The organism is Marinobacter sp. V032 (genome assembly GCF_052645435.1).
This window is the reverse complement of sequence record NZ_JBQXYE010000001.1, coordinates 1,607,186-1,721,490: the sequence shown is the minus strand read 5'-3', so window position 1 is coordinate 1,721,490 and position 114,305 is coordinate 1,607,186. Positions and strand designations below refer to the sequence as shown.

Sequence of the window (114,305 nt, the reverse complement as noted above, 5' to 3'; positions counted from 1 at the left end):
GCTTCAGTTTCTCGGCATCCTGGGCCGGGCTATCCTCCAGCCAAGTGCTCTGGCGAATACGGGTGACGAAAGCCTTGATCCCATCGGCCAGGGTGCGTTGCACAGAAGACACAGGAATCGACCATTGATCACGCGCAACCAGTATCGGTGGTTGCTCTTTTTTCTGATCGTCCGTCATCCGCTAAGAGCTCCGGCACGTTTGGCAATCTGGCCACATATATATGTACCAGCCAGCACCTTGCCATCTGCAGTTGAGAGAAAAATAGAGGGCACCTCGCTGTTCTCCGTTTCGCGCATCGGGTCGCCTATTCGGGCACGACCCATTCCAGCTTGTGTTTCGCCGCGATAGCGCCGCTATTGATTACCTCGTTCAATAGCGCATCCAGGGTCTCGGCCCATTCCCAGGGCGGGTTGACCAGCAACAGACCTGATCCACGCATTCCCCGTGGCGGGTGGGTATCGAGCACAAACTGACTATGCAGTATTTTGCGCACCGGCCCTGCCTGCAGCCGCGAAATCATCTGCTGGTACTGGGCTTCCGGTAATACCGGATACCAGACAAGGTAGACCCCGTGACGGCAACGTTGCCACGCCTTCTGGATGGTTTCGGCAGTGCGGGGGTAGTCTTCCTTGATTTCGTACGGAGGATCAATGAGGGTAAACAGTCGCGGCTCACGTGGCGGCAACCCTGCCAGCAGACCTTTAAAACCGTCACCCACGACCACCTTCACTTTGTGAGTGCGAGCCCAGTCCTGCAGGCGACTGCTCTCGGAGCTGTGCAGCTCAAACGCGGTAACGCGATCCTGCGAGCGGGCAAGACTGCTGAGCCAGGCGGGCGAGCCCGGGTAGTGGCGAATGCGGACATCGGTTCTCTTGACGCCGATCACCGACCAGATGTCTCGCCAAAGCGGATTCCGCAGGCCATTCCGGCATTGCCAGAGCTGCTGGAAACCGGCATCCGCCTCTTTGGTTTTGCGCGCGTAGTCGCCCTCAAGATCGTAGCGCGCACTGCCCGCATGTGTATCAAAGCAGGCGATCGCGGTGGGCTTGCGCTGCAGCAACTGAAGCGCAACCAATAACCCAATATGTTTGTGAACGTCCGCGAAATTACCCGCGTGAAAAGCATGTAGATAACTCAGCATTCAGAGACCTGGATTCAGTGATAATACAAGGGCTTCATTAAGCACGAAGACACGCGGAGCAGCAACTGCCCTGGTGCACGGGGATCCCGGATATCAGATGAGCATCAGAACATTGTCGATTGCAAATGATGAGTGCAGAGATATAATCGCAATGCAAATGACTATTATTTATCTTATTCACTCGAGTTTTACAGGGAGAAAACCATGGTGGCGCGCCATCCGCTCAAGTCATTGACCGTTGCTATCGCAGTGACGTCGCTTACCGCATGCAGCTCAGGAGGAGACTCTGCGCAAGCAAACGCTGAAAGAGCGACCGGCACGGTCACTGAAAACGCTGTTATCAAAAACTACGCGGATATCGCTTACGCCAACTATCAGGATGCGCTGACAACCGCCAAGGCACTGAATGACGCAACCGATGCCCTGATCGAAAATCCCGACAGCGAGACTCTCAAGGCTGCAAAAGAGGCCTGGCTGGCTTCTCGTGTCCCCTACCAGCAAAGCGAAGTTTTCCGCTTCGGTAACGCAGTCGTGGATGACTGGGAAGGTCAGCTCAACGCCTGGCCGCTGGATGAAGGACTTATTGATTACGTCGAAGCCGACGACTATCAACATGAACTGGGCAACGGCGGCGCAACCGTCAATATTATCGCCAGCACCGAAATTAACGTCGGCGGCGAAGCCCTGGATGTCAGCACCCTTACTCCAGAACTGCTGGCAAACCTGAACGAAGTCGGCGGTTCCGAAGCAAACGTTGCCACCGGCTACCACGCCATTGAGTTTCTGCTGTGGGGTCAGGATCTTAACGGATTCAAGGCTGGTAACGGCGAGCGTCCGGTAACCGACTATGCCCAGGGTGAAGCCTGTACTCACGGCAATTGTGACCGTCGTGCAGCCTACCTGGATGCCGTCACCGACCTGCTGGTAAGCGATCTGGAATGGATGGTAGCCCAGTGGGCACCGGATCAGGACGGAAACTACCGCAGCGAACTGCTGGCGATGGAGTCCGGCGAAGTTATCCAGAAAATGCTGTTTGGCATGGGTTCGCTTTCATTGGGCGAACTGGCAGGCGAGCGCATGAAGGTTGCACTGGAAGCCAACTCGTTTGAAGACGAGCATGACTGCTTCAGTGACAACACACACAACTCTCACCTGTACGACGCGGTCGGTGTCCGCAACATCTACAACGGTCAGTACAGTCGTGTAGATGGCAGCACCGTCAGCGGCCCGTCTCTGTCAGATCTGGTGGCTAAAACACAACCAGAGCTGGACAAGTCCCTCAAGTCCGAGCTTGACGCGTCGGTCAACGCGCTTGAAGACATGAAAAAATCCGCAGAGGCGGCTGACGGCATGACCTTCGATATGATGATCGCTCCTGGCAACGATAAGGGCGCCGAGCTGATCAACACCGCCATCGCGGCACTGGTTAAACAGACCGGTTCTATCGAAAAAGCCTCTGCTGAACTGGGTGTCGAATCGTTGGCTCCGGATGATGCCGGCCACACGTTCTGAAGCACCACCAGGCGACAACCTGCGCAAGCTCCGTTATCCTTGCGCAGGCGTTTTTGCAAGAACGACTAGCAAACAACAAAGGTCCGGCTTAAACCCCGGACTTTTGTCGTTTGCAGACACTACATTTAAACCCGTGCCTCGATTCCCGGGCCTGCAGTTGGTCAAACCATGAGATTCAGATTTCCGATCACCGCCACATTCTCCCTTGGCATCCTGACGCTGCTGGCCAATATGGCACCGGCTACCGCAGCCCCCGAGTATCCGGTTCAGGACACACCGCAGACCGGTGGTCAGGGCAGCGTATCCCAGAAGGACCACAATGCGTTTTCGTTGCCTCAAAGCAACCTGCCAATGACCAAACGGCTGGACTTCAGCGTGGGCAACAGTTTCTTTCGCAACCCCTGGGTAGAAGCGCCATCCAGCACTGAAGCGCGGGACGGACTTGGCCCCCTGTTCAACACCAATACCTGCCAAGGCTGCCATATCAAGGATGGCCGCGGCCACCCGCCAGCGGGTGATGCCCCCTCCGTCTCCCTGTTTTTACGGCTGTCAGTACCGGCCGATCCTGAAAAGGACGCCGACACCCTGCGCTTGAACGGCGTCGTGCCGGCCCCGGTTTATGGTGGTCAATTACAGACCTCAGCCATCTCCGGAATGAAGCCCGAGGCCGACATGATCGTGAGCTGGGAGCCGCTGGAGAAAAGCTTCGCAGACGGCACCACCGTGACCTTGCGCCGCCCGGTTTACACTATCGAGAACCCTAACTATGGCCCCATTCCCGAGAACCTGCTGACCTCCCCAAGAGTTGCGCCCCCGATGATCGGGATGGGGTTGATCGCTGCCATACCGGAAGCCGATCTACTGGCCAATGCTGACCCGGATGACAGTGACGGGGATGGGCTTTCCGGACGCCCCAATCAGGTGTGGGACAAAGCTGCCAATAAAACGACGATCGGCCGATTCGGCTGGAAGGCAGGCGAACCTACCGTGATGCAACAGAGCATGGGCGCCTTTGCCGGCGATATGGGGCTGACATCTGCCCTGTCTCCTACCACCGACTGCACCGAAAGCCAGGACTGCGGACGCCTGCCTGATGGCGGGGCACCGGAAGTCAGCGACAAGATTGCCAACTTTGTTGCGTTCTACGCCAGCAGTCTGGCAGTTCCGGAGCGTCGCGACCTGAATGCCCCGGCGGTTCAGAAGGGAGCTGCGCTATTCAACGCCACCGGTTGCGCGGGATGCCACACGCCACGACATAAAACAGGCGCAGTGGAAGACCGGCCTGACCTGAGTCAACAGGTTATCTGGCCATACACCGACCTGCTGTTGCACGATATGGGCCCTGAACTGGCCGACAACCGCCCGGAATTTGAGGCGACTGGGCAGGAATGGCGCACACCGCCCCTGTGGGGGCTGGGTCTGGCACTGGATGTCAATCCACAGGCGGGTTTCCTGCATGACGGTCGGGCACGCAACCCGGAAGAAGCCATACTCTGGCACGGCGGCGAAGCCAAGCCCGCGGCTGACCGCTATCGCAAGCTCGACAAAACACAACGCGACGCGCTGATAGAGTTCCTTAATTCGCTGTGACAGGAGAATTCCAAATGACAGGCTTGAAACAGGCCGCCATTCGAGGGCTGGCATGTGCAATACTAATCCTGCCTGGCATCGTCTCGGCGCAAGACGAATCCCCTCGTCAGCAATGGCAGAAAGGCATTACTGCTGCCTATAGTGATCTGGCGTCGACATCCCAATCACTGGCAAATACCACCCGACGCTATTGTCAGGCGCCCAGCGATGCCGGCCGAACAACATTAGTTGATAGCTGGCGCAAGGCTTACACCGCCTGGCAGGCCGTCCGGTACGTGGATTTCGGCCCTATCGAACAGAATAGTCGCGCGTGGCAACTGCAGTTCTGGCCCGATTCAAAAAACCTGATCGCCCGTAAAGCCAATTACTGGCTAGGCCAGGACGCCCCGGTCACGGCTGAACAGGTCAATAGCGACAGCGTCGCACTGCAAGGCTTTCCGGCAATGGAATACCTGCTATTCGATCAGCAGCCAGCGAAACGCGGCCACGCCCTGCCAGAAGCGCAAGCCTGCTCGCTGGCCGTAGCCATTGCAGAGCACATCCAGACCACCTCCCAGTCCCTGAGCGACGATTGGGCAGCATTTGCACCGCACTACGTTGAAGGCGAGCAATATACCGCTACCACCGTGAAAGCCGCATTGAACGGCGTCGAGATCATTCAGGACAAACGTCTCGCCGCCCCCATGGGACTGCGTGGCAATGGTTCTCGCAACGGCTACCTGGCGGACGCCTGGCGCAGCGGCGAATCACTGACCACCATCAAGGCCAGTATCAAGGGGCTGCAAACATCGTTTTTGCCGGGCGCGGTGACACTGCTCAAGCAAAACGATCAGGCCAAGCTGGCGACCAAGCTCAGCCGTCAGTTTGAACGCACGCTAAAAGAGTTCGATGCGCTGCCCCACGCCCTGGCACCCTTGCTCGAAACTGATGACGGCTATCGCCAGTTGCAAGGGCTTTTCATCGAAGTCAGCCAGCTGGATCAGATCATCAATAACAATGTGGCGCCAGCGCTGGGTATTACCCGAGGCTTCAACTCCAGCGATGGGGACTGACCCATGCTCAACCGGCGGCTATTTCTTCAGGGCAGTCTTGCCACAGCGGCACTCGGCGCGTTCGGTGGTCTGACCGGCTGTGCCGCATCGCTTCAGAAGCAAACAGCCCCGGCATCCAGGTTGTATCTCAGCGCTGTGGATAATGAGGACGGTGCCCACCTTATCGCGGGTATCGACAGCGCCGGCAAGACCCGCTTTCAACTGCCGGTAAGCGATCGCTGTCATGGCGGCTGTGCCCACCCGGGCCAGCAGCAGGCTGTGGTGTTTGCCCGCCGCCCCGGTCGTCATTTCTATGTTATTGATACCGCCAGCGGCAAGATTCACAAGACGGTGGAAGCCGGCCCTGAATATCACTTCTATGGCCACGGCGTGTTCAGTACTGACGGTCGTTATCTTTATGTCACCGTGAACCACTTCATCAGCGGCGACGGATTTATTCGAGTGTACGATGCCGGTAACGACTATCAGGTGGTCGACAACTTTGCGGTCGATGGCATCGGCCCCCACGAACTCCGGCTTCACCCCGATGGTGAAACCCTGATCATTGCGCTCGGCGGTATCAAGACCCACCCAGACTATGACCGGATAAAGCTTAATCTGGACACCATGAAGCCGGCGTTGCTGCTGATGGACCGCCATAGCGGCCGCATTAACCAGCGATATACGCCCTCGCACCATCAGCTCAGCTGTCGTCATCTTGATGTGAGCCCGGAAGGCGTGGTGATCGCCGGCTACCAGTATCAGGGCCCGGAGTGGGAAACACCCCCACTGATCGCCCGACTGGACACCCGCAACGGCGAATTCAGTGAAATCGCGCTGCCCTCCGACCTGCAAGCTAGTCTGAACAATTACACGGCCAGCATTGCCATCAGCCCCAATGCCCCTCACGCGGCGATAACCGCGCCCCGCGGCCATAGGGTAGTGTTGATAAATTACATGACCGGCGCGTTAATCCGCACGGCTGAAGTACATGATGTCGCCGGCGCTCTGCCGGATGATCAAGACGGATTTATAGTGTCCTCCGGCCAGGGCGGTGTGTTTCATGTCACGCCTCAATCAGATGCTATTTCAGCACTCGGTCACTACCGCTTTCACTGGGACAACCACCTGACGCTGGCAAGTTAAGATCCCCTGAAAGACCTCTGATTGCGCCTGTTGGCAACTCCGCAACGCTTGATCAGAGGTTCGCTGGCTGTGTCGCTTTTGAAGGGCCACCAGGGCTGATATCCTTGCTCTACTTTTGATTCTCACCCGGAGCCCGCTCTTGTCCGACAAGCATCCCGATGCTGCAAGCCAGTTATACTCGCTGATCGCCAATGAAGAAGACGCCCGTGTCTGCACCGACATTTCCGATGGCGCCTGCCATGACGTACCACGTAATTTCTTCCTGATACTCGGCAGTCTGGTGCTGACCAAACTCGGTGATCTGCTGATCAGTCCCAAAACCGTTCTCGCCTGGCTCCTCGGTGCCATCGGCGCTCCTGGGCTTGTGGCCTGGCTGGTGCCAATTCGCGAATCAGGCTCGCTGATTCCGCAAATGGTAATTGGCGCCTGGGTGCGGCAAAAGCCGGTGCGCAAATGGTTCTGGGTGGGTGGCAGTTTCGGGCAGGCGCTTAGCGTGGCGGGCATGGCAGCAAGCGTTTGGTTCATGACAGGCACAGCAGCGGGTGCCGGTGTCATTGGCTGCCTGATTCTGTTCTCCCTGGGCCGCGGGTTCTGCTCGGTAGCGATGAAAGATGTGCAGGGCAAATGCGTGCCCAAAACCCGCCGGGGTCGACTGTCTGGCCTTGCAACGACGATCGGCGGCTCTGCGACGGTTGCCCTGACTATGCTGCTATTTTGGAATCAGGGCGATCCCTCCACCGGATTCTATGTGATGCTGCTTTTGCTGGCGGCCTCTCTGTGGGTGATCGCCGGGATACTGTTTGCCGGTATCGACGAGGAACCCGGCGCCACCAGCGGCGGGGGCAGCGCACTGACGGAAGCGATCAAAAGCCTGTCGTTACTGAGGGATGACGCGCCGTTCCGGCATTTCGTGATCACGCGTGCTCTGCTGCTGTGCTCCGCACTCGCCTCACCTTATTTTGTGTTGTTGGCGCAGCAGCAAGGCAACAGCAGCTGGTTGCTGGGCGGCTTCCTGCTCGCCAGCAGCCTGGCCAGTTCAGTCAGCGCGACAATCTGGGGTTGGATGGCCGACCGATCCAGCCGACAGGTGATCATTCGTGGTGCCGCAATCGCCAGCGCTGTGTGCGTGGTCGTCGGCGGCCTCAACCTGCTCGCAAGCGATGCGATTGTCTCGCCCTGGTTTTATCCCGGTGCGTTCTTTGTGCTGAGCATCGCCCATGCCGGCGTTCGGCTGGGCCGAAAAACCTACCTGGTTGATATGGCCGGGGGAAACAAGCGGACGGATTATACCGCCGTCAGCAATACCGTGATCGGCGTGCTGTTACTCGTTACAGGAGGGCTTAGCGCATTGGCTTCACTGATCTCGCCCGGAGCCGTGATCATCATGCTCGGCGCTATGGGTGTGGCGGGCACCATAAGCGGTATTCGATTGAAGGAAGTGGAGTGAACCGCCGCTCTGGTGATCCACGGCGATCCTGTTCTGTCTACCAGGCGCTGGATCAGGGGGTCTTGCCGTCATTCAGTGCCAGCGCGCCTTTCACGATCCGGTAAATCACCCAAATCGAAATCCCCAGCAGAATAAACCAGCCGATGATAAAGGGAGCGGTGATAATACCGATCACGCTCCACAGCAATCCGATCCAGAATGTTTTGATCTGCCAGCGAAAATGCGGCTCAACCCAGGTACCGGTCACTTCATCCAGTTTCACGTAATTGATGATCACGCCAACCAGCCCTGTTATTCCACCGACGAAAAAAGAGACCGCCTGCAGAATGTAGACGGCCACGGCGATATTTCGGTTCGGCTCCTTGCGCAGGTCATGAGCGGCAGGTTCAACGGTTTGAATGTCTGGTTCAGTCAAAATGAGGCCCTTTGATTCATCTTCATGTCTCTGAATTATAGAAGATGATAGCGGTCCCATCGTCAGGAATTATGCTGATCGCGCACCTGCTGAACGTTAGAGCCCATTGATCACCAGATGCAGCGCGATCATCAGCATCATCAATGAAATAATGCCATCGATAATGCGCCAGGCCAGCGGCTTGGTCAGTACCGGTGCCAGCATTGCCCCGCCCCATGCAAGCATCGCGAACCACATCACTGATGCACTGGTCGCGCCGGCAACAAACACCATCGGATCCGATTGCTGGGCGCCGATTGAAGGTATCAACAACAGGGTATCGAGGTAGACCTGCGGATTCAGTAGCGTTACTGCGAGCGTCGTCGCAATCACAGCCCCCAGACTCCGACGATCGTCACCCCCGACAGAAAGCGCTCCCCGCCCCTTCGCAGCGCGCAAAAATGCGGTAAATGACAGCCAGAAGAGAAACGCCACACCTGCCCAGCGCAGAATTTCCAACGCCGAAGGAGCCGCCACCAAAGCCGCACTCACACCCAGCATGCCGGCCGTAAACAACAGGGCATCAGTGCTCATGCACAGGACGGCGGACCACCAGTGATGCTCACGTCGAAAGGCCTGTCCGAGCACATAGGCATTCTGGGCACCGATCGCAATGATGATGCCGCCGCAGACCACCAACCCTGTCAGATAACTTTGTAGCATTTCCGCCTCCGTTTGATTCAGAAGGCAAGCTTAGGTCATTCCAGCTATACTAAAAAATCATCCTACTAATACTGCATTAATTTTTCTTATGCTGGACTACAAACTACTTGAAGCACTGACCACCGTCATCGAAGCCGGTGGTTTTGAACGGGCAGGCTTGGTGCTCGGCCTCTCACAATCAGCTGTCTCACAGCGTATCAAGCTGCTTGAATCACGCCTTGGCCAGCCCGTGCTGACCCGTCACCCTTCATTGCAGGCCACAGTTGCGGGGCAGCGCCTGTTAAACCATATGCAACAGGTGCAACTGCTGGAACGGGATCTTCGGCGCCAGATTCCGGCGCTCTCCGCTGACCGGACACGCCTGAGAATCGCGCTCAATGCCGATTCACTGGCGACCTGGTGGGCAGATGCGATCGGTGATTTTTGCCAGGCAGAAGGCCTGTTACTTGATATGGTCATTGAGGATCAGGATATCGGCCTGCGCAGGATGCGTGACGGGGATGTCGCCGCCTGCCTGTGCAGCAGTGATCAACCGGTAGCAGGCGCACGCTGCGTGGCGCTGGGCCAGATGCCCTACCGCGCACTCGCGCGTCCTGACTATATCGACCGCTACTTCCCCGAGGGTCCGACACCCGCCGCTTTCCAGGAAGCGCCGGCCATCGTGTTTGGCCCCCATGACCAGTTGCAACATCGGTTTCTGGCGCAGTGCGGCTATCACGGGCGCTTTCCCTACCATCTGTGCCCGTCGTCGGAGGGATTTATCAGACTGGCAACGGCAGGCATGGGCTACGGCATGATTCCGGATATTCAAGCCAGACTCGCTGACCCTGATGGCACTCTGGCCAACCTTTCAGCCAACCATACCGTCACCGTAAAGCTCTATTGGCACTACTGGCGCCACAGCGGTGAGTTTATGGAAAGCCTTACCCTGACGCTGATTCAGGATGCCCGCCAGCGTCTACAACCACTGACCTGAAGCATGAAATCAATGCTCGGCATTGGGTTTGTAGCCCAACCTGAATCCGCCCCAGTGACGACCATTCACGTAAATCGGGACTGAAAGGTCATGCATGATTTCACCGGTATCCCGGCGATAGGTCTGCAGCAACATATCCTGAGTATGGCTGCCACAACGAATACCAGTGCGGTCGTTGAAGAGCCGTTTGCTGCGGCTCTTGATCAGATCCACCTTCGGGTCCCCCGTCTGCTCGTCTGCAAAGGCCCGGTTATGGGTTGGCACATAGCCGTCCGGGGCAGCCGCTATTGCAAACACCAGCGCCTGATGAGATTTCACCACCGGTTCCTGGATGTCGTGGAGATGGGTGTCAGTGAAACGATCAAAGCCACTGTGGTATTTTTGAGGCTGGGTGCCCGGCACCGGTACGCGATCCCGATCAAATAGCTGGGCCTCGCTCAACGTCCCGTTGGCCAGAGCCTGCTCAAAGATTCGCCCAATCTGATCCGCACCATCCCGCGCCTTGGCATAGAAAAACCGGTGGTAACTGGTCTCGCTGTTCAGTGCGAAGGCTGCATTGGATTGTTCTGCCACATCCATTAATTTGGCAGCTTGTTTCGCGAGTGTCGATACCCCGGCATCACTCTCCGTTATATCGTCACGCAGGCTTTCAATCGCCTCAAACATCTGTTGCAGACTGGCCTCGTTGTTCTGATCGCCTTTGGCGATGCTGGCAATCTGTTGTTGCACGTCGTCGGTTTGGCGGCGGATATCGTCAAGCCGCTCCCCCACTTTTTCCACTGAACCCAGGCCGCTATCAATGCTGGATGCCAGCGTCTCGATCTGAGACACAATCACGGCGGTATCCGCCCTGAGCGCCTGCAGAGTATCGCCGACTTCCCGAGTCGCCTCTGACGTCCGGCCCGCCAGCTGCCTGACCTCATCCGCGACAACAGCAAAACCCCGGCCCTGCTCACCGGCTCTTGCAGCCTCGATCGCGGCATTCAGCGCCAGCAGATTGGTTTGTTCGGCAATGGACTCGATAACGCTGGTGACACCCTGGATTTTCTCGGTTTTGTCATTCAGATCCTTGATATGACCCAGTGTTTCAGAGGATTGCTGGTGCACCCGACGCACGTCGTCGATCGCGCTTCCCAGCGCATCCCGGCCGCCAACACTGAGCAGACTGGCGTGACTTGCCATCCTCGCGCCTTCCGTTGCCTGGCCTGCCGAGTGGCGCACCGTCTCTGTAATCTGGCCAGCGTACTCCGCCATCTGCGCGGTGCTGGCAACCTGAGCATCCAGCCGCGCTTTTAGCGCGTCTGCTGCAAACGACACCTCTGCCGCAGAGATCGCATTGGCATCCGCACCTGATGCCAATGCGTCCACCAACAGTCGCCCCGTTCTGGCTTCGCTCACCAGCCCGGGGCAGAAGCCGGTAACGGGGTTGGGGGACTCCCAGTCACCCTCTTCCAGGCTGCGGAAACCTCTATCCAGGGGATCGAGCACGCGCAGGATCAACAACAATGTTGCCAACCCCATACCTATAATGATGCCCACCACCAGCGATGCGTAATCAAGGCCCATTACTGGCGCAATAAAATAACCGCCAACTGCCAGAACCAACACTCCGATAGCGGCCGAGTTGATAGCGGGACGTGTAATAAATCTCATCGACACTGCCTTTCCCTCTGAATAACACCCGAAACGACATGGATACGGATGCGCGTAAAACGCTACATGACATACAGGATAGGCAAATTTTGGAATAACGGGGAAAGTCTTGTGGCGAGATGGCAGAAATTAACCGGCGGGGAAGTCTATCGGCCTAGTGTGCCAGATCGGGAATACCCTGCAGGAAGCCACCCACACGCTCGGCCATGGCGTCCCGATTCATAAAGTCGAGGTCGTTGGTATTGAGATGCAGGGAACGGCCACGACGCAAAAGGTTGCCGCTGCTATCCTGCATTTCGAAAACCAGATGACCCGATTCTACAATGCCGCTCTGGGGCCTGATATTGCCCGTGGTCTGCAGCTGGATACTGATTGTCAGCGCCTTGCTATCAGCTTCCTGACGATACCCCTTAGCCGTCATTTGAGAGACCACTTCCTTTTCAATCTCGCGCAGCAAAGACGTGCGACCGGCAACCGGTGTGACCTGTGTAGAGAAAGTGCTGATGCCTTCAGGCAAGGGTTTGATAGGTGATTCCAGATTCATGGACGGGGTAGGGTTCAGCCCGCAGGCAGCCAAACTGAAAATCATCAAAATGATAAAGGCTAGTCGGCAGACAGCGCCTGATGGTGACTTTTTGGGGCTTTGATATGAAAGGTGGGGAGAGAAAGCACCAGAGAAGCGCCTGGCGGCGCTCCCCCGGAAAATAGCGATCAACTTACTGGTTGGTCGCGTCATCGTAGCCTTCTTCGATGGCATCGCCAGTTTCTTCAGCTGCATCTTCAACAGCTTCGCCGGCTTCTTCAGCGCCTTCTTTGGTGTTTTCCCAAGCGCTATCTTCCTGGCCAGTCATCTTCTCAGCGCCTTCCTCCATGGAATCGCCTGCATCTTCGGCCATTTCACCGGTATTTTCGGCAGCCTGGTCAATAGACTCGCCCATATCTTCTGCGGGTGAATCATCCTGGCTACAACCGACCAGTGCCAGACCCATCATAACTGCAAACATACCCGCGATTAACTTCTTCATGTGATGTCCCTCTGCTAAATAAAAATTCCAAAGTGATTTATCGTCACTGCGCCAATAGTGTAGGGGTAGGCTGCATAGCAAAACAATAAACACGCGATTACGTTTTTTTTAATAATCACAGAATCTTAGCGATTTTCGACTGCGGCTATCACTCATTGAACTGAACCAGAGGCGGGCGTGACAGGCTTTCCCTCCACCAGAATCAAATGATCCAGGCGAATCAACTGCCCCCTTCCCAGTAACAAAAACTCATCACCGGCCCGGGTAAACACGTCTTTAATTCGATCATGATAGGTCTGAATCTGGCCGGATTCGTCCCTGAAGACGATTTCTACGAGACGTTGGAAGGTCGCAACTTCAAGCAGCGCGTCGTGAGCCGCACAGTCAATGGGCTGGTAGTGTTGGTTCATGGACATCCTTATCACTGAGTATCATCCGATGGAAACCGGCCCGGGTATCGCGCTGCTGCGCTTTTCCGGGCCGGCATCAGTCTCTCAGTCTGGTTCAGGAGTCCAGCATTTGCCACCAGGATTAAGTGACGCACTACCGAATGAGATCAAAACCACTCGGGTTTCATTTCGAGGCAGGTATTGTCACGATTCTCCAGCAGCACAATATCCTGCGCTACAGTGGGCAACTCCCAGTGGAAGAAATACTGGGCCGCCTGCATCTTGCCTTCATAGAAGGCCCGCTCGGCCTCGGTCAGGCTGGCCTGCAGATACTGCTCGGCCACATTGGCCTGTCGCAACCACATCCACGCCACGGTGATGTGACCAAACAGGTGCAGGTAGCAACCGGCATTCGCCAGCACACCATCTGGCCCCTCTTTCATCAGCGCCGCGCCCAGATCCTGGGTGACCTTGACCGCACGCTGAAGGGTTTCGCTCAGTGATAGCGCCCACTGCTGACAACGGGGACTGGTCGCCCCTTCCAGATCCACCTGCATGGCCTGCATCATCAGTTGCAACCCGAGGCTCTTGTCCTGCCATACCTTGCGCCCCAGCAGATCCAGCGCCTGTATCCCGTTCGTGCCCTCGTGAATCGGGTTCAGGCGGTTGTCGCGCCAGCACTGCTCAACCGGGTATTCACGGGTATAGCCTGCTCCGCCGTATACCTGTATCGCCAGATCATTGGCTTTGGGGCCGTACTCTGAGGGCCAGGCTTTCATGATCGGCGTCAGCAGATCCAGCAGTTTACCCGCGTGCATCCGCTTTTCAGGGTCGGGGTGGGTGTTCTGATCATCCACCAGTCTCGCGCCGTAAAGGCATAATGCCAGACCGCCCTCGCTGTAGGCCTTCTGGGCCAGCAACATGCGGCGCACATCGGCATGCTCGATCAACGCGACCGGCGGACTGGTCGGGTCCGATTCGGACGGCTTACGCCCCTGCAGGCGCTCGCGGGCATACTCAAGGCTGTGCAGATACCCTCGATATCCGATTACCGCGGCCCCATAGCCGACACCCAGACGTGCTTCATTCATCATCTGGAACATGTACTTGAGGCCCTGGTGTGCCTCGCCAACCAGATAGCCATGACAAGGCGCATCATCACCAAAGCTCAGTGCGGTTGAGGTGGTGCCGCGATAACCCAGCTTGTGGATCAGGCCCGCCAGCGCGACGCCGTTGCGTCCGAGCACGTTGCCCTCGTCGTCGGTAAGAAACTTCGGCACGATAAACAGCGAAATACCTTTCACACCCGGAGGTGCCCCCTTGATCTTGGCCAGCACCAGATGAACGATATTGTCTGTTATGGACTGCTCACCACCGGAGATATAGATCTTGGCGCCCTTGATCAGATAGTGGCCTTCATCCGTGGGCGTCGCAGAGGTGCGAATATCACTCAGGGAAGAGCCTGCGTGAGGTTCAGTCAACGCCATGGTGCCGCTATAACGGCCATCCAGCATGGGCGGTAGATACTTCAGGCGCTGGGATTCGGAACCAAAGATACGAATCAGGTTCGCCGCAGCCGTGGTCAGAAAAGCATAGCCCGCGGTGCCTGGATTGGCAGCCGTAAAAAAGCCGTTGCAAGCTGCCATAACCGTTTCAGGCAACTGCATGCCACCCAGATCATAGTCATACCGGCCCGTCAGAAAACCCGCCTCGGCATAGGCATCAAAGGCCTCTTTCACCTGGGGAATCATTTCGACCTGACCGTTCACAAACTGGGGTTCGTTCTTGTCCGCTTCACTGTTATGGGGCGCAAACTTGTCCCGTGCGATCTTGTCTGCTGTCTCGATCACGGCATCAAAGGTTTCACGGCTGTGCTCGTTATAGCGCTCGCGGTCGCATAGCGAGCCAGTATCCAGCACGTCGTAAAGCAGAAATTCGAGGTCGCGGCGATCAATCAGGGTATCGGTCATCGGGAGTTGGCCTTATACGGAATCTTGAGAGTAATGTGGTCGTCACTTGAGCGTAATACGCCATCGGTCTGGCACTCGGACAGACACAGCATCGGCGCTGGCGTTGCAATTGGGGCAGTTTCGCTTCACCAGGAAGCCGTTTATCTCCCAAGAATCGCACAACAGGGGTTTGGTGAAAACCGTCACATCTGACACAATATTGGTTAAATTCGCCAATCTGCCCGATATCGATGCCATGCAACGCGTCACCATTGTAGGTTTTCCCGGCGCGCTTGCCAGCACCATTACCGGCATGATGGATCTTTTCCAGTTGGCCGGTGTGACCTGGGCGCGGATTCAGGGCTCCGAACCCCACCAACGTTTCAGTGTGGAGCTGCTAACACTGGACGGTGCGCCCTGCCGCTGCCTGAACGGTATATCGCTGATTGCCCACGGCAGCCTTGCGGACCATCCGCCGGGCGACCTTGTGCTCGTCCCAACCATTGGCGGCCCGATAGAGAAAACCCTGGCCGAGGCCGGCCCGATTCTCGGCTGGCTGAATCAGCAAGCCATCGCCGGCTCGACAATCGCCAGCAACTGCACCGGTGCCTTTCTGCTAGGCGAAGCCGGGCTGCTCGACGGTAAAAAGGCAACCACCCACTGGGGTTTCAGTGACCTGTTCCGACAACGTTTTCCGGCTGTTGACTGCCACCCCGAGCAACTGGTCACCGTAGACGGCTCAATTGCATGCGCCGGAGGCGGCACCGCCTGGTGGGATCTGGGGATTTTGTTGATCGAACGATTCGCAGGCGCTCAGGTCGCAAGAGAACTGGCCAAAGCGTTTGTCGTCGATGCCGGTCGTCGTAGCCAGGCCCCCTACTCCGCCATGCAGACCAAACGCTATCATCAGGATGATACGATCCTGGCACTGCAGGACTGGCTGGATACCCACTACGCCTATCCTGTGACGACGGATGATCTGGTGCAGCAAAGCGGCCTCAGTAGCCGGTCTCTCCTAAGGCGATTCAAAGCCGCCACCGGCGATACTCCGCACCGCTATCTGCAACTACTGCGCATAGAGGCTGCGCGTCACTTGTTGGAGACCACGCCCTGCCCGGTCGAGCAGGTCACCCATAAGGTGGGTTATGACGATGTCAGCTCGTTTACCCGTCTGTTCAAACGCGTCACCGGACTGCCACCCAACGTCTACCGCTCACGCTTTGGTCGCTGATTCCCTGAGCAGTGAAGTGAACGCCTGAGCCGCAGGCGACAAGGGTCGGCTGGTGTATTCCAGCTCATACAGCGGCCGGCTGATCTTCGACGTCCCTGGCAGACGCACTTCAACGACCCGTTCCAGCGTAATCAGATCACTCACAACCGCGCGGGGGAGCATCGCGAGTCCCAAGCCACTGGCCACTGCCCGGGCGATCGCTTCGTTGCTACCGATCTCGATTCGGCGATCCGGCACCACACCGCAATCGCTCAGCAAACCCCGCACAACGTCCCGGGTGCCTGAACCCGGTTCCCGCTCTATCCAGCACTGACTTGTCAGCGTTTCGATACTGATATCTTCGAGCCCCAAAGACGGGGGCGCTATTACAGTCAGGGGATCATCAAGCCAGGGCCGACAGCGCATGCGTGAATCACTCACTTCCCCTTCGACCAGTGCCACATCAACCTGACAGTCAATCAGCGCCTGGCGAACGGATTCGGTATTGCCCACTTTCACCTGCAAATCGATATCGGGATTTGATTCAGCGAAGCGGCCCAGCACCGGCGCCAGCCAGTAGCCGGCAATCGTACTGCTTGCTCCCACGACCAACGCGCCACGCTTGAGCCCCAGCCGCGCATGGAGATCATCAACAGCGGCCTTTTCCAGCGCAAACAGCCCTCTGGCGTGTTCAAAAAGAACCGCACCATTGGTGGTCAACTGCACCCCCTGTTGACGTCGACCGGCTCCCTGGGCCCGTTCTATGAGGCCGATGTCCAACTGATGTTCGAGCTCCCGCACCCCTTTTGACACAGCAGGCTGGCTGATACACAGCACGTCAGCCGCCCGCGAAAAACTCCGTTCCACCGCGACCGTGTAGAAAATCCTGAGCAGGTGCAGGTTCATAGCTATAACCCTGAGTTATTCCAAAATGATAAAAGGATATTCGATTAGCGAATAACAGAATCTTAAAATGATGACTCAACGCTGATCAACCCGATCCTGGCTTTACAGCGTGTATAAGAGGACTTCTATCATGTTTGCGAAAATTGCAGCCTCAGCCCACAACCCTGTTCCGCTGCTACGACACGCCGATTACTGGGGCGGCATTGGCCTGGTGACGGTCATCGCCCTTTGCAGCCTGGCATTCGCAGACTCACACTGGGCGTCACAGCTTGGCCTGAGCGCACTGACGATCGCGGTTGTGATTGGCATGATTGCCGGCAATACCTTTTTCCCCAGAATAGCGGACAAGGCGGCAGCCGGCGTCGATTTTTCCAAAAACAGCCTGCTTCGCCTCGGCGTGGTGCTTTACGGCTTTCGCATCACCTTCCAGCAAATCGCCGGCGTCGGCATGACCGGCTTTATAACTGACATGGCCACACTGAGCCTTACCTTTGGTCTGGCTCTGCTTGTCGGCCTGAAGCTTCTGAAGATGGACCGTGAAACTGCGCTGCTGATCGGCACCGGCAGCTCAATCTGCGGCGCCGCCGCTATCATGGCGGCCGAACCGGTGGTCCGGGCACAGGCTCATAAAGTCTCTGTTGCGGTCGCAACTGTCGTTGTATTTGGCACGCTGAGCATGTTTCTTTACCCGCTGCTCTATCCCCTGCTGGGCCTGTCTGATCACGCCTACGGCATTTTTGTCGGCTCAACGGTGCACGAAGTGGCACAGGTGGTGGCAGCAGGCAGCGCGGTGAGCGATACCGCAGCCAATACTGCCATTATCGAGAAGATGCTGAGAGTCATGATGCTCGCTCCCTTCCTGGTCGGCCTCAGCCTGTTCCTTGCAAAAGGCAAGAAAACCGATGGAAACGGCAGAAAAACCAATACCGCAGCGCGAATCACAATCCCCTGGTTTGCTGTTCTGTTTGTGGTCGCCAGCGGCATTCATTCTCTCAACATTGTGCCCGAGGCGACCGTGGCCATGCTGAACACCTTCGACACTCTGCTGTTGACCATGGCAATGGCGGCACTGGGACTGAGAACTCACATCGGGGCGATCAGACAGGCGGGTATCCGCCCGCTACTACTCGGCGCGATCCTGTTTGTTTTTCTGGTGGTGGGCGGTTATGGCATCAACCTCGCCGTGGCGGCTATAGGCTGAACAACACCGTTAACGGAGGGGCTGGCGTGCATCTGAATTCAGATGCACGCCAGCATGGTATTGAAAGCGGCGATCAAAGAGCCGCCGCGACTTCCGTGCCCTGACGAATGGCGCGTTTGGCGTCAAGCTCTTCAGCCAGATCGGCACCACCAATCAAGTGGGATTGAATGCCGGCCTGCGCCAATTGGTCATGCAATTCACGGAACGACTCCTGCCCTGCGCACAACACCACATGATCGACAGCCAAGACCCGTTTCTCCTTTGATTCGCCATCTTTGCTGGTGACCGTGATGTGCAATCCTTCGTCATCAATCCGGTCGTAACTGCAGCCACCGAACATTTCGACATCCCGGTGTTTCAGGCTGTTGCGATGCACCCAGCCGGAGGTTTTACCCAGCCCGCCACCGACCTTGCTGGTTTTGCGCTGCATCAGATAAATCTTGCGCGGCGATGACATGGGCAGACGCTCTGCCAGACCACCCGGGCCTTCAAATTCAGAGTTCACACCCCATTCCTGCTGCCAATGCTCGACACTGATCTGCTCACCTTCCGGGTGACGACCTGCATCATGAGTAAGAAACTCACTGACGTCGAAGCCAATACCGCCAGCACCGATCACAGCAACCGATTGGCCGACTTCCACGTTATTGCGCAGCACGTCCAGGTAGCCCAACACCTTCGGATGGTCGATTCCGTCAATTTGTGGCGTGCGCGGCTTAACACCCGTCGCGATCACCACCTCATCGAAACCTTCAATGCTCAGTGTGTCGATATCTACACGGGTATTCAGGCGCAAATCGATGTCCAGTATCTCGATCTGGCGACGGTAATAGCGCAGGGTTTCGTAAAACTCTTCTTTTCCCGGTATCCGCTTGGCATAGTTGAACTGCCCGCCAATATCGCCATCAGCCTCAAACAAACTGACGTGGTGGCCACGCTTCGCTGCTGTAGTGGCTGCCGCCAGGCCCGCAGGACCGGCGCCCACCACCGCCACACGCTTCTGTACCGGAGCAACTGTCAGCAACAGCTCCGTTTCGTGGCAGGCACGTGGATTGACCAGACAGGATGCCCGCTTCGCCTTGAACACGTGATCAAGACAGGCCTGATTGCAGGCGATACAGGTGTTGATTTCGTCGGAGCGGTTCTGTTCCGCCTTGCGGACGAACTCGGAGTCCGCCAGCAACGGTCGCGCCATCGACACCATATCCGCCTTGCCGGCGGCCAGAATGTCTTCGCCCTTCTCCGGAGTATTGATGCGGTTGGTCGTGCAGACCGGAATATCCACTTCACCGTAAAACTTGGCAGTGACATCCGCAAAACCACCGCGCGGAACCGATGTCACAATCGTCGGGACCCGTGCCTCATGCCAGCCAATACCGGTATTGATGATCGTGGCGCCGGCTTTTTCGATTGCCTTGCCCAGCATCACCACCTGATCCCAGGTCTGGCCCCCTTCGACCAGATCCAGCATCGACAGGCGGTAGATAATGATGAACTCCGGCCCGACCGCTTCGCGCATGCGGCTGACAATCTCAATGGGCAGCTGCATCCGGTTTTCAAACGGACCGCCCCACTTGTCGGTTCGCTTGTTGGTTCGCTCACACAGGAACTGGTTAATAAAATAACCTTCCGACCCCATCACCTCGACACCGTCATAACCGGCAAATTTCGCCAATTTCGCTGCGCTGACGAAGTCGTCAATCTGCTTGTCGACACCTTTAGTCGATAGCGCACGTGCTTTGAACGGGCTGATCGGCGCCTTGGTAGCAGACGCCGAAACAATGAAAGGCTGATAGCCATAGCGCCCGGCATGGAGCAGCTGCATGCAGATCTTGCCACCTGCCTCATGCACCGCACCCGTTACCTGTCTGTGCAGAAACGCCGTCGCCCGGTTGTTCATGGTCGACGCCAGCGGCGATAGCTGACCGACAAAGTTCGGTGAAAAGCCGCCGGTCACCATCAGCCCGACACCGCCTTCGGCGCGTTCAGCAAAATAACGAGACAGCTTGTGGATATTCCAGAACCTGTCTTCAAGACCTGTGTGCATAGAGCCCATCAGCACGCGGTTTTTAAGTTCGGTGAAACCTAGATCCAGCGGTTTGAGCAGATTGGGATAGGGTGTCGTCATATTTATTCTCTGTGCGATTCTCATCAGTTGGGTGACGTCTGAAAAAGGCGCCTGAATCCATATGAGACTGTATTGGGAAATCTTCAGAAGCGCCTTGGGGGCATGTTAGCATAGCCAACCTACGACTATTGGCTAAGGATCAGGACATGAGCAAGCAAGATTCAGATCGGGTAATACTGGATATCGACAACGGCATTGCAACGGTCACCCTGAACCGCCCCGACAAGTACAACGGGCTGGATATGCCCATGTTCGAAGCCATTACCGCAACCGCTCGTAAACTGAAGAAGGAGCGCCAGGTAAGAGCGATCGTACTGAAAGGCAACGGCGATGCATTCTGCTCAGGCCTGGATGTTAAAACCGTCAGCAAGAACCCGTTGAACTTTCTCAAACTACTGGCCAAGCCTGGCCGCCGGATCAGCAACCTGGCTCAGGACGTTGGCTATCTGTGGCGCGACGTGCCGGCGCCGGTGATTGTCGCCACCCACGGCTATTGCTTTGGTGGTGGTTTCCAGATTGCACTGGGCGCAGATTTCCGGTTCACCACGGCGAATTGTGAGTTTTCGATCATGGAGGCCAAGTGGGGACTTATTCCGGATATGAGCCTGACGGTGACATTGCCTGAGCTGATCAGTATTGATCTGGCAAAAGAGCTGACCATGACAGCTCGCCGGTTTACAGGCACCGAAGCAAAAGAGATGGGGCTGGTAAGCCGGGTCTGTGATGATCCTGTTGCCGAAGCTTACGCATTTGCAGAGACGCTGGCTCAGCAATCGCCGGACGCTGTAGCCGCCGCCAAATTGCTGTTTAACCGTGCCTGGACTGCTGATGACAAAACCGCGCTGAACTGGGAAACACGCCTGCAGAAAAAGATCATCGCCCGCACAAACCAGCGTACGGCTATTGCCCGAAATTCCGGTCAGCCGGAAAAGGCCTATGATGACAGACGATCATTCTGATGTGCCTTGTTTCAAGCACCGAAAAATAAACTCGACAGGCTAGATAGAGGGTTTCCGGAAGGAACTACGCCCTCGGCAAGATGCCGAAGGCGTAGGTATTGTCGGCATTAAAATGCCGAACGTCTCGAATGCAAGACTACTGCATTTTGCCTTTTTCAAACTCTTCCCGGCTGATGGCGCCGTCACCGTCAGTATCTCTGTCCATCATCATCCGGTTCCGCTCAGCTTCGGATTCAGCATTGCCTGCAGCGGTGTCACCGTAGATACCAAGCTCGTCTTCGCTGATCTGCCCGTCTTTGTTGGTGTCGAGCTTCTCGAACGTCACGCCATGCATGTTTTTGTGCTCTGTACCCATCGCAGATTCCTTGGGCGTAGCACGATCTGCTTTACTTTCACCACTTGCACTCATGTTGTCAGCTGCAAATGCTGCAGGTGCCAAAAGAGTTGCTGAAAGAATTGATGTCAGGGCCATGTTTCTGATCTTCATAAGGTATCTCCTTTAAGCCTTTTTTCGATCCGATATTGACCAATGCGGCGCCGTAAGTGTTTAACTGGTCGCCGGTCGGTGACAGCGCGAAAAATGCCAGACTCGCAAAATGCAGTGCGAAGCCTGAAATGCTTTTCGCGCCTTCCCGGATGCCACGAGAGTCTACGATCCTTTTTCCCTGGTGGATCTTTCGCGGCCTCCGATAACTTTCATTTAAGGCGCTACAGCCGGATTTGGCTAGTGAAACTTGCTTAACACGGTATTAATAAACTCTCGAAGCTCAATTGGACACACCAGCTCGAACCGCCGCTTTGTGAGTTGAATCGCTTGACCTGAGTAGTCCGCCAAGTATCATCTTCTTTTCTTTCCATTTAACGGAGCAATCATGATCGCCAGGCCCTGTGCTTTTGCCAGCCCCGATCGCGATCCCGGTGCCTTTTTTCCAGTGCAACCGGGCCGTCTTCCCTACTTTCAGGATCCTCCCGGAATCCGTTGATTCTGATGCTGTGCCAAACCTGTGCACGGTCGACGCCTGGAAGCTAAACTCAGGCTGCCCCATTGTGTTCAATGCTGAACACCCGAAAAATCTAAAATAACGAGGTTGAAATGACCCTTGCGCTGGTCGTTCTATTGCCTTTTTTAGGCGCAATTGTAGCTCCGTTGTTTGCCCAGGCGGGCAGGACAGCAATCGCGATAGCATCGTCGCTTCCGCCAATCGTGGCACTTGCCGCGCTCTATCCTCACTGGTCGACGCTTGCTGCGGGCGGCGTACTGGTCCAGACACATGAGTGGCTGCCAGCAATCGGGTTATCGCTGAGCTTCCGCCTGGACGGCCTGTCGCTGCTGTTCGCGTTGTTGATCCTGGTTATTGGCGTGCTGATAATCCTCTACGCCCGCTACTACCTGAAAAAACACGAAAATGTCGGCAAGTTTTACTCCCTGCTGCTGCTCTTTATGGGATCCATGCTGGGGATTGTGCTATCAAGCAACCTGTTGCTGATGCTGATTTTCTGGGAGCTGACCAGCGTGGTGTCATTCCTGCTGATCAGCTTCTGGAACTACAAACAGGATGCCCGTCGCGGTGCCCGTATGGCGCTCGCCGTGACCGGTGGCGGGGGACTCGCGCTGCTGGCCGGTGTATTGCTGCTGGGTCAGATCGTGGGCAGCTACGAGCTGGATGATGTGCTGGCAGCAGCCGATACCATCAAGGCCAGCTCGCTCTACCCCGTGGCCCTGACGCTGGTGTTGCTGGGGGCCTTCACAAAATCTGCCCAGTTCCCGTTCCATTTCTGGCTACCTCACGCCATGCAGGCACCAACGCCGGTTTCCGCCTATCTACATTCGGCAACCATGGTAAAGGCCGGCATCTTCCTGATGGCGCGGCTCTACCCGGCTTTGGCGGGCACGGAACTGTGGTTCTACATGGTCAGCTTTACCGGCATGGCAACGCTGCTGATCGGCGCATACACCGCCCTTTTCAAGCACGACCTCAAGGGGTTGCTGGCCCATTCGACGGTCAGTCATCTGGGCCTGATCACCTTGCTGTTCGGTATGGGCACCAAACTGGCAGCCATTGCAGCGGTTTTCCATGTTATTAACCACGCCACCTTCAAGGCGTCATTGTTCATGGCCGCAGGGATCATCGATCATGAAACCGGCACCCGTGATATGCGGCGGATTAATGGCCTCTGGCAGTTCATGCCCCATACCGCAACGCTGGCCATGGTGGCCGCAGCCTCAATGGCCGGCGTGCCCTTGCTGAACGGGTTCCTGAGCAAGGAAATGTTTTTTGCCGAATCGCTGAATCTCAACCTGCCGGGCATATGGGCCTATCTGCCACCGGTCGTTGCAACACTCGCCGGGGTCTTCGCGGTCGCGTATTCCGCGCGCTTTATTCACGACGTCTTTTTCAATGGCAAACCGGTAGATCTGCCGATTTACCCCCCCCATGAACCACCCCGTTACATGAAAATTCCGGTCGAGATACTGGTATTTGCCTGCGTAATGGTGGGGGTTTTCCCAACCTTTGCGATTGGTCCACTGCTCTATGCTGCGGCGGAGGCAACTCTGGCGGGTCCGGTACCCGAGTACCATCTGACAATCGTGCACGGCTTTAACCTGCCGCTGCTCATGAGTTTTCTTGCGTTCTTCCTTGGCTTGCTGATGTACACCCAGCGCCAGCGGTTCTTCGACTTCCACGCCCGCTTCCGCGAAATCGACGAGAAAGCAGTGTTCGAGGCGGCAGTGTCACGGGTGGTTGAGTGGGCCCGCCGGTTTATCGAAGTGCTCGAGAATGGCTCATTGCAGCGCTACGTATTGTTGCTGTTGCTGGCCACGCTTGCTGTGACGATCGTTCCCATCACGTCGCTGGGGTTCAATGTTGGCAGTTTGGGCATCAGCCCGATTGACCTGCCCACAACTGTCGGCTCACTGATCCTGACCGGCTGCGCACTCGGCGCTGCTGCCATGCACCGGGAACGTTTGTACGCGCTGATTCTGCTCAGTGTTGTGGGGCTGATGGTGGCACTGACCTTCGCCCGTTTCTCTGCACCGGATCTGGCGATGACGCAACTGTCCGTTGAAGTCGTGACTATCGTGCTGTTGATGCTGGCGTTGTATTACCTGCCATCCTGGACACCGCGCGAGGCAAGCCTGTTCCGCCGCTGGCGCGATGCCATTATTGCGCTGGTTGCCGGCAGCGGCATGTTCCTGATCACGTTGGCGATGCTCACCCGACCATTGGATTCCATCTCACGGTACTTCCTCGAGAACAGTGTTGAAGGCGGCGGTGGCAGCAATGTCGTGAACGTGATTCTGGTGGACTTCCGGGGCTTCGATACCCTGGGTGAAATTACGGTGCTGGCCATTGCGGCACTCGGCATCTACGCGATGCTGCGGGAAACCAAGCTCACTGCACCACCGACAGATGGTCAGGGACATCCCTGGTCGACGGATGCCCACCCGACCATATTGAAGCAGATTTCACGCCCGCTATTACCGCTGGCGCTGATGGTCTCAGCCTTTATATTCCTGCGCGGTCACAATATGCCGGGCGGTGGTTTTATAGCCGGACTGATCACAGCGGTTGCCATCATTCTCCAGTACATTGCCAGCGGCATGACCTGGAGCCATCAGCGGATGCCGTTCAATCTACAGACGCCGGTGGCGCTTGGCCTGTTTATCGCTACGGCAACTGGCCTGGCGAGCTTCGCTTTCGGCTATCCATTCCTGACATCAACCTTCAGTCACATCCACTGGCCGGTGGTGGGCGATTTTGAGCTGGCCTCCGCCATGGCGTTTGATATCGGGGTTTATCTCACCGTCGTCGGCGCCACTTTGATGATTCTGGCCAGCCTTGGCCGACTGACCAATCAGTCCGAAGTCAAACCGGGAGCCTATTGATATGGAGATTCTTTTCGCCCTGATCATCGGCTCGCTCACGGCCTCCGGTGTCTTTCTCGTCCTGCGGGCACGTACCTTTCCGGTCGTCGTTGGACTCACTTTGCTGTCATACGGGGTCAACCTGTTCCTGTTTGCCTCCGGGCGTCTGGCAACGGGTGCCCAACCCATTATTGGCAGCACTGAAACCTACACCGATCCGCTGCCACAGGCGCTGGTACTGACCGCGATCGTGATCGGCTTCGCCATGACGGCCTTTGTCGTGGTGCTGGCACTTCGCAGTCAAGCCGACACGGAGGATGACCACGTCAACGGCAAGATCGAAGCGACGCCGCCTGTGGATACTGAAGAACACGCGGAGGATGCCCGATGAATCACTGGTTGACCGCACCCATTGTTCTACCGCTGTTGGGTGGCCTTCTCCAGATCTTTATGGGCTACGCACCTCTGGGCTTGCGCCGCACGCTTGGCCTGGCAACAACCACCCTGTTGCTCGTGGTTTCGATCGCTTTGCTCATGCTGGCAGACGACGGCGCTTACCGTGCATACGCTTTCGGCAACTGGGCGCCCCCTTTTGGCATTGTGCTGGTGCTTGACCGACTTGCGGCGCTGATGCTGGTTGTGACCTCGGTGCTGGCACTGTTCTGCCACATCTACTCCACTCGTGGAACAGATGCAGTGGGGCGCCATTTCCACGCCCTTTTCCTGTTCCAGCTGATGGGGCTGAACATTGCCTTCCTGACCGGTGACCTGTTCAATCTGTTTGTCGCCTTTGAAGTGCTGCTGATCGCCTCATACGGCCTGTTGATGCATGGTGGTGGCACTATTCGCACCATACCGGGACTGCACTATGTCGTGCTCAACCTGATCGGTTCGTCACTGTTCCTGATCAGCGCAGGCATGCTCTACAGCGTGCTGGGCACCCTCAATCTGGCGGACCTGGCGGTCAAGGTGCCACAGGTCAGTGGTTCCGATCAGGTCGTGGTTCAGGCCGCGGGAATGCTGCTGCTGATTGTGTTCGCGCTTAAAGCCGCCGTTCTCCCACTTTGCTTCTGGCTGCCACAAGCCTATTCCACGGCAACCGCACCAGTCGCGGCACTGTTTTCGGTAATGACCAAAGTGGGCATCTACGCCATTCTCAGGGTATATAGCCTGGTATTCGGCGATGATGCCGGGGCGCTTGCACACCTGGGAATGGACTGGCTGTTCCCCTTGTCACTGCTAACCCTGGCGTTTGGTGTAATCGGTGCGCTCAGCGCCCAAAGCCTTCGCCGCCTGACCGCCTGGCAAGTCATTATTTCGGTCGGCACGCTGTTGGCAGCGCTCAGTCTGACATCTGTTGCCGGCACCTCGGCGGCACTGTTTTATCTGATTAACACCACCTGGGTGGTCGGCGGCATGTTCCTGGTCGCAGATCTGGTGGCACGCCAGCGCGGTTCTGTGGAGGACCGAATTGTCACCGCGCCCCGCATGCGTAGCCGAACCCTGCTGAGTGTGTTCTTTCTGTTCGGTGCTATCGCTTGCGCCGGGCTACCGCCGCTAAGCGGTTTCTTTGCCAAGGTACTGATCCTGCAGGCGGTCACACCCGGCTGGACCATGGCATGGTTGTGGGGCGTCATTATGGTAGGCAGCTTCCTGACGCTGATCGCCTACAGCCGTGCGGGCAGTATTGTTTTCTGGCGCAATGTCGAAGGTCACGTCAAGGATCCGGGCAGACTGACATTGCCCGTGACGGTATCCGCTGGTGCCTTGATCGCCACCAGTATTGTGATTGTCGCCATGGCTGGCCCCATCAGCCGCTATACGGATGCGACAGCACAACAGCTGCACACACCGTCAGCGTATATTGAGATTCTGGATACGCCGCAGGTCAATGGGGGGAGCGAGCAATGATAAAAGGACGCTTCGGTTTGCCGATGCCCATTCTGAGCCTGGCACTTTTTCTGGTCTGGCAGGCACTGAATGACGGCGTAACGGGTGGCAGCGTGGTGATGGGGTTATTGCTGGCCTGGCTGCTGCCGCTCGCCACACGTAATTTCTGGCCAGACCGGCCAGGCATCAAACATCCCTTGCGCTTCAGTTTTTATGTGGTGCGGGTTGTGTTCGACATTATTGTTGCCAGCGCTGAAGTGGCGCTGATCGTCATGATTCCCGGCCGCCAGCCCAAAACGGCGTTCGTCTCGTTCCCGCTGGAGCTTGAGCATCCGTTGGCGATCTCCACCCTGGCGAGCACGATTTCACTGACGCCGGGCACCGTCAGCGCGGACATCAGTGACGACAACACCCTGCTGCTGATTCATGTGCTGGATCTGGACGACGAAGCCAAGCTGATTGAAACCATCAAGCGCCGGTACGAACGGCCACTGAGGGAGATTTTCTCATGATCGCCATAGCCCTGAAGATCACAATTGTCATGGTGTCGCTGGCCGTGGCCCTGAATGTCTACCGGCTGGTCAAGGGGCCGGATGCGCCGGATAGAATCCTGGCACTGGACAGTCTGTCTATCAACGCCATCGCCCTCATTCTGTTGCTGGGGATATCCATCAATTCGCGGCTGTATATCGAATCCGCACTGTTGATCGCCGTCATGGGATTTATTGGCACCGTGGCGCTGGCGAAATACCTCAAGCGCGGCAGTGTTATTGAATAGCCCGGCCACACCGGAACTTAAATGGAGAACAGCAAATGAATCCAATACTGGAAACCGTAATTGCGGTATTGATGGTATCCGGCGGCGCGTTTACACTCGCCGGCGCTATCGGGCTGGCGCGACTGCAGGACTTTTACTCCCGGCTGCACGCACCAACCAAAGCCACCACGGTGGGGGTAGGCAGCATCACCCTGAGTTCCATGATCTACTTCATGGCAACAACAGGCGCGCTGGCTCTCAATGAAGGGCTGATCATGGTGTTCCTGTTCCTGACAGCGCCGATCAGTGCCAACATGCTCGCCAAGGCCGCCATGCATCTGCGGGTGCAACAGGCCGAGAACACCAAAGGGCAAGCCTGGGATCAGTAGCTCAAACGGCTGAGCCACTGAAAAAAAGCGCCCGCCAGATCATGACGAGCAATGTCAGCAAAAGCGCACCGAACACCCCGATCAGCGAATAGAGTAACCAGGGGCGACGCTGTTTCTGCGGGTTCAGCTTTCTCTCGATGTGCTCATGCAACATCGCAGCGTTGCGGTTGTTCGCTTTCCACATTACGTCGAAAGCGTCGCCCACCAGCGGAATCAGTCCCACTACAAATTCAATCAGCACATTGCCAGCCATTCGTATGACCTGGCGTGGCCCGGCACCCACTTTTACAGCTTCAACCATCAGGTAAAGCGACAACAACAAGCCTGCCGCATCGCCAATACCCGGCAGCAGGCCGATCAGTGGATCAATGCCAAAGCGAATCTTGGTAAAGGGTATCCGGAACTGGCTATCCAGCAATCGGGCAGTGCCGTCGATTCGGGCCAGTGCCCTTTCATAACGCGCTTTATCAGCAGGATCGGGGGTGCTGTTTACAGGCATAAATTTCATCCGGATTTGATCATTTTCACGTATAGTAGGCCATCCAAAATTCAGGAGACATGACTATGTTGAAAGTAAACGAGTATTTCGAAGGTAATGCCAAGTCCATCTCCTTCCAGACAGCGACTCTGCCGGCCACCGTTGGCGTCATCAGCCCGGGCGAATACGAGTTCGGCACTACCAAGAAAGAAACAATGACCGTCGTCAGTGGCGCATTGACTGTACTGCTTCCGGGCATGGACACCTGGATGACTTACGCTGCAGGTGAGAGCTTTGAGATCGCCGGTCAGGCCAGTTTCAAGGCGAAGTCTGATATCGACACCGCATACCTGTGCACCTACGAATAACCTGATTGCGACAACGTTAAAACATAACGACTTTCGCCGTGCTCCCTCCCCGGGGCACGGCGACTTTGCTAAACCGATCACCTGCAGAACACCCTCTGCACCTTACCCCCGCCAAAACACTCCGCCCTCTGCCTTTCTGCCGCAAACCGAGACGCTCCGCATTGAATTTCAATGCAAAATACACCCTTTGCCTTTTCAGAAAACTGTGTCAGATTACGCATTCAAGCCAAAATAAAACTCACGTTCGCAATAACAGAGGGTTGTTTCAAAATGGCCAATACAAAAATAATTCCACCGGCGAAAGGGGCTTACAATTACCCTCTTCTGATCAAGCAGATCCTGCTTTCCGGTCCACGTTACGCGCCCAATGAAAAAATCGTCTATGCCGATCGCAGCGAGTACAGCTACAGCGATCTGGTTGACCGCATTCACCGCCTGGCCAACGTCCTGACCGACGCCGGTGTAAAGCCGGGTGACACAGTCGCGGTACTGGATTGGGATACGCCACGCTATCTTGAATGCTTTTTCGCGATTCCGATGATCGGTGCTGTGCTGCACACGGTGAACGTGCGCCTGTCGCCTGAGCAGGTGGTTTACACCATGAACCACGCCGAGGACGACCTGGTGCTGGTGCATGATGACTTCGTACCGCTGCTTGAGCAGGTCAGCAACGACCTGCAAACCGTCAAAGGGTATATACAGCTCACCGACAACGACAAGGCGGCCGACACCAGCCTGAAGTCCAAAGGCGAATATGAAGCACTGATCAGCAAGGCCGGCGATCACTTCGACTTTCCGGACTTTGACGAGAACAGCATCGCCACAACCTTCTACACCACCGGCACCACCGGCAACCCGAAAGGGGTTTTCTTCAGCCACCGGCAGTTGGTGCTCCATACGATGGCACAAGCAGGCACGCTCGGATTCAGCGACCAGATGCCAATGCTGCGTTCATCCAGCGTTTATATGCCGATCACGCCGATGTTCCACGTGCATGCCTGGGGTGTGCCATACGCCGCCACCATGCTGGGCATCAAGCAGATCTACCCGGGCCGTTACGAGCCTGAGCTGCTGGTCAAGTTGCTGAAGGAGCACAACGTCACCTTCTCGCACTGTGTCCCCACCATCATGCAGATGATGCTTGCCACAGATGCAATCAAGACTGCGGATCTCAGCAACTGGCATGTGCTCATCGGTGGCAGCGCGCTCACCGAAGGTCTGTGCCGCGCCGGCGCGAAGCTGGGCATTCGCATGTATACCGGTTATGGCATGTCCGAAACAGCGCCACTGCTGTGTTCAACTTTCCTCACCGAAGAAGACGGCAAGCTGCCTCTGGAAGACCAGATCAGCAAACGCATCAAAACCGGTATCGCCGGTCCAATGGTGGAGTTGCAGATTATCGATCCTGAGGGCAAGCCCCTTCCCCATGATGGAGAAACAAAGGGTGAAGTGGTTACCCGGGCTCCCTGGCTGACCCAGGGCTACCTCAAAGAGCCGGAAAAAGGTGAAGAACTCTGGAAAGGCGGTTGGTTGCATACCGGCGACGTGGCCACCATTGATCCTGATGGCACGCTGATTATTCGCGATCGCATAAAAGACGTGATCAAGACCGGTGGCGAGTGGCTGTCGTCTCTCGATCTCGAGAACCTGATCAGCCAGCACCCGTCAGTTGCCGGTACAGCCGTGGTCGGCGTCCCCGATGAAAAGTGGGGTGAACGCCCACACGCATTGGTGATGCTGAATCAGGGTGAAACCGCGACTGTTGAGGATATCCAGGCGCACTTGCAACAGTTTGTCGATAGCGGTGACATTAACAAATGGGCCATTCCGCAGCAGATCGACTTTGTTGATGACATTCCCAAAACCAGTGTGGGCAAGATCAACAAGAAACTGATCCGCGATCAACTCCACTGACCGTCATGCCCCGGCCAATCTGGCCGGGGCTCACGCCCCTCACTGATCCCTTTCAAAACTTTAACCGCACAAGTACTTTAAATTTGCTCTCCTTAACCGCATATTGAGTATATAAATTTATCAAGACGTACCCGCCCATCTCAGATCAAACGTCGGAGTTTTCATGAGTACCATCCTCAAACGTTTTCTTATCGTCTCCAGCCTTTACCTGCTCGCACCGACAGCCAACGCTCTGGATCTAGGCACCAAACTGAACACAGGTGCACTGGACCTGCCGCAACAGTCTGTCAAAGTCTCTGGCGAGGCCCAGCAATTGGTCGGCACGCTGCAGGAACAGCTGGGCGTCACTAAAACCCAGGCTGCAGGCGGCACTGGAGCCCTGTTGCAACTTGCACAAAACCAGCTCGACGGGAACTCGTTCAGCCAGGTGACTGACAGCGTTTCCGGACTGAGCGGTCTTCTCGGCGGAGGATCCGGAGGCAGCGGCAGCCTGCTGAGTTCAGCGCTGTCCAATATTTCATCAATGGATGGAGTAGAAAAGGCTTTCAGCGCCCTGGGTCTGCAAAGCGGCGCCATTGAGCAGTTTGCCCCGATTGTACTCGGCTTCCTGAAAGAACAGGGGCTGGGAGCCGACATCATTGGCAACCTGTCATCGCTGTGGGGCGTAGGCAGCTAACATTGTAAATAAGAAGGGGCGACATAGTCGCCCCTTCTTATTTGATCAACTGCGCTGATCCAAAACCCGTCTTATGATCTGTCGCCGTGTTTGCTGGCCCGCATCCTCAGCGTGCTGCATGCCACGACTTCGAGCTTCGTCGCGGGCAGACCCCGACACCACACCCGTAAAGTAATCAACCACTGCCCCCTGATACGCCTTGAATGGACCGTCACAGCTTGCCTGTGCGGCTTCGGCTATATCTGATGGCGGCGCAGACTCGATATGAACATAGGGATCTGCTGCTGCAACCATACAATTCTGGTAGGTACCAAACCGCCCCTGCAGTTCATTCTTCAGTGCCTGCTTTTGCTCATCATTGACGCTGGGAGACAAAGCGGCACAAGCACCCAACATGGCAGCCATCGCGGTAATACCAGCACCACGGGCGCACCGTTTTGGCCACCGACCAGGGGTTCGAGTCTCAGGCGAATGCATATTCCCCTCCTTTTTCCAGCCCGCGCTGGTAAGCCGGCAGCGCCTGGAAACGTTTAACATAGTTGCGGATCGCCGGCCGGTTGCGACCTACAATGCCACGGGCCAGTGATGCCTCCAGCGGAAAACTCATCTGAATATCCGCCGCGCTCATTTTATCGCCCAGAAACCACTCGTTTTTGGCAAGGTGGGCTTCAACGAAATCCATGTGGGTCTTGATTCGGGGACTGATAAACGAGCTCATCGTTTTGTCTGCAATACCCTTGGCGACGGGTTTAATAAGAAACGGCATCGGATTCGTTTTGATTTTCTCGAACACCAACTTCAGCAACAGCGGCGGCATCAGCGATCCTTCAGCGTAATGCAGCCAGTACGCATGATCGATCCACTGTTGAGTACCGGGAGCCGGCAACCACTCGCCTTTGCCATAAGTATGGGCCAGGTAATCCACAATTGCTCCGGACTCCGCAATCGTCAGGTCGCCATCGGTAATAACCGGAGATTTACCCAATGGATGGACCTCCCGAAGGCTGTCCGGCGCCTGCATCGTCTTGGGATCACGCTCATAACGTTTAATCTCATAGGGCACTTCGAGCTCCTCCAGCATCCACAAAATCCGTTGTGAGCGGGAGTTATTCAGGTGATGAACCGTGATCATGATTGTCTCCATTTGAATTTCAATACGAATTCGGCTGGTGGGTTCTTTCGAACCGCGACCGCTTTCAGATCACCGCATCCAGAAAATAGTCCCCTTACCCGCGACCCGATGCCACCTGCTCACGCGCCACGCCGGGCAGCAATCACCAGGCCAATGCCACCCAGAATCGTGAAAGACGACACGACCAGCCGCATTGTCACTGGCTCTGATACCAGCAACACACCGAGCACCGAAGCAATAACCGGCACTGACAACTGGACGGTCGCGGCGGTCGTGGCAGTGATAGCGGGCAGAATACGGTACCAAAGCACATAGCCCAACCCCGAAGCCAGCGCGCCTGACCCCACCGCAAGCAAAACACCGTTCAAACTGGCGTGCCAACCGGACATCGTAAGCAACCAGACCAGTACAGCAAGAGGCAATGCCCAAAGGAAGTTTTCGGCGGACGCCTGTATCGGGCTGGAAACACCTTTGCCCCGAAGCGAATAAACACCCCAGGCGACCCCTGACAGGGCCATCAGCACCGCGCCCTTTAGTGGTGGCGCCGTTACTCCGGGGGAAACCAGATAACACAGCCCGGCGATTGCCAGCGCTGACCCGACCCACTGTACCGGAGAAGGCCGTTCACCTTTAGCGACGCCCCACCCCACCATCGTCAACTGCACCATGCCAAACAGGATCAAGGCCCCGGTTCCGGTATGCAACGACACATAAGCAAAGGAGAAACACAGTGCATACACCACCAGCATGACACCGGACAACCACTGTCGCGGGCGAGACTCAGCAGCACCTGATGAAGAGCGGCGATTAAACCGGACAATCATCCAGAGCATAAGCGCCCCGGATGCCAGCCGGATCAGTGTATAGCTTCCCGGATCAATTGCCTCCGAGCCCAGTGCGAGTCGGCCCAGCACTGAGTTGGAGGCGAACGCCAGCATTGCCAGGGTGATCAATAGCAACAGGCGGGCATCAAACCTTTCCGTCACTTGATCTCCTTGGAACGTCCGAAAAAGCGGATGAACAATGGGAAGGCAGACCGCCGACAATACAACGGATTCGCCGAAGGTTTGCTCATTGATTAAAGTCCGGTGAAAGCAAAATCAACTTCCGGCTTGCGCCCGGAAATGATATCGGTGAGGCCGGCAGCCGAGCCACAGGAGTGCGTCCAGCCCAAGGTACCGTGACCGGTATTGAGGAAGAGATTGCGATAGCGGGTCCGCCCCACGTAGGGCACGTTGGAAGGCGTTGTCGGTCGCAACCCCGTCCAGAATGATGCCTGATCCCAGTGGCCACCTTCCGGCATCAGCTCGGCGCTGCGACGCACAATCGCCTGACAACGCTTGATGTTCAGGTCACGACTGTACCCCGTCAGCTCCGCGGTGCCCGCAACCCGCAAGCGGTCTCCCAGACGCGAATACACCAGCTTGTACTGGTCATCAGTAAGACTGACTTTGAATGCGGCCGCCTCATCTTTAACGGGCACCGTAATGGAATACCCTTTGGCCGGGTAAATGCGCAAGCCAATGCCCAACGGCTTTGCCACGATCGGGCTATAGCTTCCCAGGCTGAGCACATAGCTATCAGCTCTCAACGTGGTATGGGCACCGTTATTGACAGTATGCACGCCGGTAATTTCACTGGCATTCCTCTCAATGCCGACCACCTCGGTGTTATAGAGGAAAGTGACACCTGCCGCTTCCGCTTTGGCAGCGAGTTCCTGGGTGAACTTGCAGGCGTCGCCAGATTCGTCTTCAGCGGTATAGGTCGCTCCGACAATACGGTGTCGGGCGGGAGCCAGAGCAGGCTCAAGTTCGATTGCCTTCTCAGTGCTGATAACTTCCCGCTGGCATCCCAGCTCACACATGATACGAGTGGGTTCAAGCGCGCCGTCAAACTCTTTTTGATCGGTATAGAAGTGCAGGATGCCCTTCTCAAGCTGGTCATAGTGCAGGCCGGTTTCCTTTCGCAGCGCCTGCAGTTTTGCCCGACTGTAAGTGCCAATATTCACCATCTGGCGAATGTTGTAGCGGGTACGCTCAGGCGTACACTCACGCAGGAAACTCAGGCCCCAGAGCCATTGCGCCGGATCCATACGCAAGTGAAACAGAAGCGGCGCTTCTGGCTGGTTCAGCCATTTCAAAACTTTCAGCGGAGCGGACGGATTGGCCCAGGGTTCCGCGTGGGATACCGAGACCTGCCCACCGTTGGCATAACTGGTTTCCAGTGCCGCACGGGACTGCCGCTCTATGACCGTCACGTCATGCCCGGCCTGCTTCAGGAACCATGCGGTTGTTGTGCCCACAACACCGGCCCCCAGAACCAGAATATGCATCAGACCACTCCTTTAACGAAAAGATTGTTTGATTCGCCGGCTAATCCTAACGGCTAACCCGCATCAACACTCAACTCCGAGCACAGCAAAAACTATTCCACTGATTTTTGCTGTGCCGGCTTGCGATGCTTCCGGTAGATTGTCCGAACCCAATCCATGACAGGGCGATCTTCAAAAGCGGCACAAAATTCAGTGAATGCCTCAGGCATTTCAACGGGGGGTTGAAACGGCGCTTCCGGCGGCTGTGCCAGCGGCGCCAAAAGTGCAGCAGCCGTCAGATCCGCAACCGTGAACCGGTCACCCACCAGATACGCGGCGTCTTTGAGCCTGGCATCGAGCCGATCCAGAGCCTCGTTCAAACGCACCAGGCTGCTGTCGTAGCCCCGCTGGTTGATCCTCATGCCTTCCTTCATCGCCCGAATAACCATGGGCTGACTGGTGCGGAATGCCATTCGGCCGACGGCCCCCTGACCTCGTGTCAGTATTTCAAACATCAGCCGGGTGTTGTCAATCAGATGAAAGTAGGCTGTGCGCCTCAGGTGCGGGCCAATCTCCCGATCAGCAAACGCGGCCCATTCCAGTGCATCTTCAAATTCGCTGTCGTCCACCGGATACAAAGCGGGCGCTGACGGCAGTCGTTCTTCCAGCGTTTGAATAATGACATCTGATCCCGCGATATACCGATTGTCCATTTTCAGAACCGGCACCTTGTTCTGGCGGGTACGGCGAAAGATGACGGGCAAATGAAAGAGCGGAAGCAGATCGCGCGTCGTGTAATCAATGTGTTTGAAATCGAGCGCCCAGCGCACTTTTTCACAGTAAGGTGAAACGGGAAACTGATAGAGCGTGGGGTGCGGCATAAATGGCAATCCTGTTGATGTTCTCTTTACGGCGCACGCGTCTGCTGCGTTATGAGGCGAACTTCAGCCTCCTGCCTTTTTTACAGTCCAGCCTTTCTGTTGAAGCAAGGGGAGCAGGAGGTCCCGGTGATCGCCCTGAATCTCCACCACACCGTCCTTGACGGTACCGCCAGTGCCGCATTTTGCCTTCAGGGTTTTAGCGTATGCCTTGAGTTCTTTCTCGGCTAACGGAATTCCGGTTATCAGGGTTACACCCTTGCCTTTTCGGCCCTTGGTTTCCCTGCTGAGCCGCACTACACCGTCACCCGTTGCAGGCGCACTGTTTTTGCATTCACATGCGGTGACAGGCTGACGACAGCCCGGGCACATTCGCCCTTGCTCGGTCGAAAATACCAGCCCGCCTTCGTGTTTGTTCTTCACTGCCAAACTCCCGATATGTCAGTCATTTCCAGGCTGATGTCAGGATCCGATAAACCAGAACAGGAACGCCATGAAAAATCCGCGGCGATAACGTTGATCCGCAAGCTCTGTCAGGTGCGCCGGACCGCTGGTATCGCGGGATGCCAGTCCCGGCGCGATGGAGTCATCCACCAGGTCAGAACGGTCTTCATTCAGAATCGATTCTGCCCGCTGACAGTAGGCTTCGTCGACCTGAAGGCGAACCCCGCCCATGGCATCGCTGTACAGCCATTGCATATTGATAGTGTGCTCATCCATGACAAGGGCATCAATACCTTCGGATTCCAGCCGTGCCCGAGCCACATGAGCTTCGAAAGGTAAGCTATAGCGTGCGATTGTCACCCAACTCATATCGCCACCTGCCTGTCCGTTGTGAGAAAGACTCCCAAGGCTTGCAGAACCGCCAACCAACTTATTGAGCGCCGCTTTACAACGGCGGGTACTTCTCAAACATAGCCGCAACGACTTCATCAATTAATTCGCTACGCGCTTCCGGAGACTGTCTCTCGTTGAGGTAACGGCGACTGATACCACTCCAGATCACGCGTTCAGTCTGGCGATCGACAAGATCAACGACCAGCTTGCCTTCCTTGACCTGCCGAACTTCAGGCGCGGTGGATACACCAAAGCCAAAGTTCCCCCGGCCCAGGCCTAGCCCGTAGGTGAAACCGCTGGATTCCAATTTTTCGGCATCTTCAACCCGGTAACTCACCAGCAGGTCCGCACTGTCTTGCGGTGCTTCCTGCATCGATTCCTGCTCCAGTTCGCGCTTGACAGCCGCCTCTACCCGGCCGCTATCAAGACTCATAAAATCGTTGCTGGCATCCTTCTCGGCGAAGGCCCAGGTCTTGTAACTGGCGAACGACGCAGATGAATCGTAATCGGTTGTCACTGAGCTGGCGCAACCTGTGAGCGCAACCACTCCCAGCAAAACAATCAACTGAAATGCGTGCTTTTGATACGCCATTGCTGCCCGAAACATAAACTCTCCCCGAAAACTGAATTGGATCTCTTTAATCTTACACCAGAGCTGCGCTTACCGACTGCTTACAAACCTGAAATACACGCCCGCTGGTCTAATGACAGATACGAACGCTAGTGGGTTTCGGAGGCATCAATACCTTCAGCGTTACAGAATTCAAAGAAAGTGCCATGAACTTCTTCCGGTATCGCGACCGCCATCGTGACCTCTTCACCATAGTTCACGGTGACAACCTCCGCCTCATGCACTGAGCACCAGTGGCGCACCGGCTGTTCGCTGGCAAAGCCAAGGCGAAGCCGAACGCTGCGGGTCTGTCGAAAGGTCTGACGGGGCACCTCTGACAAGACCGCCTCGGTAGCACCGGCGTAGGCACGAACCAGGCCACCGGCACCCAGTTTCACTCCGCCAAAGTAGCGAATAACCACCACCATGACGTCCCCCATGTCCTTGTGTTGAATGACATTCAGAATGGGCTTTCCGGCGGTACCTGACGGCTCACCGTCATCATTCATCGCGGCTTGGGTAGCTGCCCCCGGACGACCAATCTGATAGGCCCAGCAATGGTGTCTTGCGTCTGGATAATCCAGCCTGGCCTGCGCCAGAAATGCCATCGCGTCCTCGCGACTGGAAACGGCCGTGACACGGGCAATGAAGCGACTCTTCTTGATTTCGATTTCGCGCTCAAGCGATGATGCGGGAATGGGATAGTCTTTCTGCATAGCATCCTTGAAGTGATGGCTGCCAGTACGGCAATGACAGATTTCAGCTTAACAGCCCGAAGGAAAAACTGACATGCGCGGCACCGATGACAACAACGATTCCGAAACTGAATACGACGAGGATTCAGGCCCTCAAGCCCCCGGTACCGCAGGTGAGGCTCGAATCGTCAAAGCCGGCTGCGGTATCCGGTTTGAAGAAGATCAGCTCAGTGACGGTATTGCTTTCGACGGTGTTGAAGCGCTCAAGCCGACTGTTCCCGAAGACGATGCCTAGACAAACAGAGGCCAGGACAGGCGTACTTCCAATCCGCCCATGTCGCTGTTAACCGCATCAATCTGACCATCGTGGGCCTGCATGATATCGCGGGAAATCGCCAGCCCCAGCCCCCAGCCCTGTCCGCCACGCGCCTGATCGGAACGGAAGAACGGCTCAAACAGGTTAACCAGATCCTCACTGGCCACTCCCGGCCCCTCATCCCGAATGGTGCAGACCAGCGAGTGTGCTTCAACCGTCAGGTTCAGGTGGACCTTGTGCTCGGGTAGCGTGTGGTCCAGCGCGTTCTGCAGGACATTGTCCAGGGCCCGATAAATCAACCCGCTATCCCCCAGAACGGTTGCCTTGCGCGCGTCTTCATCCATCGTCAGCTGACAATCCACGCTGCGCTGCTCGGCGTAGTCAGCCGCGCCCTGCAGCACATCATTCAACACGCGGACAAAGCGTACCGGCTCGCGGGCAATTGCCTGGCCTTTTTCGCTCAGCCGATAAAGCGTCAGAATCTGCGACGTCATGGCTTCAATGCGTTCATTTTGGCGCAGGATAGTGGCCATCAAATCGGCATCATGCCCGGCATCGCCAGCCAATTCTATTGCCACCCGCTGGCGTGCCAGGGGCGTTCGAAGATCATGGGAAATGTCCCGCAGTAATTGCTGTTGCCGGGAAAGCAACGTGCAAAGCCGGTCTGTCATGGCATTGAACGCGCTGGCCAGTGCTCCGATCTCATCACGGCGATTGGCCACAGCATCATCTACCCGCAACGACATGTCACCCACTGCTATTGCCTGAGCCGTCGCCTCGACTTTACGCAGCGGCCGGCTGATGTGGCGCGCTATCCACCAGCACGCCAATGTAATCATCAGGAAGGTCATCGCCATCTCAAACGACCGAAGCATACGCGGGCCCAGCCATCCGCTGCTGTCTCCACGCTGCCAGATCATCATTCGATAGCCTGCCGGGGCATCAATTACTGCCGGACGCTGCGGCGGAAAACCATGACGCAGATGCTTGCCGAATCGTCCGGGTTTGGTGTTCTCCTGTTCATCGCTATCGACCAGTATCAGGTAAAGCGATTCACGCTCTCCGATCCGGTGCAGTATGTCACGGGCACCGCGCCTGTCGCCGGATGCTTTCAGCTCAGCCGCCTGCCGGGCAACCTGTGCCAGATCATCCCGCTGTTCAAGCTGGACCCGTTCCCGGCGTGACAGCTCATGAAGCGCCATGTTGCTGGCCACTACAGCAACCGCCATGGCAATCCATATAAGCAAAAAAATGCGCCAGAACAACGGCAATGTCAGCCTACGCTTCATACCGGGCTCCGGTAGCTGTAACCGAGCCCGCGAACGGTCTCGATACGTGAGTTATCGCCAGCATCCAGCTTACGTCGCAAATTACTGACGTGCATATCCAGCGTTCGGTCATGGGGCGTCAGCCGCCGGCCGAGCGCCCACTGCATCAAATCCGTTTTGCGTACAACGGTGCCGGCACGACTGAGCAGCACCTGAAGAATCTCGTATTCGGTTGCCGTCAGCTCAACAGGCTGGTCATTCTGAAACACCCGCCGCTGCTCTGCCTCAATACGCAGATCACCCACGATCTGGGATTTCTCGATGTCCGACTCCTGATCCCAGGCCACCCGGCGCAATGTCGCCTGAATCCTTGCCACCAGCTCCCGCGGATTGCAGGGTTTGGGAATATAGTCATCAGCCCCGACTTCAAAGCCGACAATGCGATCAGTTTCCTCGCCCCTTGCTGTCAACAGGATGACCGGCAGACGGGTTTTGGCCCGCAACCGGCGCAGCACATCAAGGCCGTTGATATCCGGCAACATGATATCCAGCACGACCATATCGACCAGCTCGTCCTGGGCCAACGCGAGACCATCTTCACCGTTGGCCGCTTCGCGCACCACAAACCCCTGACTGACCAGGTAACGGGTCAGCAGGCTGCGTAATTCGTCATCATCTTCCACCAGCAGAATACGATCCTGCATGCAGATACTCCCACGGCAATTCGTTAAATCGGAGTCAAGTTTATCACGCCCGATTTCAGGCACTTCCAGCCTTTACCTAACCTTTACACAGCGCTGACAGAACCTGACACAACACAGCGTAGTCTGAATCTCGAAGCAAGACAGTCCGAACATCATCGGCTGCATCCTGATAAACAACGGAGATCATTATGAAAGCAATTTCCCGCCATAAACTGATTCTGCCAATGGCCCTCGCAGCCTCCCTTCTGGTCAGCCCGCTGGCATGGTCAGGAGATCACGAAAACTGTGACAAGGAGCCTCGCCATGGCAAGCACGATCAGCGCGATCGTAAAGAAATGATGGAGCATCGCTTTGATCATATGGCCGAGCGCCTGAACCTGACTGAAAAACAGCGTGATGAGATGCGTGCGATCTTCAAGAAAGGCCATGAAGAGCGCAAAGCACAATTCGAGAAGCGGCGTGAAGACCGACCTGAAATGCTCAGTGGTGATCCGGCCAGCAGTGATTTCAAATCTCAGGTCGCGGCTGCAGCAGACAAGGCAGCTGAATCAGCTCGCGATCGTGTTCAGGCGAAAGCTGACGCCTATGCTGCGATTTACCAGGTTCTGAACGCCGAGCAGCGCGAAACCTGGGCCAAAATGCAGGCCGAACGCAAGGAAAGAAAAGGTGACCGTGACCATGGCCCACGCCACGATTAATGGTGTGCTTTCATTTCCGGGCGTGAACGATATCGGCTGAATAGCGTATGGTTATACCTCCTGCTCATTCAAGAAGGCTGCGTATAACCTACCATGACAGACGTATTCGAAAGCAACACCGGACAACCGGTGTTGCACCTTCGCTCGCTGGCGTCCATTGACGCCATCAGCGAAGCCGAATGGGACCATTTCAGTGGCACCCGCTCACCTTTCCTCAGACACCGTTTCCTGTCAGCACTGGAGCACAGCCAATGCACCAGCGCGAAATCCGGCTGGACACCCGCTCACCTTGAGGTACTGCTGGACGGCGACCGTGTAGGCGTCATTCCCGCCTATCTCAAATCCCACTCAATGGGCGAGTATGTTTTTGACTGGGCCTGGGCCGACGCCTACGAGCGTTACGGTATGGCCTATTATCCCAAGCTGCTCATGGCCGTTCCGTTCACCCCCTCCCAGGGGCCGCGCTTGCTGATCAATCCCGATGCCCGTGAGCGGATTACGCCAACCCAATTGCATCAGGCGCTGGAGAATGTCGCCGCCGCATTAGGCTGTCATTCCTGGCATCTGCTTTTTCCGAACGCGCATGATCAGGCACTGCTGCAAGCCCCGGGCACGCTTCACCGGCTCGGCTGCCAGTTCCATTGGTTTAACCGGGATTACGCCTGCTTTGAAGATTTTCTCGCTACGCTGACATCCCGCAAAAGGAAATCCATTCGCAAGGAGCGCCGCCAGATTGAGGATCAGGGCATTCAGTTCGCCCACTTTCCTGGCGAATATCTCACCGACACGGTGCTGGATGCGTTCTATGTGTTTTATCAGGCTACCTATCTCAAACGTGGCCAACGTCCGTACCTGAACCGTGAGTTTTTTGCGCTGCTCAGAGAAAACCAACCAGAGCAACTGCACGTTATCATGGCGATTCAGGGTGACCGCATGATCGCCGGCGCCCTGTTTCTGATGGGCGACGACACCCTTTACGGTCGCTATTGGGGATGCCTTGAGGAATACCAGCACCTGCATTTCGAAACCTGTTATTACCAGGGTATCGAGCTGGCGATAAAGAAAGGTTTCCGCTGCTTTGACGCCGGCGCGCAGGGCGAACACAAACTGGTGAGAGGTTTCGAACCCCAACTGACGCACTCCTGGCACTGGGTTGAACACCCCGGGTTTCAGGAAGCGATAGAACGCTTTGTGGAGGAAGAAGCCGAAGGCATTATCGGCTATAAAAACGCGGCACTTGAGGCGCTCCCCTACAGAAAAACTGACGGTGATGTAAAAACGCCTGAGTAAATTAATTGCAGAAAAAGGTTGCCTGCCTCTTTGGGCTCAGGTTACATTTCGATCATCTGTTAACGTTTGTGGTCTAAAGATCCGTTTATGACATTCCAATCTTTCGTCGTGATTATGAAGCTAGTCCTGGTGGTCGTCGTGCCAACCGGGGGCTTCTGCGTGAACGAGAGGATGAACTAGACACCACATCCAGACTGAACACTCAAAAGCCCCCGGCACCGCAAGGTCCCGGGGGCTTTTTTTTGCACTGAAATCTGAACACACCGCACACGACAACAAAAGGGAACCATCGTGAACGCTGCACAGCACATACTGAAAACACTGAAACGCCATCACATCGATACCGTTTTTGGCTATCCCGGCGGCTGCATTATGCCGCTGTACGATGCCCTGGTGTCAGATGAGGTCATTGGTGACGTGGACGGTATCCAGCATGTGCTCTGTCGACACGAACAGGGTTGCGCCCTGGCCGCAGACGGTTATGCCCGGGCAAGCGGGAAGGTCGGCGTCTGCATTGCTACGTCCGGCCCGGGAGCAACCAACCTGATCACCGGCGTGGCGAACGCCCACCGTGATTCGATCCCGATGCTGGTAATCACCGGCCAGGTACCCCGCAGCCTGATCGGCACGGATGCGTTCCAGGAAACGGACGTTCTTGGCATGACGCTGGGCATCGTAAAGCACAGCTACCTTGTGACCTCGGCAGACGACGTGCCGCATGTTATGGAACAGGCACTGGCACTTGCGACCTCTGGAAGACCGGGACCGGTCTGGGTTGATATCCCCAAAGACATCTTGCTGGCAGACACCAGCGAACAGGCCCATACCTGCAAGCAGCCGACTGCGGCAGAAGCGCTCGACACCGACGCAACCGCACAAGCTATCGATCTGCTCAGCAACGCAAAACGGCCGCTGATCTACAGCGGCGGCGGCGTGAGTCTGGCTCAGGCAGAGGCGGCCTTCAGACAATTTGCGAGTAAAACAGCCATACCCAACGTGGTAACGCTGAAGGGAATCGGAAATCCTGGCAATGCCAACCCGGATCAGCTCGGCATGCTCGGTATGCACGGCTCCCGCGCAGCGAATCTGGCCGTTGATGCCTGCGATCTGTTGCTGGTCATCGGCGCACGACTGGACGATCGGGCCACCGGCAAGCTCAGCGGGTTTGCGCCAAACGCACGGATGATCCATATCGATGCTGACCCTGCCGAATTGGGCAAGCTGCGTCAGGCTGAAGTCACGCTTCGCGGCGACCTTGGCAGGATTCTCGATACGCTGACGGAATCACTCGCGCCCTGCTCTGCCGAGCTCACCGATTGGCGGCAGCAATGCCGTACCTGGAGGACAACCTACGGCTTCAAAGCCGCCAGTAACGATGAGCCGTATGCGCCGATCTCCGGGCCGGCGTTTATTCGTCAACTATCCGAGATTACGCCGGATGACACCACGATCGCCTGCGACGTCGGGCAGCATCAGATGTGGGTGGCCCAATATTTCGACTTTAACCACCCCCGCAATCACCTGACCAGTGGCGGCCTGGGCACCATGGGGTACGGTCTGCCAGCTGCTATTGGCGCCCAGTTTGCCCGCCCCGGCCATCCGGTTATCAATGTCAGCGGTGATGGCTCATTCATGATGAATGCCCAGGAACTGGCCACCATCAGGCGTCACCGGTTACCGGTGAAAATCATCATCATGGATAATCAATGCCTGGGCATGGTGCGCCAGCAGCAAGAGCTGTTCTACGACAACAGGGAAAGCCAGATCAATCTGGACGACAACCCCGATTTTGTCGCCCTGGCCCGGGCCTTTGACATACCCGCGCTGCATGTCGACCGCTCAGAACAAGTGCGTCGGGGCATTGAAACCATTCTGGCCTACGACGGCCCGATGCTGCTTCACGTAGCCATCGCCAGGGAAGATAACGTCTGGCCGATCGTAAAGCCGGGTGAATCAAACCGGGAAATGCTGGATGCATCGATTATTCAACGCCAAACCAACATGACTGAAAAAATGCCATTGAGAGGGACCATCGCATGAACGCTTCAGACCCTATTATCAGCCATCGAATGCAATGTCGTATGGATGCCGAACCGGCGGCACTGGAGCGGCTGTGTCAGGTGGTGCGGATCCGCGGCTTCACGATTGAGAAGATGCAGGTGCAGATGGGGCGGGGAGTTCTGGATATCGAGCTGACGGTCAAAGGTGAGCGTGCCGTCCAGATGCTGGCCAGTCAGTTGGAAAAACTACAGACGGTCACAGGGCTCACGCTGGGCGAAGAACGGTCGACCGGTCAGTTACAGCACAGCGCCTGATCCGCAAACAGCGGGATCCCGTAGGTTGATCCCGCTGTTTGTCAGGCTATTCCCCTGCGACCGAACGGTAACCGGAAGCTGCCTGCTTGTGTTCGCGCGAGCGTTCCAGCAGCTCACGCTGGAGTTCTTTCAGCTTCTCGAAGTAATCTAGAAGTGGCGATTCGGAGATATCCAGTGATCGACGGTTTTCAACAAAGGCTTTCTGTTGCTCACGGATCTCGTCGAGCTTCTCAAGTGCAGCTCGGATCGTTTCAGCCCGGGCCGCTTCCAAAGCAGACGGCTGCGCCTCCTGAGCGTCCGGCATTGCCGGTGTCGCGACATTGCCTGCATCGCTTTGGTCCACCAGATCAATCTCTTCCAACGTGCGCACATCGCCATCGGTGGTGAGATAAATGCCGGTTCCCTTGATCTGTCCCAGTGGCACGCCCTGGCTGCTGGTGAGCGTGTATTGGTCTTCGGCGTTATCAACATAAAGCGCCTTCACGCCCACTTCTTCAAGTGACCTGAGTTCTTCGTTACCGTCTGCGGTCTGCACCCAGACTTTGAGCTGGCTGAAGATGGCGTCGTTCTCGTCAATCCAGCGATTGCCGTCATCATCGTACTGCGCCAGCTCACCAAAACCGGAGCCGCTTTGTGGGCCGAACAGTTCACTGCCGTCATCCACCGTGCCGTTGTCGTTGCGATCAAATACCAGATACCCGCTTCCGCTGCCGAGTTGGGCCAGCGACTCGTTGTCGCCATCGCCGTCCAGATCAAAGTCAAACAGGGTATCCGTCAGATGTGCCGTGTCAGCACCAAAGTTGATCACTAACGGATCAGTCGCCGGGCGCTCTTCGATTCGCAGTGATTCGCTGTACTCATACTGACGGCTTTGGGACTGCCGCAAGGACAAGCTGAATTCAATGCTCTCGCCGTCGCTGGTCTGGATGGAACCGGTGGCCGTCACCATTCGGGACTGAGACTGCGACACAAAGGTATATTGCCCGGCCGAAACCGAGAGGCTGCCGCCCGCAGTGCTGGCAGCGGGGGCCCCCAGTGCGGCGCGACTGATCGAGATCGCTTGCTGACCGCTTACCAGAAATGACGTGGCTTGCTGAGCAAAGGCCTCCGACACAAAGTTCCGTGACCCGCCTGAGCCTGTTGATACTGAGGAAGAACTGCTGAAGGCGTTGGTATCGCGGGAAGAATAGCGATACGTCGCATCACGGCTGATGTCGATTGCCTGCCCGTTCCGGGGCGACACTCCACCTGACCCTTGATTGATACGAAGCTGGCTCTGATCAATAAAAGACGACTGCCGGCTGTTTTGAGAAAGAAAATTAATCTGGCTGTTAGTGATCATGAGCCGGACCCCGAGAATAGTTAGGATGCTTCTATTATCGGCAGGATCGGGCAAATCTTGAGCTTTTTTATGCTCAATAAACACCAGCGGGGTTAATGAGGTAGCGTCTGGATGCGAATACTCCAGGCAAGGACGGCCAGTTACTTGCCTGGATCAGGTCAGAGGCGTTCAGGCCATAAAGCGACGGCGTAATCCAAGCCCGATTAGGCCCAGCCCCAACAATGCCAGAGGTGCAGGCTCCGGTACTTCGTTAGGATTATCTGGGTCACCCGCACCCTGACAGCCGGGCGCGGTGGGGTTGGCATCACAGAAGTCGATTGTTTCCTGAAGCTTGGCTGTCGCAAACATGTCCACAAAGTCGCTAACAACCTGCGAATCAGTGGTGTTCAGCCCATTGAGATCAAACACCTGACCACCATGATTGGTCGCCAGATCACCAATTGAGGTAACAGTGCTACTTCCGCTCAGTACGGCATTATAAAGCGCGTTGCTATCTGTCAGCAGTTGGTCAATTGATGCAAAGGTTACAGCATTTCCGCCGATTGTACCGGCAAATGTGCTGTCTCCATTTGATGGCTCATCAGTAAATATTATGAAATTTTTCAACGCATTAGATCGGAAGCTAAACAGATCACCTTGATCGTCCAGCGCATTGAGAGCGTAGGCTGAAGCCGTGTATGCCGGCTCAGTACCGCCACTTGTAAGCAGCCCTTGAGCCGCCGTAGCAAATGACGCAGGATCAGTAAGATCCGTCAGCGTTCTGGGCTTTACTTGGGAATTGCCGTAGCCAACAAGACCGTATTGAGCATCAACGCCTCCGGCAGACAGAATGGACGCAAACTGCCCGATATTCGTCCTGAGGTTTGCTTGCACATTACCCATTGACCCCGATTCATCAACAATCATGACGATATCGGTAAGAATAATGGAATGCGCCGCCGGCGCTGAGATCGAAAGTGCGGCTCCCGAAAGCGCTGCACCAAACCAGGTATGAATTTTCATGTCACTCTCCATCGTTTTATGAAAATACCCCGATATACAGCCTTTCAGGATAACTACGTCGCTTTCTGGCAGGAGCATAATCCTGACCATCGATTTAAAACGCGACCTAAAACAGGGAGATAAAAAATGAACACCGTGCCACATCCAACAGCACCGTTAACTATTTCGACAGGCACCGGCACCCCGAAATGAAAATGCCGCCTAAGCTAAGCCTCGGCGGCATCTGGCAATGCTTGAAAACGGATGTGGTCAGAAGCTATAGCCAACCTTTGCTTCAACTGAGCGCTCTGCGCCAAACCAACAGTTCAGCCCGTCAAAGCAGGAGTAATAGCGCTCATCCAACAGGTTGTTGACCGACAGCCCCACGGTGGCGCCACGCAAGGCTGTGCTGGCGTATCCCAGATCATAGCCCAATGCGATGTCCAACAATGTGGCATCGGGTACTTTGTCGGTATTGAGCGCATCCAGCTCAGCTTCACCGATGTAGCGCACCCCCATCCCTGCCCGGGTGCCGGCCAGCACGCCATCAAAGAAGGTATAGTCGGCCCAGGCGGAGATAAGCTGTTCCGGCACCCAGACCGGGGTTTTGCCCTCAAGGCCACTGTTGTCCTCGGTCACTTCCACATCCTGGTAGGTGTAGTTGAATGACAACATCAGGCTATCAATCGGTCGGGTGCTGGCTTCAAGCTCAACGCCCTGAGAGCGCACTTCACCGGTCTGGATTTTGTCATAGGCTGTACCGCTCGGGTCCCGGGTCGGCACTTTCTGTTTGTCGATGCGATAGACGGCAGCCGACAGGGAGGTCTTGTCATCTGGCGTGTGATACTTCACACCTGTTTCCCACTGCTGTGCGGTCGAGGGCTCAAACCGATCGCCCGAGCTGTCAACGCCGGTCAGTGGCTCAAAGCTTTCTGCATAGCTCAGGAAAGGCGAGATGCCATTATTGAATTCATACAGCGCACCCGCGCGGAACGAGACGTTTTCTTCTGAATCTTTCACATCAATCGGCGCGCCGTATTGGCGACCCTGTTCTTTACCCTCATACCGGTCATAACGAGCACCGGCAATCAGGACCAGTTGATCGATCCGAACCTGATCCTGCAGATAAAAGCCCAGCTGTTCCTTCGACAGGTCAAAGTCACTCGAGTAGCCAGACGCCGCGAAGTCCAGCGAGTCCGGATCAATCTGGTAATAATCCGGCGCGAACAGATCAATTGAAGGGGCCGCTGCATCTTCGTATTTGATGTTGGAATCGAGGTACAGGTAATCAATCCCGACCAGCAGGTTATGCTCCAGCGCACCGGTATCAAACAGACCTGACAGCTGGTTATCCACCGTAACGCCACGGGTTGCTTCATCCGTCAGATAGGCACGTCGACCCAACGTGCGCATATCCGCTGCAAGAGCCGTGCTGTATGTGTTCTCCTGATAGGCCGTCGCATCGGTGTAGCGGAAATTGTGGAGAAAGGTCCAGCTGTCATTAAAGCGATGGTTGATCTTGTAACCGACCATCGCGACTTCCCGCTCGTACAGATCCCAGTTGGCGTCACCGGAAAAACTGTCAACCGGCAGCTCGCCATTGGGGTTGTCCTGAAACAGTCCTTCCGCCGGCAGCGTGCTGTACACCCCCATCTCCGGGTCTTTCTGGTAATAGGCGTTAAAATTAATCAGCGTGTCGTCACTGAGCTGCCAGTCAACAGACGGCGCGATCATCACGCGCTCTTCTTCAGAGGTTTTCGCTTGTCCGTCTTTCTGGCGGGCAAGCCCGACCACGCTGTATGACAGATCAGAATCCCCCAGCTGCCCCGTACTTTCGAAGCTGCCTTCCAGCAAGTTATTGGTGCCGGTCGCCATTTCAACATGGTTATAACGCTCGGTGCTGGGCGACTTGCCAATCAGATTCACCATCCCTCCGGGGGGCATTGAGCCGTAGAGTGATGAGGTCGGCCCTTTGAACACCTCGATTTGCTCAACCGCCATCAGGTCGATCTGGGGCTGCAGGTTCCAGTCGTTATACAGCAGCTGCAGACCGTCATAATAATTCTGGTAATTGATGAAACCGCGGATATTGAACAGATCTGAACGGGTAACCGCCCCGCCCCGAAGCTCGGTGTTCACGCCGGGGGAATAGCGCAGCGCACTGGCAACCGAAGTGGCGTCCCGCATTTCGAGCCCCTCACGATCCAGCACAGTGATGCTCTGGGGGGTTTCTTCCGGGGTCAGCGCTGTTTTGGTTGCGGTATTGCGGTAGGTATCGCCATAAACAGTCAATGTCTCCAGCGAAACGGATTCATCGCCTTCAGCTGCATGGGCTGCTGTCGATATGACGGCCAGCACTGCCACAGACAACACAGAACGCTGGAAAAGGGGTCGGGTAATCATGGAATCTACTGCTCCTGAATGAACGCACAACGTCTTTTTAAATAATAATGATTCCCATTATAGTTTTTAGAGCCCGGCCACACTTAACCAAATGGTGCATGAAGCAGGCACCAAGCCAAGGCTAAAAAAGGACTAGACGGACAGGTTTAACCGAGCGGACTGACAGGGAGAGGGCTCAACAGGCACCCAGTACTCCATTCGAGTAGGAGCCCCTTGCAAACGGGAGGCGCCCGTAGAAGGCGGGTAGATTTCCAGGTCAAAACCATAGCGACCCCGGTATCCGGAGGCTGGCAACCAGTGATGGATAAACCACTCCAGGGTTTTCTCAAGCGCTGCAAGCGGCCCTTGAAACGGGATCACCGCATACTGCTGGGCCGGCACGGTGAGGCTGCGCAAACCGACGCGCTCCGCAGATGTCAGCTGATCAGATTCCAGCGCTGCCCAATACGGAAAGCTCGCGCCGCTATCCATTGCCTGACTCACATCGAGCACACCAATTAACGGCGACGCCGAAGGCTGAATGCCTTTAGCCAATAACTGCTGCCACAAAGCGGGCACCTTGGTAGAGAAATCCGGTGCCGACGAGAAGAGTCCGTTCACTTGATCACATAAACCGACAACCTCGAAGGCCGGGCGGGACTCCAGCCGGATCTGCAACATACGAGGAGTCAATTCCGCCGGTGGCAGTGGCAACTCATCGAAGGTAATCGGCATGCGCATGCTCACCCACTGCCCCCGTCGCCGATAGAACCCGGGCGTGCAGCCGAACATCTGGCGAAAACTGCGGCTGAAGCTGATTTCCGAATCAAACCCGCATGTCAACGCAATATCCAGTTGCCGTTGATCACTTGCCAGTAATAGCTCGGCTGCCCGGCTGAGTCGCAGTTCCCGCACGTATTGCGCAACCGACAAACCGGTGTGAGCCGCAAAGACACGTTGAAACTGCCAGCGAGACCAGCCTGCGCGGGCCGCCAGCGCAACCACCGATAGGGACTCATCCAGATGCCCGTGAATGAAACACAAGGCGTCTTCGATACGATTCAGTGACGTTTCGGTGGCAGGTGATGGCATCGTGAGGTGCAATTAACCGCAGAATTAGGAGTAGGCTCACTCTACCGTAATCAGAATCATTTGCAACTCGCTCTCATCGGTCCGGATAGTTGCGCACAGCCATTCAAGGCACAGCATTTGCGTGAAGACTTCAGGTATCTCATCCGAGGCCAGTAATCGCATCCAGTTGGAGCAACACGGGGCAATGCACCGCGCAGAGGCACCATGAACGCGCGTTCACAATGTCAGCCCGGCGTTCTGCTATTGTTACTCCATATGTTGTCAGACGACATGTCCAGGGAGTGGATTGACGATGTACGGTAAACTTGAATCTTTGCGCGGGGTAGCCGCACTGCTGGTGGTGCTTTACCACTCCAGCTTCAGTTTCGGCGACCGCTCTGTTGCTTTCGTTGGCAATAGCTACCTGTTTGTCGACTTCTTTTTCATCCTTTCGGGCTTTGTGATGGCTCTTGCCTACGGCGATCGCGTTGGCCGCGATATGCCGTTCTGGCGTTACATCGCCCTGCGACTCGGCCGTATCTATCCGCTCCACCTGTTCATGCTGTTGGCATGGGTGCCCTATATTCTGGTCAAGCAGTACCTGTACAACGCCGGTTTCGGCGGCAGCGACCCTTCAGAGAAGGCCAACCTGGCGTCCTTTGTATCCAACCTTCTCCTGATTCACGGAATGGGGCTGCACGATTATGTCAGTTGGAACTTCCCGAGCTGGAGCATCAGCGTCGAGCTTTTTGCCTATGTGGCGTTTTACGCGATTACGGTGACATTCGATCGCTCCCGGAATCTCTATATCCCCGCCATCATATCCCTCACCTGCTATGCCTTTATCTTCAGTCTTGACAGGCCCGACATCGATTACAGCTACGACTATGGTTTCTTTCGCTGTCTGGGCTCGTTCTATCTGGGGGTATTTCTGTTCAGGCTGGGGCTCGACCGGCGACCTTTTGAGTCAGCTGCGGCAATGAGTGTATTGGAAGTGGTCTCAGTGGCTTTCCTGATCACAGCCGTTAGTCTGGTCAAAGTCGACGAGTTCTTCTCCGCCCTGTCACTGATGAGTTTTGCGGGTGTGTTGGTGGTATTTTCGTTCTCTACCAGCGGCATTCTCGGGCGCCTGCTTGAAACATCAGCTTTGCGAAACCTGGGAATCTGGTCCTACTCGGTCTATCTGGTACACGGGTTGGTGTTGGCGGGCTTTCACAACGTGTTCGAGTATGTTCTGAAGGTGGATATCGATGCCGCGATGGGCGTTAAATCCCTGTTTATCAATGCGCTGGCACTGGCGATCACTATCGCAGTATCCCGCTACACCTATATCCACATCGAGAAGCGCTTCCGCGATCAGGTGAAGGCCTGGATCAACAACAAGACTCCGACAGCCTCAGGTCCAAAAGCGCCCGGAGTCGTTGCCGGCTGAAAGCCACGGGAAAGCGTCAGTCGGACTGGGTGTTTTCTTTACCTTCACGAATGGTCTCAGTGGCATCGGCCCATTCCTCGGCATCAGCTTGAGGATTCTCGTGCTCTTCAGCTCGAGACGGCCTGAAACACAACGTCGCCAGAATCGGAAAATGATCTGACCCCACATCGGCCAGGCGTTCCATATGACTCAGCGTGAAGTGTTCGCTGACAAAAATGTGATCAAGCGGCCAGCGCATAAACCAGTGGTGAGCATGGAAAGTACTGAACATTCCGCGGCCCCGACGAGGGTCCAGCATGCCACTGACTCGACAGAACTGGCGGGTCGTACGTGACCAGGCCACATCGTTGAGGTCGCCCGCAACCATAGTGGGTTCGCCATCTTTATGAATTTCCTTCCCGACCAGCAACAGCTCAGCATCCCGCCAGAGGGACTCCTCGCTTTCACTCGGCGCAGGGGGTCTGGGATGCAGGGCGTGAAACTTTACCCGCTCGCCGTTTTTCAGTCTGAGCCAGGTATGGATTGAGGGAATATCATCCTGAATCAGCCAGCTGACTTCCGTTTCTTCGAGCTCAAGCCGCGAATAGAGGTGCATGCCGTAAAGGTTATCGAGCGGTATGCGCACGGCATGAGGCCAGTCTTCCGCCAGCGCTTCGTCCAACTGCTGCTGCCACCAGTCATCACTTTCCAGTGTCAGCACGACGTCCGGCTGATGCTGTTTGATATGCGCGATCAACGCGGGTGCGTCGCGATTGGGGGTTAACACATTGGAAATCAGCAATGTGATACAGCGCTCTTCCTGCCCCGGTTCCGACGCCTGAACCTGAAGGGGCCACAAACGCGTATAAGGCGCTATGCGCCAGCATTGCCAGAGCAGCACACCCAGCCCGATCAGCGCTGAGGGTATTTGCCAGGGCGCCTCACTCCAAACCGAGCAGACCAGCACCAGCAGGGCCAGCGCCGCAATCTGCACACGAGGAAATTCACAGGCACGGACCCACCAGTCATGCACAGGTACCCGTGCCAAAACGGTGACGGCCAACACCACAATAGCGACACCGAAAACGATCAGACTGAACAAGTGATTCTCCGATTATGCAATCGAGTCAACGACACCACCATCGACCCTCAAGGCTGCGCCAGTGGTAGCCGACGACTGTTTGGAGCAGGCGTACACAATCATGTTGGCGACCTCCTCTACTCTGGCCGCACGCTGAATTATAGATGAGGGCCGCTGCGCCATCACAAAGTCTTTGCCTGCCTGTTCGATCGAAACGCCGCGTTTGTCGGCATCGTCTTTCAGCATGCCTTCGACTCCCTCGCTTAACGTCGGCCCTGGCAACACGGCGTTGACGGTCACGCCGGTACCGGCCATGCGCTTGGCCAGTCCGCGGGAAATCCCGAGCACAGCCGTCTTGGTAAACCCGTAATGGATCATGTCAGCAGGAATGTTGAGACCGGATTCGGAAGACAGAAAAATCACCCGGCCCCAGCCGGCCTTTTCCATATCGGGAAGATAGGCACGGGAAAGACGAACCCCCGACATCACATTAATATCGAAGAACCGCTGCCATTCGTCGTCGGGAATATCAAAAAAGTCCTGCGGGCCGAAAATGCCCACATTATTGACCAGAATATCGCATCCCGGCTCTGCCTTAAGCAGCGCTTCGCAGCCGGATGAAGCGCCGAGATCTGCCGCCACACCCCGAACCTCGGCATCAGGCACACTGGCCTTTACCTCAGCAACAGCAGCATCAACATCGGCCTGTTTCCGACCATTGACGATCACGGTGGCCCCGGCAGCGGCCAGTCCCTGCGCGGTCGCAAGCCCGATACCCTTGGTTGAACCTGTCACAATTGCGGTTTTTCCGTTCAGATCAATCTGCATGGGAACTCCTTAATGTGAAGGGGGATATGTAAAAACGCTATCAATCACAATCGGGTCCGGGTTGCGCAGATTCAACCGGAGATATCTGGCCTTAGACTAAAGTATGCCGATTCCAGGTGGCGGCCGAAAACTCAGGCCAGCCCCTTCCAGAGCCCGACACAACTGATCAGCAAGAGCACACAACCCAGTAACCGGAAGAACACCGGCGTTTCTGCTGTCAACATTTTCTCGTGGAACCGCAAGCCAATGATGTGTCCGATCGCTGCACAGGGCAGCAGCCACAGGTGGTGGATCAACTGCAGATCCACATCGGCATAGATAAACGCCGCCATCTTGATTGTGACCAGAATGAACCAGAGCGCAAACAGCGTGTCCCTCAGTTTTTCTTTCGGCAGATGCTGGGCCACAACGGCAATGATCAGCGGCGCGCCAATAAGGGAGGTGCCGCTGATGTACCCGCCCAGCATCAGGAAGATCGTATCCACCACTTTGCTGTTACTGCGAAAGGGCCGATTCAGAATATAGGACACCGCATAGAGCGACACGATGCCGAAGATGATCGCGCTCATGATATTGGCGGGCAGCGTCAGCAGGCCGAAAACGCCAATCAGCTTGGGCACAATCATGATACCCAGAATGCGCCACAGGTAAGGCCAGTCGACGGTGCCCCCCTCCGGTCGGCTGGCCGCTTTCGGTCCCCGGTTATTCACCACAATCGTCAGTGACGAGAACACCAGCAGATGCACCGCGATCAGCGGCAGGAATATCAGCGGGTCATTGACCACCAGCAACAGAAACGGCAAAGACAACACCGCGCCGCCAAACCCCAGCCCTGAGCGGACAAAGCCGCTCCAGACAAAAATGAGCCCAATTAACACATACTGAAAAAGTGACAGATCTGCCATGGTGTCCTAGCTTGGAAAAGTGCGATCAAAAAACGACCGAGTTTAATCATCCACACAATGGATTGATACCCACTGATTGAGGTGCGTCATGACAGGCACCGGGAACTTAGCTTGATCCCGAACACTGTCGAGGCACCCTTTTAAGCAGTCGCCAGGAAGGACAGGCTCGAGTGAGTGTTCAGAGTAGTGGTACCGATCCGGTTACCCTGACCGAACCAGACATCCAGCATGCGGACAGTGAGGTTACCTGCCTGCAAGGCCACGCTGTGGTTCTGGTTTGCGAGCATGCGTCAAATCACATTCCGGACGAATTCCATTCGCTCGGTCTCAGTCACGAGCAACAACTCAGCCATATCGCCTGGGATCCGGGTGCCCTGGGCGTCGCGCGGCATATTGCTGACATGGCAAGCGCGACACTGGTCGACTGTAAAACCTCCCGCCTGGTTTATGACTGCAACCGCCCACCGGACGCGCCGGATGCCATGCCGCAGCAGAGCGAAATCCACCGCATCCCCGGTAACCAGAAGCTGACAGATCGCGATCGCCAGTACCGCATTGATCACTACTACAGGCCATTTGAACAGCGTGTGGTGACGGCATTATCCCAGGCAGCGGCTACCGGATTGCCCGTGGTGATTGTCACCATCCATAGCTTTACCCCGGTCTACCGCGGCCATCAGCGCAGCACCCAAATTGGCATTTTGCACGACAGTGACACCCGGCTGGCTGACTCATTATTGCGCACGGCAGACCGCCACACCCCTTTATTGGTTCACCGTAATCAACCCTATAGCCCCACTGATGGCGTCACCCATACCTTACTGCGCCATGGCATAGAAAATGCCTTTATGAATGTGATGATCGAGATCCGCAATGATTTGATCACCTCGGAACACCAACAGCAGGCTATGGCTGTGATGTTATCGGGTTGGCTCACTCACGCATTGAACGAGGTCGGATGATGTCGCCTTTCGTCAGCGGGTATATTCGCTTTGTGGACGCAGTGAACTACCGCATCGGCCGGTTTGTGATGTACGGCATTTTCATCATGGTCGGCATTCTGCTGTGGTCATCCATCTCAAAAACGTTCTTCCTGCCATCGCTATGGACCCTGGAAGCCGCCCAGTTTGCCATGGTGGCCTATTACATCCTGGGTGGGCCCTACTCGATTCAGCTCGGCTCCAATGTGCGGATGGACCTGTTCTATGGCGACTGGTCCGTTCGCAAAAAAGCCTGGTTTGATGTGTTTACCGTGCTGGTGCTGGTTTTCTATCTCGGCGTGCTGCTCTATGGCGCCTGGGACAGCACCAGCTATTCACTTCAGTATGGCGAGCGCAGCCCGTCTGCGTGGCGCCCGTATATGTGGCCGATCAAGATGGTGATGTGCGTCGGCTTCGCGCTCATGTTGTTGCAGGCGGTGTCTGAACTGTTCAAGGACATTGCACGCATTCGGGGAGAAGACGTCTGATGTCTTACGATCTCATCGCCATTTTCATGTTTGCCTCCATGATGCTGATGCTGATGACCGGCCAGCGCGTCTTCGGCGCGATCGGCGCTGTGGCCGCCGCTGCGGCATTGGCTCTGTGGGGCACGGGGGGCTCCGACATCCCCTTCTCGTCTGCGATGAAATTGATGAACTGGTATCCGCTACTGACCCTGCCGATGTTCATCTTCATGGGTTATGTGCTGTCGGAATCCAAGATCGCCGATGATCTGTACAAAATGTTCCATGTCTGGATGGGGCCGGTACACGGAGGGCTCGCCATTGGCACCATCGGTTTGATGGTGCTGGTGTCGGCGATGAACGGATTGTCCGTCGCCGGCATGGCGATTGGCGCGACCATCGCCCTGCCCGAGCTCCTGCGGCGGGGCTACGACAAGCGCATGGTGACCGGCGTCATACAGGCCGGCTCGTCACTGGGCATACTGGTGCCACCGTCGGTAGTACTGGTGCTCTATGCCATGATCGCACGGCAACCGGTCGGCCAGCTCTGGCTTGCAGGCGTTGTGCCGGGACTGATTATGGCGGCGATGTTCATTATCTATATCGCAGTGCGCTGTCGTATGCAGCCAGAGCTGGGGCCGGTTTTACCAGAAGAAGAGCGTCAGGTGAGCCTCGGCGAAAAACTGCGCCTGCTGCGGGCCGGAATTCTGCCGATCGTGATATTTGCCACCATGATGGTGCCCTTCGTCAAAGGCTGGACCAGCCTGGTGGAGAGTTCGGCGATTGGCGCCATGGCGGCCTTCGTGGCGGCGATCATCAAGCGCCGGATGAATCGCAAGGTGTTTGAAGTTTCGGTACGCCAGACCCTGGCGATTTCCTGCATGTTCATGTGGATCATTCTCGCTGCCTTGGGCTTCGGCGCAGTGTTTGATGGATTGGGTGCGGTCAAGGCAATCGAAACCCTGTTTACCGAGCAGCTCGGCCTCAACCCCTGGATGATTCTGATCCTGATGCAGCTCTCATTCCTGCTGATGGGCACCTTTCTGGACGACACCGCCATGCTGGTGATCGTCGCACCGCTCTATGTGCCGCTAGTCGGCGCACTGGGGTTCGACCTGGTCTGGTACGGCATTCTGTACACCATCACCACGCAGATCGCCTATATGACCCCTCCGTTTGGCTACAACCTGTTTCTGATGCGCGCCATGGCACCACCCGAGATCAGCCTGCGCGACATCTATGGCTCTATCTTCCCGTTTGTCTGCGTCATGCTGGTCGCACTGGCGTTGATTATGGCGTTTCCCCAGATCGCACTCTGGTTGCCGGAAACCGTCTATAACAAGTAAACGACGAACGGATTGGAGCAAGCGTTATAAAACGAGTGAGCGGGCAAGCGCCCTTTCGGTCGAGAACGAGTGTTGAGCAACACCCCGGAAGCAACCCCGCTTCCATAACAAGCGTCAGTCAAGGAGAGCACCATGACCACAAGACGTAAGTTCCTAGCATCCGCAGCCGCTATGGCGGGCGCAGCCGCGCTTACTCCCCCCAAACTCTATGCCCAGCAACCCAAAATACGATGGCGATTGCAAACCTACGCCGGGCCGGCGCTCGCCGAGCATGTCATCAAACCTGCGATCGACAGCTTCAACCGCATCGCCGGAAACGAGATGCAGATCGAGCTCTATTTTGCCGATCAACTGGTCCCCACCGGCGAACTCTTCCGGGCGATGCAGAAAGGCACCATCGATGCGGTGCAGTCTGATGATGACTCCATGGCATCCCCCACCGAAGTAACCGTTTTCGGCGGCTACTTCCCCTTTGCCAGCCGCTACTCACTGGATGTACCAGTGCTGTTCAACCAGTACGGGCTCAACGAAATCTGGGACCAGGAGTATTCCAAAGTCGGCGTAAAACACCTGTCTGCCGGTGCCTGGGATCCCTGCCATTTTGCCACCAAGGAACCGATCAACAGCCTGGCGGATCTCAAAGGCAAGCGCGTGTTCACCTTCCCCACGGCGGGCCGGTTCATGAGCCAGTTCGGCGTGGTGCCGGTGCAGTTGCCTTGGGAAGACATTGAAGTCGCGGTTCAGACCGGTGAGCTCGACGGCATCGCCTGGTCCGGCATCACCGAGGACTACACGGTCGGCTGGGCGGATGTCACCAACTACTTCCTCACCAACAACATTTCCGGCGCCTGGGCAGGCTCGTTCTTCGCCAACATGGACCGATACAACGAACTGCCCGATCACCTGAAAGAACTGCTCAAGCTGACAATGGACAGTTCACACTACTACCGGCAGTGGTGGTACTGGGGCGGCGAAGCCAAGCTGCGTACTGACGGCAGCAAGATGAAGCTGACCACCATCCCGGATGCTGAGTGGGCGGAAGTCGAGAAGGCGGCCCACACCTTCTGGGATGAAATCGCAAAGGAGTCGGAAACCAAGGCGAAGGTGGTGAAAATCCTCAAAGAGTACAACGCAAAAATGGAGAAGGCGGGGAGGCCTTATCGTTACACCTGATTTGCTGTGCAAACCTGTCGCGTTCAGGGGCGATGGCCATGGGTCTGATACGCCCCTGAACGCCCTGAATCTGTACTTCCAGAACAACAGACTTTCCGGAGCCGTGAGATGGCAGCTCAACTGTCCTTTAGAGAACTGAAGAAGTGCGTCGAAGACGGCACGATTGATACGGTCGTCGGCGCGATCCCGGATATGCAGGGGCGCCTCATGGGCAAGCGTTTCCAGGCGCAGTATTTTATCGACACCGCATGGGAAGAATCCCACTGCTGCAAATACCTGGTGGCGACCGACCTCGAAATGACCACCGTTGAGGACTACGCGTCCACCAGCTGGTCTGCCGGCTACGGCGACTATGTGATGAAGCCGGATCTAACCACCCTGCGTAAGTTGCCCTGGCTGGAAGGCACGGCATTTGTACTGTGCGACCTGATCGATCACGTGACCCACGAGCCCGTGCCTCACTCGCCCCGCGCCGTCCTGAAAAAACAGCTTGAACGTCTATCGGCCATGGGTCTGCAGATGACCACGGCTACCGAACTGGAGTTTTTCATCTTCCGCGAAACCTTCGAAGATATGCAGAAGCGCCAGTATCACCAGATGACACCCGTCAGTCCGTACAACGAGGATTACCACATTTTCCAGACCACCCGGGAGGAAGATGTCATGCGGCCAATCCGCAACGGGCTCTTCGACGCAGGCATAGATGTCGAAAGCAGCAAGGGCGAAGCGGATGCCGGCCAGGCCGAACTGAACATCCACTACTCCGATCCGCTGAACATGGCCGACACCCACGTGCTGGTCAAAAACTCGGTTAAGGAAATCGCCTGGCAACACGGCCGCAGCGTCACGTTTATGGCCAAGTGGAGCCACAACGCCGCCGGCTCTTCCAGCCATATCCACCAGTCCCTGTCAGACAAAGACGGCAAATCGGTGTTCTACGATCCAAACGGCACCCACGGCATGTCCGAAACAATGGAGCATGCGCTGGCCGGGCTGCTGAAGCACGCCAACGAGACCACGCTCTTTCTTGCGCCCTATATCAATTCCTACAAACGTTTTGCAGCGGGTACCTTTGCCCCCACCAGCACCGTCTGGTCGGTGGACAACCGCACGGCGGGCTACCGGGTTGTCGCACCGGACTCCGAAGCTGTAAGAGTCGAGTGCCGCATTGGAGGCTCAGATCTCAACCCGTATCTGGCGCTGGCCTCACAGATTGCAGCGACCATCGCGGGCGTTGAAGGCAAGTTGAAACTCGAACCCGAATTCTCCGGCAATGCTTATGGTGCTGAATCAGAACGCAGCATTCCTGCCACGCTGCGCGCCGCAACCGAAGCGCTGCGTCACTCCACCATGCTGCGCGAAGCCATGGGGGATGATGTCATTGATCATTACGTCCGCGCAGCCGAGTGGGAACAGGAAGATTTCGACCGAGTAGTCACCGATTACGAAGTCAAACGGGGATTTGAACAGGCCTGAGGATACGCCGGCGCAGTCACCCTACCAAAAGGAGCAGGACAGTTTTATGAGTGCAACGATTCAATGCCTATCGCCCATCGACGGCTCGGTTTATGTCGAGCGCCCCACCCTGTCTCTTGAGGCCGCAACCGTTGCGGTTTCTGCCGCTAAAGCGGCGCAACCGGCCTGGGCGGCCCTGCCACTGGAAGAACGGATTGCACGGGTGCGCGACGGTATCGCCCGCCTCGGTGAGATGAATACCGACATCGTTGAAAAGCTGGCCTGGCAAATGGGGCGACCGGTGCGCTATGGCGGCGAATTTGGCGGTGTGAATGAACGCGCCAGCATGATGGCTGATCTTGCAGAAGAAGGACTGGCGCCCATCGAAATCGAAAATAACGAGGCGTTTCGCCGCTACATCAAGCGGGAACCTCACGGCGTTGTGCTGGTTGTCGCGCCCTGGAACTACCCTTACATGACGGCGATCAACACCGTGGTACCGGCCCTCATCGCCGGCAACGCCGTGTTCCTCAAGCACGCATCGCAAACACCGCTGGTAGGGGAACATATTGCCAGTGCATTTCATGCGGCCGGAGTGCCGGAGGCGATATTCCAGAATGTGTTCCTGTCCCACGACACCACCTCTGCCCTGATCGCCGACAAGGCCTTTGGCTTCGTCAACTTCACCGGTTCAGTGGGTGGTGGCCAGGCAATGGAGGTGGCCGCTGCGGGCACCTTCACCGGTCTCGGACTGGAGCTTGGCGGCAAAGACCCCGGCTATGTCATGGAGGATGCCGATCTGGATGCGGCGGTGGATACGTTGATCGACGGTGCCATGTTCAACTCCGGCCAATGCTGCTGCGGGATTGAGCGCATCTATGTCGCCGAAAGCCTGTTTGATGCCTTTGTCGAAAAAGCCGTTGCGATTGTCAGTGCCTACAAGTTGGGCAATCCGCTGGATGAACAGACCACGCTCGGACCGATGGCCCACACCCGGTTTGCGGATCTGGTTCGCGAACAGACCGCAGAGGCAGTGGCGGCTGGCGCGAAGGCCCTGATCGACCCATCGCTCTTTCCCGATCAGGGCGGCGCCTACCTGATGCCCCAGATTCTTGTGGATGTCGATCACTCCATGCGCGTGATGCGGGAAGAATCCTTCGGGCCGGTAGTGGGCATCATGAAAGTCAAAAACGACGACGAAGCCATTGCCCTGATGAACGACAGCGAATTTGGCCTGACCGCATCGCTGTGGACACAGGACATCGACCGCGCTGAGCGTATTGCCAACCAGATTGAAACCGGCACGGTATTTATGAACCGCTGCGACTATCTGGACCCGGCACTGTGCTGGACCGGTTGTAAAAATACCGGCCGCGGTGGCGGGCTGTCAGTGATTGGCTACCACAACCTGACCCGACCCAAATCCTTCTATCTCAAAAGGGGCTGATAATGACTGTTACCGCAAACTGGTCTTACCCCACCGCCATGCGTTTCGGCGCGGGTCGGATCGCTGAAATTGGTGAATGCTGCGCGGCAGCTGGTATTAAAAAGCCCTTGTTGGTGACGGATAGCGGGCTTGCAAGTCTGCCGATCACCCAGAGAACGCTTGATCTGATGGAACGCGCCGGACTGGGCCGCGCCATGTTTTCGGAGGTGGACCCCAACCCCACTGAAATCAATATGGAAGCCGGCCTGAAAGTCTATCGCGACGGCGGCCACGACGGAGTGATCGCCTTCGGCGGCGGTTCCGGACTCGACCTTGGCAAACTACTGGCATTTATGGCAGGTCAGACCCGGCCAGTGTGGGACTTCGAGGATATCGGTGACTGGTGGACCCGGGCCAATGCCGATGCTATCGCGCCCATCATCGCTGTGCCGACAACGGCCGGAACCGGCTCAGAGGTTGGGCGGGCCAGCGTGATAGTGAACAGTCAGACCCATGTGAAGAAGATTATTTTTCATCCCAAAATTCTCCCGGCGATCGTGATTTCAGATCCGGAACTCACTGTCGGCATGCCACCGTTCATCACCGCTGGCACGGGTATGGATGCATTTATTCATTGTTTCGAGGCCTTCTGCTCACCTCACTTCCATCCCATGAGTCAGGGCATTGCGCTGGAGGGCATGCGCCTGGTGAAGGAAAACCTGCCACGAGTCTACGAGGATGCCGGTGATATTGAAGCCCGGGGCAACATGCTGGTCGCCGCCGCTATGGGAGCCGTCGCCTTCCAGAAGGGGTTGGGGGCTACCCATGCGGTCTCCCATTCGGTCGGCGCGATTTACAACACCCATCACGGCATGACCAACGCAGTCGTTCTGCCCTCTGTCATCAAGATGAACCACCCCGCCATCGAAAACCGGGTGATCGACATTACCCATTACCTCGGCATTGCCGGCGGGTTCGACGGCTTTACCCGTTTCATCATGACATTGCGGGAAACGCTCAAAGTACCCGAGCGGCTTCGGGATATGGGCGTGGGAACAGACCGGATTGACGAGATGACCAAAATGGCACTGGAAGACCCAAGCGCAGGCGGCAACCCGATCAAGATGACCCCAGAAAATACCCGCGCTTTGTTTGAAGCCTGTATCTGATAGCGAAAGGTCAGTGGCTGCGCTCTAAGGCGTGTACCAGTCACCGGAAGCCACGAAGTGGGGGTTCAGCACATCCTGCTTGCCGTAGAGTAGTGGGCTGCCATCAAGCTGGCACACCTTGCCACCGGCTGCCGCCAGCACCGCCTGAGCGGCACCGGTGTCCCATTCGCTGGTTGGTCCCAGCCGCGGGTAGATATCCGCTGCGCCTTCAGCAATACGACAGAACTTCAGTGAACTGCCCGCCTGCATTAGCCGGTGACTCCCCAGCGCATCGATAAACTTGCGGGTATCCTCATTAAGATGACTCTTACTTGCCATCACCCTTTTCTGATCCGGCGGCACAGCCACCTGGATAGGCCGGGTCTGACCCCGGCTATCACGCTTCCAGGCGCCCTTACCCAGCACGCCCCAGAATGCTTCACCCAATGCAGGCGCTGTGACCACGCCCAGTATCGGCACCCCGTTTTCGATCAGTGCGATATTAACCGTAAACTCACCCGTGCGACTGACAAAATCCTTGGTGCCATCAATCGGATCGACCAGCCAGAACCGGTGCCAGCCTTTACGCTCGTCCCAGGGCGCATTGGCGGATTCTTCCGACAACACCGGAATATCACCTGCCAGTTCAGCCAGTCCGTTTACGATAATATGGTGAGACGCCAGATCAGCCGAAGTCACAGGCGACTCATCGGCCTTGTGATCAACCTCGAAATCCGTCTGGTAAATGGCCATGACTTTCTGGCTGGCAAGATCGGCGAGTTTCAGGAGTGCAGGAAAGTAGGAGGAAACCGGCGTCATTAGAGCCCCATTGGCAGATTGGCTGAATCCGTTCAGTCTAACGAAAGTCAGCCAGTGCTGCGATTGCCGGTTACGGTTGTCGGCCAAGATTGTCGACTACCATGGGGTAGGGAAATCAGATACGGCCATTGTCCTCGATGTCAGCATGGTCTGCACCGGCCATCTGCGCCCGGCCACAATGCAACATGTCAGACGACTGCAACCACTTCTGGTCAGGGTAATAGGTAAAAACAAACTGACCGCCTTTGAGGTTATCCACGACTCTGCGGATGATTTTCTGGCTTACTGCCGGGCACCCCAGGCTGCGACCGATACGGCCATAGTTTGCGATCCAGGACGGATCAACATAATCGGCGCCATGAATCACAATGGCACGCTGACGGGCGAGATCATTAACGCCGGACTCCAGACCATCCAGCCGCAACGAATAGCCGTGCTTGCCGCGATAGGTTTCACTGGCCTGAAACAGCCCGATGCTCGACTGGTGACTGCCCTCTACATTGGAGAACGCAGTCGCCATGTTGTCACCGGAATTCCTGCCATGAGCCACCAGATCACGCAGCACCAGCGCCCCGGATTTCAGATCAAAAATCCAGAGTCGCCGCTCGGTTGACGGCAGCGAAAAATCGATTACGGCCAAGCGCTGAGGCTGTTCGAGGCCGCTGCTGATAGCGCACTGAGATGCCTGCAGCGCATTTTTCAGCACGCCCTTGTTCAGGTTGGGCGCCGACTTGCTCAGATTGGCCAACAGGGCATCGTTGAAAACGCCGGCTTGAGCCGACGCAGAAAACTGGAATGCAAACAGAACGCTCATTGCGATTGCCAACAGACTGCAGGGGCGTTTGTTCGTCATTGCTTTACCTTTCAGACATTAAAGTGATCAGACTGGGCGATCAGATCACTGAACGCGCAGGGCTATTGAATTCTTAAATCTCGCCGAGGTAGTCTGGATTTCTGAACCAACGTACTAGACTAGATAAACAGGCTGATTATTTTTTAAGCAACTCGGTTTCTATAGTTTTCGGTGCAATTTGGCCACGATCGGAACTAAGAGAAGCTGGCGATCGATCGCACGAGATTGCAGGCCAAGGATGGCGCATTCTAACAAGGATTTGCGTGATGCCAATTCAATTGTACAAATTTCATACAAAACAGAGCGTTTGGCAACGCTTCCTGAGATGCGCTCTGATATTGCCATTGTTTCTCGCATGGACGCCGACTGCTCTTGCCCTGCATCGAATCGATCCCGATGTCTGCGAAACCCTGCCGGCTATCTCCGAGTTTCATCAGCAAGCATTGACTCAATTCGAATTGCAGACACAGGGGTTGGCGCTTTGGCGTGATCCTGCGCAGCTGGATGCTTTATTAAGCCAATTGATTGCAGTTGCTGACGACGGCCTTGATCCGCTCGATTACCACTTTGAAGAGCTGGCCCATGCCCGTTCCCACCTGGCCACATGGGGGCAGTTAGGGCGTTGCGATATCAAGCTTGCGACCGATGCTTACCTGCTGGCGCTTTCAGACCTGCATTACGGCAGAGCCCGCATACAGGGCACTGACGCCGTCTGGCAGGCGCCGCAGTTCACCCGTCCGCCGCAGCCAGCTCAACTTGTGACCATTGCACTTCAAGGGCTGTCGGATCTGCCGCTTGCCTTTAATGAAGCGCGTCCGCAGCTACCCCGCTATCTGAACCTGCGCAATGCCTATCGCATAGCACGCGATAATCTGCCGTCACAGTGGCCGGAAGTGCCTCCCGGGCCAACACTTGAAGAAAGTGATCTGTCAGATCGCGTCATGGCACTGCGGGCGCGCCTGGAGGCCGAACGCTATATCGCGATGCCCGTCACCGCCTCACCCACACAGGCCACCGACGCCGCTTCACCTTCAGCCGCCTCTGTAGCCGCAGCTCAACGATTTGATCCACAGCTGACCGCTGCTGTGGAGGCGTTTCAGCAACGGCATGGCCTTGAGGTTGACGGCAAGGTGGGCAAAGGTACGCTGGCGGCCCTCAATGTCACGCCGGCCGAGCGCCTGGAGCAGATCAAGGCCAATCTGGAACGCCTGCGCTGGCTGGCACAGGACATGGGGCGGGATGCGAATCGCAACCTGTTGCTGGTGGATATTGCCGGAGCTCGTCTGGAGCTCTACGAAAAGGGACAGCTGAGCTGGACCGGCCGGGCTCAGGTCGGAAGGCCCACGCGGGAAACCCCCGAACTTAAATCCATGATTACGCACGTCACGGTCAACCCTACCTGGAATATTCCACGTAGCATTTTCCTGAAAGACGCCCTGCCGTCGATCATGCGTGACCCTCTTTACCTGAGCAAACGCAATATCCGGGTCTACAACTCGACCGGCGACGAACTGGATCCGCTCGTTGTCGACTGGCAAAACCCGAAGAACCTGTCACTGAAGCAGGACCCCGGCCCCGGCAACGCACTGGGTGAGGTGGTAATCCGGTTTTCCAATCCATTCGCTGTGTACCTGCACGACACGCCTTCCTCCGGACTATTCAATACATCGCAGCGGTTTTACAGTTCCGGTTGCGTGCGGGTAGAGGGTGCAATGGAGCTAACCCGCAAGCTGTTTGCCAGCGGGTCGGCTGAACAGATGGCACAATTTGAAGCGGCCAAGGCATCCGGCTTATCCCGCAATGTGCACCTGCCCAAAGGCGTTTATGTTGTTTTGGCGTACTGGACCGCAGAAGCCAATCAGGCAGGGGAAATCTCGTTCAGACCCGATGTCTATCACAGCGATGGCTCGCTGCTGGCGATGCTGGACAACTGACTCCCGTCTCCCCAAAAAACCGGCCACCGCCAGCCACTCAAGCAAGTGTATGATTATTAATGGGTTATAATTTTAACTCAGGGTATAGTGACGACAGACATCAATCCGTGGTGTGATAGTGGCCGGATTCCAAACGGCTGACATAAGGCATCTGGAAGGCCCAAACAAGAAACCTGGCCCGAACCCTGTTCACAGATTCCTGACGGAACTCAAAGCGCCAGCGGCTTTTATACAAATTCAGTGTGGTGACCCAATTGGCATTTCTCAGTGGCAGACTGAGCCAGCGCCTGGCGCTGTGCGCAGTAGCAGTGCTACTTCCCTTCTTCTTCGTGGGTGGCCCCGACTGGGCCTCTGACCCCCTGTACAAGTCGGCGTGGAATCTCGGTCACATTCTGTTCTTTGGAACACTGACGCTCGCCATTCGACCCCACCAGTGGCTGGATGGATGGCGCCTGTGGCTGGCCAGCACTACAGCGGCATTGATCGCGGGCTGTATCATTGAGCTGCTTCAGGGCGACCTGGGTCGCCAGAGTGATATTCAGGATGTGTTCCGCAACCTGATTGGCATGTGGTTGGTGATGTCATGGGTGAGTCCGCTCTCGTTCAACAACGCCCCCGCACCAATCAACCTCGCCATTAAATGGCTGATGCGGGCCGGCGCGATCCTGCTGCTGGCATTTCAGCTTCAAGCGGTATTCGATGTCGCTCGCCAGCAATACCGGATTGCCCACCAATTGCCCCTGGTTTACGACTTCAACACCACCGGTGCCTGGCGTTACTGGAGCGGGGATGTGTGGCTGGCGGAGCAACATACAGAAAATGCCCGCTACAGCCTCAGGCTGAAATTGAGCACGGACCACTACTCAGGCACCACGTTGCATAACCTGCCGGCAAACTGGACAGATTATGATCGCCTGTACATTGCAATGTACAACCCCGCCTCAACGCCAATAACGCTCAGTTTGCGCATCAACGATTTGGCACACGACCGGGGCGATAATGCCTTCGAAGATCGCTATAACACCAAGCTGACTCTCAAGCCCGGCGTCAATCATTTCCACATTCGCCTGGACGCGGTTAAAACTGCGCCCGCAACCCGCGAAATGGATATGGACGATATTCGCAGGTTGGTTATATTCACCACGCAACTGGATAAACCCAGAACGGTGTTTGTGACCGGCCTGAAGCTCGAAAAGACTGAAAAGCATGACCATGAACAGATCAAACAGGAAACGGATTGAACGGCACTGTTAACGTGACCATCCACATGCCCGCCAGCCGCGCCTAGAGTGAATTGGCGGTGAAGGTATCGCAGACGTTGACATCACCGGACTCGAATCCTTTCCTGAACCAGCGCACGCGCTGTTCCGAACTGCCATGGGTAAAACTGTCCGGCACGACTTGCCCGCCGCCCTGTTTCTGCAAGCGGTCATCCCCGATGGAGGATGCAGCGGTCAGCGCTTCCTCCAGATCCCCTTCTTCCAGCAACTGACGTTCGGTCCTGGCATGATGCCCCCAGACACCGGCGAAACAGTCGGCTTGTAACTCCTGGCGCACAGACAGAGCATTGACCTCAGCTTCGCTTCTGCCCTGCCCGGCTTGCTGCACTTTTTCGCTGATACCCAGCAAGGTTTGTACGTGGTGTCCCACTTCGTGGGCGATCACATAGGCCTGGGCGAAATCGCCCGGCGCCCCGTAACGGCTGCTCAGATCCTGAAAAAAGGAAAGATCCAGATAAACCTGTTTGTCTCCGGGACAGTAAAACGGCCCGACAGCCGAACTGGCTGTGCCACAGGCCGAGTTTACCCGACCCGAAAACAGCACAAGCGTCGGTTCCTGGTAATGTCCGCCAAGCTGGTTAAAAACGGTTTGCCAGGTATCCTCGGTATCGGCCAGCACCACTGAAACAAACTGCGTCATCTCCTGTTCCTGAGGGGTCAGCTCGCGCGAAGACTGTTCGGTGTTGGTACCGCCACCGCCAAACAACATTGGTAGCAGATCAATGCCCAGAAACCGGCTGCCGACAATCACGACAACGGCCACCACCAGCACAATGCGCCCGACTTTACTTCTCAGCATCATCGGCAAGAAACGCAGCAACACCATGGCGCCCGCGCCCGAAGATGCGTAGCCCGGTGACTCTCCCCGCCGGTCCTGAACGTTTGAACTTTGTCGCCTGCCTCGCCAACGCATGTCACTGTCTCCTTCAATCACAGCATCAGGGCCCGACGACAACTGCGCGGGCTGCTTGTTTACTATAGGCCAGTTCAACGAAAGCAGACGCAGGAACGCAGGAATTTAAGACTGATATAACCGGTTTGCTCAGCCGGCCGTTAACGCAGCCAGCGTTTCGCCAATACGGGCATTCAGTTTGAGATCGACGATGCTGTCAGCGCGGGTGCGCCCCATGTTCAGGGTTGCGATAGGCTTGTGCCAGTCCCGGGCATAGCGGCAGAAACGAAAACCCGAATACACCATTAATGATGATCCGATAACCAGCAGGCCATCGCTGGACTTGAGCGCATCCAGAGAAGCGGTTACCCGGTGTTTGGGAACATAATCACCAAAGAACACCACATCCGGTTTGAGGATTCCGCCGCAGGCGGGGCAATTCGCAACTCTGAAGCTTTCAAAATCCACCTCCAGATCCGCATCGCCGTCCGGTGCGGCTTCCGCTGTGTAGGCGCCGAACGCAGGATTAAGGTCAGCGCAACGCGCATGCACCTCATCCCGGTCGCAGCGATAACCGCAGTCCATGCAGAGCACCTGATCCGCCCGACCGTGAAGATCCGTGACCCGATCACTGCCGGCCCGCTGATGCAGCCGATCAACATTCTGGGTTACCACCAGACTGCAGTGCGCTCGGCGTTCAAGCTCAGCCACATGAAAATGGGCCGGGTTGGGTTTGGCATTCCGGATCATCGGCCAGCCGATAAGGCTACGCCCCCAGTAGCGCTGGCGCACATCTGAACGGTTCATGAATTCCTGATGCTGAACCGGCTGCCGACGTTTCCAGGCGCCGTCTCCGTCACGGTAATCGGGGATGCCGGAATCGGTGCTGACACCAGCACCGGTCAGAACAAGGAGATTGGGGTAACGCCGGATGAACTCAGCCAGCCGAGAGGCCGCCATTTCAGGGGCCTGGAGTTCAGGCGCAGGCCCATCCAGAGGCATTCTGATGGCGTGAGCAGGGTGCTTTTTGGCAGACATACAGCAAGCTCCGGTTAAATCAGAGTCGTCGCTTACTCTAGTGCCACTGCCGCCGAAACCGCAATGACAAAAAGCGCCGCAGGCGATCAGCCTGCGGATACCCATCATTGAGCAGGTGAGTGCTCCCAGCCCTCAACGGTCATCACCGCGGGCTCCCGGGAGACCAGTACTCTGCCGTCACGAACCGACGCCATCACAGGTGACTGGTTCAGCAACACGTCATAGGGCGTGGCTCCGTGGAGTACAACACAACGGGCAGGCAAACCTTTTTCGATGCCATACTGGTCCAGATTCAGAACAGCAGCGCCGTTGTGAGTGATGATCTCCAGCGATGTTTCAATCCGATCCGTACCGAGCATATGACAGGCGTGCAGCCCCACGTCCAGCGTACGCAGCAGGTTGCCATTGCCCATCGGATACCAGGGGTCTCGTATCGAATCCTGGCCCATCGCAACTTTAAGGCCCGCATCCAGCAATTCTGGCACCCGCGTGATGCCACGGCGTTTGGGATAGCCGTCAAAACGGCCCTGCAGGTGAAGGTTTTCGGTCGGCAAGGCAACAAAGCGCAGATTGGATTTCTGTAACAAGCGGAACAACCGGCTGCAGTAGGCCTCATTATAGGAATGCATCGCACAGGTATGGCTGGCGGTCACGCGCTCACCGTATCCACGCTTCAGCGCTTCTGCAGCCAATACCTCCAGAAAGCGCGAATTGGGGTCATCAATTTCATCACAGTGCACATCCACAAGGCTGTCGGTTGCTTCCGCCAGAGCCATCAGTTTCTGTACCGACTCGACACCGTAGTCACGGGTAAACTCGAAATGCGGTATCCCGCCTACAACGTCAGCACCCAACGCCACGGCCCGTTTCATCAGTTCGATACCGTTGGGAAATGACAGAATACCTTCCTGAGGAAACGCTACGATCTGCAGGTCGATGAAATTCCGAACCCGTTTACGCACCTCCAGCATGCCTTTCAGTGCGGTCAGTGTCGGGTCGGTCACATCCACATGGGTCCGGACATACTGAATACCGTGAGCCGCAAACAGTTTGAGGGTCTGCTCCGCCCGGTTGATGACATCGTCGTGTGTGAGCATTGGTTTGCGCTCAGACCAGCATTCGATACCTTCAAACAGGGTGCCGCTGCGATTCCAGCGGGGTTCCCCCGCAGTCAGTGCGGCATCAAGGTGGATATGAGGCTCTACGAACGGCGGGCAAACCAGGTTGCCGCCGGCATCCAGTTCGTTGTCTTCCACGGGGGCCCGCTCACCCAGCGGTTGAATATCCGCAAAACGACCCTCCTGGATCCGTATCCTGTGCAGGCCGTCAAGGCCACTCAGACGAGCGTTGGTAATGGCATTGGGTTGGAACATTACGGGGCATCTCCGATGTCTGTTGTGTCGCTGTGCGCGCGCAATAGCGCCCGCGCTAAAATCAGCGTTTCCATGTCTGACACACTTGACGGACTGAGGCCCGTCAAACGAAAGAGTTTATTGAGGCGGTATCTGACCGAGTTGCGGTGGCTGCCGAGTGCCGCGGCCGTCGCTGTCAGGTTGCCACCGTTAACAAGCCAGGCATCAAGCATCGGGGACAACTGCTCAAGCAGATCAAGCTGTTGACCAACGCAAGGTGCAATCAACTGGCGCAAAGCTTCCGGATTACCGATCCGGGCCTGCAACCGGACACTCAACGCTGCCGGTTCCGGAACGGCTGTGCGTTGCTCGGCGGCGATAATCTCTCGACTGATAACCTCGGTCACCGTGACCATCGGCAACGAGTAAGGTTGTTCCAACAGCGGAAGCTCCAGATCATCCGCAAGTCTCATCAGGGTCGACGGTAGCTGACCGATATAAGCGTCGCCGGTTAAAATAACCAGTCCCGCAATGCCTGCTTCAATTCCCTCATAAAGCAATTCCGAGAGATTATCAGGGCTCCGGTGGCGGCCAATTCCGGTGACAAAAACCAACTCACCACCTTTAACCCAGGGTTTGAAGGAGCGATTCTCCGCCACGTAGGGCCAGCGGATCCGTCGTTGCAGACCGCAAGCGCCTGCCCTCAGCCTGATCGCATCCAGGCCCGGGAGATGCGGTATCTGGTCACAGGTTAACGCCATAATTTACGTCGCATTCACCTGGGATTCACGGCGCGCCTTAACGCCGTCACAGGCAATGAAAAAGAGCGTATAGGCCATCCCCGCTACAATCACGCCCACCACCGGTGCAACCCAGGGCGACGTATAAGCCGCAAATGATCCCACTCCGTAGGCTGCCAGCCCGATATAATTGAACGCAGGCAGCGGCGCCTGTGCAATGTCCGGATACCGGCCCCGGTAAGCGACAACAAAGTTAGCCATGATCACGCCACCAATGGGGGGAATAAAGGTCCCCAGCAGAATCAGGAAGGGAATCAGCCACTCATACATACCGAGCACAGCCAGCAGGGTGCCAATGCCAGCACCTACCAGGGTAACCATCTTGCGCCGACGTGTTCGCAGCAGGTTACAGCCAGCCACCGCGAAGTTATAAACCGTGTTGTCCTGAGTCGTCCAGAGGTTGAGAAACAGCATCAGGATACCCAGCGTGGCCAACCCTTGGGCTACCATAATGTCGACGATATCCGCCTGTTGATAGACCAGAGCGCCAAAGGCCCCGACCAGTGTCATCAAGCCATTACCCACGAAAAACGCAGCCAGCGTTGCCCAGACTGCCGACTTCCCGGAACGGGCAAACCGCGTCCAGTTAGTGGCCTGGGTGCCGCCACTCACAAAGGTACCGAAAACCAGTGTGATCGCCGCAGCGATACTGAGATCACTGGTGGGGGCTATCGCAGTCAGTCCCGCCAGCCCTCCTGCATCCGATGTCGCAATCGTCATGCTGACAGCGATCAGGATAATCATCGCCGGCACCGCAAAGCGGGACAGCATCTCCAATCCCTTGTAGCCGATAAAGGCACTGATACAGAAGCCGAAGCCAAATACCACCATCAATGGCAGCGTCCAGGATTCGGACAGGCCTGTCATTTTCACCAGCAACATGGCCATGGTGGCCGTTCCCCAGGCATACCAGCCGATCTGGGTAAACCCGAGGATAATGTCAGACAACTTGCTGCCGATCTGACCAAAAGCAAACCGGCTCATCAACGCGGTGTTAAGGCCGGATTTTGCTGCGATATAGCCCAACCCTGCGGCGTAAAGTCCCAACAACAGATTGCCGATGGCAAGCACCCAGAGCATCGATGAAAAGTCGAACGCTGTGCCGACTGTCCCACCGGCCCACATCGTCGCTGTAAAGAAAGTAAATCCCAGCAGGACCAGCCCCATGGACCAGAGGCTTTTCCTCGCTGAAAGAGGCACTGCCGATAGCGGATAATCCTGCTCTTCGGGTGTCGGTGAATGGTTCATCAGTGTTTTCTCCAGTGGCGTTTTCAGTATCTGTTATCCACATTGGCAATGCCTGTGCCAGAAGCCACTGTTGCGTTCATTTCATCCCGTCACACGCCTTGAATTTGTGCGCATTGCACAACTGCACATTCAATCAACGCTATCGTCGTGCAACTGCGCACCTTATCAATGCAAATTTGGGCCACCTGCATCAACCCGGTGCAACATCCAAAATGCGCTCAGGTTGTTGCTGCGAATGGATAAATCAACAAGACGGTTTGTAAGTGTATTCCCGGTATTCAGCCGCCCTTTTTTGTGCCTATACTGAGTTATAGCAATTGGAACGCTTTGAGTTAAAGGAGCGAAAAGCAGGTTTCATGATGACGAGCGCACTGACGTATCGCGCTACTTTACTGGCGACGATAATCACACTGCTGTTTTTGGGCATGACGCTATCAAAGTCCGTCAGCCTTCCGGGCGCGCCTATGGCGGTCGGTTACAGTGTCGATATATCCGGCGACGATCCGTCATCCGCTCCGCTGGATGCAGCACCACCTACCCCCGATACATTCTCCGTACTGGCCGTTTCCGCAAGCGAGCCCCTATCGGATTATGCTGACGACCCTGGCATTCGCCCACGGATCCTGAGTTATCCGGTATTACCGCAAGGCCCTCCTCACACAGCCTGATATTGCGCACTACCCGCTGACCGGTTGGTACCGACTATGGCTCACAGCCTATGTTGAGCCGTCAACACCTTGTACCGACCTGACAGATCAGCTTTCTGCAAACCAGGATTTGTGAGGAATACCATGAACGCAGCACTCAACACGCCGTACCGCAACATCCCTACCGAAGAACTACTGGGCAGCCCTCGAATCGCCTACCCTGACACCCAGGCATCACTGACACTGGACGACCCGGCAACTGAAGTCATGGTCGATTTCAGGGCTTCCCGCCCATCGGTCATCAGTGGCGATCTCCCCCTTCACGACGCCCGCGCGTTGATGAGGACCACAGAGGAATCGATAAAGCTGGTGGTCAATCGTGCCGGCGAATTCGTCGGGATCATCACTCTCAAGGATTTTCTGGGTAAAAAGGCGCTGGCCAAGGCACACGCCATGTCGGTAAGGCTTGATGCAGTTCAGGTCAAAGACATTATGCAGCGCACCAGCCAGTTGCCGAGCATCCATACCCGGCACCTGCGTAACGTGAAGGTGGGCGATATAGTCGAAACCTTCAATCAGGCTCAGTCGGAGCACTTCCTGATCTTCGAGAATGATAGTGAACACCCCGACAGAAGCTGTCTGCGCGGCTTGATTTCAGCCAGTGATGTGGCATTGCGGCTGAATATCTCGCTGGAGAGTATGGCCCGTGCAAAATCCTTTTCGGACATTGTGCATGCAGTAAACGGCACCTTCGACTGAGTCAGGACAGCTCACAACAAGCTGGCCCCCTGTGGGCCAGCGGCCTCTCGTTGAGAGGAATCCGTCTCGCCACACCGATTGCAGATTCACGTCACTGTCCAGAAACTGACGCCCCAAGCCACCAACCAGACCTGTTGTTCCGGTTCGCGGGCAGATCCCCACTTGTTTTGCGGCGCATCCAGACCTAATCTCACAGGGGGTATTCAGGATTTGCCCTTGTCCATCCACGGAAAAGGAGATTGCATCATGCCCGCAGACGGAGTGACATCCATCCTTCTTGTTGTATCAACCGCGACAGTCAAAGATGCTGGCTCTGACATGTTTTTTGAGCTCATCATCCCCGAACTGGCGTCGACCGAATCACCGGCCCCCACTGCTCCTGGCGACACCGGAATATACACACTCCCGGCAAACGGCTCCAAAACCATTGACCAGATCTCGCCGACTGACATCACCATCAGCGCGGATATGCCCAATGGTGACAATGCCTGGTTACCCGCATCCCTGTATCTGCTCGCCAAAACAGATACATCGGACTATCAGCTGGTGTGCGGTATTCCACAATGGCCGAGCCAGATCTGGATCAGCGAGGACCAAAGTGCCCACACATTACCACCGGCCTTTCCGGCCATTTCACTGCAGAATGTACTGGACGCCCGCAACCCGTTCTGAGGCCAAAACAACGGGGCATGCCCACTTTTTCCAAACCGGCCTTTAGCGTAACTGACTATCTTTGCTCCCACGGCGGTTATAACCACTAACCGCCGTCTGTTCTTTGTCATGCTGACTCTGACACGCCACGCACAACCGAACCCCCGGAAGCGCTTCACGCCGCGCCTGGGGGATTTCCGCATCGCACTCCTCGCAGTGGGTCAGACTTTCACCTGCCGGAAGCTGGCTGCGGGCTCGCTCGAGCCCATCTTTTACGGTGCTATCAATCTGATCCTGAACCGCGCCGTCTTTTGACCATCCGCCTGCCATAACGCCCTCCTTCGAAGATCAGCTGAGATGAAGGTAAAAACATGCCAACGACGAGTCAGCATAGAGTGCTCTAAAGCATGATGACAGCCCTGTGGAAATTTGTAAGCGAGCCCGCAAAAAAAGCAATTTGGTACTAAGGTTCATTAGTAACCGAACGTTTTCCCAGTGGTGTGAAACAAACGACTCGACACATCGTAGAAATACCAATGACAACAAAAGAAAGCACAATGAAACCCCACCGGCGGTTAAAAATTGCGGGCCTGACCGCAGGATTGGTCATTCTGGTGCTGCTCGCCGTATTGTGCACGGTCGCCGTCGTCCAGATTCAAGCCGGCATTACCGCCTACGTCAGTGGCCAGAGCATCTGGTCAAGAGCCCAGGTACGCACTGCAGTGCACTTTGAGCAATACGCCCAGACTGGTAACACCGAGCAGCTACGGATTGCACAGCGAGCGCTCGGAATTCTGTTGGCCGACAGGGATGCCAGAATCGCGGCTCTGGCACCGACGCTGGACCTTGATGCCGCGAGACAATATTTTCTGGATGGTCAGAACCATCCCGATAACGTCGATCGTATGATCTGGCTATTCCGTTACTTCTCCGATTTCGGAGCGTTCAAAGAGGCCGCAAAAGTCTGGCGAGATTCTGACCCCTACCTGGATCGACTCAATCAAATCGGCGAAGCACTTCAGCAGGAATGGGAAGCCGCCGACACTGATCCGGCACGCATCAAAGCCCTGGAATCCCAACTGGCCGATATCAGCCTGCAGCTTCAGAATTTCACGTTGAAGTTCAGGCTTGCAATGGGTGAAGCCGCGCGCTGGTCAGCTTCCTTTCTTTCTATTGCCAGTACCGTTTATCTTGCATTGTTGGCATCGCTGGCATGGCTGCTGGCATGGCGACTTATGCGAGAGTTGCGAAGAACCGAGCAGAAGTTCAGCGCCATCTTCGCTCAGACCGCCGTAGGTATTACCCAGTTAGATCTCGCCGGGCGCATCGTCGATATCAACCCGGCAACCTGCACTATTCTCGAGCGCTCTTTTGACAGCGTGATGAGTGCCTCCTACAAGTCTCTGGTTCACCCTGACGACTGGGAACTCGGCCAACAGCAATACCATCAGGTACTGGAAGGAACACGTAATAGCTACACCGTTGAGCAGCGCATGCTGAAAGGAAGTGGCGATCATCTCTGGGCCCGGCTGACCGTTTCGATGGTGAGAAACACCGTTCATGCCGAAACCTACCTCATTGTCATGCTCGAAGATATTTCAGAATCGCGGCGACTGGCCAGCGAGCTCAGTTTCCAGGCAACCCACGATTCTCTTACCGGCCTGCTGAATCGCAGGGCTTTCGAATACCGCCTTGTCAGAACACTCAACCGTGCCCGGGCAGATAATAGTTATCATGCGCTGCTCTTTATCGATCTTGATCAATTCAAAGTGGTTAACGACACCTCAGGACATAGCGCCGGTGATCAGTTGCTTCGTCAGGTCGCCGAAGTGTCCCGTGAAGCGCTGCGCGAAGGCGATATTCTGGCTCGGCTGGGCGGAGATGAGTTTGGCGTTATTCTGGAAAATTGCAGCCTGGAGATTGCAGCAACGGTTGCAGAAAAACTACGCAGCACTCTGGAGAAAACAGCATTCAGGTGGGAAAAAGAACACCATGCCATTGGTTGTAGCATTGGCGTTATCCCCATCACCGAAGAGACTGCCGACATTAACAGCTTGATGCGAGCCGTCGATATCGCGTGCTACATGGCAAAGGATGAAGGCCGCAACCGTGTCTACGTTTCGACAGCGGACGACCAGCAACTAGTCGCCCAGCGGGGACAAATGGAATGGCTCAACCGCATCCAGAGCGCACTAAAAGAGCACCGTTTTTTCCTGGACGCACAGATTATTTCTCCTGCCACTTCAAACGGGGGATCGCACGGGCTTCGATATGAGGTCCTGATCAGGCTAACGAATGAAGCCGGCGATGTTGTGCCTCCCTCTGCTTTTCTTCCCGCGGCCGAAAAATTTGGTGTAATCAGCAAGATTGATCGATGGGTAATTGCTGAAGCCATTCGCAAACTGTCAGAAACACCGGATCATCTCCAGGTTCTGGAGGCCTGCCACATTAATCTTTCAGGGCGTTCATTCGATCAGGCAGACTTCGCTGACTACGTTGTAGATCAGATACAGCGTTATAGAGTGCCAGCAAACAAATTATGCTTCGAAATCACTGAAACCGCTGCTGTCCATAGCCTTGTGGATGTAGAGCGATTTATGGCCCGGCTTTCAAAACTCGGTTGCACCTTCGCTTTGGATGACTTTGGTACCGGTCTGTCTTCGTTCAGCTATCTTCGGCGTTTGCCTGTCGATTGCCTCAAAATTGATGGTGCTTTTGTGCGGGACATCGCCACAGATGACACTGATCTGGCTATGGTCAGGGCGATTAACGATATCGGTCACACGTTGGACAAAATCACTATCGCAGAATTTGTTGAAAACGACGAAACCGCGACACTACTTGGCGAGATGGGGGTTGATTACCTGCAAGGATTCGGCTTGCATCGTCCCTGTCGCTTTGACGAGCTGCTGGCAGAACGCCCAGAAATCGGGCGTACAGCTCAACCCCAGAGTCGTCAGAGCCTGCGCTGAAAAGGAGCTGCAAGCTAAAACCAGATCAGTTTCTTCCGTAAAGCCTCGGCCGTTCGTATCGGAAAAAACCGCTCTCTTCTTCTTTGCGGATGGTTTCAGCCTCTGCTTCGAAGTATTCCTGACGGAGATCTTCAACAGCCTTATCGAGCTCCGGCCCTTGAAGATTCTGCGCCAACTGGTTGCGCTCTTCCATGTACGCATTTCCGTTATTCCAACGCTTTTCGCGCCGCGCATCGTGCTTGGCAAGGTTGTCCACCTGTGCCTCGGAAAAACCCATTTGCCGGCGCATATCATTGATTTTCTGCTGCCGCGCTTCCGGCGACATTGTCCGCAGTTTGCTTTGCACTGATTCAAAACCGAAATAAGTCTGAGCCACGACCCCCTGATTTACCGCTGCAGCCTGTACGCCCGCGCCATAGGTTTCATCCAAAGCGGTCTTGAGCTGGTACAGAGTCTCATCCAACGAGTTGATCTTCGACTGATCCAGCGCTTGCATAGCCTGCTGCACCTTTTGCTGTTTCTGAGCCCAGGCTTCCTGTTCATCGGCCCAGATAATGGCCGCATCATCGCCAAACATTGCGCGTCGCTTGCTCCAGAGTGCGCCGTTACGCTCCATCTCGGATAGCGCTGACAGCGCCAACTGGTTCTCGGCAAGCCAATACTCATACTCGGCCATGCGTTTCACAGTCACCAGGATATCTGCGGCATAGTCAGGAAACGCAGTCTGCACGATGCTGGCAAAAATCACCCAGCCATTGTCAGGGTACCGAGCCAGAACATCGCTTAACGTGTCCAGCAACATGGCCTGGGTTCGCTTGCTCTGAATGGTTTCGCCGTAGGCTTTCAACAGCGCAATCGCCTGTTCATCAATATAACGCCGGGTAGCCGAGTCCAGCGCTGAGGAATCCGCCGCCGTGGCGGGTTGGGTATTTGCACTCAGGGCTGCTGCATTAACGGGCGGCTCACTGGCCGGTTCTGAAACCTGATCGGCAGGCATCTCACCGACCATCTTGCTGAAAAGAGGAGACGTCACGAATGCCGCCGCGGCACACGCCACTACAACGCCGGCTGCCAGAACGATTCGCTTCATAGTGTGGATCTGTCACTGATTGGAGTAGAGAAGCAGGCGACGACATGCATCGTCGCCTGCCAGGGACACTTACAATAAGGGCTGCAGTTTTGGCCAAACCAGATTCGCCAGTTTCCTGGAGCCACCAGTATCGGGGTGGATGCCGTCGATGATGATATCGCTGTCATTGATTGACGAGCGAGGATCAACAAACTGACAGTTTACGACACTGTTGCTGCACGCCTGGGAAAGACGCATATCCCCGTAATCAACCGCCTCTTCCATGCTGTCGAGCAGGAAAATGCCATTCTTGGTGTAGTAGTACCCGAGGTAGATGACGTTATCGACGCCATCGGCATTCATGTCATTCAGCAGGTTTACCGCTTCGACGTAGATGTCATCGATAAACGCCTTGCACTTGGAGCTAAGGCGACCGAACTGATACCACTGGGTTTTGCAGTTTTCCGGATCCAGCGCTATCGCAGGAATCAGGATATCGTTCCCACCACCGTCCATCACAATCGTATCGATGTTGGGGTTGTCCGAGCGGGCAACACTGTATTGATCAACCACGGAGGTGGCCAGAAAACCACCCGACAATTCAGCTCCAGAGAGCGTATAGCGACGGAACGTCTGGCCTGCCTTGTCTTCCAGGAAATCCTGAAGTTTTCCCGACAGCGCGAATATGGAATCACCCAGCGTGACGACCTGATCATTGTCTGCGTCAGTCACCCGCGGGTTGCTCAGCAGACTGCCGGCACCACCGCACCCGGTCAGGGTTGCCGCCAGTACCAATGCAGCAGATGCTTTGAAGAACGATTTAAGAGTAAGAGCGGGCAGAAATTGCCCAAATCCGGTTGAGACCTTGTCCATTGTCATTCCCTTTGTCATGTTTGTTGTCTTTGTTGTTATAACTTCTGGAACTGCACTTCTTATATTGTCTGACAACTACCAGACCAACCTAACAAAAGTACTGGTTCCGGAAATGGAAACTGGTTAACAAACAGACAAAACAATGGTATTTCATCCCTGGCATTGGCCTCCCAAGACAATTCTTTTGTCTTTTACGGCAAAATTCTGGCCGATCTTTTTATAGATATCCCCCAGTCTGGCTTTTCAGTGCAATTCGGATCCACCTCTCGTTTGAAGAGGATGGCGCAATCAGCAACTACATCTGGCGCCGTTTGACACTGCACTTCGGGCAAACCGCTGCTAGCGTTGAGCCACATCAAACATGCCTTGGGCAATCAAGCGAAACGGAGGTCGCGGGCCTGTAACAATCGCCTGCCAGAATCCCATTCCTGCTCACCAGAGCTATAAAAAACAACCGCGTACAGGATCAGACATGAAACCACTTTCAAGACGGGATTTTCTGAAAGCATCGGCCCTCAGTATGGGCGCAGTGGTGATATCAACAGGACTGGCAGGCTGCCTTTCGTCCAGCGATGACGATGACCGGAGCGTTGCGTTCACCCACGGCGTAGCCAGTGGCGACCCGCTTCAGGATGGCATCATGCTCTGGACCCGAGTAAAGCCGGAAAACGCAGATCCGGTCACCGTTGACTGGGAAGTCGCGACCGACGCCGGATTCAGCAGCCTGACCCACTCTGGCAGCACGCAAGCCAACGCTGCGCACGACTTTATCGTCAAGGTTGACGTGCGCAATCTCGCCCCGGGGCAAACGGTTTACTTCCGGTTCAGGGCGGCAGGCAAGACATCACCAACCGGCGCCACCCGCACGCTACCTGCTGGCGATGTAAGCGAAGTCAGCTTCGCGGTTATGTCGTGCGCCAATTACCCTGCCGGCTATTTCCATGTTTACGCCGAGGCCGCCAAGGAAGAGAAGCTGGACGCGGTTATTCACCTGGGCGACTACATCTATGAATACGGTGCGGGAGGCTACGCAACTGAAGATGCCGAAGCGCTTGGCCGCACACTGCCCGCTGACAACAGTAACGAACTCCTGACACTGGCAGATTACCGCAAGCGCTATGCGCTGTACCGCAGCGATCCGGACCTGCAAAACCTCCATGCCGCTGCCCCGTTTATCTCCGTGTGGGATGACCACGAAGTAGCCAACGATGCCTGGCGTGAAGGCGCCGAAAACCACAATGCGGATGAAGGCGACTACACGGCCCGCAAGCTGGGTGCATTGCAGGCCTATTTCGAGTGGACGCCGATACGGCCGGTTTCCGAGGGCAACGAATCCGTCATCTACCGTAGTTTCAACTACGGCAACCTGGTGTCTCTGCACATGATGGACACCCGCATTATCGGGCGCGACGAGCAGTTATCCTACGCGAACTACCTCACGGGCTCAGGCATTGATAGCGCCCGCTTCACTGCCGACCTGACCGATAGCAACCGCACCATGCTGGGCGCGGAGCAGTTGGGCTGGGTGCAAAATGCAATAGGCGGCTCAACCGCAACCTGGCAGGTACTGGGCCAGCAGGTGCTCATGGGACGCATGAACCTGCCGGCCGAACTGCTGAGCGGCTTTCTGGACCCCAGTCCGGCCATACTGGCGCTGTTTCAGGAACTCGCAATTCTCAAAGCACGCTACCTGCAGGGCGATCCCAGCCTGACAGCAGGCGAGATTGCACGCGTCGAAACCGTCCTGCCCTACAACCTGGATGCCTGGGACGGCTACGTCTACGAACGTGAGACACTGCTGGAAACGGCCCGCGCCACCAACAAGAATCTGGTGGTACTGGCAGGCGACACGCACAACGCCTGGGCCAGCGATCTGAAAACGGTGGGTGGTGAACAGGTTGGCGTCGAGTTTGCGACCTCATCGGTCAGCTCTCCCGGGCTGGAAGAATACCTCGGTTTGCCTGAAGACCAGATTGCCGGCGCCGAGCAGGCTATCGCCCTGCTGGTGGACGATCTTAAATACGTGAACGTGAACCAGCGGGGCTACATGATGGTGACCTTCACGCCTGACGAAGCGCGCGCAGACTGGCGCTTTGTCAGTACCATCAAGGATAAGGATTACGGGTTGGACACCGCCCGCGCGCAATCTTTGACAACGCTTCCGGGAGCGGGCAATCGCAAGATTGTCATCGGTGGAAGTGGAAGTACGACACCGACAAGCTGAAACGACTCACTGCCGGATCAAGCTTGGTCCTGATCCGGCAGTTCCCTCACATCAAAGCGACAACTGCATGTTATCCCGTGCGACCGAGACAGACGCCGGCAGCGGGTTGTTCATCAGCCAGCAATCCATTTCGTGGCCTATATGCGTTAGCAGGGTTTTCTTAGGCTTCAGTATATCGATCAGCCGTTTCACTTCATTCCAGTCATTGTGGTTACGCGGCAATGACTGCTCCGGTGCGTGTGTACAATCGATGATCAACAGTTCCACCTGCCACGCCTGCAGAAACGCCACCGTCTCGTCGGGTAAGCCAACCGTGTCGGTCAGATAGGCGATATGCACGCCGGCGGCGTCAATGCCATAGCCCTGACAGAGTTTGGAGTGGTTCAACGGAACAGGATAGAAGCCGAGCCCTTCAACATCGAAACGTCGAAACAGCGGCTGGGGCGTCTGAAACTGCAAAATGCCAGGATGCTTGAACAGGTCATCACAGCCATCCGGATCATCCGGCCCAAAAACCGGAACCTCGCAGTTCACACCCCATCGCAATGGAAACAGCCCCGCCACATGGTCCATGTGGTAGTGGGTCAGTAAGATGGCATCCACTGTTCCCGGCGGAAACCGCTCTCGCAAATCATGCTGACCGGCGTCGATCAGGATTCTGGCACTGTTATGTTCCAGACTGATACTGCAAGCGGTGCGCCGGTATTCCGGCTGCTTCAGTGCCCGCTCACAGGCACAACACTGGCAGCCGTAAAGCGGCACCTGGCGGGCATCGCCAGTCCCCAGAAATGTCAGCTTCATTGAGCGGCGGCGCCAGCGGGAGCAGGCTCCTGCCCTTCGACAATAGCCAGCAAGCCACTAACGGCTTCTGACAAGGGGCCATCGTTGGTCAGCACCCGTGCTGATGCAGGAATAACATCATCAAGTAAAGCGGCACGGGTAATCCGCTGTTCGATCGCCACGGCAGACTCCCGGCCACGGGCGGTGAGCCGATCACGCAGCACCGACGGGTCGACCTTTATCCAGACCGTCACCAGTTGCGGACCGTACTGGGCGATGGCGTCCTGCAGATAAGCCCGCGATCCATTGACGATCACATTCAGCCCCTGAGCCAGCCAGCGATCAATTTCGGTGCTGATACCATACTGGTGCCCATTCGCCGTCCATGCCATGCAGAATTCGCCTAGAATCCGCCGCTGATGGAACTCCTCATCCGTCAGCGCGACGTGATCTTCGCCTTCCGGGTCTGGCTTGCGGGTGATATAGCGATGGGCCACCCGGCAGCCATGCTCCTGTCTGAGCTTCTCTCGAAAGCCGGCGATAATCGAATCCTTGCCAGCACCGGAAGCGCCTACCACGTAGAACAGTTTTCCCGGTGTCGGCCTGTTCGCTTCCGTCATTCAGAATACCCTCTGGCCTTGTTTCCACACCTGCCGGATCAACGGATGCGTGTCCCGCTTGACCCAGATCAGATCTGCACGTTTACCCTGCTCTATCACCCCTCGGTCTCCAAGCCCGACGCAGCGCGCCGGTGTTGTGCTCACGGTACGCATTGCCTTAGGCATATCATAGTCGTTATCCAACTCGACGAGTTTGAATGCAGCATCCAGCAGGCTGGCAGGATAATAATCGGATGACAGGATATCCAGCACCCCTGCGCCGGCCAGATCAGCTGCTGCGACGTTACCTGAGTGGGACCCGCCCCTGACGATATTCGGCGCCCCCATCAACACGCTTAGACCGCGATCATGGGATGCACGAGCCGCTTCGACTGTTGTCGGGAATTCAGCCACAGCCATGTTATAGCTCGCCGATTCCTGAACGTGATCCACGGTTGCATCGTCATGACTCGCCACTGGAATCCTGCGCTGACGACAGCCCTCTACAATAGTGGAACGGTAGCTATCGCTGAATTGGGCGCTGGCGGCTTTCTGGCGCACAATAAACTGCTCCAGCTCCGCATCCGTCATGCCGTATTTGCCCTGGTAATACTCGCGGTATTTTTCTTCTTTCGCGAACTGCCGCTGTCCGGGCGAGTGATCCATGATGGAAATCAGCCGAACCAGCGGATGATCGACCAGCGACTCAAACAATTCCAGTGTGCCTTCATAACTGACTTCACAGCGCAGGTGCAGAAAGTGATCAGCCCGGTGGATACGATCATTCTCAGCGCTGTGAAGCGCTGAAACCATAGTCTGCAAGTTGTCCAGCCGACGACTGTTCTGCATCACATCACCCAGCGACAACGCATCAAACACGGTGGTAATCCCGGCGGCGACAATCTGGGCATCATGGGTGGTTACTGCTGAGCGCGCAGGCCAGGTAACCCCGGGGCGCGGCGTGAAATACTTTTCGAGATTATCGGTGTGCAGTTCGACCATACCGGGCACCAGATAGTCCCCGTCACAGTCGATGGCACCCGGCGCTTGCGAGCGGCCGGTCGTAATATCGGCAATAGTGCCATCAGCACCGATGACAACCGTACCGGTGACCATTTCGTCGGCGAGCACCACCTGGGCGTTCGTCAGTACTTGCTGTTCCATATCCTTATCCTCCGGCAACCCCGACCCCGTATCCGGGCTCAGGTCATATCAATCAGTCGATCCGCAACATCACTGCGTACATCGTCGTCGTGGAAGATGCCGACAATGGCGGCGCCGTTCGCCTTGGCTTCCGTGATCAGTTCGATCACCACCTGACGGTTGGCGGCATCCAGCGAGGCTGTCGGCTCGTCCAGCAACAGGATCGGCAGCTTTGCGATAAAGCCCCGTGCGATATTGACCCGCTGCTGCTCCCCACCCGAGAAAGTTGAGGGCGACAGGTTCCAAAGGCGCTCCGGAATATTCAGGCGTTCCAGCAGCGCCTTGGCTGCAGCACTGGCCTGTTCCCGGCCCACGCCTTTGCGACGCAATGGCTCCATCACCACATCCAGAGTGCTGACCCGTGGAATGACCCGCAGGAACTGGCTGACATAACCGATGGTCTGGTCACGCAGGCGGAGAATGTCGCGAGGCTCGGCAACGGCGATATTGATCCGCTCATCACCGCTACCCAGCCATATCTGGCCGCTGTGGACCTTGTAATTGGCATAAAGCGAGCGCATCAGCGTGCTCTTGCCACTGCCAGAATTACCGTGCAGCGCGACACATTCGCCGGCGTTGACCTGAAACGACACGTTATCCAGTACGGTGAAGCTGACACCGCCCTGATTGTGCAGCGTGAAGGTTTTAGTCAGATTCTGAACATCAATCATTGCAGTCATAAGTAATCCGATCGCCTGTCTGCTGAGTGTTGGCTGGCCATCATGGCGCGAGCACCGATGACACCAGAAGCTGGGTATAGGGATGCTGGGGGTCGTCCAGAATCTGATCGGTCAGCCCCTGCTCCACCACTTCGCCCCGCCGCATTACCATCAGCCGATGCGACAACAAACGCGCCACCGCCAGATCGTGGGTGACGATGACCACAGACAGGTTCATGTCCATCACCAGATTGCGCAGCAGGTCCAGCAGCCTTGCCTGCACCGACACGTCCAGCCCACCTGTCGGCTCATCCATGAAGACCAGGCGCGGATGGGTCACCAGATTCCGGGCTATCTGCAATCGCTGCTGCATACCGCCGGAGAAGGTCGATGGGTTGTCGTCGATCCGGTCTTCGTCAATCTCAACCGCTTTCAGCCATTCGAGACCGCGTTTGCGAAGCTGCTGATAATGACGATCACCGACCGCCATCAACCGCTCGCCTATGTTGGCCCCGGCACTGACCCGCATCCGCAGGCCGTCCTGAGGATGCTGGTGGACCACACCCCAATCACTGCGCAATAGCTGGCGCCGACGGAACTCCGGTAGCTGGTAGACATCCATCAGTTGCTGCTCACTGTTGAGGTACAGCAACTCGCCCCTGTCTGGCGCAAGTCGCGCAGAAAGGGTTTTCAACAGCGTCGTTTTGCCGGAGCCGGATTCGCCCACAATGCCCAACACCTCGCCCGGATGAAGATCAAAGCTGACGTCATGACAGCCTTTGCCCGGCGCGTAGAGTTTGGTGAGATTGCGTACGCTCAGCACCGGCTGCTCAGTAGCGGTAGTCCGCTCAATCGTTTGTGCAGGTTGGTTCATGACAGCACCTCCTGAGTCTTTGCCGGCGATGCGGCCGCCTGAACACCTTCGGCCTCAACCCGCGTGCGGCAGTAATCGGTATCCGAGCACACAAACAAGCGTCCGCCCTGATCGTCTGTCACCACTTCATCCAGGAAACTTTCCGAAGCGCCGCAGATATCGCAGTGGTGGTCCCAGCGCTGGATCTCGAACGGATAATCCTCGAAATCGAGACTCTCCACATCGGTAAAAGGGGGCACCGCGTAGATGCGTTTTTCCCGTCCAGCACCAAACAGCTGCAGCGCAGGTGACTGGTGCATTTTCGGGTTATCAAATTTGGGTATCGGTGACGGGTCCATTACATAGCGTCCGTTCACCTTCACCGGATAGGCGTATGCGGTGGCGATATGGCCGAAATGGGCGATGTCTTCATAGAGTTTGACGTGCATGACGCCGTACTCCTGCAATGCGTGCATTTTCCGGGTTTCGGTTTCGCTGGGTTCGATAAACCGCAGCGGCTCGGGGATCGGCACCTGATAGACCAGGATCTGGCCTTCGCTCAGCGGCGTTTCGGGAATCCGATGGCGGGTCTGAATCACCGTGGCGTCGCAAGTCTTCTCAGTGGTGTCCACGCCGGTGGTGGTGACAAAGAAGCGCCGGATGCTGACCGCGTTGGTTGTGTCATCCGCGCCTTGGTCGATCACCTTTAACACGTCATCGCTACCGATGACCGCCGCCGTCACCTGAATACCGCCCGTGCCCCACCCGTAGGGCAATGGCATCTCCCGGCCCCCGAACGGCACCTGATAACCCGGCACCGCAACGGCCTTTAGCAATGCCCGGCGCAGCATCCGTTTGGTCTGCTCGTCGAGGTAGGCGAAGTTGTAGCCTTCCGGGCTCGCCGTTTCGCTGCTCACATGTTCGTGGCGATCAGCATTCATGACGTCACCTCCGTGGCGGTGGTTGCTGTATTGGTTTTTGCGGCGGGCCGGTTGCTGCCGTGCTCCTCGAACTCCTTGCGCAGTTTGCGCAGCAATTCCAGCTCGGACTGGAAGTCCACGTAGTGAGGCAGTTTCAGGTGACTGACAAAGCCATTGGATTCAACGTTGTCGCAATGAGACAGCACAAACTCTTCGTTCTGGGCAGGTGAATCACGCTCTTCATCGAACTCGGCGGCACGAAGGGAACGGTCGACCAGCGCCATGGCCATGGCCTTGCGTTCACATTGACCGAAGCCCAGCCCGTATCCACGGGTAAACTGCGGCGCGCGGTCTTTGGAGCCCACAAACTGGTTGATCATTTCGGACTCGGTCAGTTCGATATCGCCAATATCGATGGCAAATCCCAGTTCCTCGGGCACAATCTCAACCGCCACATAACCCTGACGGATCTCACCGGCGAATGGATGGTTACGGCCATATCCACGCTGCGTGGAGTAAGCCAGCGCCAGCAGGAAGCCTTCGTCGCCGCGCGCCAGCGCCTGCAGCCGTATAGCACGATCTGCGGGATAATCGAGCGGCTCACGGGTCAGATCCCCCGGCTGCTCGTTCTCAGGCTTTGCGCTTTCGATCAGGCCTTCGCTGTTAAGCATCTCCAGTACCCGGGGGCACGGCGCCACCGATTCGTCTGCGGCGGCAGGTTCTTCCGACGAGGCCCGTTCAGCCACGTCAGATTCTGCCTCGCCCTCAGCCAGCAGCTTGAAGTCGAGCAGACGGTGGGTGTAGTCGTAGGTTGAGCCAAGCACTTGCCCACCTGGCACATCCTTGAAAGTGGCGGAAATACGACGCTGCACCAGCATGTCGCCGGTATTGACCGGCGAGGTCACAGCCAGCCGGGGCAAGGTCGTCCGATAGGCGCGTAGCAGGAAGATCGCTTCCATTAAATCGCCGCTGGCCTGCTTGACGGCCAGTGCCGCCAGCTCGGGGTCATAGACCGAGCCTTCAGTCATTACCCGGTCCACCGCCAGTTTCATTTGTTCCCTGATTTGCGCCACGCTGAGTGCGGCCTGCCGGGTATCGCCCCGACGACGGCGCGCCAACAGGTTATGGGCGTGATCAATGGCCTTTTCGCCACCTTTTACTGCGACATACATTGGGTATCCTCCCCTGCGGTTGCCGCGCGGTTTGTCAGCGTGCTTACCTGCGTTGAACGCGGCAGTGCGACCAGATCAGCACCGCACGTCAGCATAAAATCCACTCCCAACGGGTAGCGCTGGTGGTTGTCTTCAAACAAGCGGCGGTGGTCAGACGTCAGTCCCTGTACCCGAACTCCCTTACGGGCCTTGATGCCAGGCCCGGAAAGCACCAGCAGGTCAGGATGCGCCTCATCTACCGATGCCACTTCGAGGGCAGGTACCTCGACAATCAGGGTCGCGGAGGTATGAGGGTTGATATCCTCGCCTGCGCTGAAACGATCGAGACCGTTGAGTTCACTCAGGCTGAGCATCACGAAGTCGGCTTCTGACGCGTTTTCCGCCAGCCGGCAGCCACAATGGAAGCGCAGGTTATCGATCAGTGCCGGGCTGCTGATACCGGGGCTGATCCAGACACTGGTTTCCTGATCCAGCAGTGTCAGCGCCGTCGCAAAAGCAGCGGTTTGTGATGTTGACGACGCCTGCCCCGAATCACTGGCGTACAGGGTGTCAAAACTGACGCAGGTGCCCGGCTCGGACATTGCCCGCATCAGTTTGCGGAAAGCCTGTTGTGACTGAAGCACCGGATTCGCATACGGAACCCACAGGTGATGGGTGCTGATAGCGGTCATCACGCTTCTCCTCTGACCAGGGTAAAGAAGTCCACTTTGGTGCCCGCTACGTCCCGCGACAGGGCATTGCGATCGGCAGTCCATTGCGCGTGCAGGGGCTGAATACAATCGCTCATTAGCGCGGCATACCGATCGTCGTTCTGTAACAGCGCATCAAACACTGCGGCCAGTTCTGCGTGGCGCTTGCTACGCCCCCTGACGTATCCAAAACCTGCTGTACCGTCATCAAGCTGCACCACACAGCGGGACAAGGTCATCTCACCCAGGTTGAATGCCTGGCCACCGCTACCCGCACGCCCCTGAACCATGGCTAACCCCACCTCCGGTGCGCGTACCTTGCGATATTCGGGCTGTTCCGGCAGGCCCGCCCAGTGGGCTTCCAGCGATTCCAGCTGCGCTCTCGCCAACACCCCCATCCAGAACTGCCTGTTTGTTTGTTCCTGCATCGCGACTGATCCCCTTAATTCATTCTGTCTGGCAACCGGTGATGCCTTACCGGGCAGATTCAATTTTCATTTCAAATACATCGGAGCGGCTGCGCGATACCGAGTACTCCACGATCGCGTTCTCGCCCCACAAGGTGTTGTTGGATTTCACCACCACCAGCGGCAGTTGCCGTGGGCAATGCAGCAAACGCGCCTCGGAAGCTGTTGGCAGGCTGGCGCCCACCAGACATTGGCGTCGCTGAATCCGCAATCCGTAGTGCGCTTCAATAAAAGCGTGTAGCGAGCCGCTTTTAAAACCCTCCCCAATGCCCGGCAACAGGGCGTCCAGCAAGTAATGACTGATGACGCATATAGGCTGGTCATCCACACAACGCAGGGTGTCGATCCGGGTCACGTCCGCATCCGGTGCAACCCGCATTCTGGCTGCCAGTTTTGAATCAACCCGCATGGTCTGCACTGATATCACCTTGCAACTGGGGTGAAGCCCCTGTTCTTCCAGCGTTTCGGTAAAACGACCCCGGGCACCGATGCTGTATTCGATACGGTTGTTGACCACCATCGTTCCCTTGCCGTGCTGGCGCAGCACCAATCCCGCGTTCACCAGTTCATCAATCGCACGCCGAACCGTATGCCGGTTGATTGAAAACCGGCCCGCCAGCGTGGCCTCCGAGGGCAGGAAATCGCCGTTGGAAAAACCGGAGCGGATTTCCGATTCCAGTGTTCTGGCAACCTCTTGGTATACCGTCATCAGTCTGAGTCCTTGTCTGTCGGGGACTAGATGTCTATACAAGTCTGGACGGCAAACGCCCGATGAACGCGAGTGTTGCGCCAAGGCGCAACACTCATCAGATAAAGCGCTTGCGGATGCGTTGTGACATCACGTCCAACAGCGTCACGGTAATCACAATCACGATCATCACGGCGCAGGTCTGCGCGAACATAAAGCCGCGAATGCTTTCCCAGAGGATGACCCCGATGCCACCAGCGCCCACCATGCCCACGACCGTGGCCGAGCGAACGTTGGATTCGAACCGGTAGAGCGAGTAGGAAATCCACAGCGGCAACACCTGTGGAATGACGCCGTAAATCACTTCCTGCAAGGCGGATGCACCGGTCGCCCGAATACCCTCAACGGGCCCCGGCTCGATGGCTTCAACCGCTTCCGAATAAAGCTTTGCGAGAACACCGGTGGTATGGATAAACAGTGCCAGCACCCCCGCAAAGGGCCCCAGCCCGACCGCAACAACAAACAACATGGCAAAGACCATCTCGTTAATCGCACGGAAGGCGTCCATCAACCGGCGCACCGGCTGATAGACCCACCAGGGCACAATGTTCTCGGACGACAGAATCGCCAACGGCACTGCACAGACAATGGCGAGCACTGTGCCCCAGACCGCGATCTGAATCGTGATCAGCATCTGGTTGACGTAGTACTGCCAATCCGAGAAATCCGGTGGAAAGAAGTCAGCCGCGAACTCCGCCATGTTGCCGGCATCGCTCCAAAGTGCGGCGGGCCGCATTTCTGCGCCCTCCCACGACCAGGCAAGGACTGCGAAAAAGATTGCCCAGACCAGCCAATGACTCCAGTGCGGCTTCGGGACGGAAACGTCCATCGTGGCGGCGTTCTGCATGCTGACGTTCCCCATCATTATTGACGCGCGTCCAGTGCCGCCAGACGGCGTTCAAGACCGGCCAGTTCAGCATTCAGAGAGGCGATTTTCTGCGATTTCTCGTCTTTGGACAGCGCGTCATCCTGCTCTACCGCCAGACGCTGCTTGAACAGCACAAGCTGGCGAATCGGCAGCAACTGGTCGTCACTGGAAGCCTTGAATGGCGCCCACTGGAGATCAGCCAGGGTTTTCGCTTCGTCCTCGTTACCGTCAGTGCCGTACTCCATAAAGAAATCGTAGACTTTGCCTTTCACGTTCTCTGGCAGGTTCTTGCGCCATACAATCGGATCAGCCGGGATCAGCGGCGACTTCCAGATCACTTTGATCTGCTTCGCCTTTTCTGGGTTGGTCACTTCCAGGCGCGCAAAGCTTTCAGTGTTGTTGGTCGCCACATCGACCTGGCCATTGGCTACGGCCAACAGGTTGGTTTCATGACTGGAGTTCAGCATTCTTTTGAACGCGGTTTTCGGATCCACTTCATTTACTGCAAACACATAGTAAGCAGGCACCAGATAGCCCGATGTAGAGTTGGGATCGCCGTTACCGAAGATCAGGTCCTTGCTGTTTTCCAGCATGTCGTCAACGTCGTTCAGCTTGCTGTCTTTGCTGGTAATCAGGAGGCTCCAGTAACCGGGGTTGCCGGATACGTCGACGGTCTGGGCAAAGATTTCACCGCCCGCACGATCAACCGCTTCCATAGCAGACTTGTTGCCGTACCAGGCGATATCCACTTTGTCGAAGCGCATACCCTGAATAATGCCGGCGTAGTCAGGTGCGAAGAACGGCTTTACTTCCATGCCCAGCTTTTCTTCCATGTCGTCCAGGAACGGTTCCCAGATGGTTTTCAGGTTCTGGCTGGATTCGGTCGAGATGATGCCGAAGTTCAGAACTTTCATTTCGTCGTCCGCCTGGACATTCAGCGACGTCACCGACGCGAGCATGACAGCACTCGTGACGATGCCTTTGATCACACGGTTAAACATGAGCGTTTCCTTTCGTTTCTGAGTTAGCGGGGTTTGCTTTTTTGTGGCGGACGCGGGCGTCCTTATTCAGCGCATATCAGGCTCAGCTGGCCTGAAGCAGCGCCAAAGCATTGGCTCTCGATTGCTCGATACTCTCGGGAGTCGGGGTATCTGCGAGGTTGGTCTGGAAGTCGATCAGTCCACCGTAGATGGACTGCAATAGCTGGTCGGTCAACTGCGAGGCGGGGCCATCGAAGTAAAGCTCGCCGGTACGCAGGGCAACCGCGCGTTCACAATAACTGCGGGCATACTCAACTTGATGGAGCGTCACGATGACAGTCTTGCCGTCGGTCTTATGGATGTCCTTGAGGGTGTCCATAACAATTCGTGCGGATTCTGGATCGAGCGAAGCGATCGGCTCGTCAGCCAGAATCACCTCAGCCTTTTGGACCAGTGCGCGGGCGATTGCCACACGCTGCTGCTGGCCGCCGGAAAGACTGTCTGCACGCTGATGGGCAAAACTGTCCATACCGACGCGTGCTAACGCTTCCATGGCCATCCGGCGCTCCGTTCGCGAAAAAAGCCCCAGACTGCCCCGACTATGAGAAATCCGCCCCAGCAACCCCATCAGGACATTGCGCAGAACCGACATGCGATTAACCAGATTGAACTGCTGGAAGATATAGCCGATATCTGAGCGGTTCTTGCGAATACGGGCGCCCAGTCGTCCTTCCCGCTGGATCACACTCCCCATCACCGAAACCGCAGCGCCGACCTTACGATCACAGCAGGTCAGGCCTGCAATGTGACGCATCAGCGTTGATTTACCGGAGCCTGATGGCCCTATCAGCGCGACCATTTCGCCACGGGCCACACTCAGGTCCACCCCGTTCAACGCGGGTGCCGCCTTGCCAAATGTTTTACGCAATGAGGTAATTTCAACGACCGGGCTCATAAGCATCTCTCACTGATCACAGGTATCCATGGGAGCGGTCTGGCCGCCCGACTTGTCTAGACAATCATGGTGAGAGGACGTGACAGTTCGAAGTCGGGCATGTGAAAAAATGATGATGGTGAGATGACAGCCTCAAGTAATGGAAAGCGGCATGGGTCTCTCGGACTCTACGTAGTTGATAGAAGCAACCACATGAAATATAGTTGACAATATCAACCTCATGGAGATTGAAATGCAAAACCTGTCACTCAGCGAACCACTACACCGGTTAACGCATGCCTACAAATCCGGGCTGCGACGTGCGATTCGCGAGAGCCAGATAACGCTTCCGATCACCCATATCCGTGCGCTTAAACGTATCAATGCGGTCACCGACTGCACGGCACATTCCATTGTTCAGCACATCCAGCGCGATAAGGCTCAGATTACCCGCGTACTGAACGAACTACTGGCCAATGGCTTGATCATAAAATCCGATAATCCTAACGACCGTCGTAGCCAGCTTTTGAAACTGACTCCCGCAGGCGATCAGATGCTTGAACAGATTCAAGCGCTGGAAAAAGAAACGACGGCACTGATGACGAAAGGCATGAAACAGACCGATGTTGATCTGTTCATTCGGCTCGCCAATACCCTGGCAGATAATCTGTCAGGCGGCCCGCTGGAAAACCCCATCAAACAGGAGGATGCCTGAATCATGGCAAAGCCAGCTCCCAGAGAACTGGACGTTATTCGTTCAGCCTACGTTACCCCTCACATGCTGCGTGTCACGCTCGGCGGCGAGAACATCACAACCCTGCCCGAAGGCCAGGCCAGCGCTTACGTTAAGTTGATTTTCCCCCAGCCTGCAGAGGCCCGCCCCTTAATGCGGACCTACACTATCCGCCATCAGCGGAAGGACGAAATCGATATCGATTTCATGATTCACGATGAAGCGGGACCAGCGTCCGGTTGGGCCCAAACAACCCGCCCCGGCGATCGCATTCTTGTCGGCGGCCCCGGCGCCCGGAAACTGATCAACCCCGATGCAGACTGGTTCGTACTGGCCGGTGATATGACGGCATTGCCGGCGATTAGCGTCAATATCGAGCTACTCCCGGAAAACGCCCGGGGCTATGCGGTCATTGAAGTGCTCGACGAACGTGATATTCAGGATCTACCAAAGCCGGCTGGATTCGACATTCACTGGGTCGTCAATCCGAAACCCGATTCGTCGCGGTCGGTGATTCTTGAACGGCTGCAGCAATTGCCCCGGCTCGAAGGCGAGCCGTCGGTCTGGATAGCCTGCGAGTTCAGCAATATGCGTCAACTCCGGCAGGAATTTAAACAGGAGCGAGAGACCCCGAAGAGCCACCTTTACATATCCAGCTATTGGAAAATGGGCAGCAGCGAAGATCAGCACAAGCTGGCCAAGCGAGAGGACGCTGAGCAGGCACCTGCCTGAACCGTATGATCTGAATCGCCTTTTTCAGGCGAACGGCGGATAACAAAGTGCTAAGCTGGTATGAGCCGGGGCCAGTTTAGCCATCCCATCAGACGTTGCTGCAAAACCACTGTGCTCGTACGCATTTTGCGGCATCCTCTCTGGCCTCACATTCAACCGAATTCCGAGCCAGGGGCGTCCCCGCGAGTCGGGGAGCCTGTCAGGGAGATTTGTGCTCAACCGTCGACCCATCCGTGCCACGCTGACCGTCAGCTACATCCTTTTCAATACCTCTGCAGCGTTGGCTGCCGAGGATTCAGCCAATAGTCCGCAGAACACCGCTGCAGAAGAGCAGATGCTGATTCAGGTGACCTCCCCCCGACTCACCCGAAACCTCTACGAAACGCCCGCCGCAGTGACAGTGGTTGACGCGCCCGAGATACAGCAGGGTCAGCAACGCCTGCAACTCGACGAATCACTCAACAACGTGCCGGGGCTGTTTTTCCAGAACCAGTTCAATTTCGCGCAAGGGTTAAGGCTTTCAACCCGTGGCTTTGGTGCGCGCTCACCCTTTGGAATTAGGGGAATCTACATACAGGTGGATGATATTCCCTACACGCTACCTGATGGCCAGTCGCAAATTGATGCCCTGAGCCTTGATTCTGCCCAGCGTATCGAAATCATCCGGGGGCCGTCTTCCGTGCAATATGGCAATTCCGCCGGCGGTGTTATCGACGTGACCACCGCACGTGGTGATGAGTCGCCTTCCGGCGGCGCAGTCAAACTGGACGCCGGCAGCGATGGGTATCGTAAAGGCACGCTGCAAGCGAACGGCAACTGGGATGATTACGCCGCCAGCACCACCTTCTCATGGCTCGATTATGACGGCTATCGTCAACAGAGTGCGGTACAGCAAGGGTTGCTCAACTCCCGGCTGACTCACCGATGGTCAGAAGGACAACGGCTAACAGCGACACTGAACTTGTTGGAAACGCCGGAGGCAGAAGACCCCGGCGGCCTTACTCAAGCCCAGGTAGATGAGGACCGCCAGCAGGCGGCGCGCTTCTCAAACCTGCTGGATGCTGGCCAGACGGTGAGTCAGCAAACAGTCGGGTTGCTTTATGAAGACCCGGCGCTGCTGCCCGGCGAGCTGCGGGTCAGTACCTTTTTCAGCCTGCGGGATTTTGAACAGCAACTACCCTTTCCCGGCAGCAGCCTGATCGGTTACGACCGGCGGTTTTATGGTGCCAGCACGCAATACCAGGACGACGCACAAGTCATCAGCCTGCCACTGCACTATGTTGTGGGCGTTGATATCGACCGGCAGTCAGACAAGCGCCGGCGTTATACGGTGTCGGCTTCGGGCCAGACAACCGGCCAGACTCAGCAGGAAACCCAGAACGCGACGGCCACAGGGCTTTTCGCTCAGGGCGATCTGGAGCTGACGCCAGCCGTTACCTTCTCACTCGGCGGCCGCTATGATCATCTGCGCTTGTCTATCGATGACAAGCAGCTTGATGATGGCAACGATTCGGGCAGCCGCACATTTGAAGAGTTCAGTGGCGTGACCGGATTAAGTTACCGCTTTGCCAAAAATCATCAGGCTTATATGACCGTCGGGACTGCTTTTGAGTCGCCCACCTTTACCGAGTTCGCCAACCCTGATGGCGGCGGTGGATTCAATCCGGACATCGAACCGCAAACAGCATTGAACCGGGAGATCGGCTTGCGGGGCACGTTTAATCCCGCGGTAGCCTACGAAGTAGCCTTGTTCTCAATCACAGTCGATGACGAGATTCTGCCGTTTGAACAGAACGGGCGCACCTTCTACGAGAATGCCGGAAAAACCCAGCGGGACGGGATCGAGTTAGGCGTGACCTGGGACATCAACTACGCCTGGCAGATCGACAGCGCCCTGACCCTGGCAGACTATCGCCTCAAGGATTTTGTTGATGAACAGGGCAACAACGCTGACGGCAACCGCTTACCCGGCCTGCCAAACGAGCAATGGGTAACTGAATTCAGGTGGCGATCTACCGGCCAGCGCTTTGCTGCACTTGAAGTCCAGTACACCGGTAACCTCTATGCCGAGAACAGCAACCAGACCAAAGTGAGCGACTACTGGTTGCTGGGACTGAGGGCCGGGGACAGCGTGAATCTGGGTAACCAGGCGCTGAGTCTGTATGGCGGTATTCGTAATCTGCTTGATGAAGACTACTTCGGCAACATCCGGATCAACGCCAATTCCGACAGGCCAGTGGACCAAAGGGGATATTTCGAGCCAGCGCCGGGAAGAACGATTTACGGCGGCGTATCGCTCGCGTTCTGATAACCCGGGTTTATATAACGCAGAGTTACCTCGCATAGGCGAAATAACTCTGCGCTCCTGACCAGCTTACTGACAGGGTTTCGGCAGGTACTTAACAACCGCATTCTGGCCGTAGCACACCCACTCGATATTGCCTTCATCGACGCTGGGTTCCAACACGATGTACTGGGATTCACCATCGGCATCAATGCCCATTTCCGCGGCCACAACACCACCGTCGTAGACATCAATCTCGTAGTTATTGGGGAGATCTGCCAATACCGGGTCGGCGTAACCCATCGACTGCATCGTCTCCGGCCACTCACTGCGCTCGGAAGCATAGGCTGTAACCGCTTCCTGCACAGTTTGCGCGGTGCTGTAGGCCGTCTGGTAGCGGGCCCGCTGGATATAGTCCTGATAGGCGGGAATGGCGACCGCCGCCAGTATGCCGATCACCGCCACCATAACGAACACGGATGCAACACCCCCTCCGGCACCAAGGCGTGGTACAAACAGGGACAGGAACCAGGCAAAACCATGACGACGCGGCAGCTTTACGGGCACACCCTGATAAGCAGCAATCGCTGTCGCCATTCGCTTGGTCAGCCAAGGGTAGTCGCCGGTCAGCTCATTGAACGACATCCAGAAACCATTCGTCGCTTCAACCTGCCCCAAAAAGGCATCAACATTTAGCGTTTTCCATCGGGTATCGCCTGCGGAAATCGCCGCAATGGCCATCTTGATATCATCTTCGGAGTCACAGCAGGCTACGCCGTAGCGATCGCAGGTGTATTCCTCGGCACGCCGCAAGGCAGGGCCGAGTACCGGCAGAATCGAAGCCGGCATAACAAAGCTCCGCCAGGTCAGGTGCTTGCGATGTATGTGGCCGAGTTCGTGACCAATGTAAAAATCAATCGCGCCGGGTTGGTCATCCAGCGCATCCACCACATCAGTAAACAACACCACGAAGTGCCGACCGCGGAATTTTGTCGCCAGTGCATTGAAAAAATCGGCTCGCAGCAAGTAGGCCTCGGGAACCTCTTTCAACCCCACCCGCTCGCATCCTCGAACCAGCTTTGCGTACAAATCCGGGTATTGCTCTTCGCTGATCTTGACGCCTGATCCCTTCAAATGGGAGATAAAGGCCGAGTGAGCAAACAGAAAAATCAGATACCCCAGCGCCAGATAAATCAACACAATGCCGATTGTTCCCAGCACCACAGCCAGCCAGAAAATCGAAGACAGCGCGATCGCAATGCCGAGCAACGGCTTCTCGTGCTTATAAACCAAATCCATTTATAGCCACTCCATTCATGCTTTTCTTAATGTGGTGTCGAAATGCATCGAAAACACGCAAAAACGACGAGCCGAATAGTAGTGGAATATCACCATGAAAACCGTAAAAAAATGATACAGACCAGCTTGCGACACGGTATCACCAACAAGACGACCGACCTTGTTGTCTGCAATAATCCCGCGCCATGAGACTCGATCGATTTATCTGCAAACACACCCACCACAGCCACAAGACCTCCCGTCTTTTGATTGTGCGCGGTCACGTGCAGGTTGATCTCGAAATCGAGCGGGACCCACTGAAAGAAGTCGGCCAGTTTTCGACCATTCAACTCGACGACAATCTGCTACAACAAAAAACCGCTCACTACCTGATGCTGCACAAGCCGGTAGGTTATCTGAGCGCCACTCGCGACCCGCAACACCCCACAGTCATCGACCTGATGGCACCCGCTTTGCGGCCGATACTCCATATCGGCGGCCGGCTTGATCGCAGCACTTCCGGGCTACTGATTCTGACCAACGACGGACTCTGGTCGCGGCGACTAACCGAACCCAAAGAGAAAATCCCCAAGGTCTATCATGTTCGCACCGCGAGTCCGATAACCCAGGATACCCATTCCCGCTTTGCAGACGGCATTTACCTGGCCTACGAAGATCTGACCACGTCCCCAGCCGAACTTGAGCAACTGGGCGACTGCGAGGCCCGGCTGACCATCTATGAAGGGCGCTACCATCAGGTCAAGCGGATGTTCACTGCGGTTGGGAACCGGATCACGTCACTGCATCGTGAGCGCATGGGCGAGATAAGGCTGGATGATCAGCTCGCACCAGGGGAGTCGAGAGCACTGACGACCTGTGAAATAACTTCTGTGAAGTGATGCCTGAAGCCGCGTCATACAAGGCGGTCCTCCCCTTTCTCAATCCGGCAGCTACGACCAATAGTTAGGTACGTAATTATTGCTACAACCGTTTCGAAATCGTTCGAGTCCATGGATACTGAAGCCCTTTTTCACTCACCTATCGCCCTCAAGGACGCAATGACTGCTTCAACAGACTCCGTCTCACATAACCATTCCAAGGGCACGGTTCTGCTGATCGAATTTGCCCTGGCGATGGGGGGCTTTGCCATTGGCACCGGTGAGTTCACGATTATGGGGCTCATGCCCAACATGGCACAGGATCTTGCCATCACCGAGCCTCAGGTTGGCCATGTGATCAGCGCCTACGCCCTTGGTGTAGTGGTCGGCGCGCCTCTGCTGGCGATTATCGGCGCACGCTTTATGCGGCGAAAGTTGCTTATCGCGCTGATGGGCTTCTTTGCATTGGGGAATCTTGCCAGTGCGCTGGCACCCGGTTATGAATCGCTGATGATCTACCGTTTTATTGCCGGCCTGCCCCACGGCGCCTATTTTGGCGTTGCGGCATTGGTTGCGGCCTCCTTGGTGCCGGTCAATCAGCGGGCCAAGGCGGTCAGTCGGGTGATGCTCGGTCTCACGTTCGCGATGCTGGTGGGTAATCCATTGGCCACCTGGCTGGGTCAGTTGATGGACTGGCGCTATGCCTTTGGCTTTGTCGGCAGTATTGCCGTGCTGACCATGCTGCTGGTTTTCCTGTTCCTCCCGGTAAACAAAGATGAACCTCGCAGCAACCCCATCAAAGAGCTCAAATCGTTCAATCGGCCCCAGGTTTGGTTGGCGCTGGCCATCGGCTCAATCGGCTTTGCCGGGATGTTCTGCGTGTTCAGTTACCTGGCCCCCACGCTGCTCGAAGTCACCAAGGTCAGCAAAGGCTGGATTCCGTTTGCACTGGCCGCCTTCGGGATGGGGGGTATCGTTGGCAATCTGGCCGGTGGCTGGCTCTTTGACCGGCTAAAATTCAAAGCCGTCGGCTGGATACTCATCTGGAGCACGGCCGTTCTGATGCTGTACCCGCTCGCCAGCGGCGCTATCTGGAGCATGCTGATTGCATCGTTTGCTATTGGCACCATGGTCGCACTGGCCACCCCGCTCCAGACTCACCTGATGGACATTGCCGGTGACGCGCAGACGCTGGCCGCCGCGTCCAATCATGCTGCCTTCAATATCGCGAACGCGTTGGGGCCGTGGCTGGGCGGCATTGCGATTACGGCAGGGCTGGGCTGGACATCAACAGGTTACGTTGGAGCCGCCATGGCGGTCGCAGGATTACTGGTCTTCTTGATAGCCTGGAAACAGCAAAGAGGTGGGCAGCAACCGGAAGAATCGGTGCCCGTAGCCGGCGAACAGCGCGCCTGAACACTCTCCCCCGCCAAGGCAAAATCAGATAGGAGGGAACAAGGATTTGCGGAAAACAGCGCTCACGCCGCTTTTCGGAAATCCTCGGACCGCACCTGTTTGTCCCGCTTACGGCTATATCGTGTTTTGTCTTTTACGACCTGCATTTGATACAGCGGCGAACGCAAATCGCGCTGGACCTGGCTGTGTTGTGTGGGTGTTCTTTTCTTGCGGGCCATAAGCCTGTTCCCTCTTGGTAACACTGTTTTTAGTCTGGGTTTACCTTGCATCGCTAAACCTTCGGTCAGCGGGTGAGATGATAGTAGTCGACCTGGGCTTCCGCCAATAAGTAATTTTCTCTCGGCAGCCCCTCCTTGCATGAACTGGTGCCAAAGCACGCGGAAACCACCTTTCTGAATTGAATAGCAGCGCTGACTCTGCATAGGGATAAACCGGAATGGGGTATCGACGTATACCTGTCTTTCCCGAAAGACCCTAGCATTTAAAGACCAACTAAATACCTTTTATTTCAACAATTTGAAAAAATGTTAAATTTGCACATTCTGGCATCCCTATTGATGCCGAAAGCGTATTTAACACGTCAATTCAACTTTATTGTCCTTACGTAGCGAGCTGAGCCAGCACATGTTCTTCACAAAACACAAACAGGAACTTGAGTCACAAACTGCTCACATCAACGAGTTGAAGGCCACCCTGGGGGCAATTGAAGACGCCGTCGCACTGATCGAATTTACACCCGATGGCGTTATTCAATCCGCAAACAAATTGTTTCTCGACACCGTCGGCTACCGTGAAGATGAGATCAAAGGCCAGCACCACCGGCTATTCTGCGAAAGCCATTACCAGCAGACGTCACAGTACAGAAACTTCTGGGCCAGCCTTCGTAGCGGACAGCATCATAGCGGGCACTTCCCACGCATCACCAAAGACGGCCGGAAGATCTGGCTTGAAGCGACTTACTTTCCGGTAAAGAACCAGAACGGCATCGTCTGGAAGGTGATCAAGATCGCCTCAGACGTCACATCTGAACACGAACGTATCAACGATCAACAGGCGGTGTTCGCGGCTATTAACCGCTCAATGGCGGTAATCGAGTTCAAGCCCGATGGCACCATTATTACCGCCAACAAGAACTTTTCGGATGCTGTGGGCTATTCGCTTGAGCAATTAAAAGGGCAACACCACCGAATGCTCTGTCCCGAGTCATTCAACCGGGAGAACCCGAATTTCTGGAACGAGCTGGCCAGAGGTCAGCTCAAGTCAGGACAGTTCGAACGGATCGCCGCAGACGGCTCGACCATCTGGCTGGAAGCATCCTATAACCCGATACTGGATGAACAGGGCAATACTGAAAAGGTGATCAAGTTCGCCAGCGACATCACGGATTATATCCGCCAGGGCAATCGCACCGCAGAGGCCGCTGAGGTTGCATTCTCCACGGCAGAGAAGACGGCGGACAGCGCCACTCAGGCCGAAGCCTCGTTGCATAAATCCATCCAGACATCCGACCAGATCAACAATCGGATCAACGATGCCAAACAGGTCATTGAGCTGCTTAGCAATCAGTCGCAAAATATCGAGCGCATCGTCGGAACAATCGCCGCCATCGCTGACCAAACCAATTTGCTGGCACTGAATGCGGCAATTGAGGCTGCCCGTGCGGGCGAGCAAGGTCGGGGATTCGCAGTGGTAGCGGATGAAGTAAGGCAACTCGCAGGCCGGACCGGTGAATCGACATCGGAAATTGCAAACGTCATCCACGCCAATGTTGAGCTGACAACCCGGGTTCTCAATAGCATTGAGGAAGTAGCGAGTGTCGCCAGAGAAGGCCAGGATCAGGTGAGCAGTGTTGAATCCATAGTCGCAGAGATCAACACCGGAGCCAAACACGTGCTTGAGTCCATTGCCGCCATCAGGCGCTAGTGCCGAACCCGGCTATGGCGGTCACAGGCATTGGCCTGTGGCCGCCCGGTTGATCAGTTCCCGTTTTTTTCGCCGCTGACCCGCCAGATCACATTACCCACATCGTCAGCGACCAATAAGCCGCCACGATTGTCTATGGCAACGCCCACCGGGCGGCCCTGGGCTTTTTCGTCATCGTTGAGAAATCCGGTGAGTACATCCACTGGCTGCCCATCAGGCTTGCCGTCGGTGAACGGCACGAAAATCACCTTGTAGCCGCTACGGGGCTCTCGATTCCAGGAACCGTGCTGGCCCACAAACATCCCATTGCTGAATTGCTCCGGCAGGTGACTGCCCTTTGCGGAGGCCAGGCCTAATGACGCCGTATGCGGCCCAAGGGCATAATCCGGTTTCAGGGCGCTGGCGACCTTTTCCGGGTTCTGCGGTTCAACGCGTTCGTCCACGTGCTTGCCGTAGTAACTGTAAGGCCAGCCGAAAAACTCGCCTTCGCTGATCGATGTCATGTAGTCAGGCACCAGATCGCTGCCGATTTCATCCCGCTCGTTGACAGCCACCCAAAGCTCGCCTGCTTCTTGTGACCAGGCCATACCAACAGGATTCCGCAGACCGCTGGCAAAGATGCGGTGGTCACCCGTAGCGGGATCAATCGCCCACACGGCCGCCCGACCTTCTTCCTTATCCAGTCCGTTTTCGCCCACGTTGCTGTTGGAACCCACGCCAACGTAAAGCGTTTTGCCATCGGGGCTCGCGATCAGGCTTTTGGTCCAGTGATGATTCAGTTTGCCGGCGGGCAACTCAACCACGGTCTCACCTTTGGCACTGATCTGGTTCTGCCCTTCCTCGTAGGGATAACGCACGACCGCATCAGTATTCGCGACGTAGAAATCGTTCCCTACCAACGCCATGCCGAACGGAGAGTTCAGATCCTTGAGAAAGGTGGAACGCTCATCGGCAACACCGTCTTTGTCGGTATCACGCAATAGCGTTATACGGTTGGCGCTCTCGCCGCCAGCACCCGCGTCCGCCATGATTTGCTTGGCGATCCAGCCCTTGATGCCGCCCCCCTCCTTCGGCGGTGAATTGGTTTCAGCAACCAGCACATCACCGTTGGGTAGCACATACAGCCAGCGGGGATGATCAAGTTTGGTTGCAAATGCCACCACCCGGGTGCCGGCGACAGCGTCCGGCATGCCGCCATCCGACCAGCCCACGGCTTCGGCGGTATTCACTGTAGGGATCAGCGACTCATTAGGCGCTGGCAGCTTCGGGTCTGGCCCGGTGCCTTCTGACACCGATAGCTTTGCGGTGTCGGAACACGCTGTTGTCGCATACAAAAGACCTGCGACGAGCCCCAAACGCATGACATAGCGCATGCTGATTTCCCTCCCTAGGTTGATAAGACGGTACTCTTAACGGCAACGATAGCACTTATTTCGACGCGAGCATCTTTACGAAAAATGAACATCGATAGATGTGTCGCCCGTCGGCACAGACACGATCGCACTTTCGGAAAACGACTCGACTCACTGGATGCAGTGCGAGAGGATAAACCCACACATTCAGCGATCACCGACGGACATCATGACGACAACCTATCGATCCGGCCCGATAATCACATCTCTTCTGGATACCGACTGGTACAAACTGACCATGATGCAGGGCGCCCATCACCGTTACCCGAACGCCAGTGTCACCTGGGAATTCCGCAGCCGTAATGCTGAAGATCTGGAACCCTACGTCGGCGCGATTCGGGATCAGATCGATATGCTCGCCGACATCAAACTGACCCGGGAAGAATCAGACTATCTGAGTCGTTTTCCCTACATGTCGCCGGACTTTATCCGGTTTCTGGAGCTGTTCCGGTTCCGACCGGAGTACGTTGATGTGCGCATGGAGGATGATGAACTCTGCATCCTGATCGACGGCCCCTGGACTCACAGCATCCTGTTTGAAATTGTGGTGCTGGCTATCATCAGCGAAGTCCGCAACAAGGCGCTCTATCCTGACGTTGAAATTGAGCAGGCGCGTGGCCAGCTACATCAAAAACTGGAGAAATTGCAACAGGATTACTCGGCGGAGCAGCTAGCCGGGTTCAATCTCGCGGATTTCGGAACCCGGCGACGCCTTTCCCAACCGGTCCATGAAGCCATTGCAGGCATATTGAAGGTAGATTTTCCCGGCAATTTTGTCGGCACCAGCAACGTTGATATCGCCCGCCGGCTGGAGATTGCACCCATGGGCACCATGGCCCACGAATGGGTGATGGCCCACCAGCAACTCGGGAGCCGGTTGGTCGACAGCCAGCGCACAGCACTTGAAGCCTGGGTGCAGGAGTACCGGGGCCATCTAGGCGTGGCGCTGACCGACACCATCAATCTCGACGCGTTCCTGGACGATTTTGATCTCTATTTCGCCAAGCTGTTTGATGGCCTGCGGCATGACAGTGGCGACCCGATGGTGTTCGCTGAAAAGTGTATCGCCCACTACCGCAAACTCGGCATCGACCCGCTCACCAAAACGCTGATTTTCAGTGATGCGCTAACGCTCGAAAAAGCCATGGCAATCAAGTCTGCCCTGGAAAACCGGATCAGGACTAGTTTCGGCATCGGCACCAGCCTCACCTGTGACGTGCCCGGCGTGAAGCCCATGAACATGGTACTCAAAATGGTGTCGTGCAATGGCCAGCCTGTGGCCAAGATTTCGGATGAGCCAGGCAAGACCATGAGCCGGGACGCCGAGTTTGTCAGCTACCTGAAAAGCGTGTTCGATCGCAGGCACTAACCAACTGACCCGCGCCCGGTTTGTCAGATCACGCCGTTTATAATCGCTTTCATGATCAGTTCTTCCGGCATATCGGTCGTTCGAATCACCGAAATCCGTGACCGAACATCTTTACCTGTCAGCACGATCATCGAGTGCTGTTTACCAATTGCCCAGTAACCTGTACCTCTATGGGTCGAGAAAATGCGGATTTCGTAGGGATCAACCGTCTGTTCCATTCTCTTGCGCTCAACCTCCACCCACTCCTCTGCAAACAGACCGTGGCCTTTGTCTGCGCGTTTCACAGAGAATAGATAACGCGGCCAATCATGCATATTGGCGCCGGGAAAGCCCGCTTGCTCACCGGTCACCTGCTTGACCGAGAAGCTGGCACCATCCGCCAGCATGAATACCAAACCGCCTGTGACACCAATCCGGGCATTCGACAGCACGTCCAGCGGAATCTGTAAGTGGCCGATTTCACCCGTCTGGAATTCAACAGTTTCCTGGTAGGCAAGGTGCGGGTAGCGCACTTTTACAATGGGTGCAGCATGCAATGCGCTGCACCCGAACACGGCAATGCCGAGGGCAAGCAATAGTCCCTTATTCACGTCATGATCCCTATGTTAATCATCCTTGATGAACGGAGATTACAGTGAGCGGCGCCTGCTTTCCAACCGCCCATTCCGTTCCCTCTGTGTGGCCGGCGCATTACCGATATTTATGTGATCCAGCCCTCGAATTCATTCAGGATAGAGTAGAAGCACTCAGGGGTAATCGAGACGAGGACGTCACCATGAGCCAGCATGACCATCAACCACTCTCTTTCATCAATCCCGAAGGTCTTTACGACCCGACCGAAAACGGCTATTCCCATGTGGCAGTGATCGCGCCAGGCAGTCGGTTAATCCATATCGCAGGCCAGGGCGGCGAGAACGCAAAAGGCGAACTACCGGAAGACTTTCACTTACAGGTGCGCTGGGCCATCGGCAACCTGAAAACAGCCGTGAATTCGGCGGGCGCCGAGCTTCGTGATATCGCCAAGATTACCGTGCTTATAGTCGATCACTCCGAAGAGCGTCTTGGGGTTTTGAGCGCCGAGCTTTCAGAAGCTTGGGGCGAGGCGCCGAAACCGACCTGCACACTGATTCCCGTGCCACGCCTGGCACTTGACGGCATGCTGTTTGAAATTGAAGCCGTTGCAGTAGCACCAAAACACCCTGAATCAAGCGTCACATCCGGCTAGCCAGGCCGTTATAAAAAGCCCTTCCGGTTCATGAATGAATTGTCACCCTGCTGCCTTTTCCAGAATACGGAATTAGCGCTAGCCTGAGTATGAGGCTCTATATACTCGGTGAGGGAGGATCAGGGTATGGAAGAAAATGTCGCACAGGACCGGCACCACGGAGGACTCACCCCGGCCAGAACAATCGGCCTGATACTGGGCCCGTTGTTCCTGCTGGCCACATTGGTGATAACGCCACCGGAAGGCATGGACATCGCAGCGTGGCATGCGCTGGGGCTCATGTTGTTAATGGCGACCTGGTGGTCCACCGAAGCGATCCCTATTCCTGTCACCGCGCTGGTGCCCATCTGCCTGATTCCCGCATTGGGTATAGGCTCAGTAAAAGACGCCACAACCCCTTACGCCAATCCGATCATTTTCCTTTTTCTAGGCGGCTTCGCGCTGGGCTTGGCGATGCAGCGCTGGGATCTCCACAAGCGAATCGCGCTGAAAACGTTGTTGGCGGTTGGCAGTCAGCCCAAGCGCCAGATTGCGGGTTTTATAGCCGCTACCGCCTTTTTGAGCATGTGGGTCAGCAACACGGCGACCAGCATCATGATGCTGCCGATCGGGCTATCGGTCATCAATATGCAGGAAGGAAACGACACCGAAGCCTCGCGCCGATTCGCTACCCGCATGCTACTCGCGATTGCCTATGCGGCCAGCGTGGGCGGTATTGCAACGCTGATCGGCACGCCGCCCAACGCACTCCTCGCGGCCTACCTGGCCGACAACCATGACATTGAAATAGGGTTCGCCCAGTGGATGCTGATTGGCGTTCCCATTGCCGCCACGATGCTGCTGGTGATTTGGTGGTGGCTGACACGAGGCGATCTCGGTAAGGACAACAGCGCAGATGCAGACCAGCTAATTCGTGAGCAACTGAACAAGCTGGGGCCGATGGGACGTGGCGAAAAGCTGATTCTGATGGTGTTCACCCTGACCGCCGCAACCTGGATATTCCAGCCCCTGCTCTCGGCCAGCCTGCTGCCATGGCTCAACGACACCGTTATTGCGATCGGCGCTGCTGTCGCACTGTTCCTGATCCCGGTGAATCTTTCGAAGCGAGAGTTCATCATGGATTGGGAAACCGCTGAAAATATCCCCTGGGGCGTTTTACTGCTGTTTGGCGGCGGCTTGTCACTGGCGGGCGCCATTAGCAGTTCGGGACTGGCTGAGTGGATAGCGGAAAACCTGTCGATCGTCGGCGCGCTGCCCATGATTCTGATGGTGGCACTGGTTACCACCGTTATCATTTTCCTGACGGAAGTGACCAGCAACACGGCCACCGCTGCTGCCTTTTTGCCGCTGATGGGTGCATTGGCCGTCTCGCAGGACGCGGCCCCCCACCTGCTGGCAGTGCCGGCTGCGATTGCGGCCAGCTGCGCCTTTATGATGCCGGTCGCAACGCCGCCAAACGCCATCGTATTCGGCAGTGGTCATATGCGTATCGGCGATATGATCAGTGCCGGGTTTGCATTGAATATCGCCGGTATTCTGGTCGTCACTTTGCTCGGCTATATGCTGATGGGCTGGGTGTTCGGCGGATAGTATTGCTCCAGAGAGGCAAATACCCTCTCACCTCAGGCGTCTCTGGACAGCAGCCTCCGCCCCACTCAACCAAATGGGGCGTAGGCTGTGTGGAGGATCTTCTCGCCTGCTGCAAAGGTTAAGTTAGACTTTTCCCATTGCAGATCAACACACCATGACGGATCCGATTGTTATTGTGGGCGGCGCATCGCTGGATACCATTATCCATCTTGATACCTTGCCCACCGGCGAGCCACAAACCCTGTGGCCAAGAGAAAGCTACAAGGCTGTCGGCAGCACGGGAGCCGGCAAAGCGCTTAACCTTGCCGCCCTGGATTACCCCGTTGTCTTGCACACCCTGCTGGGGCGCGATGCAGAAGGTGAACACATCCGTCGCCACCTCAATCGCAGCAACATTACACTCTTGGTAGATGAGACAGATGCACCCACAGAGCAACATACCAACCTGATGGCTGCTGACGGCGGGCGCATTTCCCTTTTTACCCAACCACCGGCCGCACCGGAGAATCTAGACTGGCGCCCCGTTGAGGACGCCATGGCCCGGGCATGCTGCGTGGTTATCAATATTCTCGCTTATACCCTGCCGGCCCTGGCGATTGCCAAACAGCGCGCAATACCGCTATGGACAGATTTGCATGACTACGATGGCAAAACGCCCTATCACCAGCCATTCATTGATGCCGCCGAGGTGTTGTTTCTGTCCAGCGACAGACTGCCCGATTACCGGGCCTTTATGGCCTCGCAAATCGCGAACGGGAAGACGCTGGTGGTTTGCACACACGGTGACAGGGGCGCGACCTTGCTTAGTCACACAGGCGAGTGGATAGAACAACCGGCATTGAAAGTCGCCCGGGCTGTCGACACCAATGGTGCCGGCGACGCTTTTTTCAGCGGATTTCTTGCGGCCTACCTGAAAGGCGCCCCCCTGGCCAGATGCATGCTGAGTGCAGCCGCATCAGGTGCCGCTTGCGTGATGTCTCGCGACCTGGTGGGAGCGGACCCACGAACCTTGATGCCCTGATCCATGCTTGCAGACACGTCGATTGCCAGCACTCACGCCACGGGCCGACTGGCCCGACAAAGGTGTCAGCCCTCAGCTCCGAGGACTTTCTTGATCGTCAGGCCCTGTACCAGTATTGAAAACACCACGACCACGTAAGCCATCGGCAGAATCAGATCACGCTCCGGCCCCACCGGCAGGGAGAGGGCAAGCGCCACCGAAATGCCACCTTTCAGACCACCCCAGGTCAGTGCTTTTATCGGATTGGGTTTGAATTCCCTGAAGGGCTTCAATCCCATCACCGGCACGCCCACCGCTACCAGCCGCGCCAACAGCCCAAGCGGAATGGCGGCAAGTCCGGCCCAGAGCACAGGGAGTTCGAATGTGACAATCAGCAGTTCAAGACCAATCAACAGAAACAGTACCGCGTTCAACAGTTCGTCGACCATTTCCCAGAAGGTATCGAGCTGCTGCTCCGTCTTCTTTGACATGGCAAACGCACGCCCCTGATTGCCGATCATCAAACCTGCGACCACCACTGCAAGCGGACCGGACATGTGCAACCGACTCGCAAGCGCATAGCCACCCGCCACCAGCGCCACGGTAATGAGGACTTCAACCTGATAATTATCCAGGTGCTTGAGCATGTGATAACCCAGCAATCCCAACAGGAAGCCAAGCACCAGGCCACCCACTGCCTCCTGCAGAAAAAGTTCACCAATGCTTGCAAACGTGGCCTCACGCTCACCTGATGCAATGCCGAGAATGGCAATGAACATCACTACGGCAACACCATCGTTAAACAGGGATTCGCCGGCGATTTTGGTTGTAAGGCTCTCCGGTGCATCGACCGACTTGAGAATGGCCATCACCGCAACCGGATCAGTTGGCGCGATCACCGCACCAAACAGAAGGCAATAGATAAAGGGCAATGGAATGCCCAGCCACTCCAGCACATACCACATCGCCCCGCCCACCAGAAAGGTTGTGAGCACAACACCGAAGGTGGCCAGCAACGCGACCAGCCATTTCTGGTCTGCGAGTTCCTCAAGATTCACATGAAGAGCACCGGCAAACAGCAGAAAGCTCAAAAGACCATTCAGCAGTGTCTGACCAAGATCGGCGCCCCCTACCAACTGTTCTGCCCAGTCCGCCAAGCCGGTCATTCCGAGTTGATTGAGCCCGATCAACACCAGAGAAAATACCAGCGAAAATGCCATGACGGCGATACTGGTGGGCAAGCCAATATAGCGGGCATTGATATAACTGAAAAAGGCCGAGAGGCTCAGCAGGATCGCGATAATCTCGAATAACGACATCTTGTCTTCCACATCCCTGTAGCAGTGACTGGCGGGTTCGGGGCGCGCTGATCGGAGCCCCAACACCACTTTGCATTTTTGTTGAGGAAAGAGGAAGCTAACGAAAATATTAGTTCTGCGTTGAGCGCGACAGCGAGCACTGGCGATTGCCAGGCGGTTTCTGGCTGCACCTGTCGCAAGGACCAGAATAGCCTCAAATCGCTAACACCTGCAGTCAGGGGGCACCGTGACCACCAGTTGTATTATCAAACATTTCGAACACTACTCACCGCTAACAGACAACGATAAACGGCTACTCGACACGCTTGAAGAAAGCCCCGAAACCTACCCGAAGAACGCCCACATCTGGAAACCGGGTGACGTTGCCGATCACTTTTATACGCTCAGCAGCGGGTGGGCCTATACCTACCGGGACATGGAAGATGGCAGTCGGCAGGTTCTCGACATCTATATCCCAGGCGATGTTATCGGACTCAGGGAACTGGCGTTCGAGAAACAGATTACCGGCCTTTACCTGCTGACCGACGCCCAGCTTTGTGCATTTCCGAAAACCCGGCTGACAGAGGTTTTTTCAGAATCTTTATTGCTTTCTACTATTTTCTTCATCATTACATCAGTCGATCAGGCGATTCTACTTGAGCGTCTGGTAAATCTCGGGCGCCGCTCGGCCCGCCAGAAACTTGCGCATTTTCTGCTGGAAATCTCGACACGGCTTTACAAAACCAACGTCGATATCGATAACCCATTAAAGCTTCCCCTGTCACAAACCCTGCTGGCTGACGCCCTTGGCTTGAGCGCCGTGCACGTGAACAGAACCTTCAAGGCTCTCAAGGAGGAACACCTCATAAGCGCAACCAATGGATCGGTTCAACTGCTCGACATCGCCGGCCTCAAAGAAGCGGCCGGTTTTGATCCGGAGTATCTGGCCGAGAATGTCTCCGGACTGCTTCAGCACGTTCGAAAGATGCAGCGTCAGATGGAAGCTGGCGCTCGAAGCGATACGGCAGTCAGAGCCCATCAAAGCTGAAGAGAGTGTTGAAGAATGACGGCAATCGATCGTGACCGGCTCGCTGCACTGGCAGCCTGCCCCCATATACACAAAGGCCGTTACCGCAACATTGAACGTGTAAAAACACACGGTTTTGGCGACTTTCTGAAGTGGCAACTGGCGCCGGGCAAACGGTTTCCACCGGGGAAGCGCTACCCACTGATCAAACCGGATTCCGCTACACTCAATCAGCCAACTGACGCCCCCCAACTCACCTGGCTGGGTCATGCCTCCTTTCTGTTCCAGTTTCGCGGTATCAACGTGCTGACTGATCCCGTGTTATCGGAACGAGCCAGTCCGTTCCGGTTTGTCGGCCCCAAGCGCTACACTCCGCCCGCGCTGACGGTCAGTCAGATGCCCGATATCCACCTTGTGCTGATTTCCCATAATCATTACGACCACCTGGATGAAGAGGTCGTCCGCCAGCTCCACAAACGGTTTGGCGATGCCCTGCGTTTTTGCGTGCCGATGGGCTTGAAAAGCTGGTTCGCAAAGCGGGGCATACACAACGTTGTCGAGTTGGGCTGGTGGCAAGCGGAGAAACTGTCGGACACCGAAGAAGTCTTTTGCCTGCCCACACAGCACTTCTCGGGCAGGGGCGCGCACGATGGCAACAAATCCCTGTGGTGTAGCTGGTTGCTGGAAATAGACGGCTACCGACTCTATTTCGCTGGCGATACCGGCTACGGCAACATCTTTGGCCAGTTTGGCGAGCTGTTCGCTCCGATTGATTTGGCACTGTTACCCATCGGAGCCTACAACCCGCGCTGGTTCATGTCGCCTGTCCATGTGGACCCGGAAGAAGCGGTCCGTATCCATCAGGATATTGGCGCCCGACAGTCTGTCGCCATGCACTGGGGCACGTTTGTGCTGACAGATGAGGCGATGGACGAACCGCCCCGTCGCCTCCGGCAAGCACTCAATGATTGGGCACTGGATCAGGACTGTTTTATCGTCATGCAGCATGGCGAAACCCGAACCTTCGATTAATCAGGCCCGGCTCTAAAGCCGCACAAACCGGGGCAGCAGCATCAGCGATACACCGATCACCACCATCAGAAGCGAGTCAGACACCGCGTAGGGAAACAATATCAACGTCAGGCCGGCATAGCGCGCGACAATATGATCCTGGCGCCGACCGTAGACAAAATAGCCGATGCCGATCGAGCCAAACACAAGCCCCCAAATCAGTGGTGCAGTATCAGTCACAGGAATCCCCCAGAATCCAGGCGCTAATTTACCAGGCCAGCCAGATCACATGGCGCGCGCCCTTGCCAGGCTTATGGGCCCTCACCGTCACGGCCTCAGCGGCCAGGCCGGCCCGGCGAAGACGCTCGGTAAACTCCGGCGCCTGACCCGCAGACCAATACGCCAATATACCCTCTGGAGTTAGCGCTGCGTGCGCCGCTTCAATGCCGGCCACTGAATAAATCCAGTCGTTCTCTTTTCGCGTCAGGCCCTCGGGGCCGTTATCGACATCCAGCAGAATTGCATCGTAAACGCCGGTTTGCTCTTGCAGCAGCTGTCCCACATCTCCCACATGCACCCGGGCACGGGGATCCGACAATGGATAGCCAGCCGCTGAACCAAGTGGCCCGCGATTCCACTCGACAACCTCGGGCACCAGCTCGGCAACGGTGACTTCCGCATCGTCACCCAGCGCACCAAGCGCGGCGGCAAGGGTGAACCCCATGCCCAGCCCACCAATCAGGACCTTCGGCGCGGGCTGATCAGCAATCCGCTCACACGCCAGTGTCGCCAACGCATCCTCGGAGCCGTGCAGGCGGCTGTTCATCAGCTCACCGGTGCTGCCGGCAATCTTGATCGAGAATTCATCATTGCGCTGCAGCAATCGCAACTGCGTCCCCTTGCCGGGAATCGTCGCGGTGCCGATTAGATCAAAACGGGCCATAATGCCTCTAAGCGGAAGGATTAATTGATCGCGATAGTAACCTGTTGCTGTCGTGGCGGCGAACCTGATTCCGCTAGATCCGTCAGGAAACAGTTGATATAACGATTACTATCCACAAGAGCTCCGGGGCACGTACCACTATGGCGGATATCCTGCCTTTCAAAAGGCCAACCAAAAAGGCACCACGAAAAGGACTCTGTCAGCACGATATTCACAAATGGGTGGTGTGCACCGAGAAAAAGTTTGATGTTAAACAAGGCGAGCTGGTCACGGTTTACCGTTGTGAACGTTGCGGCAAGCAGAAAGTGAAGGCGCACTAAACCATTCTCTCAGGAGTCCACAATGCTGGAGATGAAACCCGAATGCGAGCGTTGCCAGACGCTACTCAGGCCAATGGACCCGGCACATATCTGCTCATACGAATGCACGTTTTGTGATAAATGCCGTACCGAAATGGCATCGGTTTGCCCGAATTGCGGAGGTGAACTGGTAAGACGCCCCCACCGCACTCTGGACGATAATGCCAGGGACTAACTAAGCGCACTGGAACCCAGCCGGAAGAAGGCTGCGATGCCGTTGTCATCGCGCATAAAGCCTGTTTTGGTAGCTGACAATAACAATGTGCTAAATGCATATGACAGCATCAACATCCTCATCTAAGTTGTATACATCGTCTGTACTCAAGCGCTTGGCTTGTAATCTGCCGTCCAGCGCTTACTAAGCCTTTAAGGGAAATGGAGGCTTGTATACATGGAAAACAGGAATCTCTTCGCGTTCGAGCTCGATGACCGCTCCAGCAAACATAAAACGCCCCCTCCTGATATTCAGTTGCACTGGAAAGTTTTGAGTGTTGACGACAACCCGCATTATCAGCAATCGCTGGCATTTGCCCTGAACAACGTCAGGATTCTGGGCCGCCCGGTGACGTTAATCACAACCGACTCGGCGACAAAAGCCTCACGCATTATGAGGGACACGCCCGATATTGCCGTGGCTTTACTGGACGTTGTAATGGAAACGGATGATGCCGGGCTCCGCCTGGTGAATACCATTCGGGAAACTCTGGACAACCAATTGACTCGTATCGTGCTGGTGACGGGACAGCCAGGAATGGCACCGCGTCTCGATGTTATGG

Annotated in this window: 113 protein-coding genes (2 of these 113 running past the window's edge); 52 read left to right on the top strand and 61 right to left on the bottom strand. The window is 56.2% G+C overall.

The features are described 5' to 3' along the window. Both ACUN9X_RS07925 and ACUN9X_RS07920 read right to left on the bottom strand, forming a co-directional pair. Positions 1-178, bottom strand: partial view of a hypothetical protein gene (locus ACUN9X_RS07925; protein ID WP_445472713.1) — the beginning only. Its footprint begins 1,100 nt before the window's first position; only the first 178 of its 1,278 coding nucleotides appear in the window; the start codon lies at positions 176-178; its stop codon lies off the left edge, out of view. A 127-nt stretch (positions 179-305) separates the two neighbouring features. Then, the gene (locus ACUN9X_RS07920; protein WP_445472712.1) at positions 306-1,142 is read right to left on the bottom strand and encodes a 23S rRNA (adenine(2030)-N(6))-methyltransferase RlmJ; all 837 of its coding nucleotides are present in this window, start codon (positions 1,140-1,142) and stop codon (positions 306-308) included. A 207-nt stretch (positions 1,143-1,349) separates the two neighbouring features. Between ACUN9X_RS07920 and ACUN9X_RS07915 the strand changes: the two genes are divergently transcribed. The 5 genes from ACUN9X_RS07915 to ACUN9X_RS07895 all read left to right on the top strand — a co-directional run bounded on the left by ACUN9X_RS07915 (position 1,350) and on the right by ACUN9X_RS07895 (position 7,868). Further along, positions 1,350-2,654 carry an imelysin family protein gene (locus ACUN9X_RS07915; protein ID WP_445473195.1) on the top strand — a complete coding sequence of 435 codons (1,305 nt, stop codon included), beginning with the start codon at positions 1,350-1,352 and terminating at the stop codon, positions 2,652-2,654. A 168-nt stretch (positions 2,655-2,822) separates the two neighbouring features. After that, entirely contained in the window at positions 2,823-4,244 is a 1,422-nt protein-coding gene (locus ACUN9X_RS07910; RefSeq protein WP_445472711.1) for a di-heme oxidoreductase family protein, read from the top strand. Between the two features lie 14 nt (positions 4,245-4,258). Continuing rightward, positions 4,259-5,296 (top strand): imelysin family protein, encoded by a 1,038-nt coding sequence (locus ACUN9X_RS07905; protein ID WP_445472710.1) that lies wholly within the window; start codon positions 4,259-4,261, stop codon positions 5,294-5,296. 3 nt (positions 5,297-5,299) lie between these two features. Further along, the gene (locus tag ACUN9X_RS07900; RefSeq protein ID WP_445472709.1) at positions 5,300-6,421 is read left to right on the top strand and encodes a DUF1513 domain-containing protein; all 1,122 of its coding nucleotides are present in this window, start codon (positions 5,300-5,302) and stop codon (positions 6,419-6,421) included. A 139-nt stretch (positions 6,422-6,560) separates the two neighbouring features. Beyond that, entirely contained in the window at positions 6,561-7,868 is a 1,308-nt protein-coding gene (locus ACUN9X_RS07895; protein WP_260036079.1) for an MFS transporter, read from the top strand. A gap of 52 nt (positions 7,869-7,920) precedes the next feature. On the opposite strand, the gene ACUN9X_RS07890 is transcribed toward ACUN9X_RS07895, so the two are convergent. Beyond that, a complete protein-coding gene (locus tag ACUN9X_RS07890) occupies positions 7,921-8,283 on the bottom strand; it encodes a DUF4870 family protein (protein ID WP_260036080.1) in 363 nt (120 codons plus the stop codon). 96 nt (positions 8,284-8,379) lie between these two features. Continuing rightward, entirely contained in the window at positions 8,380-8,985 is a 606-nt protein-coding gene (locus tag ACUN9X_RS07885) for a LysE/ArgO family amino acid transporter (protein ID WP_260036082.1), read from the bottom strand. Positions 8,986-9,073: 88 nt separating this feature from the next. Here ACUN9X_RS07885 and ACUN9X_RS07880 point away from each other — a divergent pair, with 88 nt between their 5' ends. Then, positions 9,074-9,961 carry a LysR family transcriptional regulator ArgP gene (locus tag ACUN9X_RS07880; protein ID WP_260036084.1) on the top strand — a complete coding sequence of 296 codons (888 nt, stop codon included), beginning with the start codon at positions 9,074-9,076 and terminating at the stop codon, positions 9,959-9,961. Between the two features lie 9 nt (positions 9,962-9,970). Here ACUN9X_RS07880 and ACUN9X_RS07875 read toward each other — a convergent pair whose 3' ends face one another. From ACUN9X_RS07875 to ACUN9X_RS07855, 5 genes are all read right to left on the bottom strand, one after another. Continuing rightward, positions 9,971-11,614, bottom strand: coding sequence for a methyl-accepting chemotaxis protein (locus tag ACUN9X_RS07875; protein WP_260036085.1), 1,644 nt, complete (start codon positions 11,612-11,614; stop codon positions 9,971-9,973). Between the two features lie 154 nt (positions 11,615-11,768). Next, a complete protein-coding gene (locus ACUN9X_RS07870) occupies positions 11,769-12,158 on the bottom strand; it encodes a DUF4136 domain-containing protein (protein ID WP_260036086.1) in 390 nt (129 codons plus the stop codon). Between the two features lie 172 nt (positions 12,159-12,330). After that, the gene (locus ACUN9X_RS07865; protein ID WP_260036087.1) at positions 12,331-12,639 is read right to left on the bottom strand and encodes a hypothetical protein; all 309 of its coding nucleotides are present in this window, start codon (positions 12,637-12,639) and stop codon (positions 12,331-12,333) included. Between the two features lie 152 nt (positions 12,640-12,791). Next, positions 12,792-13,049: a hypothetical protein gene (locus ACUN9X_RS07860; protein ID WP_260036088.1), complete on the bottom strand. Its 258-nt coding sequence runs from the start codon at positions 13,047-13,049 to the stop codon at positions 12,792-12,794. A 146-nt stretch (positions 13,050-13,195) separates the two neighbouring features. Continuing rightward, the gene (locus ACUN9X_RS07855) at positions 13,196-14,998 is read right to left on the bottom strand and encodes an acyl-CoA dehydrogenase (RefSeq protein WP_260036089.1); all 1,803 of its coding nucleotides are present in this window, start codon (positions 14,996-14,998) and stop codon (positions 13,196-13,198) included. Between the two features lie 172 nt (positions 14,999-15,170). Between ACUN9X_RS07855 and ACUN9X_RS07850 the strand changes: the two genes are divergently transcribed. After that, entirely contained in the window at positions 15,171-16,208 is a 1,038-nt protein-coding gene (locus tag ACUN9X_RS07850) for a GlxA family transcriptional regulator (RefSeq protein ID WP_260036091.1), read from the top strand. Here the strand turns inward: ACUN9X_RS07850 and ACUN9X_RS07845 are convergent. After that, on the bottom strand, positions 16,191-17,093 hold the full coding sequence (locus tag ACUN9X_RS07845; RefSeq protein ID WP_260036093.1) for a LysR substrate-binding domain-containing protein: 903 nt from the start codon (positions 17,091-17,093) through the stop codon (positions 16,191-16,193). The genes ACUN9X_RS07850 and ACUN9X_RS07845 overlap by 18 nt on opposite strands. A gap of 130 nt (positions 17,094-17,223) precedes the next feature. On the opposite strand from ACUN9X_RS07845, the gene ACUN9X_RS07840 reads away from it, so the two are divergent. After that, a complete protein-coding gene (locus ACUN9X_RS07840) occupies positions 17,224-18,294 on the top strand; it encodes a YeiH family protein (RefSeq protein WP_260036094.1) in 1,071 nt (356 codons plus the stop codon). A 73-nt stretch (positions 18,295-18,367) separates the two neighbouring features. On the opposite strand, the gene ACUN9X_RS07835 is transcribed toward ACUN9X_RS07840, so the two are convergent. Next, positions 18,368-20,422 (bottom strand): NADPH-dependent 2,4-dienoyl-CoA reductase, encoded by a 2,055-nt coding sequence (locus ACUN9X_RS07835; protein ID WP_260036095.1) that lies wholly within the window; start codon positions 20,420-20,422, stop codon positions 18,368-18,370. Between the two features lie 146 nt (positions 20,423-20,568). Here ACUN9X_RS07835 and ACUN9X_RS07830 point away from each other — a divergent pair, with 146 nt between their 5' ends. Then, positions 20,569-21,381 carry a crotonase/enoyl-CoA hydratase family protein gene (locus ACUN9X_RS07830; protein ID WP_260036096.1) on the top strand — a complete coding sequence of 271 codons (813 nt, stop codon included), beginning with the start codon at positions 20,569-20,571 and terminating at the stop codon, positions 21,379-21,381. 136 nt (positions 21,382-21,517) lie between these two features. Here the strand turns inward: ACUN9X_RS07830 and ACUN9X_RS07825 are convergent, their stop codons facing one another. Continuing rightward, positions 21,518-21,868: an EF-hand domain-containing protein gene (locus ACUN9X_RS07825; RefSeq protein WP_260036098.1), complete on the bottom strand. Its 351-nt coding sequence runs from the start codon at positions 21,866-21,868 to the stop codon at positions 21,518-21,520. Between the two features lie 606 nt (positions 21,869-22,474). On the opposite strand from ACUN9X_RS07825, the gene ACUN9X_RS07820 reads away from it, so the two are divergent. Genes ACUN9X_RS07820 through ACUN9X_RS07795 form a run of 6 tightly spaced genes read left to right on the top strand, consistent with a single transcriptional unit; the run spans position 22,475 to position 28,285 of the window. Then, positions 22,475-25,270, top strand: coding sequence for a monovalent cation/H+ antiporter subunit A (locus tag ACUN9X_RS07820; RefSeq protein ID WP_445472708.1), 2,796 nt, complete (start codon positions 22,475-22,477; stop codon positions 25,268-25,270). Between the two features lies 1 nt (position 25,271). After that, positions 25,272-25,640 carry a Na+/H+ antiporter subunit C gene (locus tag ACUN9X_RS07815; protein ID WP_260036100.1) on the top strand — a complete coding sequence of 123 codons (369 nt, stop codon included), beginning with the start codon at positions 25,272-25,274 and terminating at the stop codon, positions 25,638-25,640. Then, on the top strand, positions 25,637-27,160 hold the full coding sequence (locus tag ACUN9X_RS07810; protein ID WP_445472707.1) for a monovalent cation/H+ antiporter subunit D: 1,524 nt from the start codon (positions 25,637-25,639) through the stop codon (positions 27,158-27,160). Before ACUN9X_RS07815 ends, ACUN9X_RS07810 begins: the two co-directional genes overlap by 4 nt. After that, positions 27,157-27,651 carry a Na+/H+ antiporter subunit E gene (locus ACUN9X_RS07805; protein WP_260036104.1) on the top strand — a complete coding sequence of 165 codons (495 nt, stop codon included), beginning with the start codon at positions 27,157-27,159 and terminating at the stop codon, positions 27,649-27,651. The genes ACUN9X_RS07810 and ACUN9X_RS07805 overlap by 4 nt, the downstream gene beginning before the upstream one ends. Continuing rightward, the gene (locus ACUN9X_RS07800) at positions 27,648-27,917 is read left to right on the top strand and encodes a K+/H+ antiporter subunit F (RefSeq protein WP_260036105.1); all 270 of its coding nucleotides are present in this window, start codon (positions 27,648-27,650) and stop codon (positions 27,915-27,917) included. The genes ACUN9X_RS07805 and ACUN9X_RS07800 overlap by 4 nt, the downstream gene beginning before the upstream one ends. Positions 27,918-27,952: 35 nt before the next feature. Then, on the top strand, positions 27,953-28,285 hold the full coding sequence (locus ACUN9X_RS07795) for a Na+/H+ antiporter subunit G (protein WP_445472706.1): 333 nt from the start codon (positions 27,953-27,955) through the stop codon (positions 28,283-28,285). A gap of 1 nt (position 28,286) precedes the next feature. On the opposite strand, the gene ACUN9X_RS07790 is transcribed toward ACUN9X_RS07795, so the two are convergent. After that, complete coding sequence (locus ACUN9X_RS07790) at positions 28,287-28,784, bottom strand: DUF4112 domain-containing protein (protein WP_260036108.1); 498 nt, start codon at positions 28,782-28,784, stop codon at positions 28,287-28,289. Positions 28,785-28,849: 65 nt separating this feature from the next. Here ACUN9X_RS07790 and ppnP point away from each other — a divergent pair, with 65 nt between their 5' ends. From ppnP to ACUN9X_RS07775, 3 genes are all read left to right on the top strand, one after another. Beyond that, the gene (ppnP, locus tag ACUN9X_RS07785) at positions 28,850-29,131 is read left to right on the top strand and encodes a pyrimidine/purine nucleoside phosphorylase (RefSeq protein WP_260036109.1); all 282 of its coding nucleotides are present in this window, start codon (positions 28,850-28,852) and stop codon (positions 29,129-29,131) included. Between the two features lie 270 nt (positions 29,132-29,401). Next, positions 29,402-31,045 (top strand): fatty acid--CoA ligase, encoded by a 1,644-nt coding sequence (locus ACUN9X_RS07780; protein WP_260036110.1) that lies wholly within the window; start codon positions 29,402-29,404, stop codon positions 31,043-31,045. Positions 31,046-31,208: 163 nt separating this feature from the next. Further along, complete coding sequence (locus tag ACUN9X_RS07775; protein ID WP_260036112.1) at positions 31,209-31,721, top strand: DUF2780 domain-containing protein; 513 nt, start codon at positions 31,209-31,211, stop codon at positions 31,719-31,721. 45 nt (positions 31,722-31,766) lie between these two features. Here ACUN9X_RS07775 and ACUN9X_RS07770 read toward each other — a convergent pair whose 3' ends face one another. The 9 genes from ACUN9X_RS07770 to ACUN9X_RS07730 all read right to left on the bottom strand — a co-directional run bounded on the left by ACUN9X_RS07770 (position 31,767) and on the right by ACUN9X_RS07730 (position 38,205). Then, positions 31,767-32,198 carry a hypothetical protein gene (locus ACUN9X_RS07770; RefSeq protein ID WP_445472705.1) on the bottom strand — a complete coding sequence of 144 codons (432 nt, stop codon included), beginning with the start codon at positions 32,196-32,198 and terminating at the stop codon, positions 31,767-31,769. Then, positions 32,185-32,853: a glutathione S-transferase family protein gene (locus ACUN9X_RS07765; protein ID WP_260036114.1), complete on the bottom strand. Its 669-nt coding sequence runs from the start codon at positions 32,851-32,853 to the stop codon at positions 32,185-32,187. Before ACUN9X_RS07765 ends, ACUN9X_RS07770 begins: the two co-directional genes overlap by 14 nt. Before the next feature lie 119 nt (positions 32,854-32,972). Next, a complete protein-coding gene (locus tag ACUN9X_RS07760; protein ID WP_260036116.1) occupies positions 32,973-33,839 on the bottom strand; it encodes a DMT family transporter in 867 nt (288 codons plus the stop codon). Positions 33,840-33,931: 92 nt separating this feature from the next. Then, complete coding sequence (locus ACUN9X_RS07755; RefSeq protein WP_260036118.1) at positions 33,932-35,185, bottom strand: D-amino acid dehydrogenase; 1,254 nt, start codon at positions 35,183-35,185, stop codon at positions 33,932-33,934. Between the two features lie 92 nt (positions 35,186-35,277). Then, positions 35,278-36,045 (bottom strand): glutathione S-transferase family protein, encoded by a 768-nt coding sequence (locus tag ACUN9X_RS07750; RefSeq protein WP_260036120.1) that lies wholly within the window; start codon positions 36,043-36,045, stop codon positions 35,278-35,280. A gap of 63 nt (positions 36,046-36,108) precedes the next feature. Further along, a complete protein-coding gene (locus ACUN9X_RS07745) occupies positions 36,109-36,465 on the bottom strand; it encodes a translation initiation factor Sui1 (RefSeq protein ID WP_260036122.1) in 357 nt (118 codons plus the stop codon). 39 nt (positions 36,466-36,504) lie between these two features. Further along, entirely contained in the window at positions 36,505-36,855 is a 351-nt protein-coding gene (locus tag ACUN9X_RS07740) for a putative signal transducing protein (protein WP_260036123.1), read from the bottom strand. A gap of 76 nt (positions 36,856-36,931) precedes the next feature. Then, the gene (locus tag ACUN9X_RS07735; protein WP_260036125.1) at positions 36,932-37,486 is read right to left on the bottom strand and encodes a DUF4136 domain-containing protein; all 555 of its coding nucleotides are present in this window, start codon (positions 37,484-37,486) and stop codon (positions 36,932-36,934) included. 113 nt (positions 37,487-37,599) lie between these two features. After that, positions 37,600-38,205: a YigZ family protein gene (locus tag ACUN9X_RS07730; protein ID WP_260036126.1), complete on the bottom strand. Its 606-nt coding sequence runs from the start codon at positions 38,203-38,205 to the stop codon at positions 37,600-37,602. Positions 38,206-38,278: 73 nt separating this feature from the next. Here ACUN9X_RS07730 and ACUN9X_RS07725 point away from each other — a divergent pair, with 73 nt between their 5' ends. Then, complete coding sequence (locus ACUN9X_RS07725) at positions 38,279-38,479, top strand: hypothetical protein (RefSeq protein ID WP_445472704.1); 201 nt, start codon at positions 38,279-38,281, stop codon at positions 38,477-38,479. Here ACUN9X_RS07725 and ACUN9X_RS07720 read toward each other — a convergent pair. Together ACUN9X_RS07720 and ACUN9X_RS07715 are read right to left on the bottom strand one after the other, a co-directional pair. Then, complete coding sequence (locus tag ACUN9X_RS07720; RefSeq protein ID WP_445472703.1) at positions 38,476-39,789, bottom strand: sensor histidine kinase; 1,314 nt, start codon at positions 39,787-39,789, stop codon at positions 38,476-38,478. The two genes, ACUN9X_RS07725 and ACUN9X_RS07720, sit on opposite strands and share 4 nt — an antisense overlap. After that, complete coding sequence (locus ACUN9X_RS07715) at positions 39,786-40,472, bottom strand: response regulator transcription factor (protein ID WP_260036131.1); 687 nt, start codon at positions 40,470-40,472, stop codon at positions 39,786-39,788. The genes ACUN9X_RS07720 and ACUN9X_RS07715 overlap by 4 nt, the downstream gene beginning before the upstream one ends. A 188-nt stretch (positions 40,473-40,660) precedes the next feature. Between ACUN9X_RS07715 and ACUN9X_RS07710 the strand changes: the two genes are divergently transcribed. The 4 genes from ACUN9X_RS07710 (at position 40,661) to ACUN9X_RS07695 (ending at position 44,775) form a co-directional block, all read left to right on the top strand. Further along, entirely contained in the window at positions 40,661-41,170 is a 510-nt protein-coding gene (locus ACUN9X_RS07710; RefSeq protein ID WP_445472702.1) for a Spy/CpxP family protein refolding chaperone, read from the top strand. Positions 41,171-41,263: 93 nt separating this feature from the next. Further along, entirely contained in the window at positions 41,264-42,460 is a 1,197-nt protein-coding gene (locus ACUN9X_RS07705; RefSeq protein WP_445472701.1) for a GNAT family N-acetyltransferase, read from the top strand. 291 nt (positions 42,461-42,751) lie between these two features. Then, entirely contained in the window at positions 42,752-44,500 is a 1,749-nt protein-coding gene (ilvG, locus tag ACUN9X_RS07700; RefSeq protein ID WP_445472700.1) for an acetolactate synthase 2 catalytic subunit, read from the top strand. After that, complete coding sequence (locus ACUN9X_RS07695; RefSeq protein ID WP_260036136.1) at positions 44,497-44,775, top strand: ACT domain-containing protein; 279 nt, start codon at positions 44,497-44,499, stop codon at positions 44,773-44,775. Before ilvG ends, ACUN9X_RS07695 begins: the two co-directional genes overlap by 4 nt. A gap of 46 nt (positions 44,776-44,821) precedes the next feature. Here the strand turns inward: ACUN9X_RS07695 and ACUN9X_RS07690 are convergent, their stop codons facing one another. The 4 genes from ACUN9X_RS07690 to ACUN9X_RS07675 form a co-directional block, all read right to left on the bottom strand. Next, positions 44,822-46,117 (bottom strand): hypothetical protein, encoded by a 1,296-nt coding sequence (locus tag ACUN9X_RS07690; protein ID WP_445472699.1) that lies wholly within the window; start codon positions 46,115-46,117, stop codon positions 44,822-44,824. A gap of 168 nt (positions 46,118-46,285) precedes the next feature. After that, positions 46,286-47,263, bottom strand: coding sequence for a vWA domain-containing protein (locus ACUN9X_RS07685; protein WP_445472698.1), 978 nt, complete (start codon positions 47,261-47,263; stop codon positions 46,286-46,288). Between the two features lie 105 nt (positions 47,264-47,368). Next, positions 47,369-49,501 carry a TonB-dependent siderophore receptor gene (locus tag ACUN9X_RS07680; RefSeq protein ID WP_445472697.1) on the bottom strand — a complete coding sequence of 711 codons (2,133 nt, stop codon included), beginning with the start codon at positions 49,499-49,501 and terminating at the stop codon, positions 47,369-47,371. A 132-nt stretch (positions 49,502-49,633) separates the two neighbouring features. After that, a complete protein-coding gene (locus ACUN9X_RS07675; protein WP_445472696.1) occupies positions 49,634-50,572 on the bottom strand; it encodes a helix-turn-helix domain-containing protein in 939 nt (312 codons plus the stop codon). Between the two features lie 292 nt (positions 50,573-50,864). On the opposite strand from ACUN9X_RS07675, the gene ACUN9X_RS07670 reads away from it, so the two are divergent. After that, positions 50,865-51,983 carry an acyltransferase family protein gene (locus ACUN9X_RS07670; protein ID WP_445472695.1) on the top strand — a complete coding sequence of 373 codons (1,119 nt, stop codon included), beginning with the start codon at positions 50,865-50,867 and terminating at the stop codon, positions 51,981-51,983. A gap of 16 nt (positions 51,984-51,999) precedes the next feature. On the opposite strand, the gene ACUN9X_RS07665 is transcribed toward ACUN9X_RS07670, so the two are convergent. From ACUN9X_RS07665 to ACUN9X_RS07655, 3 genes are all read right to left on the bottom strand, one after another. Further along, positions 52,000-53,064 carry an endonuclease/exonuclease/phosphatase family protein gene (locus tag ACUN9X_RS07665; protein ID WP_445472694.1) on the bottom strand — a complete coding sequence of 355 codons (1,065 nt, stop codon included), beginning with the start codon at positions 53,062-53,064 and terminating at the stop codon, positions 52,000-52,002. Between the two features lie 12 nt (positions 53,065-53,076). Next, complete coding sequence (locus tag ACUN9X_RS07660; RefSeq protein ID WP_445472693.1) at positions 53,077-53,871, bottom strand: SDR family NAD(P)-dependent oxidoreductase; 795 nt, start codon at positions 53,869-53,871, stop codon at positions 53,077-53,079. A gap of 131 nt (positions 53,872-54,002) precedes the next feature. Continuing rightward, a complete protein-coding gene (locus ACUN9X_RS07655; RefSeq protein WP_260036146.1) occupies positions 54,003-54,776 on the bottom strand; it encodes a sulfite exporter TauE/SafE family protein in 774 nt (257 codons plus the stop codon). Between the two features lie 170 nt (positions 54,777-54,946). Between ACUN9X_RS07655 and ACUN9X_RS07650 the strand changes: the two genes are divergently transcribed. The 7 genes from ACUN9X_RS07650 to ACUN9X_RS07620 all read left to right on the top strand — a co-directional run bounded on the left by ACUN9X_RS07650 (position 54,947) and on the right by ACUN9X_RS07620 (position 62,789). Next, on the top strand, positions 54,947-55,738 hold the full coding sequence (locus ACUN9X_RS07650) for an N-formylglutamate amidohydrolase (protein ID WP_445472692.1): 792 nt from the start codon (positions 54,947-54,949) through the stop codon (positions 55,736-55,738). Beyond that, positions 55,735-56,244, top strand: coding sequence for a TRAP transporter small permease subunit (locus ACUN9X_RS07645; RefSeq protein WP_445472691.1), 510 nt, complete (start codon positions 55,735-55,737; stop codon positions 56,242-56,244). The genes ACUN9X_RS07650 and ACUN9X_RS07645 overlap by 4 nt, the downstream gene beginning before the upstream one ends. Continuing rightward, complete coding sequence (locus ACUN9X_RS07640; protein ID WP_260036148.1) at positions 56,244-57,566, top strand: TRAP transporter large permease; 1,323 nt, start codon at positions 56,244-56,246, stop codon at positions 57,564-57,566. The genes ACUN9X_RS07645 and ACUN9X_RS07640 overlap by 1 nt, the downstream gene beginning before the upstream one ends. Before the next feature lie 132 nt (positions 57,567-57,698). Next, on the top strand, positions 57,699-58,739 hold the full coding sequence (locus tag ACUN9X_RS07635; protein ID WP_260036149.1) for a TRAP transporter substrate-binding protein: 1,041 nt from the start codon (positions 57,699-57,701) through the stop codon (positions 58,737-58,739). 108 nt (positions 58,740-58,847) lie between these two features. Further along, complete coding sequence (locus ACUN9X_RS07630) at positions 58,848-60,215, top strand: glutamine synthetase family protein (RefSeq protein WP_445472690.1); 1,368 nt, start codon at positions 58,848-58,850, stop codon at positions 60,213-60,215. A 46-nt stretch (positions 60,216-60,261) separates the two neighbouring features. Beyond that, positions 60,262-61,641, top strand: a complete 1,380-nt coding sequence (locus ACUN9X_RS07625; RefSeq protein WP_445472689.1) for an aldehyde dehydrogenase family protein — start codon at positions 60,262-60,264, stop codon at positions 61,639-61,641. Between the two features lie 2 nt (positions 61,642-61,643). After that, complete coding sequence (locus tag ACUN9X_RS07620) at positions 61,644-62,789, top strand: iron-containing alcohol dehydrogenase (protein ID WP_445472688.1); 1,146 nt, start codon at positions 61,644-61,646, stop codon at positions 62,787-62,789. Between the two features lie 24 nt (positions 62,790-62,813). On the opposite strand, the gene cysQ is transcribed toward ACUN9X_RS07620, so the two are convergent. Next, complete coding sequence (cysQ, locus tag ACUN9X_RS07615; protein ID WP_260036155.1) at positions 62,814-63,587, bottom strand: 3'(2'),5'-bisphosphate nucleotidase CysQ; 774 nt, start codon at positions 63,585-63,587, stop codon at positions 62,814-62,816. Positions 63,588-63,702: 115 nt separating this feature from the next. Then, positions 63,703-64,440 (bottom strand): murein L,D-transpeptidase catalytic domain family protein, encoded by a 738-nt coding sequence (locus tag ACUN9X_RS07610; protein WP_260036156.1) that lies wholly within the window; start codon positions 64,438-64,440, stop codon positions 63,703-63,705. A gap of 266 nt (positions 64,441-64,706) precedes the next feature. Between ACUN9X_RS07610 and ACUN9X_RS07605 the strand changes: the two genes are divergently transcribed. Both ACUN9X_RS07605 and ACUN9X_RS07600 read left to right on the top strand, forming a co-directional pair. Beyond that, positions 64,707-66,374: a L,D-transpeptidase family protein gene (locus tag ACUN9X_RS07605; RefSeq protein WP_445472687.1), complete on the top strand. Its 1,668-nt coding sequence runs from the start codon at positions 64,707-64,709 to the stop codon at positions 66,372-66,374. Between the two features lie 254 nt (positions 66,375-66,628). Beyond that, a complete protein-coding gene (locus ACUN9X_RS07600; protein WP_445472686.1) occupies positions 66,629-67,615 on the top strand; it encodes a succinyl-CoA synthetase subunit beta in 987 nt (328 codons plus the stop codon). A 43-nt stretch (positions 67,616-67,658) separates the two neighbouring features. Here the strand turns inward: ACUN9X_RS07600 and ypfJ are convergent, their stop codons facing one another. The 5 genes from ypfJ to codB form a co-directional block, all read right to left on the bottom strand. After that, the gene (gene ypfJ, locus ACUN9X_RS07595; protein WP_445472685.1) at positions 67,659-68,567 is read right to left on the bottom strand and encodes a KPN_02809 family neutral zinc metallopeptidase; all 909 of its coding nucleotides are present in this window, start codon (positions 68,565-68,567) and stop codon (positions 67,659-67,661) included. A gap of 129 nt (positions 68,568-68,696) precedes the next feature. Further along, positions 68,697-69,584 carry an NAD-dependent protein deacetylase gene (locus tag ACUN9X_RS07590; RefSeq protein ID WP_445472684.1) on the bottom strand — a complete coding sequence of 296 codons (888 nt, stop codon included), beginning with the start codon at positions 69,582-69,584 and terminating at the stop codon, positions 68,697-68,699. Positions 69,585-69,688: 104 nt separating this feature from the next. Further along, positions 69,689-70,957, bottom strand: a complete 1,269-nt coding sequence (gene codA / locus ACUN9X_RS07585) for a cytosine deaminase (protein ID WP_445472683.1) — start codon at positions 70,955-70,957, stop codon at positions 69,689-69,691. Next, entirely contained in the window at positions 70,957-71,697 is a 741-nt protein-coding gene (locus ACUN9X_RS07580; RefSeq protein WP_445472682.1) for a PucR family transcriptional regulator, read from the bottom strand. The genes codA and ACUN9X_RS07580 overlap by 1 nt, the downstream gene beginning before the upstream one ends. A 3-nt stretch (positions 71,698-71,700) precedes the next feature. Then, a complete protein-coding gene (gene codB / locus ACUN9X_RS07575) occupies positions 71,701-72,984 on the bottom strand; it encodes a cytosine permease (protein WP_260036165.1) in 1,284 nt (427 codons plus the stop codon). 356 nt (positions 72,985-73,340) lie between these two features. Between codB and ACUN9X_RS07570 the strand changes: the two genes are divergently transcribed. The 3 genes from ACUN9X_RS07570 to ACUN9X_RS07560 all read left to right on the top strand — a co-directional run bounded on the left by ACUN9X_RS07570 (position 73,341) and on the right by ACUN9X_RS07560 (position 75,062). Next, the gene (locus ACUN9X_RS07570; RefSeq protein WP_445472681.1) at positions 73,341-73,652 is read left to right on the top strand and encodes a hypothetical protein; all 312 of its coding nucleotides are present in this window, start codon (positions 73,341-73,343) and stop codon (positions 73,650-73,652) included. A 123-nt stretch (positions 73,653-73,775) separates the two neighbouring features. After that, complete coding sequence (locus ACUN9X_RS07565; RefSeq protein ID WP_260036168.1) at positions 73,776-74,390, top strand: CBS domain-containing protein; 615 nt, start codon at positions 73,776-73,778, stop codon at positions 74,388-74,390. A gap of 246 nt (positions 74,391-74,636) precedes the next feature. After that, positions 74,637-75,062, top strand: a complete 426-nt coding sequence (locus ACUN9X_RS07560; RefSeq protein WP_445472680.1) for a hypothetical protein — start codon at positions 74,637-74,639, stop codon at positions 75,060-75,062. A 42-nt stretch (positions 75,063-75,104) separates the two neighbouring features. Here the strand turns inward: ACUN9X_RS07560 and ACUN9X_RS07555 are convergent, their stop codons facing one another. Then, entirely contained in the window at positions 75,105-75,371 is a 267-nt protein-coding gene (locus ACUN9X_RS07555; RefSeq protein ID WP_260036171.1) for a DksA/TraR family C4-type zinc finger protein, read from the bottom strand. A gap of 227 nt (positions 75,372-75,598) precedes the next feature. Between ACUN9X_RS07555 and ACUN9X_RS07550 the strand changes: the two genes are divergently transcribed. Then, positions 75,599-78,013, top strand: a complete 2,415-nt coding sequence (locus ACUN9X_RS07550) for a putative bifunctional diguanylate cyclase/phosphodiesterase (protein WP_445472679.1) — start codon at positions 75,599-75,601, stop codon at positions 78,011-78,013. Positions 78,014-78,038: 25 nt separating this feature from the next. Here the strand turns inward: ACUN9X_RS07550 and ACUN9X_RS07545 are convergent, their stop codons facing one another. Continuing rightward, a complete protein-coding gene (locus ACUN9X_RS07545; protein WP_445472678.1) occupies positions 78,039-79,103 on the bottom strand; it encodes a hypothetical protein in 1,065 nt (354 codons plus the stop codon). 69 nt (positions 79,104-79,172) lie between these two features. Then, entirely contained in the window at positions 79,173-79,973 is an 801-nt protein-coding gene (locus ACUN9X_RS07540) for an SGNH/GDSL hydrolase family protein (protein WP_445472677.1), read from the bottom strand. 454 nt (positions 79,974-80,427) lie between these two features. Here ACUN9X_RS07540 and ACUN9X_RS07535 point away from each other — a divergent pair, with 454 nt between their 5' ends. Continuing rightward, positions 80,428-82,179, top strand: coding sequence for an alkaline phosphatase D family protein (locus ACUN9X_RS07535; protein WP_445472676.1), 1,752 nt, complete (start codon positions 80,428-80,430; stop codon positions 82,177-82,179). Positions 82,180-82,230: 51 nt separating this feature from the next. Here ACUN9X_RS07535 and phnP read toward each other — a convergent pair whose 3' ends face one another. The 13 genes from phnP to phnC form a co-directional block, all read right to left on the bottom strand. Continuing rightward, entirely contained in the window at positions 82,231-82,980 is a 750-nt protein-coding gene (gene phnP, locus ACUN9X_RS07530) for a phosphonate metabolism protein PhnP (RefSeq protein ID WP_445472675.1), read from the bottom strand. Beyond that, complete coding sequence (gene phnN, locus ACUN9X_RS07525) at positions 82,977-83,579, bottom strand: phosphonate metabolism protein/1,5-bisphosphokinase (PRPP-forming) PhnN (RefSeq protein ID WP_445472674.1); 603 nt, start codon at positions 83,577-83,579, stop codon at positions 82,977-82,979. The genes phnP and phnN overlap by 4 nt, the downstream gene beginning before the upstream one ends. Then, positions 83,580-84,722 carry an alpha-D-ribose 1-methylphosphonate 5-triphosphate diphosphatase gene (locus ACUN9X_RS07520; RefSeq protein WP_445472673.1) on the bottom strand — a complete coding sequence of 381 codons (1,143 nt, stop codon included), beginning with the start codon at positions 84,720-84,722 and terminating at the stop codon, positions 83,580-83,582. Between the two features lie 38 nt (positions 84,723-84,760). Continuing rightward, on the bottom strand, positions 84,761-85,441 hold the full coding sequence (gene phnL, locus ACUN9X_RS07515; protein WP_445472672.1) for a phosphonate C-P lyase system protein PhnL: 681 nt from the start codon (positions 85,439-85,441) through the stop codon (positions 84,761-84,763). A 40-nt stretch (positions 85,442-85,481) separates the two neighbouring features. After that, positions 85,482-86,294: a phosphonate C-P lyase system protein PhnK gene (gene phnK / locus ACUN9X_RS07510; protein WP_445472671.1), complete on the bottom strand. Its 813-nt coding sequence runs from the start codon at positions 86,292-86,294 to the stop codon at positions 85,482-85,484. Further along, positions 86,291-87,214: an alpha-D-ribose 1-methylphosphonate 5-phosphate C-P-lyase PhnJ gene (locus tag ACUN9X_RS07505; protein WP_445472670.1), complete on the bottom strand. Its 924-nt coding sequence runs from the start codon at positions 87,212-87,214 to the stop codon at positions 86,291-86,293. Before ACUN9X_RS07505 ends, phnK begins: the two co-directional genes overlap by 4 nt. Beyond that, the gene (locus ACUN9X_RS07500) at positions 87,211-88,365 is read right to left on the bottom strand and encodes a carbon-phosphorus lyase complex subunit PhnI (RefSeq protein WP_445472669.1); all 1,155 of its coding nucleotides are present in this window, start codon (positions 88,363-88,365) and stop codon (positions 87,211-87,213) included. The genes ACUN9X_RS07505 and ACUN9X_RS07500 overlap by 4 nt, the downstream gene beginning before the upstream one ends. Beyond that, positions 88,350-89,036, bottom strand: coding sequence for a phosphonate C-P lyase system protein PhnH (gene phnH / locus ACUN9X_RS07495; RefSeq protein WP_260036187.1), 687 nt, complete (start codon positions 89,034-89,036; stop codon positions 88,350-88,352). The genes ACUN9X_RS07500 and phnH overlap by 16 nt, the downstream gene beginning before the upstream one ends. Continuing rightward, positions 89,036-89,482 (bottom strand): phosphonate C-P lyase system protein PhnG, encoded by a 447-nt coding sequence (gene phnG / locus ACUN9X_RS07490; protein WP_260036188.1) that lies wholly within the window; start codon positions 89,480-89,482, stop codon positions 89,036-89,038. Before phnG ends, phnH begins: the two co-directional genes overlap by 1 nt. A gap of 46 nt (positions 89,483-89,528) precedes the next feature. Next, positions 89,529-90,230, bottom strand: coding sequence for a phosphonate metabolism transcriptional regulator PhnF (phnF, locus tag ACUN9X_RS07485; RefSeq protein ID WP_260036190.1), 702 nt, complete (start codon positions 90,228-90,230; stop codon positions 89,529-89,531). Between the two features lie 97 nt (positions 90,231-90,327). Continuing rightward, on the bottom strand, positions 90,328-91,098 hold the full coding sequence (gene phnE, locus ACUN9X_RS07480; protein WP_445473194.1) for a phosphonate ABC transporter, permease protein PhnE: 771 nt from the start codon (positions 91,096-91,098) through the stop codon (positions 90,328-90,330). Positions 91,099-91,133: 35 nt separating this feature from the next. Continuing rightward, on the bottom strand, positions 91,134-92,138 hold the full coding sequence (phnD, locus tag ACUN9X_RS07475; protein WP_260036191.1) for a phosphonate ABC transporter substrate-binding protein: 1,005 nt from the start codon (positions 92,136-92,138) through the stop codon (positions 91,134-91,136). Positions 92,139-92,220: 82 nt separating this feature from the next. Beyond that, a complete protein-coding gene (phnC, locus tag ACUN9X_RS07470) occupies positions 92,221-93,072 on the bottom strand; it encodes a phosphonate ABC transporter ATP-binding protein (RefSeq protein ID WP_445472668.1) in 852 nt (283 codons plus the stop codon). 232 nt (positions 93,073-93,304) lie between these two features. Between phnC and ACUN9X_RS07465 the strand changes: the two genes are divergently transcribed. The 3 genes from ACUN9X_RS07465 to ACUN9X_RS07455 all read left to right on the top strand — a co-directional run bounded on the left by ACUN9X_RS07465 (position 93,305) and on the right by ACUN9X_RS07455 (position 96,824). Continuing rightward, the gene (locus tag ACUN9X_RS07465; RefSeq protein ID WP_445472667.1) at positions 93,305-93,766 is read left to right on the top strand and encodes a MarR family winged helix-turn-helix transcriptional regulator; all 462 of its coding nucleotides are present in this window, start codon (positions 93,305-93,307) and stop codon (positions 93,764-93,766) included. A 3-nt stretch (positions 93,767-93,769) separates the two neighbouring features. Beyond that, positions 93,770-94,516 (top strand): siderophore-interacting protein, encoded by a 747-nt coding sequence (locus tag ACUN9X_RS07460; protein WP_445472666.1) that lies wholly within the window; start codon positions 93,770-93,772, stop codon positions 94,514-94,516. Positions 94,517-94,727: 211 nt separating this feature from the next. Beyond that, entirely contained in the window at positions 94,728-96,824 is a 2,097-nt protein-coding gene (locus ACUN9X_RS07455) for a TonB-dependent receptor family protein (protein ID WP_445472665.1), read from the top strand. A gap of 66 nt (positions 96,825-96,890) precedes the next feature. On the opposite strand, the gene ACUN9X_RS07450 is transcribed toward ACUN9X_RS07455, so the two are convergent. Further along, positions 96,891-98,099 carry a M48 family metalloprotease gene (locus ACUN9X_RS07450; protein WP_445472664.1) on the bottom strand — a complete coding sequence of 403 codons (1,209 nt, stop codon included), beginning with the start codon at positions 98,097-98,099 and terminating at the stop codon, positions 96,891-96,893. Positions 98,100-98,284: 185 nt separating this feature from the next. Between ACUN9X_RS07450 and ACUN9X_RS07445 the strand changes: the two genes are divergently transcribed. Both ACUN9X_RS07445 and ACUN9X_RS07440 read left to right on the top strand, forming a co-directional pair. Further along, positions 98,285-98,977: a pseudouridine synthase gene (locus tag ACUN9X_RS07445; RefSeq protein WP_260036198.1), complete on the top strand. Its 693-nt coding sequence runs from the start codon at positions 98,285-98,287 to the stop codon at positions 98,975-98,977. A gap of 159 nt (positions 98,978-99,136) precedes the next feature. Then, positions 99,137-100,372: an MFS transporter gene (locus tag ACUN9X_RS07440; RefSeq protein WP_445472663.1), complete on the top strand. Its 1,236-nt coding sequence runs from the start codon at positions 99,137-99,139 to the stop codon at positions 100,370-100,372. 62 nt (positions 100,373-100,434) lie between these two features. Here the strand turns inward: ACUN9X_RS07440 and ACUN9X_RS07435 are convergent, their stop codons facing one another. Then, positions 100,435-100,590 (bottom strand): hypothetical protein, encoded by a 156-nt coding sequence (locus ACUN9X_RS07435; RefSeq protein ID WP_260036200.1) that lies wholly within the window; start codon positions 100,588-100,590, stop codon positions 100,435-100,437. A 406-nt stretch (positions 100,591-100,996) separates the two neighbouring features. Between ACUN9X_RS07435 and ACUN9X_RS07430 the strand changes: the two genes are divergently transcribed. After that, positions 100,997-102,295: a methyl-accepting chemotaxis protein gene (locus ACUN9X_RS07430; protein ID WP_260036202.1), complete on the top strand. Its 1,299-nt coding sequence runs from the start codon at positions 100,997-100,999 to the stop codon at positions 102,293-102,295. Positions 102,296-102,348: 53 nt separating this feature from the next. Here the strand turns inward: ACUN9X_RS07430 and ACUN9X_RS07425 are convergent, their stop codons facing one another. Further along, positions 102,349-103,668, bottom strand: a complete 1,320-nt coding sequence (locus ACUN9X_RS07425) for a PQQ-dependent sugar dehydrogenase (RefSeq protein ID WP_445472662.1) — start codon at positions 103,666-103,668, stop codon at positions 102,349-102,351. 208 nt (positions 103,669-103,876) lie between these two features. On the opposite strand from ACUN9X_RS07425, the gene pncB reads away from it, so the two are divergent. Then, positions 103,877-105,076 carry a nicotinate phosphoribosyltransferase gene (pncB, locus tag ACUN9X_RS07420; RefSeq protein ID WP_445472661.1) on the top strand — a complete coding sequence of 400 codons (1,200 nt, stop codon included), beginning with the start codon at positions 103,877-103,879 and terminating at the stop codon, positions 105,074-105,076. 23 nt (positions 105,077-105,099) lie between these two features. Here the strand turns inward: pncB and ACUN9X_RS07415 are convergent, their stop codons facing one another. Next, on the bottom strand, positions 105,100-105,666 hold the full coding sequence (locus ACUN9X_RS07415; protein ID WP_445472660.1) for a hypothetical protein: 567 nt from the start codon (positions 105,664-105,666) through the stop codon (positions 105,100-105,102). Between the two features lie 185 nt (positions 105,667-105,851). On the opposite strand from ACUN9X_RS07415, the gene ACUN9X_RS07410 reads away from it, so the two are divergent. The 3 genes from ACUN9X_RS07410 (at position 105,852) to ACUN9X_RS07400 (ending at position 108,912) form a co-directional block, all read left to right on the top strand. After that, a complete protein-coding gene (locus ACUN9X_RS07410) occupies positions 105,852-106,301 on the top strand; it encodes a RidA family protein (RefSeq protein ID WP_445472659.1) in 450 nt (149 codons plus the stop codon). 126 nt (positions 106,302-106,427) lie between these two features. After that, the gene (locus ACUN9X_RS07405; RefSeq protein ID WP_445472658.1) at positions 106,428-107,891 is read left to right on the top strand and encodes an SLC13 family permease; all 1,464 of its coding nucleotides are present in this window, start codon (positions 106,428-106,430) and stop codon (positions 107,889-107,891) included. A gap of 154 nt (positions 107,892-108,045) precedes the next feature. After that, positions 108,046-108,912 (top strand): carbohydrate kinase family protein, encoded by an 867-nt coding sequence (locus tag ACUN9X_RS07400; protein WP_445472657.1) that lies wholly within the window; start codon positions 108,046-108,048, stop codon positions 108,910-108,912. A gap of 65 nt (positions 108,913-108,977) precedes the next feature. Here ACUN9X_RS07400 and ACUN9X_RS07395 read toward each other — a convergent pair whose 3' ends face one another. Next, entirely contained in the window at positions 108,978-110,210 is a 1,233-nt protein-coding gene (locus ACUN9X_RS07395) for a cation:proton antiporter (protein WP_260036214.1), read from the bottom strand. A gap of 226 nt (positions 110,211-110,436) precedes the next feature. On the opposite strand from ACUN9X_RS07395, the gene ACUN9X_RS07390 reads away from it, so the two are divergent. Continuing rightward, on the top strand, positions 110,437-111,237 hold the full coding sequence (locus ACUN9X_RS07390) for a Crp/Fnr family transcriptional regulator (protein ID WP_445472656.1): 801 nt from the start codon (positions 110,437-110,439) through the stop codon (positions 111,235-111,237). Between the two features lie 15 nt (positions 111,238-111,252). Then, the gene (locus ACUN9X_RS07385; protein WP_445472655.1) at positions 111,253-112,248 is read left to right on the top strand and encodes an MBL fold metallo-hydrolase; all 996 of its coding nucleotides are present in this window, start codon (positions 111,253-111,255) and stop codon (positions 112,246-112,248) included. A 12-nt stretch (positions 112,249-112,260) separates the two neighbouring features. Here the strand turns inward: ACUN9X_RS07385 and ACUN9X_RS07380 are convergent, their stop codons facing one another. Both ACUN9X_RS07380 and ACUN9X_RS07375 read right to left on the bottom strand, forming a co-directional pair. Beyond that, complete coding sequence (locus ACUN9X_RS07380) at positions 112,261-112,467, bottom strand: hypothetical protein (RefSeq protein WP_260036218.1); 207 nt, start codon at positions 112,465-112,467, stop codon at positions 112,261-112,263. 28 nt (positions 112,468-112,495) lie between these two features. Continuing rightward, positions 112,496-113,170, bottom strand: coding sequence for a spermidine synthase (locus ACUN9X_RS07375; RefSeq protein ID WP_260036220.1), 675 nt, complete (start codon positions 113,168-113,170; stop codon positions 112,496-112,498). A gap of 342 nt (positions 113,171-113,512) precedes the next feature. Here ACUN9X_RS07375 and ACUN9X_RS07370 point away from each other — a divergent pair, with 342 nt between their 5' ends. Continuing rightward, a complete protein-coding gene (locus ACUN9X_RS07370) occupies positions 113,513-113,704 on the top strand; it encodes a DUF1272 domain-containing protein (protein ID WP_445472654.1) in 192 nt (63 codons plus the stop codon). A gap of 216 nt (positions 113,705-113,920) precedes the next feature. Then, a protein-coding gene (locus ACUN9X_RS07365) for a putative bifunctional diguanylate cyclase/phosphodiesterase (RefSeq protein ID WP_445472653.1) crosses the window boundary here: on the top strand, positions 113,921-114,305 show its beginning. Its footprint extends 1,841 nt past the window's final position; 385 of the gene's 2,226 nt are visible here — the first part of the coding sequence; it begins with the start codon at positions 113,921-113,923; the stop codon falls past the right edge of the window.

Excerpts from the sequence above, each read along its gene's own strand:
- phnE (WP_445473194.1), bottom strand. The coding sequence starts at position 91,098 with ATGGACGTTTCCGTCCCGAAGCCGCACTGGAGTCATTGGCTGGTCTGG.
- ACUN9X_RS07565 (WP_260036168.1), top strand. The coding sequence starts at position 73,776 with ATGAACGCAGCACTCAACACGCCGTACCGCAACATCCCTACCGAAGAA.
- ACUN9X_RS07405 (WP_445472658.1), top strand. The coding sequence starts at position 106,428 with ATGGAAGAAAATGTCGCACAGGACCGGCACCACGGAGGACTCACCCCG.
- ACUN9X_RS07570 (WP_445472681.1), top strand. The coding sequence starts at position 73,341 with ATGATGACGAGCGCACTGACGTATCGCGCTACTTTACTGGCGACGATA.
- ACUN9X_RS07695 (WP_260036136.1), top strand. The coding sequence starts at position 44,497 with ATGAACGCTTCAGACCCTATTATCAGCCATCGAATGCAATGTCGTATG.
- ACUN9X_RS07685 (WP_445472698.1), bottom strand. The coding sequence starts at position 47,263 with ATGTGGCACGGTGTTCATTTTTTATCTCCCTGTTTTAGGTCGCGTTTT.
- ACUN9X_RS07425 (WP_445472662.1), bottom strand. The coding sequence starts at position 103,668 with ATGCGCTATGTCATGCGTTTGGGGCTCGTCGCAGGTCTTTTGTATGCG.
- ACUN9X_RS07720 (WP_445472703.1), bottom strand. The coding sequence starts at position 39,789 with ATGAAGCGTAGGCTGACATTGCCGTTGTTCTGGCGCATTTTTTTGCTT.
- ACUN9X_RS07870 (WP_260036086.1), bottom strand. The coding sequence starts at position 12,158 with ATGAATCTGGAATCACCTATCAAACCCTTGCCTGAAGGCATCAGCACT.
- ACUN9X_RS07385 (WP_445472655.1), top strand. The coding sequence starts at position 111,253 with ATGACGGCAATCGATCGTGACCGGCTCGCTGCACTGGCAGCCTGCCCC.
- ACUN9X_RS07795 (WP_445472706.1), top strand. The coding sequence starts at position 27,953 with ATGAATCCAATACTGGAAACCGTAATTGCGGTATTGATGGTATCCGGC.
- ACUN9X_RS07910 (WP_445472711.1), top strand. The coding sequence starts at position 2,823 with ATGAGATTCAGATTTCCGATCACCGCCACATTCTCCCTTGGCATCCTG.
- ACUN9X_RS07710 (WP_445472702.1), top strand. The coding sequence starts at position 40,661 with ATGAAAGCAATTTCCCGCCATAAACTGATTCTGCCAATGGCCCTCGCA.
- ACUN9X_RS07845 (WP_260036093.1), bottom strand. The coding sequence starts at position 17,093 with ATGAACCTGCACCTGCTCAGGATTTTCTACACGGTCGCGGTGGAACGG.
- ACUN9X_RS07840 (WP_260036094.1), top strand. The coding sequence starts at position 17,224 with ATGTTTGCGAAAATTGCAGCCTCAGCCCACAACCCTGTTCCGCTGCTA.
- ACUN9X_RS07430 (WP_260036202.1), top strand. The coding sequence starts at position 100,997 with ATGTTCTTCACAAAACACAAACAGGAACTTGAGTCACAAACTGCTCAC.
- ACUN9X_RS07790 (WP_260036108.1), bottom strand. The coding sequence starts at position 28,784 with ATGCCTGTAAACAGCACCCCCGATCCTGCTGATAAAGCGCGTTATGAA.
- ACUN9X_RS07860 (WP_260036088.1), bottom strand. The coding sequence starts at position 13,049 with ATGAACCAACACTACCAGCCCATTGACTGTGCGGCTCACGACGCGCTG.
- ACUN9X_RS07825 (WP_260036098.1), bottom strand. The coding sequence starts at position 21,868 with ATGAAGATCAGAAACATGGCCCTGACATCAATTCTTTCAGCAACTCTT.
- phnL (WP_445472672.1), bottom strand. The coding sequence starts at position 85,441 with ATGACTGCAATGATTGATGTTCAGAATCTGACTAAAACCTTCACGCTG.
- ACUN9X_RS07905 (WP_445472710.1), top strand. The coding sequence starts at position 4,259 with ATGACAGGCTTGAAACAGGCCGCCATTCGAGGGCTGGCATGTGCAATA.
- ACUN9X_RS07820 (WP_445472708.1), top strand. The coding sequence starts at position 22,475 with ATGACCCTTGCGCTGGTCGTTCTATTGCCTTTTTTAGGCGCAATTGTA.
- ACUN9X_RS07705 (WP_445472701.1), top strand. The coding sequence starts at position 41,264 with ATGACAGACGTATTCGAAAGCAACACCGGACAACCGGTGTTGCACCTT.
- ACUN9X_RS07920 (WP_445472712.1), bottom strand. The coding sequence starts at position 1,142 with ATGCTGAGTTATCTACATGCTTTTCACGCGGGTAATTTCGCGGACGTT.
- ACUN9X_RS07605 (WP_445472687.1), top strand. The coding sequence starts at position 64,707 with ATGCCAATTCAATTGTACAAATTTCATACAAAACAGAGCGTTTGGCAA.
- ACUN9X_RS07610 (WP_260036156.1), bottom strand. The coding sequence starts at position 64,440 with ATGACGAACAAACGCCCCTGCAGTCTGTTGGCAATCGCAATGAGCGTT.
- ACUN9X_RS07630 (WP_445472690.1), top strand. The coding sequence starts at position 58,848 with ATGGCAGCTCAACTGTCCTTTAGAGAACTGAAGAAGTGCGTCGAAGAC.
- ACUN9X_RS07410 (WP_445472659.1), top strand. The coding sequence starts at position 105,852 with ATGAGCCAGCATGACCATCAACCACTCTCTTTCATCAATCCCGAAGGT.
- ACUN9X_RS07535 (WP_445472676.1), top strand. The coding sequence starts at position 80,428 with ATGAAACCACTTTCAAGACGGGATTTTCTGAAAGCATCGGCCCTCAGT.
- ACUN9X_RS07580 (WP_445472682.1), bottom strand. The coding sequence starts at position 71,697 with ATGGCGTTAACCTGTGACCAGATACCGCATCTCCCGGGCCTGGATGCG.
- phnN (WP_445472674.1), bottom strand. The coding sequence starts at position 83,579 with ATGACGGAAGCGAACAGGCCGACACCGGGAAAACTGTTCTACGTGGTA.
- ACUN9X_RS07855 (WP_260036089.1), bottom strand. The coding sequence starts at position 14,998 with ATGACCGATACCCTGATTGATCGCCGCGACCTCGAATTTCTGCTTTAC.
- phnK (WP_445472671.1), bottom strand. The coding sequence starts at position 86,294 with ATGAACCAACCTGCACAAACGATTGAGCGGACTACCGCTACTGAGCAG.
- ACUN9X_RS07875 (WP_260036085.1), bottom strand. The coding sequence starts at position 11,614 with ATGAGATTTATTACACGTCCCGCTATCAACTCGGCCGCTATCGGAGTG.
- ACUN9X_RS07450 (WP_445472664.1), bottom strand. The coding sequence starts at position 98,099 with ATGGATTTGGTTTATAAGCACGAGAAGCCGTTGCTCGGCATTGCGATC.
- ACUN9X_RS07435 (WP_260036200.1), bottom strand. The coding sequence starts at position 100,590 with ATGGCCCGCAAGAAAAGAACACCCACACAACACAGCCAGGTCCAGCGC.
- ACUN9X_RS07830 (WP_260036096.1), top strand. The coding sequence starts at position 20,569 with ATGAGCAAGCAAGATTCAGATCGGGTAATACTGGATATCGACAACGGC.
- ACUN9X_RS07375 (WP_260036220.1), bottom strand. The coding sequence starts at position 113,170 with ATGGCCCGTTTTGATCTAATCGGCACCGCGACGATTCCCGGCAAGGGG.
- ypfJ (WP_445472685.1), bottom strand. The coding sequence starts at position 68,567 with ATGCGTTGGCGAGGCAGGCGACAAAGTTCAAACGTTCAGGACCGGCGG.
- codB (WP_260036165.1), bottom strand. The coding sequence starts at position 72,984 with ATGAACCATTCACCGACACCCGAAGAGCAGGATTATCCGCTATCGGCA.
- ACUN9X_RS07755 (WP_260036118.1), bottom strand. The coding sequence starts at position 35,185 with ATGCATATTCTGGTTCTGGGGGCCGGTGTTGTGGGCACAACAACCGCA.
- phnG (WP_260036188.1), bottom strand. The coding sequence starts at position 89,482 with ATGCAGGAACAAACAAACAGGCAGTTCTGGATGGGGGTGTTGGCGAGA.
- ACUN9X_RS07560 (WP_445472680.1), top strand. The coding sequence starts at position 74,637 with ATGCCCGCAGACGGAGTGACATCCATCCTTCTTGTTGTATCAACCGCG.
- phnD (WP_260036191.1), bottom strand. The coding sequence starts at position 92,138 with ATGTTTAACCGTGTGATCAAAGGCATCGTCACGAGTGCTGTCATGCTC.
- phnP (WP_445472675.1), bottom strand. The coding sequence starts at position 82,980 with ATGAAGCTGACATTTCTGGGGACTGGCGATGCCCGCCAGGTGCCGCTT.
- ACUN9X_RS07765 (WP_260036114.1), bottom strand. The coding sequence starts at position 32,853 with ATGATCACGGTTCATCACCTGAATAACTCCCGCTCACAACGGATTTTG.
- ACUN9X_RS07725 (WP_445472704.1), top strand. The coding sequence starts at position 38,279 with ATGCGCGGCACCGATGACAACAACGATTCCGAAACTGAATACGACGAG.
- ACUN9X_RS07730 (WP_260036126.1), bottom strand. The coding sequence starts at position 38,205 with ATGCAGAAAGACTATCCCATTCCCGCATCATCGCTTGAGCGCGAAATC.
- ACUN9X_RS07740 (WP_260036123.1), bottom strand. The coding sequence starts at position 36,855 with ATGAGTTGGGTGACAATCGCACGCTATAGCTTACCTTTCGAAGCTCAT.
- ACUN9X_RS07370 (WP_445472654.1), top strand. The coding sequence starts at position 113,513 with ATGCTGGAGATGAAACCCGAATGCGAGCGTTGCCAGACGCTACTCAGG.
- codA (WP_445472683.1), bottom strand. The coding sequence starts at position 70,957 with ATGTTCCAACCCAATGCCATTACCAACGCTCGTCTGAGTGGCCTTGAC.
- cysQ (WP_260036155.1), bottom strand. The coding sequence starts at position 63,587 with ATGACGCCGGTTTCCTCCTACTTTCCTGCACTCCTGAAACTCGCCGAT.
- ACUN9X_RS07680 (WP_445472697.1), bottom strand. The coding sequence starts at position 49,501 with ATGATTACCCGACCCCTTTTCCAGCGTTCTGTGTTGTCTGTGGCAGTG.
- ACUN9X_RS07445 (WP_260036198.1), top strand. The coding sequence starts at position 98,285 with ATGAGACTCGATCGATTTATCTGCAAACACACCCACCACAGCCACAAG.
- ACUN9X_RS07660 (WP_445472693.1), bottom strand. The coding sequence starts at position 53,871 with ATGCAGATTGATCTGAACGGAAAAACCGCAATTGTGACAGGTTCAACC.
- ACUN9X_RS07555 (WP_260036171.1), bottom strand. The coding sequence starts at position 75,371 with ATGGCAGGCGGATGGTCAAAAGACGGCGCGGTTCAGGATCAGATTGAT.
- ACUN9X_RS07775 (WP_260036112.1), top strand. The coding sequence starts at position 31,209 with ATGAGTACCATCCTCAAACGTTTTCTTATCGTCTCCAGCCTTTACCTG.
- ACUN9X_RS07865 (WP_260036087.1), bottom strand. The coding sequence starts at position 12,639 with ATGAAGAAGTTAATCGCGGGTATGTTTGCAGTTATGATGGGTCTGGCA.
- phnC (WP_445472668.1), bottom strand. The coding sequence starts at position 93,072 with ATGAGCCCGGTCGTTGAAATTACCTCATTGCGTAAAACATTTGGCAAG.
- ACUN9X_RS07635 (WP_260036149.1), top strand. The coding sequence starts at position 57,699 with ATGACCACAAGACGTAAGTTCCTAGCATCCGCAGCCGCTATGGCGGGC.
- ACUN9X_RS07620 (WP_445472688.1), top strand. The coding sequence starts at position 61,644 with ATGACTGTTACCGCAAACTGGTCTTACCCCACCGCCATGCGTTTCGGC.
- ACUN9X_RS07550 (WP_445472679.1), top strand. The coding sequence starts at position 75,599 with ATGAAACCCCACCGGCGGTTAAAAATTGCGGGCCTGACCGCAGGATTG.
- ACUN9X_RS07815 (WP_260036100.1), top strand. The coding sequence starts at position 25,272 with ATGGAGATTCTTTTCGCCCTGATCATCGGCTCGCTCACGGCCTCCGGT.
- ACUN9X_RS07400 (WP_445472657.1), top strand. The coding sequence starts at position 108,046 with ATGACGGATCCGATTGTTATTGTGGGCGGCGCATCGCTGGATACCATT.
- phnH (WP_260036187.1), bottom strand. The coding sequence starts at position 89,036 with ATGACCGCTATCAGCACCCATCACCTGTGGGTTCCGTATGCGAATCCG.
- ACUN9X_RS07675 (WP_445472696.1), bottom strand. The coding sequence starts at position 50,572 with ATGCCATCACCTGCCACCGAAACGTCACTGAATCGTATCGAAGACGCC.
- ACUN9X_RS07625 (WP_445472689.1), top strand. The coding sequence starts at position 60,262 with ATGAGTGCAACGATTCAATGCCTATCGCCCATCGACGGCTCGGTTTAT.
- ACUN9X_RS07835 (WP_260036095.1), bottom strand. The coding sequence starts at position 20,422 with ATGACGACACCCTATCCCAATCTGCTCAAACCGCTGGATCTAGGTTTC.
- ACUN9X_RS07670 (WP_445472695.1), top strand. The coding sequence starts at position 50,865 with ATGTACGGTAAACTTGAATCTTTGCGCGGGGTAGCCGCACTGCTGGTG.
- ACUN9X_RS07880 (WP_260036084.1), top strand. The coding sequence starts at position 9,074 with ATGCTGGACTACAAACTACTTGAAGCACTGACCACCGTCATCGAAGCC.
- ACUN9X_RS07805 (WP_260036104.1), top strand. The coding sequence starts at position 27,157 with ATGATAAAAGGACGCTTCGGTTTGCCGATGCCCATTCTGAGCCTGGCA.
- ACUN9X_RS07645 (WP_445472691.1), top strand. The coding sequence starts at position 55,735 with ATGATGTCGCCTTTCGTCAGCGGGTATATTCGCTTTGTGGACGCAGTG.
- ACUN9X_RS07465 (WP_445472667.1), top strand. The coding sequence starts at position 93,305 with ATGCAAAACCTGTCACTCAGCGAACCACTACACCGGTTAACGCATGCC.
- ppnP (WP_260036109.1), top strand. The coding sequence starts at position 28,850 with ATGTTGAAAGTAAACGAGTATTTCGAAGGTAATGCCAAGTCCATCTCC.
- ACUN9X_RS07735 (WP_260036125.1), bottom strand. The coding sequence starts at position 37,486 with ATGTTTCGGGCAGCAATGGCGTATCAAAAGCACGCATTTCAGTTGATT.
- ACUN9X_RS07800 (WP_260036105.1), top strand. The coding sequence starts at position 27,648 with ATGATCGCCATAGCCCTGAAGATCACAATTGTCATGGTGTCGCTGGCC.
- ACUN9X_RS07770 (WP_445472705.1), bottom strand. The coding sequence starts at position 32,198 with ATGCATTCGCCTGAGACTCGAACCCCTGGTCGGTGGCCAAAACGGTGC.
- phnF (WP_260036190.1), bottom strand. The coding sequence starts at position 90,230 with ATGACGGTATACCAAGAGGTTGCCAGAACACTGGAATCGGAAATCCGC.
- ACUN9X_RS07500 (WP_445472669.1), bottom strand. The coding sequence starts at position 88,365 with ATGTATGTCGCAGTAAAAGGTGGCGAAAAGGCCATTGATCACGCCCAT.
- ACUN9X_RS07640 (WP_260036148.1), top strand. The coding sequence starts at position 56,244 with ATGTCTTACGATCTCATCGCCATTTTCATGTTTGCCTCCATGATGCTG.
- ACUN9X_RS07545 (WP_445472678.1), bottom strand. The coding sequence starts at position 79,103 with ATGAAGCGAATCGTTCTGGCAGCCGGCGTTGTAGTGGCGTGTGCCGCG.
- ACUN9X_RS07750 (WP_260036120.1), bottom strand. The coding sequence starts at position 36,045 with ATGCCGCACCCCACGCTCTATCAGTTTCCCGTTTCACCTTACTGTGAA.
- ACUN9X_RS07900 (WP_445472709.1), top strand. The coding sequence starts at position 5,300 with ATGCTCAACCGGCGGCTATTTCTTCAGGGCAGTCTTGCCACAGCGGCA.
- ACUN9X_RS07715 (WP_260036131.1), bottom strand. The coding sequence starts at position 40,472 with ATGCAGGATCGTATTCTGCTGGTGGAAGATGATGACGAATTACGCAGC.
- ACUN9X_RS07520 (WP_445472673.1), bottom strand. The coding sequence starts at position 84,722 with ATGGAACAGCAAGTACTGACGAACGCCCAGGTGGTGCTCGCCGACGAA.
- ACUN9X_RS07690 (WP_445472699.1), bottom strand. The coding sequence starts at position 46,117 with ATGATCACTAACAGCCAGATTAATTTTCTTTCTCAAAACAGCCGGCAG.
- ACUN9X_RS07460 (WP_445472666.1), top strand. The coding sequence starts at position 93,770 with ATGGCAAAGCCAGCTCCCAGAGAACTGGACGTTATTCGTTCAGCCTAC.
- ACUN9X_RS07590 (WP_445472684.1), bottom strand. The coding sequence starts at position 69,584 with ATGTCTGCCAAAAAGCACCCTGCTCACGCCATCAGAATGCCTCTGGAT.
- ACUN9X_RS07780 (WP_260036110.1), top strand. The coding sequence starts at position 29,402 with ATGGCCAATACAAAAATAATTCCACCGGCGAAAGGGGCTTACAATTAC.
- ACUN9X_RS07505 (WP_445472670.1), bottom strand. The coding sequence starts at position 87,214 with ATGAATGCTGATCGCCACGAACATGTGAGCAGCGAAACGGCGAGCCCG.
- ACUN9X_RS07540 (WP_445472677.1), bottom strand. The coding sequence starts at position 79,973 with ATGACAAAGGGAATGACAATGGACAAGGTCTCAACCGGATTTGGGCAA.
- ACUN9X_RS07395 (WP_260036214.1), bottom strand. The coding sequence starts at position 110,210 with ATGTCGTTATTCGAGATTATCGCGATCCTGCTGAGCCTCTCGGCCTTT.
- ACUN9X_RS07655 (WP_260036146.1), bottom strand. The coding sequence starts at position 54,776 with ATGGCAGATCTGTCACTTTTTCAGTATGTGTTAATTGGGCTCATTTTT.
- ACUN9X_RS07440 (WP_445472663.1), top strand. The coding sequence starts at position 99,137 with ATGACTGCTTCAACAGACTCCGTCTCACATAACCATTCCAAGGGCACG.
- ACUN9X_RS07810 (WP_445472707.1), top strand. The coding sequence starts at position 25,637 with ATGAATCACTGGTTGACCGCACCCATTGTTCTACCGCTGTTGGGTGGC.
- pncB (WP_445472661.1), top strand. The coding sequence starts at position 103,877 with ATGACGACAACCTATCGATCCGGCCCGATAATCACATCTCTTCTGGAT.
- ACUN9X_RS07885 (WP_260036082.1), bottom strand. The coding sequence starts at position 8,985 with ATGCTACAAAGTTATCTGACAGGGTTGGTGGTCTGCGGCGGCATCATC.